The following is a 115,343-nucleotide window of genomic DNA, read 5'->3' as shown; positions in this document are numbered from 1 at the left end:
TTACTCGCCCGCGCGCTGACCGGCTGGAAGCCTGGTCCAGGCTGGCGAGCGACCTGGACCTGGCGCTGCTGCCGCTGATCAGTCGTGAAGTCGGTTTGAGCGAGGTGATCGACATCGCGCCGCAATTGATCGCGGGCCAGATCCGTGGCCGGGTTGTGGTGGACACCGGGCGCTGAGTGGGTCAAAAAACGCTGGGTTCGCCCTTGTCACCTGACTGCGCATGTTCAAGTGCGCGATGCATCCGGGCGGTGCCTAGCCCGGTTTCGCATAATTGCAACGGGATGCAACCGCCAAGCGCTGCGTTGGGCGTTACCAGCCAGCGACCGGCGCGCTCGGGTGTTTCAAGTACGCGAAGGATGTGACTGGCGATCATTGCGAGGCGATCCAGACGCTCCGAAGCCACGGGGTCCAATGGCTGTTTCTGGCGCTGACGACGTTCCAGCGTTGAAATTGATGCATTGAACAGCGCCTCCATTTGCCGCGGGCCGAGGGCCAGCGCGTCGCGTACCACGCGGATCCAGCCATGCGCAAAGCCTGCCTGAATGTTCGCCAGGCGTTCGGCCTCGCTGCGCTGACTGACCTGATGAGCCAGCAACCAGAAATGCGCAGCCGCGTCGTGACGGCCATGTGCTTTGCTAGCGAGGGGCGGAATCAAGATACGTGCTTGCCTTGAGGGCCGGAAAAGTCGGCCAAGGCTATCCCAGGCAGCGCGTCGTTCAAGCCGCAGGGTGTTACCGATGATTGCCGGGTGGGCTTAAGCTGCTGAGCTGAACGAGCCGCGCCAGAGGTGTCGCAGCAGGGCCCTCGTGCTAAAGTCGGCTGCCTGAATATGAATGAAGAGCGCCGCAGCTGTTCGCGCGCTTGCACCAGAAAAGGCGTCGTTTCACATGCCGCAAGACCCTTATACCGATCAGGACGCACGCATTGTCAGCCAGCCTTCGCTGCCCGACGTCAACAAGCCACTGCGCCTCTATCTCGACCGCCTGGCACCCTCAAGCCGCCTGACCATGACTTACGTTTTGCAGGACGCGGCAGATCGTCTGGGCATGGCTGACGTCGATATTCATGACATTCCCTGGCACACCCTGCAGCCTGGTCACGTGACCGCACTGGTCGCGACGCTGCGTGAAGACGACTACGCACCCAATACCACCTCGCTGTACGTGAACGCTATTCGCGGTGTAATGAACGAAGCCTGGCGGCACGACCTGATCAGCCACGAGCAATTACTGAAGATTCGCTCGATCAAACCGGTCAGCGGTACGCGTCTGGCCAAGGGCCGTAATATCCGCCGCACGTTGATTCGTGATCTGATGGAAGCCTGTGCTGCGGACCCCAGGCCGCAAGGGCGTCGCGATGCCGCGATCATTGCGATTCTGTACGGTTCGGGAATGCGCAAGTCGGAGTCGGTCAACCTGGACCTGTCACAGATCGATTTCGCCGAGCGCAGCCTGCGGGTGCTGGGCAAAGGCAACAAACAGTTGATCAAATACGCCCCCGAGTGGGCGTTCAAGGCGCTGAACGACTGGCTGGAACTGCGCCGCTCGTGCTTGCAGCCGGGGCAGGGCGATGACCCGTTCCTGTTCAACCGGATTCGCCGCGGTAGTCACATCACCCGCGACAGAATCACTAAACATGCCATTTACTTCATCGCCAAGCAACGCGGGCGGCAGGTGGGGGTGAACATCATGCCTCACGATTTTCGGCGCTCGTTCATCACTCGTGTGATCGAAGAGTTCGATCTGTCGATTGCCCAGAAACTTGCGCATCACACGCATATTTCGACCACCGCCAGTTACGACATGCGCAGCGAGAACGAGCGCCGCAATGTGGTGGACGGGTTTGATCTTTAGGCAAAAAAAAGCCACCTCGCACAAGCGGGGTGGCTTAAAAGATCTAACCAAAGGAGTGATGAAGCAGAGCAGAGATTCACTGGCCTCGCGACGCGGATTCGCGAGGCCGGGAGATATGTTCGCTCATCGCCGACAACGGTAACACCGCCGCCCCTGATTCAATTATCAGCGTTATTGATACCCGTCATTGCCAAAAAACATATGACCCGCACGTGTTTGCGTGGCCAGCCATCTGCAAAATCGATTTCTCACCTCCGAGCTATCCGGCAATTGGATAGCCAACAATTGGCAACAATTTCATGCTTTACCGGACTTGAAACGTACGGGACTGAGCATGGAAAAGTTCGATATACACCGTAAAACCCGCTTTGACTCATTGGTACACGAGTACGGGCTCGATGGCAGTCGTCTGTTGCCTTGGGAAGGCTACCCGATGCCGTTCGCTGGCGGCTGGTGCGTGGTTCGTCCGGGCACGAGCAGCGAAGCGCATACCCAGATCGACCAGGAAATCTTCATTGCCATCAAGGGCAGCGCCCGTCTGGTGGTAGGCGACAAACAGATGGATTTCGCCGTAGGCGATATCGCCGCGATTCCGAAACACACCAACCATTACGTCATCAATGATTCCGCCGAGGACTTCCACTTCTATGTGGTGTGGTGGGACATGAACTACGTGAATGCTTTCGTGGCTCAGCACAGCGAAACCACGGGGTGCCTCGATGAGTAAGTACATCGTGACCATCACGCCGCCCACCCCGAATGGCGATTTGCACATAGGTCATATCGCCGGCCCGTTTCTGGCCGCTGACGTGTTCACCCGGGTCCAGCGCCAGCGCGGTCACGACTGTGTGCTGGTGTCCTATTCCGACGATTACCAGTCCTACATGCTGCGCAAAGGGCTGGAGCAGGGCGTTGATCCGGTCGAGCTGGCCGGGCGTAATTCCGACCGCATCGAAGCGTCGCTGGCGGCGATCAACATCAAACCCGACAACTGGATGCGTCCGCACAACAACCCATGGTTTGCCGAGGCGGTTGGCGAGGTGTTCAACGCGTTGCGTGAAGCGGGCTCGATCGAGTTTCGCGATTCCAGCGAGCCGTACTGCCCCGATTGCGATGTGTGGGGCTACGAGGCATTTGCCCGAGGCAACTGCAATTACTGTGGGGCCGAGTCTGATGCCAGCCAGTGCGAGAACTGCGCTCAGGCCCCTGACGCCGAGTTGATGACCGGTCTGCACTGCAAATTGTGCAGGCAGCCGTCGCAATGGAAAAAGGCCCATCGTGCATTTCTGAAGCTGGCTGATTTCAAGCCGCACTTGCGTGATCGTCTGTTGGGCCAGCAATGGCGCAAGCCGCTCGACAACTGGTTGCGCGATACGCTGGAGCACTTGCATGACTGGGGCGTAACCCGTCCGGGCGACGGCGGGCTTGACCTGCAGGCCGATGGTTCGTGCCGGGTCCACACCTGGTTCATGGGGCTGGCGGGCTATATGGCGGCATTTCGTGAATATGCCGACAGTGTCGGGCGTCCAGAGCTGTTCCGTCAGTACTGGCAGTCGGGACAGGGCACGCTGGTGCATTTTCTCGGTTTTGACTGCGTGTTCAGTCACGCCATCGTCTACTCGGCGCAGCTGTCGGCGCTGCGCGATATCAAAGTTCGCCAGCGCTTCATGCCCAATCAGTTTCTGAAACTGGACGGCCTGAACCTGTCGACCAGCCGCAATCACGCGATCTGGGTCGGCGATCTGGCCCGTGAAGCCTGTGCCGACAGTGCGCGCCTGTATCTGGCAAGCATCGCACCCGAGCAAAGCGAAGGCGATTTTCGTCTGACGCATTTCCGCGCATGGCGGGAGCAGATATTCAGCGAATTTTTCCCCGCGTTGCTGGACGCCGGAAAACATCGCGATGACAGCTGGTGGAGCGGTATCTGTGGGACGGATGCCGGGCTGTTGGAAGCGTTACGCCTGCAATGGAGCAGGGCCGCAGAGCCTGCGCAGTTCTCGATGAAGGGCATGGCGCAGGTGTTGCTCGACGTCATCGCCATTGCTCGCGCACGCCTGGCCGAAGGTCGGCCCGTCAGCCATCTGGCAGCGTTCATCGCAGTGGCTGGCAAGGCGCTGATTCCGGAAATGTCAGCGCAGATCATGAACGCATTCGGACTGCCCGAAGCCCGGGTCAACGCCACGCTCATGAACGGCTCGGCCGCTGAATACTCCATCTGAACGGATGCACCACATGTTCATCGATTACGAGATAGCGGTCATCGGCGCCGGGATTACCGGCGCCAGCATCGCGGCGAAGCTGTGCAGCGCAGGTGTGTCGGTCGCTCTGATCGACAAGGGCGCAGCCGGCAGCCTGGGGGCGAGCGCTTATTCCGGCGGTCTGGTTCGCTTGTATGACAGCGATCCGCTGCTGATGGAGCTTGCGGCGTGGTCAATCAGCCTGATGGACGACGGCATTTTCGCGACCACTTACGCCAGCGCACTGCGGCGTACCGGGGTGATCTACCGGGCCGCCACGGACCAGCTGGATAATCTGTGCCGGGCTATCGAGCAGCACGGCAGCGAACGTTACCCGATGCGCCTGCTGGCGGGCCATGAACTCGATGGCGGTCGCTATCCGCACTGCCCGGCAGTTGAGCGGGTCAACCTGTTCGAACCTCGCGCCTGCGTCGGCAATGTACGTCAGGCTGTCGCTGCGCTGTGCCACGTGGTTCGTCAGCAAGGCTTGCTGCTGGAGCATCGCGAGATCAAAGCCATCGACTGTCGTGCTGCGGACCTCGTACACATCGACATGGGGGACGCCACCTTGCGTTGTCGGGCGGTAGTGGTGGCTGCGGGTGCCTGGAGTCAGCATCTGGTGCCGCAGGCGGGGCTGGAAGCCCGTTCTATTCCCTTTGCCCGGGTACTGACTGACAGCGATTGGTCAATGTCGGTGATCGATGCGGTTACTCAGAGCTACGCTATACCGCTGACCCGCCATATCGTGCAGACCGGCTGCGGCAGCCGCGATAACAGCCTCTGGCCAGAGCATCTGGCACAGCCTGATGCGCGGCATGCCGAAGACGCCTGCAAGCGCATTGCCCGGCTGTGCGGTTCGGCAACCCACCCACGTGTGCTGGATGTGCTGCCGGGTTTCGACAGTTACAGCGCCGACGGTCGTCCGCTGCTGGGTTTCTGCGCCGAGCACAGCCCGGTTTATCTGGCCGCAGGCATGTCGGGACTGGGGTTCAAGTTTGCTCCTGGTGTTGCCGGTATCGCTTTCGAGCAACTGCGCAGTCATCTGGCAGGAAAGGACCGGCCGAGCCTCGGCTGGTCGGCATTGTCGCCACGCCGACACATGCCCGCTGCCAGCCTGGCGGGGATACAGCCATGACACCGCTCGCGTCACCTGTGCCGGGTCTGCGGGTCGGGGTCAGCGCACTGTTCGACCCCCACGACACGCCGCACGCGCGGACCTTCATGAGGGCGCTGGCCGTGGCGCGCAATTGCGTACCGGGGCTTGCGCGGGTGCAATGGCACTTTCTCGACGACGGAGCCAACGCCGTTCGCGGGGCCGAAGTGGCGCGGCAAATGATCGACTGGAAAGCCGATCTGGTCATCGGCCATTTCTCTTCGGACGCAGCCGTCAGCGCCGCCGCGCTTTATCGGCAAGCCGGTATCGCGCTGCTGACACCGGCAGCAACGATTGATTGCCTGACGCTTGAGCACCACAACGCATTCCGTTTCTGCCCCTCGGACAGGCAACTGGCGGGGGACCTGGTGAGCTGGCTGGCGAGCCGTCAATGGTGCCGCGTGCATGTTCAGGCTGATGACAGCGCTCACGGTCAGGCCTTGTGCGTTGCCATCTGCGAAGCACTGGTACGCGCGGGATTGCAGCGCGTCGAAGAGCCTGAGCACGCCGATGTCGAGGTATTTGCCGGCCGCCTCAAGCCCAGTCGCGAACACTGGCAGGCGCGACGACAGGCCGGGAGTAACCGCCCGCTGGTGCTGACTGACGACGCTGCCTCGCCGTACCTGGGCTGCGCCGAGGACCAGCGTGGCAAGACGTTCGTCATCGGTTTCGGGACTCCTGACAACCCAGGAAATGGCTGCCATGCCAGCGCGCTGCACCAAATGTTGTTCGCTGCCGAGCCACACACCTACTTTCGCGAAAGCCTGCTGATGCTTTACGTGCTGGCTGAGCTGGCCGACGGCGGTCTTCGCGTCGGGCAACTGCTGAACGCGTTGCAGCACACCACCTTCAACACACCGTTGGGCGCAGTCGGCTTTGATCGGGGCGAGCTGCGAGGCGCGATGACCTGTGTCTGGACCCCGGGCCCCACAGGACTGACCCCCGTCAGCCGATAGCCGCAAGAAAAACCAAGAACACCGCTTCACGCCAACTCTAAGGACAGGAACTTCATGGGTAACTCGACACCACACACGTTGCACTCGGACGCCGTCTGTATCGGCTTTGGTCCAGCCGGCATCGCGCTGGCCTGTGCTTTTGAAGACGCACGGGAGGCCAATGACCCGCTCGGCTCGCTGTCCATCCGCTATCTGGAAGCTGCGCAAGACAGCCACTGGCACCGCGAACTGCTGCTGGCCGGGACTGACATCAACCATCACGTATTTCGCGACCTGGTGACGCCGCGCAACCCGCGCAGCCGCTTTTCCTTCGCCATGTACCTCAAGGAACAGGGTCGGATGTTCGATTTCGGCCTGCTGGGCCGTCCCGCCAGTCGCCATGAATGGTCGGATTATCTGGCCTGGGTGTCCAGGCAAGTGGACAGCCAGACCTGCTTCAACACGCCGGTTACCGGGATTGACCCTGTGCTGCGTAACGGTCGTTTGCACGAAGTACGGGTCTGCACGCCGCAAACCTGCTTCACGACGCGCAATGTCGTGCTGTCCAGCGGCAGCGCACCGCGCATTCCACACGCGTTCGAGTCGCTGCTTGGCCCGACTCTGTTTCACACTTCGCAGTTTCTGACCCGCCTGCAAGCCTTTGGCGAACACTTGCCCAAGCGCTGGCTGGTGCTGGGCTCGGGGCAGAGCGCCAGTGAGTCAGTGCTGGAACTGGTCAGCCGCAATCCTGCCATCGAGGTGCATTCAGTGCATCGCTCTGCCGGTTTCAAGCTCACTCAACTGGGGCAGTTCCCCAACCGGGTGTTCGCCCCGGATCACGTTGATTACTTCCATAGCCTGAGCGCCGCAGCGCGGCAGCGCTTTCTCGACTGGAGCCGTTCGACCAACTACGCCGGGATCGACCCGGATGAAAGTCAGAAGCTGTTTTCGCTGATCTACGAGGACTCCATCGCCGGACGCAAGCGTCTGCAGACCCATGCCTACAGCCTGATCAGTGCCATAGAGCACAGCGCCGAGGGCTACCGGATCGAGCTGACCGATACCTTCAGCCAGCGCACCCAGGTGCTGGAAGTCGATGCCGTTGTGCTCGGCACCGGTTATCAGCAGTACCTGATACCGCCGTTATTGAGTGGTTTGCAGCCATGGCTCAAGGCCGATCTGGATGGCGGCCTGCTGATTGATCGGGATTACCGCGTCGCTATGCAGGGCGAGTGCGACGTGAATATCTGGGTCAACGGTCTTTCCGAACGCAGCCACGGAATCAGCGATAGCCAGTCGTTCTCGCTGATGGCGCTGCGCGCCGAGCGTATCGCCAATGCGCTTGAGCAGGCAGTAGCACCGGCAGCCGAACCTTTGCTGGCACAGTGGAAGTGACCCTTATGTACGACTCTCTTTGCGACATCGTTCACGATCAGACCTTCCTCAAGGTGTCTGGCCTGGGCGCAGACTTTTTCCTGAAAATGGAATCACTCAACCCGGCCGGCTCGATCAAGCTCAAAACCGCCGTAGGGCTGATCAATGACCTTCAGGCTCGGGGTTTGCTGGGCCCTGACACGATTCTGATCGAGTCTTCGTCGGGCAACCTTGGCGTGGCGCTGGCGATGATCTGCGCCGAACGGGCGATACCCTTTACCTGCGTGGTCGACCCCAACAGCTCCAGCCATAACATCCGCATGATGCGCAGCTACGGCGCCGAGGTGATTCAGGTCCAGGCCCCGGATGCCAACGGCGGGTTTCTGGGAACGCGTATAGCGCTGATCAGGGAAAAGCTCGCCAGCGACCCGCGATACGTCTGGCTCAATCAATACGAGAATGCGGCCAACCCGCGTGCTCACGCCCGGACCACGGCACGCTCGATCAGCCAGCACTTCGGTCATGTCGACTATCTGTTCGTCGGTGCCGGGACCACCGGCACGCTGATGGGCTGCGTCCAGCATTTTCAGCGGCATCACCCGAGCACCAGAATCATTGCCGTTGACAGCGTCGGTTCGGTGACCTTTGGCACTCCGGCCAGCCGTCGCTTCATACCGGGACTGGGTACCAGCCAGCATCCGCCGATCTTCAAGGCTGATGGTATTTATGCGCTGGAGATGGTTCCGGAATCCCGTACCGTCGCCATGTGTCGCATTCTGGCGCGCAGCAAAGGCTTGCTGGTTGGCGGGTCCACCGCGACGGTGATCGCCGCGGTACATGCCTGGCGCGAGCGCATCGAGCCGGGTTCGGTGGTCGTGGCATTGTCGCCAGACTGGGGCGAGCGCTATCTGGACACCCTCTACGATGACCAGTGGGTCGAGCAGCGTTTTGGCCGTGAAGTGCTGAACATGACCCTGGCGGATCTTTCCTCACCAGAGGCTGCAACATTTCCGGGAAGCGTGAAAACGCCTTCGCGAGCAAGCTCGCTCCCACAGGATGTATGTGAATCTGTTGCATGCGCGTGCGCAAGCCCTTATGGGAGCGAGCTTGCTCGCGAAACCGGTGGGTCGGTGGCGACGCCTTCGGGTGCAGGCCCGCTCCCACAGGATGTGTGTGAATCTGTTGTCTGCGCGTGCGCAAGCCCTTGTGGGAGCGAGCTTGCTCGCGAAAGCGGTGGGTCGGTGACAGCGCCTTCAGGTGCAAGCTCGCTTGCGCAGGAGCAGTGTTCAACCTTCTGGCTGGCTGCCGAGCGCCTGAAGCAGGCGGCGTTTCATGTGGTCGATGGCGAAGTGGTCGCGCGCCTGCTGGCGGCTGATCCGTTGACTTGCATCGAGGATGTGCAGGCGGCGTATCTGGCTCACGAGGCCGGGCGCACGATCAACCCTGACAGTTACTTTCTGCGTTTTCCCGAGGCACCGGCCAATCGGATCATTGCCTTGCCCGCCAGCCTGTCTGGCGAGCAGGCAGTCAGTGGCATCAAGTGGATATCCAGCTTTCCGGACAATATCGAGACGGGCCTGCAACGCGCTTCAGCCGTGCTGATCCTCAATGACCCGCTGACCGGCTATGCCTTTGCCTGCCTGGAAGCCTCACGCATCAGCGCCATGCGCACGGCAGCCTCGGCGGTGCTCGGTGCGCGCTGGATGAACCGTCATCAGCGCCACGTCGGAAGAATGGCGTTCATCGGTGCCGGTTTCATCGCCCGAACCATCCTCGACATGTTCGTCAGCGATGGCTGGACGATGGACGCAATAACCGTCTTCGATCAACACGACGACTCGGCATTGGCGTTGGTCCGGCATGCCGCCAGTCGACATCAGTTGAACAGCCAGCCCAGCGACTTGCCGACCGCCTTGCAGGCTGACGTGGTGGTGTTCGCTACCACCGCGCCGCGCCCTTATGTGCTGGAACCACTGTTTCGGCCAAGGCAACTGCTGCTGAACATTTCGTTGCGTGACCTGGGCCCGGGCGTCATTGCGCAGGCCAATAACATTCTTGATGACGTTGAGCACTGCCTCAAGGCTCAGACTTCTCCTGATCTCGCCGTGCAGCAGTATCAGGACCGATCGTTCATCACCGGGACGCTGGCACAACTGATGACCGGGCAGGTGGAACTGAGCCCGGATCGAGCCTCGATCTTCTCGCCATTCGGTCTCGGCGTACTGGACCTTGCCGTAGGCCAGCGCGTGTATCGCCAGGCAGTGGCCGAAGGCAGTGCGTTGCCGGTGCCGAAGTTCTTCTTTGAGTCGAAGCGCTGGTGATGGCCGTGCAGACGCATACCGTAGCGATTATCGGCCTGGGCTCGCGTGGTTTGAGCATTCTGGAGCAGCTGATCGGCCTGAGTCGCCATGCCGGTCGGCCGTCGCTGAATATCGAAGTGTTCGACCCGCAACCGCCCGGCAGCGGGCTGCACCATGCGCAGCAGCCGGATTACCTGATGCTCAACACCATGGCCGGCCAGTTATCCGCGTTTTCTTCCGCATTCCCGGCGTGTGCGCCGCCGGGTCCGAACTTTCTGCAATGGTGCCGCAGTCAGGATGTGCGCCTTGACGAGCGCGGCCATGTCAGCACGGACGGGCAGGGCAGAGCGGTGGCGTTTGGCGACTTTTTGCCGCGTGCATTGCTCGGGCGCTACTTGCAGGACAGCTATCGCCTGCTCCTGCAGTGCTGCCCGGCGCATGTGCAGGTGCGCTATCACGCCGAGCAGGTCATGACCTGTGGGCCGCTATTGGAAGCCCCCGGCTTCAGGTTGCACACCCGAAGTCAGGAGATGGATGTCGATGCCGTGTTCCTCACCAGCGGGCATGCCTTTGAAACCGGCGCGCAACTGGAGGTCGGCGATACGGTCGCCATCGAGGGGCTGGGACTGACCGCGATGGACACACTTGCTCACCTGACTCAAGGGCGCGGCGGGCGCTACGTGCGCGATAGCGGCTTTGCAGGCTGGCGATATCTGCCGTCCGGACGCGAGCCCAAGGTGTTCCTGTACTCGCGCACAGGGCTGCCGTTTCATGCACGGCCGCAATGGCAAGCCTCCAGCCATCCCGCATTGCCGAGGCTGTTCTTCACCGCTGCCGCCATAGCCCGTTTGCGCGAGCAAAAGGAGGGCGGGCGACTGGATTTTCGGGCCGATGTGCTGCCGCTGATCAAGGATGAAATGCGCGCCGTGTTTTATCAGGCCAGGGTCCGGCTAGATGCGCCAGCGCAGTTGGCATCGGTGCAGCGTCTGCTGAGCGAGTCAACCGCCAGACCGGCAGCGTTTGAGCGGCTGGCCGAGCTATGGGGTGAGTTTGACCCTGAGCAATGGCTGTTGACCCAACGCTGGTCGGGTGCGCAAGGCACGTATGGCCAATGGTTCGTCGACTGGATCAAACAGGATCTGGCGCTGAGTCGGCTGGGCACGGCAGGCAGTCCGATCTGCCAGGCACTGGAGGTCTGGCGAGATTACCGCGACCTGTTGCGCCTGGTCGCAGATCGCAACGGCCTGACTGAATCGTCGACCCTGGAGTTTTATGGCACATGGGTCGGGTTGAGCAACCGGCTGGTCGGCGGGCCGCAGAAAGAGCGTCATGAAGATCTGCTGGCGCTGATCGAGGCTGGCGTCGTGACGATCCTGCCGCCGATGGACGATGTGCAAAGAGGCGATTTTCGCCCCGACAGCATCATTGGCGCGCGGGTCGCCCACAGCGGTCTATCGGGTAATGGCCCGGAGCTGATCAGTGATTTGCACGAGCAAGGACTGATTCGCGCTGCGCATGCCAGGCCTGCCGACGGTATTGAAACCGATGAGTCTGCTCGTGCCATTGGCCGCGATGGCTCGGTGCAGCAGCGGCTCTGGGTTCTGGGGCCTGCCGTGGAAGGCTGCACCTTTTACAACCACTACGTGCCCACGCCTGACCCGACCTGCCACGCACTGATCGAAGCGCGCAGGGCGGTCGAGTCGTGCCTGGAGATGCTGGCGAAGCACACTTCAAGTTGCATCACATTCACGTTTAATAAAGCTGTTTAACTTATTAATTAAAAAGGAATTATTGATATGTATGAAGTCACTTTGCTGAGCGCGCTGGCGGGAGCGTTCATCGTGCTGATCATCAGTCCCGGGCCGAACTTCCTGGTGATCACCCAGCTCTCGTTCAGCCAGTCACGGCAGCAGGGCATCTGTGCCGGGCTGGGGGTCGCCTCGGGCAGCATTCTCTGGGCCCTGCTGGCAGCCACCGGGTTAGGGCTGGTGTTTCAGCAGTTGCCGTGGCTGCAGCCGGCGTTGCAATTGCTGGGCGGCGCTTACCTGACATGGCTCGGCGCCAAGAGCCTGCGCAGTGCTGGCAGCCAGCCCAAACCGAGGGACATCGGTGCGCTGGGCATCGGTAGTCTCAGCCGCGCCTATCGGTTTGGCCTGCTGACTAACCTGACCAATCCCAAGGCGTTGGCGTTCTACACCAGCGTGTTCACCACCGTGACCACGCCGGGCATGCCGATGTGGGTGCGCACTGCGGGGGTATCGATCATCGCGGTGCTGGCAATTTCCTGGTTCGTGCTGCTCGCCACGTTGTTTTCGATCCCTGCCGTGCAGGCGCGCTATCAGCGGATGAAAAAGGCCATTGATATCGTCACCGCTCTTTTCATGATCGCTTTCGGTCTGCGCCTGCTGATCGGTTTGCTGCCCGCCCACTTCTTTTACTGAAATAACCTGCAAGGGACTACGTACATGCACAGCAACGACTGGCACTACCCGACTTCAATCCGTGCAGGCGCTGGACGCGTCAATGAACTGGCCGACGCCTGCCGGAAGACCGGCATAAAACGGCCGTTACTGATTACCGACAGCTTTCTCGGCAGTACCGACATGATCGCCAGCGCCGTGGAGGATTGCCGCCGCCAATTAGGCCATTGCGGCCTGTTTGACCGGGTCAAGGGCAACCCGACCGGGACCAACGTCGCCGAGGGGCTGCAAGCCTACAGAGCCGGGGATTACGACGGCGTCATCGCGTTTGGCGGCGGCTCGGCGCTGGACGCTGCCAAAGCGGTGGCGCTGATGTCCGGCCAGACCCGCCCGTTGTGGGATTTCGAAGACATCGGTCAGAACCACCTGCGCGCCGATCCAGACGGCATTGCGCCGGTGATCGCGCTGCCGACGACGGCCGGCACCGGCTCTGAAGTGGGGCGTGCGTCGGTGATTACCGATGAGCAGGCCCAGGTCAAACGCACCATCCTGCACATTCGCATGATGCCGCGCATCGCGATTCTGGATGCCACGCTGACCCTGAACCTGCCAACGCACCTGACTGCCGCGACGGGTGCGGACGCCTTGACTCACTGCATGGAATCCTGGTGTTCACCGGCCTGGCACCCGATGGCCGAAGCGGTGTCGGTCAAGGGCATGCAGATGATCAAGGAATATTTGCCTCGGGTTGTTGCTGACGGTCAGGACCTGGAGGCGCGGCAGCAAATGCTGGTGGCTTCCAGCCTGGGTGCCGCCGCGTTTCAGCGCGGTCTGGGCGGCGTACACGCAATTGCTCAGAGCCTTGGGGCGCTCTACGACCAGCATCATGGTTTGCTGAATGCGATTCTGCTGCCCTATGTGCTGGAGGCCAATCGCTCGGCGCTGCTGAAGCAAATGGATGATCTGTCGGTTTACCTGCGTTTGCCCATGCCCGGTTTTACCGGGGTAATGGACTGGTTACTGGCGCTACGCGAGCAGATTGGCATTGCACATACGCTGGGCGAGATAGGTATCGATGATCGCGACGCCGAGCGTGTCGGACGCATGGCATTTGCCGATGGCTGCTCGCACACCAACCCGATTCGTCATTCGGCCGAGGCGTATGCGCAGATCTTCAGCCGCGCAGTGAAGGGCCTGTGAGCGATGATTGCCCTGAATGAGCCCGCCGTGCAGCGTGTCAGCGGTGTCTGGCAACGCTTCATCGATCAGCGCCGGATCGTTGGCGGGGTGCTGTTGCTGGCCGGGCAGGGGCGCCTGGTTTACGCCAGCGCACTCGGCTGGGCAGATCGCGAGCAGCAGATTCCGGTCACTCGCAGCACGCGCTTTCGTCTGGCATCACTGACCAAACTGTTGACCTCGGTGGTGGTGTTGCGGCTCTGCGAGCTAGGCATATTGGACCTGCAAGCCTCGGTAACGGACTGGCTGCCTGCCTTTCGTCCACGTCTGGCCTGCGGCCGTGAACCTGTCATCACGCTGCAGCATTTGCTGTCGCACACTTGCGGCTTGAGCTACGGTTTCGAACAAACGTCCGGTAATGCCTATGAGCGGGCAGGGGTGTCGGACGGGCTGGACTGTGTGCCGTTCGATCTACAGGAAAACCTGACCCGGTTGGCGCGTCTGCCACTGCTGTTTGAGCCGGGTAGCGCCTGGGGATACTCGTTGGGCATAGATGTGCTGGGCGCTGTGATTGAACAGGCCACCGGCATGCCGTTGTCAGAGGCTGTTGCCAAGTGGGTTACCCTGCCTTTGCGCATGGATGCGACTTCCTTCAGGCACGACCAGCAACGAACGCTGGCCAGCGCCTACAAGGACAGTGTCAACGGCCCGCAACGTATCGGCGAAAACGATGTGTTGTTGCTCGACAGCGGACAGGCGCGGCTGTCATCGGCTCGGGCTTTTGACGCAGGTGCATATGAATCTGGCGGGGCAGGCATGCTGGGCACGGCTGATGACTACCTTCGGCTGCTTGAGTGTCTGCGTCTGGGGGGCGCGCCGTTATTGAGCGCCGTCAGTACCGAGCGCTTGCTGAATAATGCGATTGGAAGCATAACCATTGCCAGTCGGGGGCCTGGCTGGAAGTTCGGCCTGGGGCCGATGATCCTTGCCGATCCCGCTGCGGTGCGGGGGCAGCAACAGGGTGTCGGGACCTGGTCGTGGTGCGGCTTGTATGGCAGTCATTACTGGGTTGATCCGGTTTCTGCGCTCAGCATGGTCGTCCTGACCAACACGGCTGTTGCGGGCGCGTGGGGTGAGTTTGCCGATACGCTTGTCGATGCGGTCTACGCGAGGCCCGAGGTCACGCCCGGGCAAACTGCTTGCGATAGCTGCTCGGGCTGATGCCCACCAGATTGCGGAAGTGTCGGCGAAAAGACTCTTCGGAGCCGAAACCGGCGCGGTCCACCACTTCGTTGAGACGCAGCTTCGAGGACTCCAGCAATTCCTTGGCGTAGGCAATGCGCTCGCCGAGCAGCCAGTCGTAAGGCGTAAGGCCGGTACTTTCCATAAAGCTGCGGTGCAAGGTGCGGGTACTGAGCGCCGCCCTTGAGGCCATTTCCTTGATGGTGTGAGGGCGCTGCAGATCGCTGCGGATCCAGTCCATCAGGTTGGAAATCGGCCCGTCGCTGGCCGACACCAGTTGCCGGGACGCATATTGCGATTGCCCGCCTTCGCGATGAGGCGGGATGACCATGCGCTGCGCCACCATGTTGGCAACGCGCGAGCCGTGATCGTTGCGCACCAGGTGCAGCATCATGTCCAGCCCCGCGGCCGAGCCCGCAGCTGTCACGATAGTGCCTTGGTCCACATACAGTTCGTTGGGTTGAATGGTCAGGCCCGGATACATGGTTGCCAGCAGGTCGGTGTAGCGCCAGTGGGTGGTGACCTTGTGCCCGTCGAGCAAACCGGCCGCGGCCAGAACGAAAGCGCCTGTACAGATCGAGCAGATCCGCGCGCCGCGTGCATGAGCAGCCTGGAGCTGTTCGATGAGCCGCTGCGGAACTGCGGACTCCACTCCGCGCCAGCCTGGCACGATGATTGTATCGGCATTCTCCAGCAGCACTTCGCCAGGCGTTGGCACGATGGTAATGCCCCCGGCGGCGGTGATCGGCCCATCGTCGACCGGGAAGGTCGCGAATTCGTACCAGTTGACCCCCAGTTCAGGTCTTTTCAGCGCAAATACTTCGACCGTGCAGCCAAATTCGAAGGTGCACAACTGGTTGTAGATGAGTGCGACAACGAGATGATTTTTCATGGCGCGATGTTACCGGATATTGGCATTTCAGCCAGTAGTTTGGCGTGATGCTACTGGGTAATCTGCACCCTGTCACCGCTTGAAACTGCTTAAACCTTAATATGATGCAAGTGGTCTGCCATGCAGGCCCTGGAGCCAACTCGTGCCACTCAATATCGGTATCTACGTTTATGACGACGTCGAGGTTCTCGACTTCGCTGGCCCCTACGAAGTGTTCACCACCGCAACACGCATGCACGCTCGCAACAGCCGCGATGACCGGCAGTTGTTCAATGTGTTCACCATCGGGCGCAGCACCGCACCAGTGCGTGCCCGCGCCGGGCTCAAGGTCGATCCGGACTTTTCGATCAACGACCATCCGGCCATCGACTGCCTGATCGTCCCGGGCGGGGTCGTGACCGCCGAACTGGAAAAACCCGACGTGATCCACTGGATCAGCGATCAGTCGGAACCCGGTCGCGTAGTGGCTGCCGTGTGCACCGGTGCCTTTCTGCTGGCCAGGACCGGCAAGCTGGCAGGCAAGCAAGTAACCACGCACTGGGAAGACATTGACGACCTCAAGGAAATGTTCCCTTCGGTAGACGTGCTCAGCACCCTGCGCTGGGTCGACGAGGGCTCATTTGTGACATCGGCAGGTATCTCCGCCGGTATCGACATGAGCCTTCACTTGGTAGAGCGCCTGCACAGTCGTGAATTGGCCGAACGCACGGCGCTGCAAATGGATTTCGACTGGACCGAGAACGACTGAGCCACTCAGTTCCCCTGCGGATACCCCTGAAGACGCCGTGCACCCGAAATGTGCATAGCCACGCCTTCAACCTGATAGCCAGCGTTCGCTTTACCCCCGCTTGAGACATTTATTCGAACGGCCGATATCCCGGCCAGTTCGGTGTTTCAGCGGGGGTTTCCTGTATTCCCGAGCCTTCGGCTCAGCGGCAGGGCCGCACCCACCTTTGCAAAACCAGAGTGCAGGACACATGAAAACCCATTTCTTCAAAGTCGTTCAAACCGTTGCCCAGCACGGTTCGTTCTCGGAGGCCGCAGCCATTCTGGGCTGCAGCCAGTCGAACATCAGCTATGCCATCAAGGAAGTCGAAGATTTTTTTGAAAAACGCCTGTTCATTCGCAGCCGTACGGGCTGCACCCTCACCCCTGAAGGCAAGGTCATCAACCAGACCCTCGGAAACATCATGGCCACACTCGAACAACTAAAAAAAATGGGGTCAGCGGCAGCGTAACCATTCATTACCACTCGCATATCCTCGAGACCAGCCTGAGCGCCTCGCTGGACTTTCTCGCCCATCACTACCCCGATATTCACTTGAACGTGCTGCACCGCTCCGAACAACACCCCTCGCTGGACGCGTTGATAAAGGAAGTAGCCGACATCCTCATCCTGCCCGGTACTGTCCTGAATGAGCATTATCTCGAGCATCATTGCTGGTCGGACCATTACGTGCTGGTGGCGGCGCGCAGCAAACAGGCAACGCCGCAAAGCTTCGCCGAGCTTTCGCAGGTGTCACGTTACGTGGCCTGGCGGCATCCCGGGGTCGAGCGTTTGCACCAGCAACTGGCATCGGCGCAGGTGCGGCTCAGTCAACGCGGCGAACTGACCTGTCTGGACACACTTCTGGATCTGGTCGCCAAGCGCCATTGCATTTCGATTCTGCCCAGGGCGTTGCTGAACGGGCGCTTCCGTGAGCTGGAGTCGATCCCGCTGCCGCTGACCGTGATGCGGCACATCAGTGTGGTGGCGCGGCCGGCCTCGCTGCTTTCCAATGCCGCCAATGCGGTGATTCAGGCACTGAAAAAGCCTCCTGTTGCCATCCCTCAACCTTATTGATGCCGCAAAACTTCGTCATAGCACGGTCGGTGAACGTTAGACCGCGACATGAATGCAACGAATCGGGCCCGGTGGGCTCATATCCGTAAGCAATACATTCAGGACGCTCCGCTTGCGGAGCGTCTCAGGTCGCCGATTCGAGAGGAAGACTGGACGCTATGACGATACCGGACAAGCAGTACGTGGACTGGCTGGTCGAGCAATCGATGCTTAATGCCGCAAGACAGCGCGCCAAGACCTATTCGGGGCAGGGCAGGCTCTGGCAGCGTCCTTTCGCCCTTGCACGTCCCAGAGATGCATCCGCTATTGCGTCAGTCTGGTTCACCGCCTATCCGGCTTCTATCGTCACTCGCGAAGGCGGCTCGGTGCTGGAAGCGCTGGGTGATGAAACCCTCTGGCACGCGCTGTCGGAGATCGGCATTCAAGGCATTCACAACGGCCCGCTGAAGCTGTCCGGCGGGTTGAAAGGCCGCGAGCGGACCCCGAGTATCGATGGCAACTTCGACCGCATCAGTTTCGGCATCGACCCGGATCTGGGCACCGAGGCACAACTGTTGAGCCTGACGCGCATCGCCGCAGCGCACAACGCTGTGATCATCGATGACATCATCCCGTCGCACACGGGTAAGGGCGCAGACTTCCGTCTTGCCGAGCTGGCGTACGAGGATTACCCTGGCCTGTTTCACATGGTCGAGATCCGTGAGGAAGACTGGCCGCTGTTGCCTGAAGTGCCGACCGGGCGCGACGCCGTCAATCTGATGCCCGATGTGGTCGATCAGTTACGCGACAAGCATTACATCGTCGGCCAGTTGCAACGGGTGATCTTCTTCGAGCCCGGCGTCAAGGAAACCGACTGGAGCGCCACCGACGTGGTGCATGGCGTCGATGGCAAGGCCCGCCGCTGGGTCTACCTGCATTATTTCAAGGACGGTCAGCCTTCATTGAACTGGCTGGACCCAAGTTTTGCCGCGCAACAGATGATCATTGGTGATGCACTGCATGCCATTGATGTAATGGGCGCGCGGGTACTGCGTCTGGACGCCAACGGCTTCCTTGGCGTGGAGCGTCGCGCCGAAGGCACTGCCTGGTCGGAAAGCCATCCGCTGTCGATCACCGGCAACCAGCTACTCGCCGGTGCGATCCGCAAGGCGGGCGGTTTCAGCTTCCAGGAACTGAACCTGACCATCGATGACATCGCGTCCATGGGGCAGGGCGGCGCTGACCTGTCCTACGACTTCATCACACGACCGGCCTATCAGCATGCACTGTTGACCGGCACCACCGAGTTCCTGCGCTTGATGCTGCGTCAGGTGCATGCGTACGGCATCGATCCGGCATCGCTGATCCATGCCTTGCAGAACCACGATGAGCTGACTCTGGAGCTGGTGCATTTCTGGACGCTGCACGCCCACGACACCTTCCATTACCAGGGGCAGACGTTCCCGGGCAATATCCTGCGCGAGCACATCCGTGAAGAGATGTACGAGAAGTTGTCCGGTGAACACGCGCCGTACAACCTCAAGTTCGTCACCAATGGTGTCTCCTGCACGACGGCCAGCATCATCACCGCGGCGCTGGGCATTCGTGATCTCAGCACGATCAGCGATGCAGACATTCAGCAGATCCAGCACATCCACCTGCTGCTGGTGATGTACAACGCCATGCAGCCGGGCGTGTTTGCCTTGTCGGGCTGGGACCTGGTCGGCGCCTTGACGCTGCCGGCCGAGCAGGTCGACCACCTGATGCAGGACGGTGATACTCGCTGGATTCATCGGGGTGCCTACGATCTGGTGGATCTGGACCCGGAAGCTGAATTTTCTGCTGGTGACATGCCGCGTCCGAAGACGCTGTATGGCAGCCTGGTCAGTCAGCTCCAGCGACCTGATTCGTTTGCCTCGCAGCTCAAGAAAATTCTTGCTGTGCGCCGCGCCTACGACATTGCAGCAAGCCGCCAGATTCTGATTCCCGACGTCGAGCATCCAGGGCTGTTGGTCATGGTGCACGAGTTGCCTGCCGGCAAGGGCACGCAGATCACCGCGCTCAACTTCAGCTCAGAGACTATTGTCGAAACGCTGCACCTGCCTGGCATCGCGCCGGGTCCGGTGGTCGATATCATCAACGAGCGGGTCGAGGGCGATCTGACCGATCAGGGCGAGTTCACCATCACGCTGGATGCCTACGAAGGGCTTGCCCTGCGTGTGGTGAGCACCTTGCCGATCTAGGCGCCCCCTGGCTGCTGTTTCTTCAGACGATAGGCAAACTGGGCGCGACTCAGGCCCAGTAAACGCGAGGCGGCCGCCAGGTTGCCTTCGCTCTCGTTCAGCGCTTCGTGGATCAGGCGCTGTTCGAGGTCGTCGATGGAGAATGCCTGGCCTGACTGCCCTAGGGTGTCCAGCAGTCTGGCAGTCGAGGCCTGCCGGGTTTCTGAAACAGAGGTCTGCCGCAACGTGCCCTCGGGGTTCAACGAGTAGGAGTCCTCCGGTAACGACTCGTTGCGGAAGATATGCACCAGATCAATCGCCTGGCCCTCGTCGCTGGCAATCAGCCCACGCTCGATCAGGTTCTGCAGCTCGCGCACATTCCCGGCGAAGTCATAACGCAGCAACGTCTTCAATGCTCGCATGGTCAAGCCGGCCGGCGTCCTGCCGTACTCCTGACAGAATCTTTTGAGAAAGGCGTTGATCAGCAACGGAATGTCATCACGGCGTTCGCGTAACGGGGGCAGGGTGATCGGGTAAACATTCAGGCGGTAGAACAGGTCCTCGCGGAACTCGCCATCTGCCACCGCCTTGCGCAAGTCGACGTTGGTCGCCGCCACCACCCGAACATTGACCTTGATGCCGTGGCCGCCCCCGACGCGTTCGATCTCCCGCTCCTGCAGGGCACGCAGCAGCTTGCTTTGCCCGGCCAGGCTCAGGGAGGTAATTTCATCCAGAAACAGCGTGCCGCCATTGGCGCGCTCGAAACGCCCGGGCCTTGAGTGCGTCGCCCCGGTGTATGCCCCACGCTCGACACCGAACAGCTCGGCTTCGATCAGGTTGTCGGGAATGGCTGCGCAGTTGAGCGCCACGAACGGGCCTTCGCGGTTGCGGCTGAGCTGGTGCAACTGGCGGGCGAACATTTCCTTGCCGACGCCCGATTCACCGCTGATCAATACCGTTGCCGGGGTCATTGCCACACGCTGCAGTGCCTGGGTGGCGGCGTTGAATGCGGCGCTGGCACCAATCAGCGGCTGCTCGGTACCGGTGGGCGGGCTTGCGTCATGGTTCGCTTTTGCCAGTGGAGGAGTTTGTTCAGGGGCAGTTGGTTTGACCACGCTCAGGTAGCCCAGGTCGCGTTCGACGTCGCCCCATTGTTCCGCGGTCTTGCCAACGACCCGGCAGTTCGCGTGGCCCATGCCGCGGCACTCCACTTCGCGGAAGACCACCATCTGCCCGAACAGGCCGCTGACAAAACCGGTGGCGTAGCCGATTTCGGTCCAGCACACCGAATCCTGCCCGATGCCATATGCCGCAACATGCTCGTCGGCTTCGCAGGAGTGGTGCCAGAGAAACTCCCCTTCGTAGAACCCGGACTCGGCGTCGAACTTGAAGTGCAACGGCTCGACCTTGGTCATGCCTTCCAGCGTGTGCAAGTGCGTACCGGCACGAAACGCCGATGTAGCATCAGCCAGTGGCCAGCGTTCGCGAATCAGCCGGGCGTCGCGCGCGCCAGACAGATAACCGGCGCGGGTGAACATTCCGCGCGCCTGCTCCTGCCCCAGACGCTCGATGATCTCGCGGCGCAAGGTGCCGAATGATGAGGTGTGCAGCAGCAACATGCGCTGATCGTTGAGCCAGATGCGCCCATCGTCAGGCGAGAAGAACAGGCAACCGGTCAATTCCTCGGCGGTGGGCGAGCCACTGGCGTCTGGCTGACTACTGTCGCCGCGAGGCAGGAAGTGCTCAGTGGAGACGCTGTGGTCGTGAAGCTCGCAGTGAGGAATTCTCATTCTTGTACCTCGGCCCGGCATTGGTCTAAATGATCAAATCATGACTCGATTAATAAACATAACTTCATCAAATGAACAAGCTCGGCCGCGTAGGATTTCCGGTCCTTGATGTTTGCTCCGTTAATGAGGTTGCCGAAAAGCCTTGTCCCAGAGCGGTTTAGCGACTATATGACAACCTGATTGCAATCCCGGCACAGGCTTTGCTCAGGCCTGTTTACGGCGCGTGCTGTCCATTGGAGTGGAGCAGGCGATTACAACCATAAAAGCCGGAGTCTGAATATGTCAGCGTCTGATGGCACCCCCCTGTTGCACCGCGCGATTGAAGCCGAATGTGTATTCAATGGCGACTGGATTCCTTCCTCATCCCCGTTATTGCCTGTCATCGAGCCTGCGACCGGCGAGCTGTTGATGAACACTGCCATGGCTGACGCGGCGGATATCGCCGTTGCCTGTCGGGAAGCTGCGCTTGCCCAGCCTGCCTGGGCGGCGCTGGGACCTCGTGAAAAGGCTGAAATATTTCTCCTGGCCGCTGATCACGCGGTCTGCGCGTTCGATGAACTGGCTTTGTATGTGGCCCGCGAAAGCGGCGGCAGTCTGCACAAGGGCCAGCACGAAGTGAATGAGGCCATTGTGTTGCTGCGCCAGGCCGCGGGTATGCTTTCGCAGGCCCATGGTCACGGTCTGATGCTGCCCAGCGCTGCCGGTCGCCTGTCTTACGCACGACGCGTCGCGCACGGTGTGGTGGGGGTGATTTCGCCGTTCAATTTTCCATTGGTGCTGTCCATGCGCTCGGTCGCTCCGGCGCTTGCGGCTGGCAATGCCGTGGTGCTCAAGCCTGACCCGCAGACGCCGATCAGTGGCGGTTTTCTGATTGCCAGGCTGTTCGAGGAAGCCGGGCTGCCCAAAGGGCTGTTGCATGTATTGCCGGGGGCGGCGGATGCAGGTGAAGCGCTGTGCCGCGACACCAACGTACAGATGATCACGTTTACCGGTTCAACTGCGGCCGGACGCAAGGTTGCCGAGGCTGCCGGACGCAACCTGAAGAAAGTGTCGCTGGAATTGGGAGGCAAAAACCCGCTGGTCATTCTCGAAGACGCCGACCTTGATCTGGCTGCCAGCAATGCAGCGTTCGGAGCCTGGCTTCATCAGGGGCAGATCTGCATGGCCACCGGCCTGATTCTGGTTCACGAATCGATTGTCGCCGACCTTACCCGCAAGCTGGCAGACAAGGCGCGGGCGTTGACGGTCGGTAATGCGGCACGCGGTGAAGCTGCGTTGGGGCCGCTGATCAATAAACGCCAGTTGCAGCACGTACACCAGGTGGTCAGCGACAGCCTGCAAGCCGGTGCGCAACTGGAAACCGGTGGCGAATACGAGGGCTTGTTCTATCGCCCTACAGTGCTCAGCGGCGTGAAGCCCGGTATGCGTGCCTTCGAGGAGGAGATTTTCGGCCCGGTGGCGGTTGTAGTCAGCTTCTCCACCGATGAGCAAGCCATCGAACTGGCCAATCGTTCTGAATATGGTCTGGCCGCTGCCGTTATTTCCCCGAATGTGGGCCGCGCCACGGCGATTGGCGACCGACTGCGGTGCGGCATGCTGCACATCAATGACCAGACCGTGGCCGATGAGTGCATCAACTCGTTCGGCGGGCGCGGAGCGTCGGGCAACGGCTGCAGCGCAGGCAGCCCTTCAGACTGGGAGGAGTACAGCCAGTGGCAGTGGGTGACGGTGAAGAATCAGGCGCCGACCTATCCATTCTGAGTGTGCCCGGGCTTCTATGCGTTATTGCAAGTAGCGATGTGATGCAGCGACAAAACGTGATCCAACAACAATAAGAGCGCGTGACTATGAACCTGAATAATAAAACACTGATCATTACGGGTGTGTCCTCCGGAATTGGCGCCGAGCTGGCGAGGGTGGCGCGCTTTCAAGGTGCCAGAGTGATTGGCATCGATCGCCATGAACCGCAACTGACCGTGGACGGATTCTTCCAGGTGGACCTGGCTGATCCTGACAGTATCAATGCGCTGGTCGAGCGCTTGCCCAGACAGATCGATGCCCTGTGCAACATCGCCGGCGTGCCTGGCACTGCGCCGGTTCAGGCGGTTGCCCGAGTCAATTACCTGGGGCTGCGCCATCTGACCCAGTGTCTGCTGCCGCGCATGGCCCCGGGCGGCAGTATCGTCAACGTATCGTCGATACTCGGTGACCAATGGGCTAAACGGCTGGAACTGCACAAGGCGCTGGCCGCCACTGAAAGCTACAGCGAAGGGCAGGCGTGGCTGGCAGCCAATCCGGTCGCTCAAGAGACCTGTTACCAGTACTTCAAGGAGGCGCTGATTGTCTGGAGCTTTCAGCAGTCGCAAGAGTGGTTTCGCGAGCAGTCGGTGCGTGTCAACTGCGTCGCGCCGGGCCCGGTGTTCACACCTATTCTGGGGGATTTTGTCAGCATGGTCGGCCAGGAACGGGTTACCCGTGACGGCTTGCACATGAAGCGTCCTGCGCTGGCCGACGAGGTGGCCGAGGTGATTGCGTTTTTGTGTTCCGACGCATCGCGCTGGATCAACGGTGTCAACTTGCCGGTAGACGGAGGGCTGGCAGCTTCTTACGTGTAATGGCTGCAAGCGGTGCAACCCCGACGACACGCTCGTGGCGTCGGGGATATTGAAAAACAACAACAATAAGTACAGGAATCACAAGATGCCCAAGTCTATCTTGCGTACCGTTGCGACCGTATCAATCATCGGCCTTTCATCAACCGCTTATGCCTATGACTTGCCCGGCCTTAATCTGGGCAACACCAGCTTCTACGACGGATCGCCAGCCCCGGCAGGGCCAGGCTGGTATCTGGAGGAGTACCTGAACTACGCCAGGGCCGATCGCTTCAATGACGTGAATGGCGACAAACTGCAACTTCCCAAACAGGATGTGGATGTACTGGCCGTGACCACGCAGCTCATTTACGTCGGCCAGCCTTTGGCCAATGGCGCGATGCCGGGTATTACCGCAATCAACACGTCGCTGGCGCATGCCGACGTGGACGATGGTCTGGATAACACCGTGCTGAGTTCGCGCGCAGGGTTTGGTGATGTGATCATCGGCCCGTTTCTGCAATTACCGACGATCACTCGTGCTGACGGCAGCCCGCTATTGACCCAGCGTATCGAGGCGGACATTGCGATCCCGGTTGGTGCCTACAATCGCAATCGCTCGATCAACCCTGGCAGCAACTTCTGGTCGTTCAACCCGTACTACGCCGCGACTTACTGGTTTTCCCCAAAATGGTCGGCCAGCGGACGTTTCATGTACTTGTGGAACGGCAAGAACGACGACCCGCAAGCCGGGTTCGGCAATGTCTCCGACACTCAGGCAGGTCAGGCGCTGCATGCCAACCTGACCGTGCAATACGCAGTGACCGAACAGCTCTCGCTGGGTCTCAATGGCTACTGGCTCAAGCAGTTCACGGACACCCAGGTGGATGGCCATGATGTCAGTGGCCGCAAGGAAAAAGTCTGGGCCATCGGCCCCGGCTTCCTGTATGCCTTCAGCAAGGAGAACGTCCTGACGGTCAACAGCTACTTCGAACAGGGCGCGGAAAACCGCACCGAAGGCAACAAGCTGGTGCTGAATTTTCTGCACAAGCTGTAAGGCATTACTCGTCTTATAGCTATCGGCCAATGCGTAGCGTGCAGTTCCTGGCGCTACGCAGAGTGCTCGGCGTTATCCAGATGACTATCGTGCCAATGCTCCGCGTTGGCATGCATTGGGTGACGCTCCGCGTCACAAATCTGCAGCCTTGCGCGGTATCAAGGGCGAAGCAGTCTCAGGCTTTGGTGCTGCCTGTATCTCGGGCCGGATTGAATGATGAATCACGGCTGCAATGTGACGCAGAGCGTCACGAAATGCATTACCACGCGGAGCGTGGGAACGAGAACTATCGGGATTTCAGCTATGTTTTCGGGCTCTTCAAGACTTGTGCATGACGATGGACATAGCGACCTGATCACCTCGACTCCGCAGCCTTGAGCTCACGCTTCTCGAGGGCGACCGACCTGGACAGCACCGTGATCGCCGCCAGTGCGGCAATCACCAGACCGGGTGAGGTGGCCAACAGTACGCCAGCAGTTCCCGCACCGGCTCCGAGCAGATGCCCGGCAGCCAAAGGGCCGGCCACAGAGCCGAGGCGGCCGATGGCTACCGCAGCGCCGACACCGGTGGCACGTACCGAAGTCGGGTACGAAGGAGGAGCCAACGCATACAGCACCAGTTGCGCAGCCATGACAAATACCCCGGCAGCAAACCCGGCAATTGCCATCGGCACGATGCCGACCGACACGCCCACTCCCGCCAACGCGGCCAGCAAACCGGCGTAGACGAACAGCACAACCCTGGTGCCGTTGCAGCGATCCAGTAACAGCCCGCCGAGCAGCGAGCCCAGCGCGCCGCCAATATTGAACAGCATCTGTACCAGGCCCGCCTGAGGCTTGCTGAAACCCTGGCCAATCAACAGTGACGGCAGCCAGTTGAGCAGCATGTACATTACCGTCAGGGTAAAGAAGTAGCCGATCCACAAGGCCAGCGTCGTGCGGGCTCTGCCTTCGCCAAACAGTGCGCTGGCGCTTGAATGCCGCACAGCGCTGGCAGTGGTCTGCTGTTTAAAAGCGCTGGATTCGGGCAGTAACAGGATCATCAGCGGGACCACCAGCAACGGCACCAGACCGCCGATGATGAAGGTTGTCTGCCAGTGCTCGCTGCTAAACATCGCGACCACCGCAGCCAGGGCACCGCCCAGCGGAACGCCTGCATACATGACGCTGATGGCGAGCCCGCGATGGCGTTCGCCGACAGCTTCGGCGCACAAGGCGATCAGGTTGGGCAGCGCAGCCCCCAGCCCAAGGCCGGTCATGAAGCGCACCAGCAACAGGGCAGAAAAGCTATCGACATAGGCGGTGCTCAGCGAAAAGACCCCGAACAGCAGCACTGCGCTCACCAGAATCTTCTTGCGGCCGATGCGATCCGCAATCCAGCCGCCAAAAAAAGCGCCCGGCAGCAGCCCGATTACCCCGGCACTGAACACCCAGCCCATCATTTTCGGGTCAAGGGCAAAGCTTTGACGCAGTCCCGCAGCCGCCGTCCCGGCAGCCTGCAGGTCGAAACCTTCGATGAGTGCGACGATAAAACACAAGACGATGGTCAGCGTCGAACGACGCAACGAACTGTTCATGGCAAGCCTCATTGTTGTTTTTGTTGTGAAGAAAGCCTGTTCCCGAGCGCCGACGACGGCGTTGTGACAGGTGCTGATCAAGGTAACAAAAATAACTAAAAAATGAATCCGCCCATAAATTTCAATAAAAGCAGGAATTATTCTTTTTAAAACATTGAGTTAGGTTGGGATTTAAAGAGTAACAGTCAAGTAGTTAATATTATTAATGTTCGATTATCGGTCACTCTGGATTGACGTCGATACGAAATCCTCCAATTCTCCGTCCACGGGCCGGCGGCCAGCGCCGGACCGAATCCAAAAACAACAACAATAAGTGGACATCCAACATGCCAACGCTCACTCGTGGTGCAGCAAGAGCTGTGTCAACTCTCTTTTTCCGTCGAAAAAATTGCGGTCTTGCGCTGGGCCTGCTGGGTGTCAGCGCTATACCTGACCCCGCACAGGCTCAAGGGTTTCTGGAAGACAGCCACGGCACCTTGACGCTGCGCAATTACTATATGGACCGTGATTACAAGGACGATGGCGCCAAAACGGCCACACGGGAGTGGGCACAGGGGTTCATTATCAACGCCGAATCCGGCTTTACAGAAGGGCCGGTGGGCTTCGGTCTTGATGCGCGAACGCTGGTGGGTGTAAAGCTTGATTCCTCGCCAGACCGCAGCGGAACCGAGCTATTGCCGGTATCAGTCAGCGACGGACGGGCTGCTGACGAGTATTCCCGACTGGCGCTGACCGGCAAGCTTAAATTCCGCGAAACCACAATCAAGACGGGCGACGTGTCGATTTTTCTGCCGTTTGCTTTCGCCAGCCCCTCGCGCCTGTTGCCACAGACCTTTCGGGGCACGACGCTGACTTCAAAGGACATCGAAGGCTTGACCTTCAATGCCGGCTATATCGACCGGGTCAACAAGCGCGACTCCAGCAACTATCAGGCGATGACCATCGCGTCGCCGAACCGGCGCTTCAATGGTGCAGCAACGTCATCGCACATGGTTTATGCCGGGGGCGACTATCAGGTCAACAAGGAGCTCAGCATACGCGCGTATCACGCTGAGGTGGCTGATCTTTATACTCAGAACACCCTCGCACTACTGCACAAAGTGGCAATCGGCGATGGCGTGCTGACCACTGATCTGCGCAGCTTTTTCAGTAGCGACACGGGCAGCGCGAAAGCCGGAGAAGTGGATAACCAGAACCTGTCGGCGCTGCTGGGCTACAAGTGGGGAGGGCACAGCGTCAGTCTTGGCTATATGCATTCGAGCGGCGATACCGCTACGCCCTATGTATCGGGTACCGAACTGATGGGGTTGAGCGAGATGACCATGAGTTCTGATTTTCTCAATGCCAGGGAGCGTACCTGGCAAGCCATTTACGACTATGACTTCACTGCCGTGGGGCTTGTCGGGTTACGCAGTCGCCTGCGTTATGTGCGCGGCGACAACATCGAACTGGCCGCTTTCAATGCCGATGATCGCAAGGAGCGTGAGTTTCAGATGGAGCTGGGCTACGTCGTTCAGAGCGGCCCGCTGAAGAATATAGGCCTGCTGGCGCGCAAGTCGATCTATCGCAACGACTTCCCCGCAGGCGCCGCCTTTCGCGATGAAAACCAGACGCGCTTTATTGTTCAGTACAGCTTGCCGCTCTGGTAATCAGCCCGTCATCGACGGCAAAAATCGCCGTTGATGACGGATTTTTACGATTGGTAAACCTTTTTCAGCAGCCTGAGAAGGTCCTGACGTTCCTGGTTATTCAGCGCTGAAGTGGAATCGAGGTCACTGTCGATGGCGATCTGTTTCAGTTCGCGCAGCAATGTCTCGCCGCTCTTGCTGAGGAAGATGCCATACGAGCGTTTGTCCGGCTTGCAACGAACCCGCACGGCCAGCGCGCGTTCTTCGAGTTTGTTCAGCAAGGGGACGACCTGGGGTGGCTCGATTGCCAGAGCCTTGGCCAGATCCGCCTGCATGAGGCCGGGGTTTTGCTCGATGATCGCCAGCGCCGAGAACTGCGCCGGGCGCAGGTCGTGGGCGGAAAGACGTCCGATCAGGTTCTGGAACAGCTTGAGCTGTGCCCGGCGCATGGCATAACCGATCAGATCATCCAGCGCAGAATCCGTTGGCAAAGCTGCTTCGGCAACCTGTGCGGAGGCCTGGCAAATGTCGGCAATGTCGGATGGCTTGGCCATTGAAAGTGCAGTCCTTTTGATGGGGTGGGTCAATCAGCCGATCAGTTTGCCGAGGTTAGCGAACGATAGCTATGGGGTATACGTCACTGTGACCAGTGTATGCAGGCGGAGTGCCGACTTTTTAATTAATACCGATAACAGTTAATTGACATAACTATATTTGCCGTTTAGCTTTGAGCTATCGTCAAGCCAAGAACAAGAGAGTATCGCCATGAGCAAGTACGAAGGTCGCTGGAAAACCGTCAAGGTCGAGATCGAGCAAGGCATCGCGTGGGTCATCCTCAATCGGCCTGAAAAGCGCAATGCCATGAGCCCGACCCTGAACCGTGAAATGATCGATGTGCTGGAAACACTCGAGCAGGATCCCGACGCAGGTGTTCTGGTGTTGACCGGTGCGGGCGAGGCCTGGACTGCCGGCATGGACCTCAAGGAGTACTTTCGTGAGGTGGACGCCGGACCGGAGATTCTTCAGGAAAAAATCCGTCGCGAGGCTTCCCAGTGGCAATGGAAGATGTTGCGCATGTACGCCAAACCGACCATCGCAATGGTCAACGGCTGGTGTTTCGGCGGGGGCTTCAGCCCGCTGGTGGCATGTGATCTGGCGATCTGCGCCGATGAAGCGACCTTCGGGCTGTCGGAAATCAACTGGGGTATACCGCCTGGCAACCTGGTGAGCAAGGCTATGGCCGATACCGTGGGTCATCGCCAGTCGCTTTACTACATCATGACCGGCAAGACCTTCGATGGTAAGAAAGCCGCTGAAATGGGGCTCGTCAATGAGAGCGTGCCGCTGGCACAACTGCGTCAGGTGACCATCGACCTGGCCCTCAATCTGCTGGAAAAGAACCCGGTGGTACTGCGCGCCGCCAAGCACGGCTTCAAGCGCTGCCGCGAACTGACCTGGGAGCAGAACGAAGACTACCTGTATGCCAAACTCGATCAGTCACGCCTGCTGGACAAGGAAGGCGGGCGCGAGCAAGGCATGAAGCAATTCCTCGACGACAAGATCATCAAGCCAGGGCTGGAAGCTTATAAGCGGTAACAAGCTACAAGCGTGAGGCTTTGACTTGAGGCTTGTATTTCAAGGTTTGAGGCTGCTCTTGAACAACAATAACAAAGAGGAATGATCATGCTGGACGTGCCCCTGCTGATCGGCGGCCAGTCGTGCCCCGCCCGTGATGGACGTACATTTGAACGCTGCAACCCGGTGACAGGCGAAGTGGTTTCGCGTGTGGCCGCAGCGACCCTGGAAGATGCCGATGCGGCAGTCGCGGCTGCTCAGGCTGCGTTCCCCGCCTGGGCGGCGCTGGTACCCGGCGAGCGTCGAGCGCGTCTGCTCAAGGCTGCCGAGCAGTTGCAGGCGCGCAGTGGTGAATTTATCGCTGCCGCTGGCGAAACCGGCGCAATGGCCAACTGGTATGGCTTCAACGTACAGCTGGCCGCCAACATGCTGCGCGAAGCCGCGTCGATGACCACGCAGATTAACGGTGAAGTCATTCCCTCCAATGTGCCCGGCTGCTTTGCCATGGCGCTGCGCCAACCCTGCGGCGTGGTGCTCGGCATCGCACCGTGGAATGCGCCGGTGATTCTTGCTACCCGCGCCATCGCCATGCCGCTTGCCTGCGGTAACACCGTGGTGCTCAAGGCATCGGAGCTCAGCCCTGCAGTGCATCGGCTGATCGGTCAGGTATTGCAGGACGCCGGGCTGGGCGATGGTGTCGTCAACGTGATCAGCAATGCGCCTGCCGATGCTGCGGCGATTGTCGAGCGTCTGATCGCCAACCCGGCCGTGCGTCGAGTCAATTTCACCGGTTCGACCCATGTGGGGCGTATCGTCGGTGAGCTTTCGGCACGCCATCTCAAACCGGCACTGCTTGAGCTGGGCGGCAAGGCACCGTTTCTGGTGCTGGACGACGCTGATCTGGACGCGGCGGTGGAAGCGGCCGCGTTTGGGGCCTATTTCAATCAGGGCCAGATCTGCATGTCCACCGAACGGTTGATCATTGATCGGAAGGTGGCGGATGCCTTTGTTGCGAAACTCACCGCCAAGATCGAAACGTTGCGTGCCGGCAACCCGGATGACAGTGAGTCGGTGCTGGGGTCGCTGGTAGATGTCGGGGCTGGCACGCGCATCAAGGCGTTGATCGACGACGCCGTGGGGCTGGGCGCAACGCTGGTGATTGGCGGGCAGTTACAGGGCAGCATTCTGCAACCGACGCTGCTCGATGGCGTGACTGACACCATGCGCCTGTACCGCGAAGAGTCCTTCGGGCCGGTGGCTGTGGTGATCCGTGGCGAAGGTGACGAGGCGTTGCTGCGGCTGGCCAATGATTCGGAGTTCGGCCTCTCGGCGGCGATTTTCAGTCGCGACACCAGCCGCGCTCTGGCGCTTGCGCAGCGAGTCGAGTCGGGGATCTGCCACATCAACGGACCGACTGTGCACGATGAGGCGCAAATGCCCTTTGGCGGGGTCAAGTCCAGCGGGTACGGCAGTTTTGGCGGCAAGGCTTCTGTCGAGCATTTTACCCAGTTGCGCTGGGTGACCTTGCAAAACGGGCCGCGGCACTACCCGATCTGAATCCTCCGGTGCCGGCGTCGCCGAACTGTTGCAAAAAACCGTGTCGCCGGTAAGTCAGTCATAACAATAACAAGGCTGCAGCCTGTGCTGCTACGCTCGCCCCGAACCGCTGCAAGCCGTTGGGTGTCTGCGTACCTTGATGGAGAGAACGCACGTGAGTTCCGATATCAGATCATCAACGCTGCACAGTGAAGATAGCTCACCACGCTATCGCCAGGTCTCCATCGGTCACCCGCCCATCGAGGTGCGGGAAGAGCAGGGCATTTTGCATATGCGTGCCCTGGAACCACTGGCGCAATTGCCCGATCGCTTGCTCGACCGATTGGTGCACTGGGCCAGCATCCGTCCGCAGCAAACCTTTATTGCCGCCCGCGACAGCCGTGACGGCTGGCGCAAGGTCAGTTACGCCGACATGCTCACAGACGTTCGCGCCATTGCGCAGAGCCTGTTGGCGTATGGGTTGTCCGCCGAACGGCCGTTGGCGCTGCTCTCGGGTAACGACATCGAGCATTTGCAGCTTGCACTGGGTGCCATGTACGCGGGTATTCCCTATTGCCCGGTATCACCAGCGTATTCAGTCATGTCCCAGGATTTCGCCAAGCTACGGCATGTTTGCGAAGTGTTGCAGCCAGGGCTGGTATTTGTCAGCGACGCCGCGCCGTTTCAGCGCGCCATTGACGCGGTCATTCCAGCGGATACGCCGATCATCACTGTGCGCGGGCAACTCGCTGGCAGGCGCCCACTGAGTTTCGCCAGCCTGTTCGATCAGCCGGGCGGCCGTGAAGCCGAGGCGGCTTTTCTGGCCAGTGGGCCGGACAGTATCGCCAAGTTCCTGTTCACCTCAGGCTCGACCAAACTGCCCAAGGCCGTAGTGACCACGCAGCGTATGCTGTGTGCCAATCAGCAGATGCTGCTGCAGACATTTCCGGTGTTCGGCGAAGAGCCGCCCGTGCTGGTCGACTGGCTACCGTGGAATCACACCTTCGGCGGCAGCCATAACCTCGGTATCGTGTTGTACAACGGTGGCACGTTCTATCTGGACAACGGCAAACCGACCGTCCAGGGTTTTGCCGAAACCCTGCGCAACCTCAAGGAAATCTCGCCGACGGCCTACCTGACCGTGCCCAAAGGCTGGGAAGAGCTGGTCAACGCGCTGGAGCAGGACGCCGAACTGCGTGAGCGATTCTTCTCGCGCATGAAACTGTTCTTCTTCGCCGCTGCCGGCCTGTCGCAAAGTATCTGGGATCGTCTTGACCGTGTCGCCGAGCAGCATTGTGGCGAGCGTATTCGCATGATGGCGGGGTTGGGCATGACCGAGGCTGCGCCTTCCTGCACGTTCACCACCGGACCGCTGTCGATGGCTGGCTATATCGGCTTGCCTGCGCCCGGTTGCGAAGTGTGTCTGGTGCCGGTGGACGGCAAGCTGGAAGGCCGTTTCCGCGGTCCGCACATCATGCCCGGCTACTGGCGCTCGCCGCAGCAGACTGCCGACGTGTTCGACGAAAACGGTTTTTATTGCTCCGGCGATGCGATCAAGCTCGCCGATCCTGCGGCGCCCGAGCTGGGCCTGATGTTCGACGGGCGTCTTGCCGAGGACTTCAAACTGTCGTCCGGCGTGTTTGTAAGTGTCGGACCCATGCGCAACCGTGCAGTGCTGGAAGGCTCGCCGTACGTGCAGGATGTGGTTATAACCGCGCCTGATCGCGAATGCCTGGGTGCGCTGGTGTTTCCAAGGTTGCATGAGTGTCGCCAATTGGCCGGGCTGGATGCACAGGCTTCTGATGCGCAGGTGTTGGCCAGTGCGCCGGTACGTGCGTGGTTCGGCGAATGGCTGACCCGCCTGAATCAAGGTGCAAATGGCAATGCCAGCCGTCTTGAATGGATCGTGCTGCTTGACGAACCCGCGTCTATTGACCGTGGCGAAATCACCGATAAGGGTTCGATCAACCAGCGTGCGGTGCTGCAGTGGCGGGCAGAAACAGTCGAAGCGCTTTATCGTGATCAGTCCCCGGACAAAATCAGTGCCGAGCCGACGGCATGAGCAGCGGCGGGCAATATCTGGCGTTCAGCGACGTGGCCATTGTCGACGCAGTGCGTACGCCGTGGGTCGATCTGGGCGGCGCTCTGGGGCATATTTCACCCATCGATCTGGGTATAAAGGTCGGTCGTGAGGTTCTGGCGCGTGCTGCCATTCATCCTGATCAGGTCGACGGTGTACTGGCTGGCTCAATGGCGCAAGCCAGTTTCGATGCGTACCTGCTGCCCCGGCATATCGGCCTGTACAGCGGCGTCGCACAAAGCGTTCCGGCGCTGGGCGTGCAACGCATCTGCGCCACAGGTCTCGAACTGTTGCGTCAGGCCGCTCAGCATGTGAGCGAAGGCGGGCAGATGGCGCTGTGCGTTGCTGCCGAATCGATGTCGCGCAACCCGATTGCGGCCTATACCCATCGCGACGGTTTCCCGCTGGGCGGTGCCGTGCAGTTCAAGGACTTTCTCTGGGAAGCGTTGTACGACCCGGCACCGGCAATGGACATGATCGCTACGGCGGATAATCTTGCAAACCGTTACGGCTTGAGCCGTGAAGCCGTCGACGGTTATGCATTGCTCAGCCATCAGCGCGCACTGCAATCGCAGCTTGGCGGCCAATGGGCTGGCGAAATTGTGCCGGTCAACAGCCAGCGCTTTGAGCTGGAGGGTTATCAGCCGCGCGGCATCGAGTTGCCGCGGGGAGTTGAAACGGTCACACAGGACAGCCATCCGCGAGCGACCACCCTGGCGGCGTTATCTCGTTTGCGCGCTATTCATGCTGATGGTGTGCAGACCGCAGGCAACAGCTGTGCGGTGGTCGATGGTGCGGCAGCGGCGTTGGTGGGCAGCGCTTCGCAGTCACAAAGGCCGGTACTGGCGCACCTGCTGGCCAGTGCTGTGATTGGCGTCGCTCCGGAGTTCATGGGCATTGGCCCGACGCCTGCCATCCAGCTGTTATTGCAGCGCAGCGGGCTGGCGCTGAGCGACATTGGCCGGCTGGAAATAAACGAAGCGCAGGCGGCCCAGATGCTGGCGGTGACACAAACGCTGGAACTGGACAGCGAACGACTCAACTGTCTGGGCGGTTCACTGGGCCTGGGTCATCCGTTGGCAGCCACCGGGTTACGTCTGGTCATGACCCTGGCCCGGCAATTGCGCGAAAAAAACCTGCGCTACGGGATTGCCGCAGCCTGCGTAGGCGGCGGGCAGGGCATGGCGCTGCTGATCGAGAATCCGGCATTTATTGCCCGCTGAGCCTGCCCCCCTTATCCATGACTCGAAAACGACACTCAGCCATTTAAAGCGCTGCACTTGACGCAGGTCATCCTTTAGCGCTTGACCGAATTGAAGTGAACAGTGACTCTCGCGTCTCTCAACACTACGGAACCCGTCTATGCGTGCCCTCGCTGAGCTTTCTTTCGATTTCGTCTGGCATTTGATGTTCACGGATGACGATCAGCTCGACCAGGATCTGGCGGTACGCTCGCTGGAAAATCTGTCTGACTACTTTTCGGCGATGTCCGACGAAGAGAAAAGAGCGTTCATCGCTGTGGCGCATGAACGCAAGGCCCGCCTTTTTGCAGTGCCCGATGCCGATGGCTACTCGCCAATGCTGCACGCCACTGAAGACCAGGCGCAGTTTCTTGATCATGTAGTGTCCGGACAGTTCTTCCAGCAGTTTGAAGAGCCCGCGGCTGTTTATGCCAGCGACCGCGTGGTACCGATCCGCAGCAGCTGAGCTACCGGCTAGTTGCGTGCAGTTTCCGGCAATCTGGCAATCACCTTGATTTAAATAATTCCTGCCCGGCTCAACGCCGCGCCGACAGCTGCTGCGGTGCCAGAAACGCATCGTGAAAATAGTTACGAAACGCCTGCATCGCCGGGCTCAACTCGCGCTCGCGGTGCCAGGCCAGGCCGACGCTCATTGGCGTTACCGAGTCGGTGACAGTCAACGTTTCAATACGTTTGCCTTCCAGCGACCAGGGGCGATGCACCAGGTCGGAGAGAATCGCCACGCCGCTGCCGTTGGCGACCATGCTGCGCACTGCCTCCACGGAGCTGGTGCGCACTCTGACATTGGGTCGTTGGCCGGCCAGTTCCCAGTAGCGCATTGCACTTTGCTCTGCTTCGTCGACCGTCAGCAGGATATAGGGCTCTTGTGCCACATCGGCAAGGCTCACGGCGGCGCGCTGGCACAGCGGGTGATGGCTGGACAGCCATAGGCGGCGTTCGGAGTTGAACAGTGTCTCCGAGACGATATCCGGGTGAGTGATGTTGGCTGTCAGCACCACCGCCATATCGAAGCGCCCCTCCAGCAGACCCTGTTCGATGGCTTGCCGTTCGCGTTCATGAACCTCGATGGCTACATCGGGGTGCCAATGTTCCAGACGTTGCAGGTGGTGAGGCAGAAAGTAGCCAATCACGGTGTAGCTGGCGGCCAGGCGCAATACGCCGCTGGCGCGAATATCGGGTAGCGGGCTGTTCAGCGCATCATCGACGCTGCGCAGGATCACGTAGGCCCGGTTCAGAAAATGTCGACCCGCTTCGGTCAGGCTCATGCCCTGAGTCGAGCGCTGGAACAACAGCGTGCCGAGCATGCTTTCCAGTTCCTTGATGGCCGTGGTCACCGCAGACTGCGAAATGTTCAGGTGAATGGCCGCCTGCGAGATTTGCCCGATCTCGGCCGTTGCCACGAAATAACGAACCTGGCGCAACGTCAGGGACATAAGCACTCCAATTGGTGGGTATCTGTTTTTCAGAAGATGATGTATCTGTAAATAGATCTACCCAAGGGGTGCGAGCGAATCTAACGTGTTTTGCAGGAAGCCGGATAGCTTCTTTTCCGGATTGACCCTTGACTCGATAGCCTCAGGAGCAAACGCCATGCAGGTGGATTTCAACTCGGACATGGGTGAAAGCTTCGGCGCGTGGACCATTGGTGACGGCGTCGATAACGAATTGATGGCCTTCATCAGTTCCGCCAACGTCGCTACCGGTTTTCACGCGGGTGACCCCGGCACGATGCGCCGTACCATAGAACAGGCGAAACAGCTGGGCGTTGCCATTGGCGCGCACCCCGGGTTCCGCGATCTGGTCGGCTTCGGACGGAGGCACATCAACGCAGCGCCGCAGGAACTGGTCGATGACATGCTCTACCAGCTGGGGGCGTTGCGTGAGCTGGCGCGGGTTCAGGGCGTGACATTGCAGCATTTCAAACCCCATGGGGCGCTGTATATGCACCTTGCCCGGGATGAAGCCGCTGCCTGTCTGCTGGTGGAAAACCTTCAGCGCCTGGAGCCTGGATTGCTGCTTTACTGCATGCCCGGTTCGGTTATCTGCAAGATCGCTCAGGAACTCGGTCAGCCGGTCATTCGCGAGTTCTACGCTGATCGCGACTACGACTTGAGCGGCTCCATCGTCTTCACCCGTAATGTGCGTGCGCATGACCCGGCCGAGGTCGCGGCACGCGTGGTTCGCGCGTGCCAGCAAGGTCTGGTGCGCACCGTCGAGGGCGAGGACCTGAGCATTGAATTCGATTCGATCTGCCTGCACAGCGACACGCCGGGCGCTCTGGCCCTTGCCGAAGCGACCCGCAAGGCGCTGGACGCTGCCGGGATCACGGTGCGCAAGCCGCGCTGAGTCAAATGGCATCGTGTGCACAGACACAGGAGCCACGTTACTGATATTCGCCTGCCGTTCTACAACAAATTCAACAAGGAACAGACATGGCTGATCCGATTCGCTACAGCTTTGGCGCTGATGAACACCTGTTCGCGGAGGTCAGCGAGAGTATGTCGCTGGAGGCCTTTTTCAAAGGGCTGGCGGTGACCCGTGCGGTCGAGCGTCTGGAGCTGGACGGTGTACTGGACGTATGCCTGGCCAACGCGTCCTTCCAGATTCGCTTCGACCCGGACCGTATTGCACCGCATGCCTTGCTTGAGGCAGTGAGAGCGGCCGAGGCCGATGCAGTGGCCGAACGTACGCTGCAAACCCGCATCATCGAGATTCCGGTGCTTTACAACGATCCGTGGACCCATGAAACCCTGATGCGTTTTCGTGACCGCCACCAGGATCCGGGTTCGACGGACCTGGAATACGCTGCGCGCATCAATAACCTGGCGGATGTCGATGCTTTCATTGCTGCTCATAGCGGCGCGCCGTGGTTCGTCTCGATGGTCGGTTTTGTGGCTGGTCTGCCATTCATGTTTCAGATGGTCGAACGCGAGCGCCAACTGCAAGTGCCCAAATACCTGCGGCCACGTACCGATACACCCAAGCTTACGCTGGGTCATGGCGGCTGCTTCGGCTGCATCTACTCGGTGCGCGGAGCGGGTGGCTACCAGATGTTCGGCGTCACGCCCGCGCCGATCTACGATCCGCAGCAGGGTCTGGCTTATCTGAAAGAGCACATGGTGTTTTTCCGGCCGGGCGACATCGTCCAGTTCAAACCGGTTGATCGGGACACCTATGACGCGGCCGTTGCAGAGGTCGAAGCCGGGCGCTTCGATTTGCGGATTCGTCCGGTCGAGTTTTCCCTGGATGCCTTTCTGGCTGATCCCGCTGGTTATCCCAAGTCGTTGCAGGAGGTGCTGGCATGATCAAGGTGCTCAAACCCGGTCTGGCGACCTCGGTGCAGGATCTTGGCCGCGAAGGCTATTACCACCTGGGCATTCCGCCCTCCGGTGCGCTGGACCAGTACGCGCTCAGCGCTGCCAATCAGCTCGTTGGCAACCCACCCGGTGCCGCCGGGCTTGAATGCACATTGCTGGGGCCGGAGCTGGAGTTCCAGTGCGATACATTGGCGGCGGTCTGTGGTGCACACATGGCGGCGCGCCTCGACGGGGTGGAAATGCACCACGACACCGCCTTTGCGGTAAAAGCCGGACAGGTGCTGCGTTTCGACTTCCCCAAGGACGGCGCGCGCACCTATCTGGCGGTTGCCGGGGGGATTGATGTGCCGCTGGTGCTGGGCAGTCGGTCGACTTACACGCTGGGTGCGCTTGGCGGTTTTCAGGGTCGCCGACTGATGGCTGATGATCAGTTGCCGATAGGTATTCCTGGCGGCAAAGGCCGGGCCGGGGCGAGCCTGCCGATGGCTTTGCGACAGTCTTTGGGCGGGGAAGTGTATCTGCGTGTGGTGCCTGGCCTGTATTACGAGCGTCTGACCGAATTCGCAGCCACCAGCTTTTTCTCCGAGTCCTGGAGCGTAGGCTCGGAAGCCGACCGCATCGGTTATCGCTTCAAGGGCGGCAGGGCGTTGACGTTCCAGCCCAGGGAGCAGCCTTTCGGGGCAGGCTCCGATCCATCAAATATCGTCGACAGCTGCTACCCGATCGGCTCGATTCAGGTGCCTGCCGGGCTTGAGCCGATTGTCTTGCACCGTGACGCGGTGTCCGGCGGAGGCTACGCGATGATCGGTACGGTGATCAGTGCCGACCTCGACCTGATCGGTCAGATGCAACCCAACCAGAAAGCGCGATTCGTGGCGGTAACGCTGGAGGAGGCTCTCGAAGCGCGAAAGTCGTACAAAAAGAAGCTGGCGTGCCTGAGCAAACTATTTTCTTCATAGACGCGGTCAAAGAGCCGGCAGTTGCTCAAGCATTTTCGTACGGCACACATCGAGTATTTCGTCTGCCAGTGGCGAGTCGTTCGGGCAACTGCGCGATAGCAGTAGCGCGCCCAGCGCATGGGCAAACATATCGATGGTGTTTGCCCGCGCCTGTTTCCATTCGTTGTCGCCAGGAGACGTGCCTGCGGGAGCCAGGGCGGCAAGTATGCTCTCGATACCCTCGGCGAAGGTTGCCTTGACGTCGTCTGACTGACGTGCGGCATCAGCGCTGAGTGCGGCCATCGTGCAGCCGGTGCCTGGGTTATCCCGGTGCTCTCTGGACAGGTAGTACTCGATGAACTGCGCAGGATCGACGTCTTTCGATTGCTCCACGGTGCGCGAGATGGCGCAGGCTGCCGATTCGGCCATCAGGTCGGACTTGGAGCCGAAGTGCTTGTAGAACCCGCCGTGGGTAAAGCCCGCTGCGGCCATCAGGTCTGCAACCCCGACACCGTCAAAGCCGTGCTCGCGAAACTGAACGGATGCCGTCTCGACAATGTGTGCCCGGTTGGCCTGGGCCTGCGCCTTGGTGACTCTCATGTGGTTTGCCTCTCTTGCCTGCTTGGTTTTTTCCCGTCCGGGTTCGGCAGGGTGTGAATATAGCATTGATGCTGACCGTCATCAAAAACGTTGGCAGTTAAGATGCTGATCGTAATCATAACCGCTCAAAGCTGACTGATAGCTGTCCACCTTGTTTCTCAGCAATAGGATCGCACCACGGGCGATCCTCAATCGGCAGGAGAAAACCATGAAATACAGAACGTTTGGCAAAACCGGGCTCAATGTTTCGCAATTGGCGCTGGGCACAGGAAACTTCGGCACGGGCTGGGGCTACGGTGCCGACCCGGTTGCCAGCAAGGCAATTTTCAACGCCTATGCAGAGGCGGGTGGCAACTTCATCGATACTGCAGACATTTATCAGTTCGGTCAGTCCGAAGAGTTACTCGGTACGCTGCTGGAAGGCCGACGCGATGATTTCGTGCTGGCGACCAAATTCACCAACGGCGCCTCGGCCAATCCCGGCCGACTGACGATCGGCAACAACCGCAAGGCAATGGTCAGCTCTGTGGAGGCAAGTCTCAAGCGCTTGAAGACGGACCGCATCGACATCTATTGGGCGCACCACCCAGACGCTGTTACACCCATCGAGGAAATTGTCAGAGGGTTTGAAGATCTGGCGCGTGCAGGGAAGATCCTCTATGCAGGCCTGTCCAATTTCCCTGCATGGCGGCTTGCTCGCGCGGTTACGCTGGCCGAAATCAGCCGCGCATTACCGATTGCAGCCGCTCAGTTCGAACACAGCCTGGTGCATCGCGAGCCGGAGGCCGATCTTTTTCAGGCGTCTTACGCGCTTGGCCTTGGCGTCGTGACCTGGTCACCTCTGGGGGGTGGCATGCTGACCGGCAAATACCGCAAGGGGGAGAGCGGGCGCGCTGAGGGGTTTGGCGGCAAGGTGTTCCAGCCTGAGAACTCGGCGCAGCGCACCCGGATTCTCGATACTGTTCTGGCTGTTGCCGATGAGCTTGGCGTCAGCGCGGGTCAGGTAGCCATTGCCTGGGCAGGTTCGCACGGCGCTGTTCCTATCATCGGCCCCCGTTCGCACGAGCAGATTGCCGATAATCTGGGTGCCTTGTCGCTGACGCTGGCTGACGAACAGATTCAACGGCTCGATGCGGTCAGTAGTCTGGACCCCTCCGCTGGACCAAGGTCGGCGGCTGATTGGTCGGATGAGACTCGCGCAAGGGGAGTTGCCTGAGTTGTTGGCTTGGCTCGGATAGTTGGTTGCCCGCCGCCAAATGAGCGGCTGGGAGCCCTTCCAGGCGCAGCTTCGCCGCATGAATGCGGTGCTTGCGTGCCTTGGCGAAAGTGGTGATCTTCGCCTCAGCGTTGAAAGTGTTAGCGTATTCCCCGCGTTTTTCTTTGTAATGAGAAAGACCAAAATACTCGCAGTCTTGTCTATTCATCGTCCTTGAGCCTCGTAGGGTGATGAACGCGATCACCTTCCGTGCGCACAACCCGTATTACTGAATGCCGATGAGCAGCCCTGGCTGTCCCATCAGGAGAGCACCATGCATCGAAAATCAATTTGCGCAGCACTGGCCATCCTGTCCGCTGCCACACTCACCACCTCCCTGGCCTACGGCGCGACCATCTCCGGGCTCCCTGCAAGCGCCCCTGCCGACAGACCGGTAGGCAAGCTTGAACAGGTGCATGCCTTTTACGATGCGATGCCTACCGGTGTGACAGTTACTGAAGCCGGGCGAATTTTCGTCAACTTCCCTCGCTGGGGCGACAAGGTGCCTTTTACGGTGGGCGAGATTCGTGATGGCAAAGTGGTTGCCTACCCGGATCTGGCGGTCAACCGCGAGAATCCGAAGGACCCCGGCGACGGGCTGATCAGCGTGCAGAGTGTGGTGGCCGACGGTAAAGGACGCGTCTGGCTTCTGGACACTGCCGCACCGCAGTTTGCTGCTCCGCGTCCGGGTGGTGCCAAGCTGGTTGCGGTAGACCTGGCCACCAACCGAATCGTCAAGCGGCTGGTGTTTCCGGATAACGTCATATTGCCCAGCACTTATGTCAACGACATGCGCTTCGACTTTCGCAAAGGATCGCAGGGGACTGTCTATGTGACTGACTCTTCGGTAAGCGGTCCGGGTGCAATCATTGTCATGGACATTGCCAGTGGGCAGGCCGTACGGCGCCTGAGCGGCGCGAAGTCGACGTCTGCCGACCCGGCTTTCGTGCCCGTGGTCGAGGGCGTGCCGGTGCTGGGTGATGGCCCGGACGGATCGCGCAAACCGGTTCACGTAGCCGCAGACGGCATTGCGCTGTCGGCCGATGGCAAAACGCTTTATTTCTCGCCACTGTCCAGCCGCCACCTGTACTCCGTCGCTACCGAGCTGTTGAACGACAGCGGTGTAAGTGAGCAGCAACTGGCCGCGGCTGTTGAGGACCTCGGTGAAAAGGGCGCCTCCGATGGTCTTGAGGCTGATGCAGACGGTGCTGTGTATGCAGGTGACTACGAGCACAATGCAATTCGCAAACGCCTGCCGAGCGGTGTATGGCAAACCGTGGCGCACGATCCTCGCATGCTGTGGCCTGATACGTTGTCTATCGGTCCGGATGGCTACCTGTATTTCATCGTCAACCAATTGCACCGTCAGGCCGGTTTCAATTCGGGCCACGACAAGCGTGCAAAACCTTATAGCCTGCTACGCGTGAAAGTCGACGCTGCGCCTGCACCCACTCATTGATCGAATTGAATACCGGAGCATTGATAATGAATACACCTGCAAAGCCGCTGGCCTTGATCGCCGTTCTGAAAGCCGTTGTGGGCAAAGAGTCCGCATTGAAAGAAGCATTATCAGCACTGGTGGAACCGTCCCGATCAGAGCCGGGCAATATCGAGTACACACTGTTCGAGGCGCGCGATGAGCACGGCACGTTTTACATGCGTGAATGCTTCAAGGATCAGGCAGCACTGGATGCGCACGTTGCCACGCCGCATTACCAACAGTTTGCAGCTGCAAGCGGCGAGTGGCTGGCAGAGCCACCGCAGCTGATATTTCTGGATCAGGTGTCTGGCTGATCTGGATAAGGGGCTCGGCACGTTCGAGCCCCTGTACGGCCACCCCAAACACGCTCTAACCCATGATGGGCACCCTCTCTCAAGAGACAGGTATCATCATCCGTCATTGATCAAGGCAGACAATACCCCGGACATCACTATTATCAGTTGAATGCCTAGCAATACTGTCAGCCACTTCGGGCCTCTGCGAATAAACCAGTAGGCTGCATTGAGCACTGTCGAGATCAGGTTGGCGAACCACAGCACAGTAATCGCCAGCACTTTCTTCACCTGAAACCAGTCACTTTGCAGGCTTAGGAAAAAGAGGGCGAAACCGATGCCGATCACAACAACTGCGATGGACGCAAAACCGATGTATCTGCTTCGATAGAACGAGCTGAAAGGCATGCCCGTCTGGTTTTCCATTACGGGGTAAAGGTCTGCTGGTGTGTCATTGAAGTTCGGATGAGTTGCTTTTAACGGCGTAGCGGGGCCACCGATGACTTCAGGCTTGCCAGGATCGGTTTCAACAACCAGTAAGACATTGGGGCGGTCGTGGTCGGTGGGGGGGTTCGGGATCTTTTTATCCATTGTTTTCGCTTCCTCTGCAAGGTGCAAAGGTTATAACGAATGTTGTGACCAGCACGAGCGCTTGTGCACGCCGTCAACCAACCCTCAGGCAGCAGATACACCCCGTATCTGCCACCCACTCGGGTTTTAAAAGATATTGATCGGATAGCTGACAATGATCCGGTGCTCATCGGCATCACGCTGGCTGGCAAACTCGGTACGAAGTTGCGCATGGCGCAGTGCAACGCTGAGGTTTTTCGCCGGGCCGGACTGCACCACGTAACTCAGGGTAACGTTGCGTTCCCATTCCTTCTTGTCGCCGTCGGACGTCTGGATGTTCGAACCGCTTTCATACATGGCCAGGAAGTTCAGCCCGGGAACGCCAAGCCTGGCGAAGTCATAGCCGTAACGGACCTGCCAGGTGCGTTCTCCGGCGCGCTGGAACTTGCCGATCATGGATTCGGTCATGAAGTAAGCGGTTGATCCATCGCCCTGATTCAACCATACCGCGTCGCTGTCACCGGTCACTGCCTGATAACCGGCAGCCAAGGTATGACCGTCGATGAGGTAGGTGAACTGAGCGCTGGACAGGCGGCTGTCGACTTCACCCTTGGTAACGCCGTTACCGTAATAACCCACCGTGTAGAACGATGGATCGTGACCGTTTGCACCGTCCGAGCGGTTGTCGAAGTGGCGCAGGTCGGTGCGCAGGGTGCCCGGGCCGAGTTGCATGTCATATTTCAGTCCGAGAAAGTTCTGTTTGTAGAAGTTTTCCAGGTTGCCGTAGTAATACTGCAAGGTCAGGTCTTTGGTCGGTTTGTAATCGACGCCTGCGTAGTAGAACTTGTTGACGAATTCACCGGTCAACGGGTTGTTGGCACCCGGAATCGACATGCCCATCTGGTTGGTCGAACCGCGGCCCATCACATGTTCCAGTTGCCCGGCAGTGAAGGTGAAATCACTCAGGTCTTTCGACTGAATCTGCCCTCCGCGAAAAGTCTGTTGCAGCATGCGATCAGTGGACATGACCACCGGAAGCATCGGCACCAGCGTGCCGTACTTCAACTCGGTTTTTGAAACGCGTGCCTTGAGCGTTGCGCCCAGGCTGCTGAACTCATCGACCGCGCGGCCGTCGCTGTCAGTCGGGAAGATATTGCCGTTGAACGCCGTGCTTTGCGGGTTGTAGTGGCGGCCCTTGCCCGAGTCCAGACGAATGCCCAACTGGCCCAGCGCATCGACACCAAAGCCGACGGCGCCGGGCGTGTAGCCGGACTGGTAGTTGAGCATGAAGCCCTGGCCCCACTCCTGCGTGTAGTTCGGGTCGGCAGCACCGCTGCGGTTGTCTGCGTTGCTGAAGAAGTTGCGCGCCAGAATGCTGGCCTTGCTGTCTTCCAGAAAACCTTCGCCGAAGCTCTGCTGCGCGATCAGCAGGCCACAAAAGCCCGCAACGAAAGGGGTGGCGCGATTGATACGCTCCATCGGGTTCATCCTCATGCTGTCATTAAGTGTTGTGAGAGGCAGGGTCGGGCGGCAGTCAGGTTTCTTGTTGTTTTAAGAGGCGTGTTTTGCAGCTGAATCCGTTTCAGGTGTCGTTGTGCGAGGCGCTTGATACAGCGCGACGCGAGGTAAACGGGAAAGAACCACCAGTGCAAGTACGCCCAGTGCGGCGCAGATCAACAGCCCTGTACCGACTGCATGGGCGAGGGCAGTGCGAGCCAGCTGCAACGTGGTGTCGATATCTGTGGGCGTGTGCTGCAGCAGGACCTGAGGGTCGGCCAGACGCGCTATTGCCTGCATCTGGCCTGCCGAGGCCAGTGCATGTTGCAGATTGGCGACGTACAGCAACTTGACCAGCACACCCATTGCGGCAGTGCCCAGCAAGCCGCCAACCAGTCGCAACGATTGAGTGAGTGCTGTGGCGATACCGAGAAACTGCCGCTCGGCAAGCGTCTGGGTGAATACAGTGAGGTTGAGCAGAATGAACCCCAGACCCAGCCCCGCCAGCAGAATCAGACCCAGCAAGGTCGCGAAGCCGGCGTGCAGTCCGACCAGTGCCAAGGCGATGCAGGCAATCGACAAGGCAATGAATCCGCCAATCGGTAACCAGTTGGGGTTTGCCAGGCGCGTGACGATGCGACTGTTGACGATTGCGCCCAGAGTGATACTCAGGGCCAGTGGTGTCAGCAGCAGCCCGGCGTCCTGCGGCGAGTAGCCGTAGCTGCCCTGCAACAGCAGCGGCAGGTAGAACAGCAGGGTGAACATGATCGCACCGGCCAGCAACGACATGATGAACAGCAGGCGGATGCTACGATTGGCAAACAGCCCGGCGGGCAGCAAGGCAAATGCGCAACGGCGCTCCCTGAACCAAAGTCCGGTCATGGCAATAACGGTGACAGCGCCGCACAGCAGGCTGATCGCCAAAGAGCGCTGACCGAGCCATTCAACGAATAATTGCAGGCTGCCCAGGCTCAGGACAATCAACACCGCGCCGATCCAGTCGAGCCTGATCGCAGTGGCTGTTTGCGGGCGATACCAAGGTAAAAAGCGCCAGGCAAAAAACAACGCGATCACGCCCAGCGGCAGGTTCAGCCAGAACACGGAACGCCAGCCGAACTCGCCGGACAGGTAACCGCCCAGCCCTGGGCCGATGGCATTGACCACGCTGAACATGGCACTCAGCAGCACCTGCCAGCGCAGCCGCTGGCGGGTGTCGGGAAACAGCTCCGGCACACAGGCAAATGCCGTACCGATCAGCATCCCGCCCCCCACGCCTTGCAAGGCCCGGCCAATGACCAGCACCAACATGCTGTCGGCCAGCGCGCAGACCAGCGAAGCGAGGGTGAAAATGACCGTGGCGGCCAGCACGAATGGTTTGCGCCCGTAGAAATCGCCCAGTCGGCCAAAGATCGGAATGGTCACGATGGACGCCAGCAGGTAACCAGTGGCCACCCAGGCATACAGCTCGAAACCATTGAGCTCCGCGACGATGCTTGGCAATGCGTTGCCGATCACCGTCTGGTCGAGTGCGGACAGCATCAGCACCAGTGAAATGCCGAGCATGGCCAGCAGGGCCTGTCTGAAGGTCAGGGCCGGGTGGCTCGGGGTGGTCATGGCGAGGCGCTCAGCGCAACGCAGCGACGGCAGTCGCAATGCGTGTGCAACCGGTTTCAAGGGTTTCCAGGGCAGTCGCCGTAGACATCCGGAAGAACGGTGCCAGGCCATATGCAGTGCCTGCGACAACCGCCACGCCTTGGCTCTCCAGCAGGTACAGGACCACATCGGTGTCGGCTTCCAGTACCGAGCCTGACGGTGTGGTTTTGCCGATCAGTGCGCCGCAATTGACGTAGAGATAGAACGCGCCTTCGGGCTTGATGCAGCTCAGGCCGTCAATCGCGTTGATCAACTCCAGGCAGCGGTCGCGGCGTTGTTTGTAGACCTTGACGCTCTCGCCGACAAACGACTGGTCGCCATCAAGAGCTGCCACTGCGGCGGCCTGGCTCACCGAGCAGGCGTTGCTGGTGGATTGCGATTGCAGGGTGGCCATTGCGTTGATGATATCGCTGGGGCCTGCAGCGTAACCGATGCGCCAACCGGTCATGGCGTAGGTTTTCGATACGCCGTTGATGATCAGCACACGCTCGCGCAGCGCCGGTTCGACAGTCAGCAGATGGCTGAGCGGGGTGTCGTCATAGCGAATGTGCTCGTAAATATCATCGGTCATGACCAGCACGTCCGGGTAGTCGAGCAGCACGTCGGCCAGTGCCCGCCATTCAGTTGCGCTGTAGGTCGCGCCGGTCGGGTTGCTCGGCGAGTTGAGCAGCAGCCAGCGGGTACGCGGCGTGATTGCGTGGCGCAGTTGCTCGGCGGTGAGCTTGAACTGATTGTCTTCGGGGCATGCCAGGGTCACCGGGCGACCGTCGCAGGCCAGCACCATGTCCGGGTACGACACCCAATACGGCGCGGGGATCAGCACTTCGTCGTCAATACCCAGGGTCGCTGCGAAGGCATTGAAGATCGCAGCTTTGGCACCGCTGGTGACTACGATCTGGCCGGGGGCGTAGGTCAGGCCGTTTTCACGCTGGAGTTTGGCGGCAATCGCGTCGCGCAGGGCGGCCGTACCGGCGTTCAGCGTGTAGCGGGTTTCACCGTTTTCGATGGCGGCAGAGGCGGCCTGACAAATGTGGGCAGGCGTATCGAAGTCGGGTTCGCCAACCACCAGATTGATGATCGACTTGCCTGCGCGCCGCAGTTCATTGGCCCGATCGGCAGCAGCGCTGCTGGGCGATGGTTTGATGCGGAGCACGCGGGCAGCGATGCGAGATGCGGTCACGTTGGCATTCCTCGTTGATGGCCTTGACGGGGAATACGTTACGAGCCTGCAGAGTGCAGGCCATAAGACGAGTTTGTTCTGGGTTGATAGGCAGCGCTTATGACCGCAGATGAACCAGTGCTGCACCAAAAGCGGGCGAGCAATGCCTGCGGGGGCATCCATGCGTTGCGAACACGCTCGGCAGTTGCTGACATAGCAATTGCTTATGTCTGGTTTTTTCAGAGCTGGCCTGTGTCTTGCTGAAGCATCGGGGTCGTGACTCTGGAGTGCAGCACCTTGAACCTTCGCCGCTTGAAATACTTTGTGAAAATTGTCGACATCGGCAGCCTGACCCAAGCCGCCGATGTACTGCACATCGCACAACCTGCGTTAAGCCAGCAATTGGTGACGCTGGAAGCCGAGTTGCAGCAGCAGTTGCTGATCCGCACCAAGCGCGGCGTTACCCCGACCGAAGCGGGCAAGGTTTTGTACGGCCATGCTCAGGTCATCCTGCGTCAGTGCGAGCAGGCGCAAAGTGATGTCAACGCCAGCGGCCTGGCGTTGTCGGGACCGGTGTCGGTAGGGCTGGCCCCGGGCACCGCTGCGTCAACCTTGTCGCTGCCGTTGCTCAAACGGGTGCGCGAGCGTCATCCGGGTATTCTCCTGTACCTCAACGAGAACTTTGGCACCACGCTGAGCGAACTGATCATGAACGGACGCATGGACATGGCCGTTCTTTATGGCGGGCGCGAGGTGCATGGCCTGAGTTTTGTGCCGTTGATTCGCGAGCAACTGTATCTGGTCAGCGCCCAGGACACGCTTCAGGGCTGCGAGGAAATAGCGCTCGCCGAGCTGGCCGATATCGACCTGCTGTTACCCCGCACCTACAACACCATCCGCCGTCTGGTGGACGAGGCATTTGTGCGCATCGAGCGCAGTGCCCGGGTGGTGGCAGAAATCGAATCATCGACGACTCTGGCTGCCGCAGTAGCGGATCGATTCGGCTCGACCATTCTTCCCGAGTCGGCTGCGCGGGTGCTCGCCGATACGCATGCGGTCAACCTGAGCCGGATCGTCGAACCCGAGATCGAAGCGCCGCTGGCCCTGTGCCTGTCAGGCCACTTGCCGCTTTCGGTTCCGGCCCAGGCGGTCAAGGCCATCCTCCTGGAGCTGGTCGCAGAGATGCGCGGCAATCGCCGTACAGAGTAACCCCGGCGTCATAAGGGGCGCTTATCACCCCACAGTCAAACCGTCTTGGCGGTCAAAAATCGCTCTCGTTACATTGCCCTCAGCCACATTTCTTTTGCCAGGCAAGGGCTTTTGCATGAAACCGGAACGTATCAAAGCACTTATCGACCTGATGGCCGAATCGGACCTGAGTGAACTCAGCCTGTCTGAAGGCGATACGCAGTTGCGCTTGCTGCGTGAGTCGGTCGAGGCCGCCAGCGGCGTCAGTCCATCTGCATCAACGTCGCTGAAAGCGCCTGCAACCGATGCTGCTGCTTCCTCTCAGGCAAGTGCAACTGCCAATGCGCAAGAGGCTCAGGCCTGCGCCTCGCTGTATGGGGTCTTGCACCTGACCCCGGCGCCCGACCAGCCGCCCTTCGTTGAAGTCGGCACGTCAGTCGACGTGGGGCAGACCCTGGCAGTGGTTGAAGCCATGAAGATGTTTCATCCGGTGACGGCTGAAAAGGCAGGGGTCGTGACCGCCATTCTGGTTGCCAACGGCGAAGAGGTTCAGGCCGGACAAGCGCTTTTCAGCATCGGTTGAAGGTCTTGGGTGGCCGTGCGGCTGCCTTCCGGGTTCACAGATCAGGGGTTTTTGATGTTCGATAAAGTGTTGATCGCCAACCGCGGCGAAATTGCCCTGCGCATCCAGCGCGCCTGCAAAGGCCTGGGCCTGAGTACGGTTGCGGTCTATTCCGAAGCGGATCGCGATGCCAGCTATGTACGGCAGGCCGATGAGTCACTGTGCATAGGCCCGGCCGCGCCGGGGCAGAGTTATCTGAATCAGGCTGCCGTGCTTTACGCTGCGCAGTTGACCGGTGCTCAGGCGATCCATCCCGGTTACGGGTTTCTGTCTGAAAACGCCGCGTTCGCCGAGCGCATCGAACAGGCTGGCCTGACGTTCATCGGCCCCAGTGCCGCCTGCATTCGGGTGATGGGCGACAAGGTCGCGGCCAAGCGGGCAATGCGTGAGGCTGGCGTGCCGTGCGTGCCAGGCCCGGATACCAGCATGCCTGCCGATCCGCAAGGTATCCTGAAAATTGCCCGTGACATTGGTTACCCGGTCATCGTCAAGGCCGCTGGCGGTGGCGGCGGGCGGGGCATGCGCGTGGTTCAGGAAGAGCAGCAATTGCTTGATGCAATTACGCTGACCGGCGAAGAAGCCCGCCGGGCCTTCGGTAATCCCGAGTTGTATATCGAGAAGTTTCTGGGGCAGCCGCGCCATGTCGAAATCCAGGTGCTGTGCGATGCCTATGGCAATGCCGTCTGGCTCGGCTCGCGGGATTGCTCGATGCAGCGGCGACATCAGAAGGTGCTTGAAGAGGCGCCTGCACCGGGCATCGACCCGGCACTCATGGCCAGAGTGGGCGAACGTTGCGCACTGGCCTGCCGGCAGATCGGTTACCAGGGCGTAGGCACGTTCGAATTCCTGTTTGAAAACGACGAGTTCTATTTCATCGAAATGAATACTCGCCTACAGGTCGAGCACCCGGTCACGGAAATGACTTCCGGAATCGACATCGTTCAGCAGCAGATTCGCATGGCGATGGGCGAGCGCCTGAGTTTCAGCCAGGCCGACGTCAGCGTGTCGGGCCACTCGCTGGAATGCCGGATCAACGCCGAGGACCCGCGCAGCTTCATGCCTACGCCGGGGCTAGTCACCCGCTGGGAGATTCCTGGTGGTTTTGGCGTACGGGTCGACTCGCATGTGAGCCACGGTTATCGCGTTCCGCCTTATTACGATTCGATGGTGGCGAAGGTCATCACCCACGGTGCCAGTCGCGATGAGGCTTTGGCACGTATGCGCCTGGCGCTGAGCGAAATGCACGTCGAGGGAATCTCTACCAACATCGCGCTGCATCGCGACATTTTGCAGGACCCGGTGTTCTGCAAGGGTGGCATGGACATTCACCACCTGGAGCGCTGGTTACAGACAAGGAGCCAGCCATGACCCTCCAGCAGTTGCCGCCACGAATCACTTTGCTGGGAACCACCGCCTTGCTGTTCGAAGCACCCGGCGAGCTTGAGCTGGCAGCGCAGCAACGCATATGGGCGCTGGCCAGCCTGAGCAAGGACTGGCCGCAGGTGCGCGAAGCGGTGCCGGGCATGAACAACCTGATGCTGACCTTCGCAGCGCCGCCACGCGACCTGACCGGCTTGAAAACCCGCTTGCTGGAGGCCTGGGAGCAATGCCAGCCGCTGCCGTTGCAAGGCCGGATCATCGAGTTGCCGGTGGTGTATGGCGGTGACGGCGGACCGCACATGGCCGATGTCATCGCCCATACCGGACTGGATATCGAGACCATCGCCAATCTGCACTGCGAACCGCTTTACCCGGTGTACGCCTTGGGCAGCCACCCCGGTTATTGCTATCTGGGCGGCATGGATCAGCGTCTTGCGACGCCTCGGCGCAAAGTGCCGGTACTCGATATCGGTGCCGGCTCGGTTTCCATCGGCGGCGTGCAGACGGGTATCTCCGCTTCGGCTGGTCCCAGTGGCTGGAACACGATAGGGCGCACGGAAATGGTGTTTTTCGACGCTGATCAGAACCCTCCGGCGCTGTTGCAGCCCGGCGATCAACTGCGCTTGCGTATCGAGAGGATCATTCGATGATCGAAGTTATCAGCGCCACCGCACTGGCGACGATCCAGGATCTGGGCCGGCATGGCAGCCTAGGCTACGGCGTCGGCACCTCCGGCGCAATGGACACGCTGTCGTTGCGGCTCGGCAATTTGTTGCTGGGCAACGATGAGGACGCGGCAGGCATCGAAATTCCACTGTTCCCGTTCGAAGTGCGTTTTGTCGAGGACTGCACTTTTGCTATCACCGGTGCTGCCTGTTCTGCACGGCTGGATGGCGAGCGACTGCCGGGTAACTGGATCGCTCAGGCGCGCAAGAATCAGGTGTTGAAGCTGAGTTACCCAACGACGGGCAGTCGCGCCTATTTATGCCTGGCGGGCGGTGTGGATGTGCCGCAGGTTCTGGGCTCGCGCAGCACGCAATTGCGCGGTGCATTTGGTGGCTGGCAGGGCCGCGCCTTGCAGCAGGGCGATCTGATTCCCGCCGGTGCGGCTAATCAACCGCGCGCTGGTGATTTTGGTCTGCAATCTGCTGCGGCGGCCTTGCCGTTGATTATCGACGAGCTACCGGCCATACGCGTACTGCCTGCCGCCGAGTTCGACTGCTTCAGCGTTGAAGCCCAACAAACATTTTTTGCCGGCGAGTGGAAAATCACCACGCAAAGCAATCGCTATGGTTATCGCATGGAAGGTACGCCCCTATTGCCAAGGGAGGCGCTGGAAATTCGCTCTCACGGCATTGTGCCCGGGGTGATTCAGGTGCCCCACGGCGGCCAGCCGATTGTGCAAATGCGCGATGCCCAGCCCAGCGGCGGCTATCCAAAGTTTGCGACGGTTATCGAAGCCGACCTGTGGCGTCTCGGTCAGGCCCCCATCGGCAGCAAGGTGCGCTTCGTGCAATGCAGCTACGAGGAGGCCGTCGAGGCACTGGACACCAATCACGCCTTCATCGAAGACGCCCGGCGCTTGCTTGCGCTGCGCGGCCTGCAAGGACATCGCTGATGAACATCAATGAAATTCGCCAACTGGCAGGCTGGATTCGTGATGCCGGGCTCACGGTTCTTGAACTGAAACGACCAGGGTTCGAGTTGTTGATCCGACGCGGTGTACGTGCGGATAACCCTGCATCGCGAGCTGACGTGGACGTCGCAGTCGAACAGCCGCCAGCCACTGCGCTTGTAATAGCTGCGGATAACCCCGGCGTTTTTGTATCGAGACACCCCGACGAAAAAAACAGCTACGTAAAACCCGGCGACACCGTTGCAGTCGGGCAGTTGCTGGGCCTGTTGCGCATCGGCCTGCTTTATCTGCCGGTGCGCAGCCAGCAGGCAGGGCGTGTGACGCGTTTTCTGGCTGCCGAGCATGAACGGGTCGGTTACGGCCAGCCGCTGATTGAACTGGAGGAGTGACACGATGCGCATCGATCTGAACGCTGATCTGGGTGAGGGCTTCGGCCCCTGGACCATGGGTGAGGATGAGGCCCTAATGCAACTGATCTCCTCGGCCAACGTGGCCTGTGGTTTTCATGCCGGTGATCCATTAATCATGAACAACACCGTGCACCGCGCCAAAGCCTTGGGCATCGATCTCGGCGCACATGTCGGTTTTCCTGATCTGCAGGGGTTCGGGCGGCGCAGAATGAACATCGAACTCAGCGAGTTGTGCAGCATCGTGGTGTATCAGCTGGGCGCTCTGGCAGGCATTGCAGCCGCTGCCGGATACCGCGTGACGCACATGAGCTTCCACGGCGCGCTGGGTAATATGGCCGCGGCCGATGCCGAACTGGCCAGGCCGCTGGTCAAGGCGGTCGCCGGTTTCGATGCGCGGATGATCATCAGTTCATCCAGCAGCGCGGCGATCGAACAGGCCGCCGAAGCGTGCGGCCTGAGAGTCGCGACCACGTTTCTGGCCGACCGTGCCTACGACGAAAACTGCCTGTTGGTGCCGCGTGGCATTGCGGGGGCGGTGATCAAGGACCCGCAGCAGGTCCGCGCCAGGGTTGCGCAACTGTTGCAGGACGGCACGGTTACGACCCTGAGCGGCAAGCGCGTGGCGGTCAATGCCCAATCAATCCTGTTGCATGGCGACACGCCGGGGGCGGTGGAGCTGGCGCGCAGCATTCGCCAAAGCATCGAAGAGCAGGGCGGTGTCATTACCCCGGTTTCACAGCTGCTCGGGTCATAAGCGCAGCTTATTGCCACACAACCATTGTGTCTTGGTCGCTGCCCATGACGCTCGTTAAAGTCCGGTACAAGACGATCAGCATTAAATAGCGGCATGACTGATCGACGCTTATTTAAGGAAACCCCGACATGCCTTTTTCCGATTACAAAACCGCGCTGGTCACCGGCGCTTCTTCCGGCATTGGCGAAGCCGTCGTCGAACGGCTGTGTGCCGAAGGTCTGCAGGTTCATGCGCTGGCGCGCAGTGCAGACAAGCTGGCGGCCCTGGCGCAGCGCACCGGCTGCATTGCGCATGCTATTGACGTGACTGATCTGGCCGGTCTGACCGCATTGTTCCAGGCCCATCAGTTCGATGTTGTGGTCAACAACGCCGGGGTCGACCGGCCCGGTTCGCTGCTCAAGGCCGACGCCGAAGGAATTGATCTGCTGGTCGATGTGAACCTGCGCGCGGTATTGCAGATCGCCAGGCTTTCGTTGCCGGGGATGGTCGAGCGTGACAACGGGCACATCATCAACATCAGCTCGATTGCCGCCGCCTACAACTTCGGCGGCAACTCGACGTACCACGCCACCAAGGCTGCCGTGAGCATGCTTTCTCGCCAGTTACGTATCGATGCGTTCGGCAAGCGCGTGCGGGTGACCGAAATCTGCCCCGGACGTGTGGCCACGGATATTTTCGCCCATGTGCATGGCGATTCCGAGGAAGTGCGCAAACGCTTTATCGAGGGCTATGAGCTGCCTGTGGCCAAGGACATTGCCGATGCAATCGCCTACGTGATCGCTGCGCCCATCGCGGTCAACATCGGCCATATGGAAATCACCCCGACGTTACAGGTACCCGGCGGGCTGTCGACCGCGCGTCCGCAGGACTATGAAGGCTGAGACTGCGCCTCGCTGCAAGCGCTGTACCCATCACGAGAGCGGCACCAGCCGCCACGCGACACCCGCACCAGTACCCCTGGTGCCTTGCTTCTGCCCTGGCTGAATGTCTATGGGAACAACCATGACGAGTAAATTCGATCTTTCAGCGATCCTGCAGGGCGAGTACGCCGAGCTGATCGTCAAGGGCATAGAGACAACCCTGCAACTGGCATTTGTTGCCTGGTGCATGGCCATGGCGGTGGCCTTGCTGCTGGTGTCGATTCGACTGACCGGCAACAAATACGCCGAGCGTCTGGTGGCGGGCTATGTGTCCTACCACCGCAACGTGCCGACCCTGGTTCAACTGATGCTCTGGTATTTCGGTATTCCGACGCTGCTGTCCGAAAGCACGCAGATCTGGCTGGCCAATTACAGCACCGAATACCTGTTCTCGGTCATTGCACTGGGCCTTTGCCAGGCGGCTTACTTCAGTGAAGACATCCGCAGTGGGTTACGCGCGATTCCGGCCGGGCAAGTCGAGGCGTCGCGCGCGCTGGGCCTGGGTTATGTGCGCTCGATGCGTTACGTGATCCTGCCGCAAGGGGTTCGCAACTGCCTGCCGTCGCTGATCAATCACACGGTCCTGTTGTTCAAGAACACCAGCCTGGTCATGGCCATCGGCGTCGTCGAGCTTACTTATGCCACTCGCGAGGTCGAAAACTACACCTTTCGCACCTTCGAAGCGTATCTGGTCGCAACTGTGGTCTACCTGGCCATTTCACTGATGCTGATGGGCCTGGGTGCGTTGCTGGCCCGGCATTTCAGCAAAGCCATGGCGAGGTAGGCGACGATGTTCGATGTGTTCACGATTGTTCGCGATAACTGGACCTTGCTGCTGGTCGGCCAATATCCTCATGGCCCGATGGGCGGGCTGGTTTCAACACTGATGCTGGCGGCGCTGGCGCTGTTGCTGGCCTTTCCGCTGGGGCTGCTGCTGTCGCTGGCGCGGGTTTCGCCGTGGCGCTGGCTGCGTTACCCGGCCACGGTCTGGGTCTATGTGATGCGCGGCATTCCGCTGCTGATGGTGATTTTCTGGACCTACTTTCTGGTCCCGCTGCTGATCGGCCATAACATCACCGGCTTCACCACCATGCTCTGCACGCTGGTGGTCTATCAGAGCGCCTACCTGTGCGAAATCATCCGTGGCGCCATTCAGGCGCTGCCGACGGGTCAGTACGAAGCGTCCCGCGCACTGGGCATGGGCTATATGCGCACCACGGTCTGGGTGATCTTGCCGCAGGCGCTGTACAACGCTTTGCCAAGCCTGATCAGCCAGTTCATTTCGATCATCAAGGAAACGTCGCTGGGCTACGTGATCAACGTCCAGGAAGTGACCTTCGCCGCCAATCAGATCAACAACCAGCTGCTGACCAAGCCATTTCAGGTGTTCTTCATTCTGGCGATCACCTACTACGTGCTGTGCTACGGCCTGACCCGGCTGGCGGCAGTGGTGGAACGGCGGATTGCCCGCAAACGGGAGGGCAACGTGTCGCCTGCAGCCGTTCCCCGGCCTTTGACTACCGATAATTGAGGGTTGCCCAATGCATCCGATGATCATGTTTTCCAGGATCAACAAGTGGTATGGCGAGTACCAGGCCCTGACCGACATCACCGCTGAAGTGCAGCGCGGCGAGGTGGTGGTGCTGTGCGGGCCCTCGGGCTCGGGCAAGTCGACACTGATCCGTACCGTCAACCGTCTTGAAGATGTTCAGCAGGGCCAGATCCTGTTTGACGGCCACGACGTGAACGGCACCGACGCCAACGTCAATCGCTTGCGCAGTCGGGTAGGTTTTGTATTCCAGAGCTTCAATCTGTTCCCGCATCTGTCGGTGCTCGACAACATCATCCTGACGCCGACCAAAGTGCGCGGCCTGAAGAGCGGCGAGGCGCGTGCCAGGGCCATGGAACTGCTGGATCGGGTGGGGCTGGCACACAAGGCCGGCGCTTACCCGGCGCAGTTGTCCGGCGGCCAGCAGCAGCGCGTGGCGATTGCCCGGGCGCTGGCCATGGAACCGCCCGTGATGCTCTTTGACGAGCCCACCAGCGCACTCGACCCGGAAATGGTCGGCGAGGTGCTCAGCGTCATGAAAGGCCTGGCCAAAGAGGGCATGACCATGATGTGCGTCACCCACGAGATGAATTTTGCCCGTGAAGTGGCCGACACCATCTGGTTCATGGATGCGGGGCAGATCCTCGAAAAATCCAGCCCGGAGGCATTCTTTCAGCAGCCTGAACACCCGCGTGCCCAACGCTTCATTTCCGATCTGCGCAGCCATTGAGCGCAGGCCCTTTTTTTCAACGAATGTTTAAGCGAATCCCTCAATTCATTTCCAGGAGTCTCACCATGTGTATGAAGTCTTTGCTGGCTGCACTGGCGTTGTTGCCACTGGCTGTTGCAGTTGCCCACGCTGATCAGCTCAGTGATGTGATGAGCAAGAAAAGCCTGAGTTGCGGCGTCTATGCCGATGTGCCGCCGTTCTCGGCACCGGACCCGAAAACCCGTGAACTGGTAGGCATGGACGTCGACCTCTGCAAGGCGCTGGCGAACCACATGGGCGTCGAGCTGGAGCTCAAGCCGCTGTCTGTCGAAGCGCGTATTCCGGAAGTCAAAATGGGCCGTGTGGACGTTATCTTCGCCAACCTGGCCTATACCAAGAGCCGCGCCGACCAGATCCAGTTCAGCGACCCGTACTACATCGCCAAGGAAACGCTGGTGGTGCGCGCCGCCAATGCCGATCAACCAAAATCCTTTTTCAAAGGCAAACGCATCAGCTCGACCAAAGGCTCTACGTCCGAACAGTCGATTCGGTTGGCTGATGCTACGCCTGTGACCTTCCAGGACACCGGTTCTGCCTACATGGCGCTGCAACAGAACAAAGTGGTGGGCCTGGTGACCAACACCATGACCGCGATCAAGCTGGTCGGGCAGGCCAAGGCCAGTGGTGTGGAGCTGGCAATTGCCAAGGAACCGATGGCGCTGGAGCCTATCGGTGCCGGCATGCGTCAGGGCGAGCCGGCATTTTTGGCCAAGGTCAACGAATCGCTACGCGCGATGGAAGCGGCAGGTGAAATCGACGCGATCTGGGCGCAGTGGATCGGCCCGAATACCGAATACAAAATGGTTCGTGAAGACAAGGTGCAAAGCCTCAGCGAATTGAAGTTCGACCCGCTGCCTTGATCAAATCTTGATATTTCCTTGAGGGTTTATTGATAGTCGACGTTCAGAGTTCTGCCGACAGTATTAACCGTCGGCATGACCCCGTGTGGGCGCCTCAGAGGAAAAAATGTCTGATCGCTCAGGTTCTGTTTCTGCATCGACAATTGGCGCTTCAATCACTGGAAAAAGGCGATTCGGTGCCTCGCCGGTATGGCTGATTCCGGTGATTGCTGCTCTGGTATGCGTATCGCTGTTGATCAGCAGTTCACTGTCGAAAGGGCCGAGAATCTTCATCAGTTTTCAAAGCGCCGAAGGGCTTGAAGCGCATAAGACCAGGGTCAAGGTCAAAAATGTCGTGATCGGCGAGGTGTCGGCCGTCGCCCTCAGCAAAGACCGTACGGGTGTTGTGGCGACAGTGGATCTGAATGCCGACGCCAGTGCCTTCACTGCCGAGGACTCCATGTTCTGGGTGGTGCGCCCGCGTATCGGGGCCAAGGGCGTTTCCGGCGTGGATACCCTGCTTTCCGGGCCGTTTATCGCAGCAGACAGCGGGACGTCCGAGCACCCGAAAAAACACTTTATTGGTCAGGAAAGCCCACCACCCCTCACGTTTGGCGCAAAAGGCACACGTTTTACCCTGCACGCCGAGGACATGGGCTCACTCGATGTCGGTTCTCCTGTCTATTATCGGCGCATTCAAGTCGGTCAAGTGGTTGCCTGTCATTTGTCCGAGGATGGCAAAGGTGTGGATGCGGAAATTTTCATCAATGCACCCAACGACCGGTTTGTGACCACCGATACACGGTTCTGGAACGCCAGCGGTATTGGTCTGACGGTTGATGCCGATGGGCTGAAGATAAAGACTGAATCGGTTTCGACGTTACTGGCCGGAGGTGTGGCCTTCGTTGAGCCGGGATACGGTTCGAGCGCGCCAAGGGCTGCAGAGCATGCACGTTTCAAGCTGTTCGAAGATCAGCAAAAGGCGCTGTCACCGCCCGATGGCGAGCCGGGTTATATCCGCATGATGTTCAAGCAGTCCTTGCGTGGCCTTGAAGTCAATTCGCCCGTCGAGTTCATGGGCATAAATCTGGGGCGAGTGGTCTCCGTCGATCTTGACTACGATGCGGCCAGCAAGTCTTTTTCCAGCATTGTAGGGGCGGTTATCTACCCGGACCGCCTTGGGCAGGCCAACGAAAAGATCGTAGAGACATTGGGCACACCCGACGATTCGCGTACCGCGCAGTTGATCGCCGACTTCGTCAAACAGGGGCTGCGCGCGCAGCCTCGCAGTGCGAGCCTGCTGACCGGGCAGCTTTATGTTTCTCTGGGTTTCTTTGCCAACGCTGCGCCGGTTCAATTCGATGTCAACGCACGGCCGCTGATAATCCCCACGGTACCGGGAGAACTGGAGAAGATGCAGGAGCAGGTACAACTGATCGTTGAAAAGGTCAGCAAACTGCCGGTGCAGGAGATCGCCGGCAATCTGAATGGCAGCCTTGACGAAGCGCACAAGACGTTCAAGCTGTTCAACGCGGACGTGATGCCTGAACTTCACACTGTTCTGGGGCAGTCCCGAAACACGATGGAGATAGCCGGGGCGGCCCTTGCAGAAGACTCGCCGGTACGCCAGCAGGTCAGCCGGACGATGGACGAGGTTCAACGTACGGCCCGCTCGGTGCGGGTCCTGACCGATTATATAAGCCGCAACCCCGAAGCCTTGATCCGTGGTCGCACCCGGCAGGATGCGCCGAGTATCTACCCGCCGGCCAGTTCTGCGCCACGGTCTGACTGACGCTGCCAAAACGTGCTCAATACCTTGGTTTTACGGCCTTCCATTGCGGCTGATACTTCTGCATCTGCTTCACGTCATCGCGCTGACGAATGCCACAGCTGTGGTACTGATCGTTGAGCTTGCCAAGCTGGTCGTAATCCAGCTCAAGGCCCAGGCCCGGCGCGCGGGTGATGCTGACGCAGCCGTCGACAATCGGCAGCTTGCCGCCCTTGATGACTTCCTCATCCGGTTCCTGCCACGGGTAGTGCGTATCGCAGGCGTAGTCCAGATTGGGCACGGACGCAGCGACGTGGGCCATGGCCATGAGGCTGATCCCGAGATGCGAGTTGGAGTGCATCGACACACCGAGGCCGAAGGTGTCGCACATCTTCGCCAGCGCCTGGGTGTCGCGCAGGCCGCCCCAGTAATGGTGGTCGGCGAGTACGATCTGCACGCTGTCGAGGGCCACGCTGCGTCGAAATTCATCGAAATCGGTCACGACCATGTTGGTCGCCAGTGGCAGGCCGGTACGCTTGTGCAATTCCGACATGCCATCCAGACCAGGGGTCGGGTCTTCGTAGTACTGCAGGTCATCGCCCAGCAGCTCTGCCATGCGAATCGAGGTTTCCAGCGACCAGTTGCCGTTGGGGTCGATACGCAGCGGGTAGCCGGGGAAGGCTTTTTTCAGCGCCTTGATGCACGACACCTCGTGTTCCGGCTCCAGCGCACCGGCCTTGAGCTTGATGCTTTTGAAGCCATAGGCTTCGATCATACGCCGTGCCTGAGCAACGATCTGCTCTTCGCTGAGCGCTTCACCCCAGCTGTCGGGCGGGTAAGGCGCATCGGCATGCTGCGCGTATTTGAAGAACAGGTAGGCGCTGAAGGGTATCTGGTCACGAATGGCACCGCCGAGCAGGTCCACCAAAGGCAGGTTCATGGAACGTGCCTGCAGGTCCAGAAACGCCACCTCGAATGCTGAATAAGCGTTGCTTACCGCTTTGCTGGCGTGCGAACCCGGTGCCAGTTCAGCACCGGCGAGGCTGGCAGGCTTGTGTGCCGCAACCGTCGCCTGAACGATGCTGCGCAGTTGATTGAGGTTGAACGGGTCGAGCCCGATCAACTGGTTCTGCACCTGTTGCTGAATGGCCAGCGCCGGGGCGTCGCCATAGCTTTCGCCGAGGCCGATGTAACCGTTGTCGCTTTCCACTTCGATGATTGAGCGCAGGGCGAAAGGTTCATGGATACCGCTGGCGTTGAGCAGCGGCGGATCGCGAAAGGCGATTGGGGTTACGGTCACACGTATGATTTTCAAAGGGCGGTCTCCCGGTGATCAGGGTTTGAGGCTGGAAGGGGTGCCAGGCACGACGGCGCGGTGCGATGTGGCTGGCTCATCTCTGGACGGGCGGCGCAGATCCCCACGCGGGGTGGTGCGAGCAAAGAAAATCACGACGGCAGCCAGTAACGAGGTGGCAGCCAGCCCATAAAGGCCACCCTGAATCGAACCGGTGGTCTGCTCCAGAAAACCGAACGTAGTGGGCGCGACGAAGCCGCCGAGGTTGCCGATGGAGTTGATCAGCGCAATGACCGCTGCGGCAATGCGCGCGTCCAGATAGCCCTGAGGGATCGGCCAGAACAATGCCGATGCGGCCTTGAAACCGATTGCTGCGAAACAGATGGCGACAAAAGCAAACACCGGACCACCAATGGTGGACATGAACATGCCGACGGCGGCGATCACCAGCGTGACAGCGACCCAGGCCTGTTGGTGCTTGAAGCGTGCCGCCAGTGCGGCAAAGCCGTACATGGCCACAATCGAGATGATCCACGGCACCGAGTTGAACAGGCCGACCTCAAAGTCGCTGAAACTGCCCATCTTGCGGATCATGCTTGGCAGCCAGAAGGTAGCCCCGTAAATGGTCAGCGCCACCGAAAAGTAGATGAAGCAGAACAGCAGGATCTGCCGGTCCGCCAGCAAGCGGAACACCGACGGCCTGACGGTTTGAGTTGCTTCGCGCAGACGTTGCTCTTCGGCTATGGCGGTGCTGAGTGCGGCTTTTTCTTCGTCGCTCAGCCAGGTGGCTTCATGCGGGTGTGATTGCAGCCAGAACCAGACGAATCCACACAGCACTATGGAAGCGAAGCCCTCGATCAGGAACATCCACTGCCAGCCGTGCAGACTCAGGCCTTCGATGCCCAGCAGAGCGCCGGACACCGGGCCGGAAATCACCGAGGCGATTGCCGAGCCACTGAGAAACAGCGCCATGGCCTTGCCGCGATCGCTGGAAGGCAACCATTGGGTGAAGTAATAGATGATGCCGGGAAAGAAGCCAGCTTCGGCGGCACCCAGAATGAAACGCAGCACGTAGAAACTGGTTTCACCCTGAACGAACGCCATGGCCATCGCGGCCGCGCCCCAGGTGAACATGATGCGGGTCAGCCAGGCACGGGCACCGTAGCGCTGCAACAGCATGTTGGAAGGCACTTCGAACAGTGCGTAGCCGACAAAGAACAATCCGGCGCCCAGCCCGTAGGCCGCCGCACCGATGCCCAGATCGGATTCCAGATGGCTGCGTACAAAACCGATATTGACCCGGTCTATGTAATTGACGATGAACATCACCACAAACAGCGGCAATACGTGGCGTTTCACCTTGGAGGCCGCACGGGCAAGCACCGTGGGGTCCGTAGTGCCAGAGACGGTATTCAAGAGGCGACTCCCATTCATTGTTTTTTTGGGGATGAGTCGATCATGAGGGGGTGTATTATTCCCGTCCAATCCAGTTAGTGACTTGATTGATACCGGGAGTGGATCAATGTTCGAGCTTTCTCAGCTGCGCTGCTTCACCACGGTGGCCACGGAACTCAATTTCCGGCGCGCCGCCGAACGGCTCAACATGACCCAGCCGCCGCTGAGCCGGCAAATCCAGATACTCGAGCACAATCTCGGTGTCGAGCTGTTCACGCGCAGCACCCGCAGTGTGGCCCTGACCGCAGCGGGCAGGGCGTTCTTCATTGAAGCGCAGACCTTGCTGGAGCGTGCGCAGCAGGCAGCCATCTCCGCGCGGCGCTTTGCCGAAGGCGATATTGGTTCGGTGACCATCAGTTTTGTCGGCAGCGCGGTGTACGAATTTCTGCCCCGAGTGATCGCCGAGGCGCGGCTGAAGCAGCCACAGGTGAAGATTTCCCTGACTGAAATGAACACCTATCAGCAGCACGAAGCACTCAGGGCGCGACGCATTGATCTGGGTATCGTGCGAGCGCCGCTGTTTCAGCCGGGCTACGAGAGCGAATGCCTGGTGCGAGAGCCATTCGTGCTGGCGGTGCCGGGCAATCATCGGCTGGCTCACGCTGATTCAGTTACGGTGGCTGATCTGGAGGGCGCGCCATTTCTGATGTATTCGCACTCGGCGTACCCACCGTTCAACGAACTGCTGACTGGTATGTTTCGTTCCGCACGAGTTGCCCCGGAATATGTCCAATGGCTTGGGTCGTCACTGACTATTCTGGCGCTGGTCAACGCCGGTATGGGCCTGGCACTGGTACCGCGCTGTGCGACCAATGTGGTGTTCAAGGACGTCGTTTTTCGTGACATTGATCTGGGCGAGGGCGTGCAGAGCGAGTTGCATCTGGTCTGGCGTGCCGATAATGACAATCCGGCGTCCCGGATGCTGCTCAAGGCCATTCGCGCGGCTGTCAGGGCGGATGAAAATTGACGCGAAAAACCTTGCAGTGCGTTGGCATCAACTATCATTCATTCAGTCGATAGTCATCATCAAGCAAGGCAAGTTCTGTTTTTCCGGCAAAGGAGGAGGATGGCGCCATAGCCACCTGCTCCAAAGGGAGACGACGCGATGAGAATGTTTAACCTGTTGACGTTTGCTGCTGTGCTAAGCACCAGCATGATGCTCACTGCGCCAGCCAATGCTGCCGTCTCGTCAGTCTCTACGGTCTCCGAACAGTCTTGCCATTTCATGCCGGTGGCCGACAGCGCCTCCAGTCTGCAACACACTCAGTCAGTGGGCGTGTTGTATAGCGAAAACACCGTCAGTAACCTCCAGTACCTGAACAACTATCACTCGGTAGCACTCAGGAGCGGACAGAACGGCGCGCTCGATTCGCGCATCCGCAATGCATTCATCAGCAGTTCGGACCCGAAACTCGCAACCGACTGGCTGGTGGGCTCATTGCAGAAAGAGTTCGCTTCGGTGACCGTTTACGACAACCTCGACGCGCTGATGAAAGCGCGCCCCGACGTGGTGGTGATGCTTGACACCTATAACCGCCTGGTAAGCAAGCGCAATAGTCAGGTCGAAGCGCGGTTCATGGCCCGGTTTTATGACACCAATCTGCAATACATCGGCAAGGCAGAAGGTGAGGTGGTCAAGGAGATGACCTCGGTCTGGGTGCAGGGCAAAGCTGCTCCGGAAATTGCCGCACAGATTGACCAGCAGCGTGAGCTGCAGGTCAATGCGCTGAAACAATTCGATGCGTCGCTCAAGGCGCTGGTCATGCAGGCCGACCGCGCTCAGGTGGCGGCGAACTGAGCCAAGGTCATGCCTGGTTCAAACCTGGTTGTTGATGACCTGAGCAAAGTTCTTGCTGAACGCGAACTGCGACACACCCTGCACGGATGTGATGGTTCGTGAACCGCTGCCTTGTAGTTGTATCTGTCCGCAGTGATTGTCCTGCGGCGTGATGTTCGTATTTACGGACAGAAACTGCTCATCAACTTTCGTCGCTTCAATGCCGCCTGCCATCAGCATGGTTGCCAGCGGATCGAATATCGGTACCGGGTAACCTTCGGCGTGCGTGCCTGATTTGGTTTCAAGCACTTGCCTGACCAGCGTGGCGACAGGGTCGCTCGCCGTAATCTTTTGCGAGTAGCTGGCGTCGAGAATGACCTGGTTGCAGACGTCCAGCGGAACCAGGGTCAACGGCAGGCTCGACTGAAAAACGGTATTGGCCGCGACAGGATCGACGAACACATTCCATTCTGCATAGTGGTTACTGCTGTAGGCCTCACCCTGATCCCACTCCTTTTGAGCGCCGTTCAAGGCGGCGACGTTGCCGTCAACATAGACAGCGCCCGCCATGGCGACAATCTGCTCGATCATCTGGAAGTCTGCGGGCTGATTACTCAGTGAAAGCATCTTCGCAATATTGGTAAAGCCACCCAGTGAAAGAACAGTGATTTTATCCTGGCTGTTCTTCACGGTCTGATACATGAACTCCCACGCGGGAAGGTTTGATAACGCCGGCAAGGCAGCCGGATTGAGCGTTCCCAGAAGGCCCATGATGTCATTCATATCGTTTTTGAATGGTTGAGGAAACCGGTTGTCGTACTCAAGTGGTGTATCGGTGCCTTTTGCCACAACAGTACTGAGACGGTTGCCAATGCCCAGTAAATGCTGCGCGATGATGACGCCCCAGCCGAGATCCGTTTCGCCACATCCAGTGACCGTGATACCGACTATGTCGATGTCCGGTCTTTTCATCAGGTAGGCGATGGACAGTACGTCGTCCCAGCCCATGTCCGTATCGATAATGACTTTCCTGTTCATGGTAATGCTCCCTGCCCATAGGGGACGATTGAAAAGAGGAGTTTGCAAGCGTTCTGGATATACCCGAGCACCTGCTCGAAAAGGGTATCGCCTGTTTATTTCCATTAAACCGACGCATGGATCGGTTTTACCGTAAAGAATTAATCACACCTGCCGAGAGCATGACAAGTGGGCCGATCATTAATTGGCTCACATGATGAGCAGCAAGCCACGTGTGCTTTGACTGTAGTGACAGAGAAGCCTTGCGATGCTGAAAAAACTAGTGAGTGCCTTGCGCACCGTGATGTCTGTACCCGCTGATAATCCCAGGCTGTTGCAGGCCCAATACGTTGCGCTGTCCCGACAGCTGCCATTGATGTATTTCGTGCTGCTGGTCAACACCTGGGCGTTGGCATTCACCCATTGGGCAACTGCTCCGATGTGGCTGACCCTGCTGGTTCCGGCGCTGCTCACTATTGTTTGCGCTATTCGTGCGCGCAAGTGGCTGCTCACGGTAAACCGGCCGCCACCCGCGCCAACCACCATTCTGGCGACGCTGCGCGGGACCAACGGACTGGCAGGCGTGATCGCTGCCGGTTTCGCCGCCTGGTCGCTGTCGCTTTATCCCTATGGCGATGCCTATGCCCAGGCGCACGTGGCATTTTTCATGGGCATCACCGTGATTGTCTGCATCTTCTGCATGATGCACTTGCGGCCTGCGGCGTTGACCACTGCAGTTGTGGTCAACACTGCGTTTGTTATTTTTTTCGCGTCGACGCACAACATTACTTTCATCGCCACAGCAGTGAACATCGTGCTGGTGTCGATTGGCATGCTGATCATTCTTCAGTATCAATACCGCGATTTCACCAGCCTGGTGAATGTGCAGATAAGAACCGAGCAACTGAGCAATGAGAACCTTCTGCTGGCCAATCAGGACAGTTTGACGGGGCTGCCCAACCGCCGACAGTTCTTTCAGACACTGGACACGGCCATGCAGGAGGCGCTGGCGCAGCAAACCGGGCTGGCGGTCGGGGTGCTGGATCTGGACGGGTTCAAGCCAGTCAATGACCTGTATGGGCATCGTACCGGCGACCGCCTGCTGATGCTGGTAGCCGAACGCCTGACCAGTGCCTCCAGCGATACAGTGCATGTGTCGCGACTGGGCGGTGACGAGTTCGCTCTGGTTATCAAGGGTGATATCAGCAACGACGCATTGCTGGCGTTTGGTAAACACCTGTGTGAACTCATGCATGAAAGCTTCGAGCTGTCGGACATGCCCATCCAGATTGGCGCAACTCTGGGGTTCGCTACGTTCCCGGCCACCGCAGACAATGCCACCCAACTGTTCGAGTTTGCCGACTACGCGCTTTATCAGGGCAAAAACCATAATCCCGGAACTACCTGCCTGTTCTCCGCCAGCCACCGCGAGCAGTTGCACGCCGATGGCGTAACCGAGCAGGCATTGCGGCGCGCCAATCTGGAGACCGAGTTCTACGTGCTGTTTCAGCCGATCATTGAAAGCTGCACACGCGAAACGGTGGCTTTCGAGGCTCTGGCCCGCTGGAAAAGTCCGGAACTGGGCTCGGTATCGCCTGCGCATTTCATTCCGATTGCCGAGCGAATCGGCATGATCAACAAGCTCACCGCACCCTTGTTGACTCATGCATTGAAGAGGGCCTTGTCATGGCCGGCGCCCATCAGACTGTCGTTCAACCTGTCGGCGCACGACTGCGCGACCTGGGAAAGTGTCAGTACCATTGTCGAGATCATCGAAAACAGCGGTTTCGATGCCTCACGGCTCGATCTGGAAATCACCGAAACGGCGGTCATGCAGGACATTGCCCAGGTACAGCAGGCTATTGCACAGTTCCGGCAACTGGGTTGCGGTATCTCGCTGGATGATTTCGGCACCGGGTACTCCAGCCTCAGTCAGTTGCACGCGCTGGCGCTGACCAAGCTGAAGATTGACCGCAGCTTTGTAACCGGTGTGCATGACAATCCGGCGAGCTACAAGATCGTGAAATCGCTGGTTGCCTTGAGTCTGGACATGTCTCTTGGCTGCGTGATTGAAGGCGTCGAGACGCAGGATGAGCTGAATGCACTGACCAGCCTTGGGTGCACGATGGTGCAGGGTTATTTCTACAGTCCACCGATCAGTTTTGAACAAACCCTGGTGTGGATCGAAACGCCGGATGAAGAGCGCACCTTCGGTTATGCAGCTTCGTGCCGGATCTGATCGACTGCGCTTGAACCATTCCCCTGTGTACGTGGAGTAAGATGCGTTTTTCGATCTCCACGGAATCCTGTCAATGAGCAAACCCGGGCAGACCATTCTTGTTGCGTTGCGCAAGATGATTGCGTCAGGCGAGCTGGCGGCCGGCGAGCGCTTGATGGAAGTGCCGACCGCCGAGCTGTTCGGCGTGTCGCGCATGCCGGTGCGTATGGCGTTTCGTACCCTGGAACAGGAAGGCCTGCTGGTGCCCTTTGGCGGGCGCGGTTTTCAGGTGCGCTCGATCACGCCGATGGAAATCGCCGGTGCGGTCGACGTGCGCGGTGTTCTGGAAGGGCTGGCGGCGCGGCAGATGGCCGAACGTGGCTTGACGCAGGAGGCGCGGGACGAGCTTGAAGCCTGCCTGGTGCAGGGTGATGCCTTGTTCGAAAAGGGTTACGTCACTGAAGATGATCTTGAGGTCTATCACGACATGAACATGCGCCTGCATCGAGTGATCGTCGCCGGCAGCGGGAACCGCGCCATTGCCGATGCGTTGGCGCGCAACGACCATCTGCCTTTTGCCTCGGTGACGGCGTTGGCAGTGGATCGCGATAACCTGATTCGCGAATATCGGCGCTTCAATTTCGCCCACATGCAGCATCACGCGGTGGTGGATGCGTTAGTGAGCGGGCAGGGCGCTCGTGCCGAGGCGATCATGCGTGAGCATGCCAATGCGACCCTGCGCTATGCGGAGATTTTCGGTGCCGGCGTGAACGAGCGCATGAAGGTCATTCAGCGCTCGGACTGATCAGATGTCGAGCACCAGCAATGGGGTTTTCGAGCGTGAGCAGCATGGCGTGAACTGATCGTTGAGCGCCTGCTCGTCTTCAGTCAGAAACAAATCCCGATGATCCGGAATGCCCTTGAGGACGCGCGTCAGGCATGTGCCACACACACCTTGTTCGCACGAAAGCGGAATATCGATGCCGTGGCTTTCGAGCACCTGAGCGACCGTCTTGTTGGCAGGAACGGCAATCACCTGACCGGTGCTGGCGATCTCGATGGAAAAGCTGCCGTCGTTGCTGGTGTCCACCGGCGCTGCGGAAAAGTACTCCCGGTGCAGATTGTCTTCAAGCCAGCCGGCAGCACGGGCGCTGTCGAGGATGTGTTGCATGAAGCCACCCGGTCCGCACACATACAAATGGGTATCGGGATGGGGCTGGGCGAGCACATTGGCGGCATCCAGCGCGGTAGCGGGCTGTTCATCAAGGTGCAGTGTGACCCGGTCGGCAAACGGCGAGTGCTTGAGGCGCTCAATAAAGGCGCCGCGCTCGACGGAACGAACACAGTAGTGCAGCTCGAAATCGGCACCGTCCAGCGCAAGTTGTTCAGCCATGCACAGAATGGGTGTGATGCCGATGCCGCCGCCAAACAGAAGCGTGCGACGGCTGTTCCCGGCCAGGGGAAACAGGTTGCGTGGCTCGCTGATGCGCAAGTGCGCGCCTGACTGAATCTGCTCATGCAGGCTGCGCGACCCGCCGCGTGAAGCCGGATCGTTGAGGACGCCAATCAGATAGCGATGACGCTCGTTCGGTGCGTTGCACAGCGAATACTGGCGGATCAGCCCGTCAGGCAAGTGCACGTCGATGTGCGCGCCTGCCGTGAAGGGCGGCAGCAGCTCGCCATCGGCTCGCACCAGCTCGAAACTGCAGATATCCAGCGCTTCATCGTTACGTGATAACACGGTCACGTCGATCATGGTATGTCCTCGGGTGACCGCAGCAAGGGTCACTTCTGATTGTTTTCAACGCATTCGGGCTGGCAGCAGGCAGTCATTTAGTGGCCATTACGGGAATCTGTTCAGCCGTGCTGGCCCGTTCGGCAGCAATCAGGCGTTCCAGAATCTTGCGCGACTGCACGCCGCCGGCGTCGATGTTGAGCTTGAGCAGATTGCGTTGCGGGTGCTGAAGCAGGTTCTGTTGCTGGCGCTCAAGCATTTCCAGGTCCTCGCTGAAGATCTTGCGCTGACCCTCGCGGATGGTGGCCGTCAGCTGTTCGTCAGCCGGGTTGAAGTTGCGCGCCATGCCCCAGAAGTACCAGATCGAGGTGTCGGTCTCCGGCGTGATGAAGTCGACAACGATGCTCGATGCCTTGAACTCGTGGGGCGCGTGATAGCCACCTTTGCCCGCGTGGGCTACGCCTACCTCGATCAGTACATGGCTGGGCGGGGTGAAGCGGCAGATCTGCCAGCGATCGACTGGCACGTCATCGGCCAGGTTGTTGCCACGCAGCGCCATCTGCCAGAACGGCGGCGGCATGATGTTTTCCATGTGGCGTGCGGTAATGACTTCCTCGCCTTCGACCGTCGTGACAGGTGCCGCTTCGTCGATTTCCTTCTGACCGATGCTCGACGCATGCACGTAGGTTTCGTGGGTGAGGTCCATCAGGTTGTCAATCATCAGGCGGTAGTCGCACTGAATATGAAACAGGCCGCCACCGTAGGCCCATTCGTCGCTGACCGCCCACTCCAGATGATGGATGAGCGCCGGATCGGCCTTTTCCCGGTCGCCAGGCCAGACCCATATGAAGCCGTAGCGCTCGACCGCGGCGAAGGTCTTGTTGCAGGGGAAGCCTCGAACACGCTGGCCGGGCATCGCGGCGGTCTTGCCATCGCCGCCCATCACCAGCCCGTGATAACCGCATACCAGTTGGCCGTTCTCGACATAACCCAGCGACAGCGGGGCACCGCGGTGCGGGCAGAAATCTTCTACGGCGACAACCTGCTGGTTCTGGTCGCGAAAGAAGACCATCTTTTCGTTGCAGATTTGCCGACCCAGAGGCTTGTCGGCGACTTCATCTGCTGTACAGGCGACGTACCACGCATTCTTCGGGTGCATGACGGTTCTCCACGGTTCGATTATTGGTCTTATGGATCCACAGAATGAATCATGTTGTTTTCCTCGTGATTATTAATGCCACAGGATCAAGATTAATCCAATGATTAATTTGATTAACTATTATTTAATGGATCCACAGACTGGTCATCAAACGGGTCTGGACGCCAGCAATGCTGCTCGCAGACGGGGGGCGAGTGCTTCCAGAAGGGTCTGCACAGAGCGCAATGCCCGGCAGTCGGGACGCGTCAGTAGCCACAGATCGGTGCTGCACCCCTGCAGTGGTTCACTCAACCTTTCCACTGAGCCAAGGCCCTGAACCGTGAAATCGGTCAAGGCCGCCACGCCCAGACCGGCAGCGACCAGTTGAGAGACCGCCGACATGTTGCTGCAGCGATAGCGTGGGCTCACCGCCGGGAATGCCTGTTTACGCCAGATCACCGAAGGGTGGTCGGGCATTGAGTCGTCCGGGCTGATCCAGGGAATTGAGGCAGGGCTGTGTGTCAGCGCATCGCGGTATTCGGGGCGGCCACAAATGAAGTAGTCCGCGCTGCCCAGGCATCGTCCGATCAGGTGTTCGGGCGGGGTATTGGTCAGGCGCAGCGCGATGTCGGCATCACGACGGCTGAGGTTGGCAAACGCGTTGGAGGTGGCCAGTTCCAGCGTGAGGGCAGGGTACTGCGGCATGAAGTCCGCGAGCGTTGGTAACAGCAGGCTGTGCAAGACCGCGTCAGTGCACGTCAGGCGTACCGTACCGCTGACCACCTGTTCGCCTTGCTGCAAGGCGATGCGGGCAGCGGCGAGTGCCTGTTCGGCGTGTTCCGCCTGCTCGGCCATGGCCTGGGCAGTATCCGTCGGAATGTAGCCGCGTCGGTTCTTTTCAAACAGCGCAGCTCCGAGGGCTGACTCCAGACGTCGGATCGAGCGGAACACTGTCGAAATATCAACGTGCAGCAGATCTGCAGCACGCGCCAGGGTCCGTCCGCGTACCAGCGCCAATACCAGAGAAAGATCGGCATGGGTGATTTCATATTGCATCGCTGCATTGTTCCTTTGCCTGAATGCCTATGTTTGTTGCGTAGATGACTATCCTAGACTGGTTTTATCCCGGCTGGATAGCGTCATATCGACGTGCTGGCTCACCAGATTTACAAGGACTCAACGTATGTCACGATCTCCCTTGATCGGCGTTACTGCCTGCCGTCAGCAGTTGGGCAAGTATTCCTCCCATACCGCAGGCGATAAATATGTCGAAGCGGCGGCGTTTGCGGGTGTCCCGGTCATTCTGCCCGCGCTCGACGTGCCCACCGAGCCTGCGCAGTTGCTGGCCTCACTGGACGGTTTGCTGTTTACCGGCTCGCCGTCCAATGTCGAGCCGCATCATTACAACGGCCCGGCGAGCGTGGAAGGCACTGCCCACGACGTGTTTCGGGATCGCACGACATTACCGCTGCTCAGGGCCGCCATCGCCCAGGGTGTGCCGGTGTTATGCATCTGCCGTGGTTTTCAGGAGCTGAATGTTGCACTGGGCGGCAGCCTGCATCAGCGGGTCCAGGAATTGCCCGGTTATCTGGATCACCGTGAGCCGCAAAGCGATGTGCTGGTCGTGCAGTACGCGCCGCAACACCCGGTGCAGGTGCAATCTGGCGGGTTGCTGGAGGCGCTCGGGCTGGCGCCGGGGTTCGAGGTCAATAGCCTGCACAGTCAGGGTATCGATCGTCTGGCATCGGATCTGCGCGCGGAAGCACTGGCACCCGACGGTCTGGTGGAAGCGGTTTCCCTGCCCGGTGCGCCAGGCTTTGTGCTGGGCGTGCAGTGGCACCCGGAATGGGAGTTCATGAACAACCCTGTGTCGCTGAGCCTGTTCACGGCATTCCGTGAAGCCTGCCTGGCGTATGCCCGGAACCGTCAGGGCAGGTAGTGCGATGAGCTGCTGAGTGTTGCTGGCAAACGTGATTTAATATCCGGCTTTGCGGCCTTGGGCGATGGACAATCCATTCCTTCTGGGCTTTGCTTCACTCATCGGATATCTTTCGCATAAGGCCATTATGGATACGGGAGCACGACTCAAACTGGTGCGTGAAAGCTACAAGCTGTCACAACGTGAACTCGCCAGACGCAGTGGTGTGACCAATGCCACGATTTCCCTGATTGAGCAAAATCGTGTCAGCCCCTCTATCAGCTCGTTGAAGAAGCTGCTTGAAGGCATCCCCATGACGCTTGCGGATTTCTTCACCTTCGACCAGCCACCGGGGCAGGATCAGTATGTATTCCGCGCCGGTGACCAGCCTGACCTGGGGCGTAACGGTGTTCGCCTGCTGCTGGTCGGCGCAACCCTGCCGAGCCGCCAGATGCGTTTTCTTCGCGAGCAGTACGCGCCGGGCGCAGACTCGGGTGAAGAGCCCATCGTCCACAGCGAAGGCGAGGAGTGCGGGTTGGTGACGCGCGGCACCGTGGAGCTGACCATTGATGGGCAGGTCAATATTCTCGGTCCCGGGGACGGTTATTACTTCCCGACCACCTTACCGCACCGCTTCCGCAACATCGGCCAGGACGAGGCCGAGATCATCAGTTCCAACACGCCCGCCAATTTTTAGCGCACAGCGCCTGCAACGACGATAATTTCCGGCCGCCTGGCACCTCTGGCTGCACCTCAACTGACCAGAGCTGTCGGCATATAACCCTGGGGGTTCATGCACTGCCAGCGCCAGGCGTCAGTGAGCATTGAATCAAGGTTGAACCTGGCGCGCCAATCCAGCTCACGCAATGCTTTCCCCGGATCCGACCAGCACACCGCAATGTCTCCGGTCCGGCGCGGCTGAAAGATCAACGGCACGGTTTTGCCGGAGATACGTTCGAAAGCGTGCACCACCTCGAGGACTGAATAACCCTGCCCAGTCCCCAGATTCCAGACGGATACGCCTTTTTGGCCGCGTATTCTGTCCAGCGCCTTCAAGTGGCCCTCGGCCAGATCCATTACGTGAAGGTAATCACGCACACCTGTGCCGTCCGGCGTCGGGTAGTCGGTGCCAAAAATGTGCAGGGCAGGGCGTCTTCGATTCGCGACCTGCAGCAGGAAGGGCAGCAGGTTATTAGGCGTGTTGCAGGGCGACTCGCCCAGCAGGCCGGACGGATGGGCGCCAATGGGATTGAAGTAGCGCAGCAGCCCGATGGACCAGCGTGGATCCGAGCGGGCGACGCTTTTCATCACATGCTCGGCCATCAGTTTGGAATGCCCGTAAGGATTGGTCGGCAAACCCAGTGGGCAGTTCTCGTCCAGCGGCATTTGCTCACGGTCGCCGTATACAGTCGCTGATGAGCTGAACAACAGGTTGAACACGCCTGCCTGCTCCATCGCCTGACACAGGTTTACGCTGCCACTCACGTTGGTCTCGAAATAGCGCAACGGCTCTCTGACGCTTTCGCCCACCGCCTTGAGCCCGCCGCAATGCACCACAGCTTTCACTGGGTGGCGAGCGAATAGCCGGTTCAACGTCGCTTTGCTGCGTACATCGCCGTGGATGAACTCCACCTGTCGCCCACTGAGTGTCTCCACCCGGCTCAATGTCTCTCGTGAGCTGTTGCACAAGTTATCAAGCACCACGACATCGTGGCCCTCTTCAAGCAATTCAAGCGCAACGTGAGCGCCAATGTATCCCGCACCACCGGTAACCAGAATCATGATTATCCTTCCTGGATGTTCGCCGCCTCGGCAAGAGGCGTGCTGAGGGCTCGGCGTCGTGACCTTTATCAACAGGACGACAGAGGAGCCTTGCTTGCGAAAATCAGGACCAGACCACCGCGTGGGGAAAACGTACCGCAGGTGCCAAAAAACATTCGCTCAAGACTAGGGGCGTATTTGTTCCGCCGAGTTCAACGGTTCATTCCCGACGGCACATACCCTTTATCGGAATCAGCGAACAGCGGCCCGGGCGCATGCTCGAAACTGATGAGAATATCTATAGTTGTTCCATGCACGTGATTGTTCCATGCATGCAACAGCCGCCAACGCACATCCTCATCATGAATGCCGTCGAAGTTCAGCCCTTTTCAGAGCCCTTCAGTTTCATCCAGGACTTTTTAGAAAAAAGGGAGACTTCATGAACGGTGTCCAGAAAATCCAATCCGCAAGGTCAGCTTCAGCCAGAGTCGAGGCAGCCGTCAGACCGCTGCTGCTGTGCCTGTCCCACCTCAGGTGGGGGTTTGTGTACCAGCGTCCGCAGCACATCATGTCGCGCATGGCGCAGGATTATCGGGTGTTGTTTCTAGAGGAGCCTGTTTTTTCAGACTCGCCTCGCATCTGGCTTGAGTCACTGCCGCAAGCATGCGGTGTCACCGTATTGGTGCCGCACCTGCCTTCGCAGATGCAGCCTGACCAAGTGATCACTGCACAGCGCACGTTGCTGGATGGTTTTATGGATGCGCAACAATTTGGGGAGCTGCTGTTGTGGTATTTCACCCCGATGGCCCTGGCGTTTACCGACCACCTGCGCGCGCAAGTGACGATCTTCGATTGCATGGACGAGCTGTCTGCGTTCAAAGGTGCGCCGCCAGAGCTCGTCGAGCAGGAGCAAGCGTTGATGAAGCGCGCAGATGTTGTCTTTACCGGCGGCTTCAGCCTCTGGGAGGCCAAGCGCCTACAGCATGCAAATGCACACTCCATGCCCAGCAGCGTCGATATCGGGCATTTTGCAGCCGCTCGCAACATGCTTGCCGCCCCGAAGGATCAACACTGCATCCCCCACCCAAGGCTAGGCTATTTTGGCGTCATTGATGAGCGTTTCGATATTGAACTGATTCGAGAAGTGGCGGAATCACAGCCCACATGGCAAATCATTTTGATCGGTCCTGTGGTGAAAATCGATCCGGCAACCCTGCCGCGCATGGCCAACGTTCATTATCTGGGCAGCAAGCCTTATGACGATTTACCTGCCTATCTGTCTGGCTGGGATGTCGCATTGATGCCGTTTGCCCTGAACGATTCCACACGCTTTATCAGCCCGACCAAGACGCCGGAGTACCTGGCTGGCGGTCGTCCAGTGGTATCAACCCGGATTGCCGACGTTGTCAGAACTTACGGTGAGTCCGGAGTCGTCGCAATTGCCGATGATGCTGACGCGTTTGTGCGCGCGATTCGCGAAGCTCTGGCGCATAAGGATCCTGCTGATTTTCTGCGTAAGGTTGACGCAGTGCTGGCCGGTGAGTCCTGGGACAACACGTGCGCTGCCATGAAGGCGCAAATCGGCCTGGTAACGACTGGGGAGCAAACCCAATGCCTCGGATAAATCCTCAATCAGCCGCGTTTGCAGAGACACACTATGATTTCCTTATCGTCGGTGCAGGTTTTGCGGGAAGTGTAGTGGCGGAAAGGCTGGCAGCCGGATTGGGTAAACGTGTTTTGCTGATCGACCGACGTCCACACATTGCGGGTAACGCTTACGATCACCTGGACAGCGCCGGGGTGTTGGTCCATCAATACGGGCCGCATATCTTCCACACCAATGCCGAACGCATTGTGGAATACCTATCGCGATTTACCGAATGGCGCGACTACCAACACCGTGTGCTCGCCAGTGTGGACGGTCAATTGCTGCCTATTCCGATCAACCTCGATACGCTCAACAGCTTGTACGGTTTGCAGATGAATGAGCAACAAGCCGAAGCCTTTCTCGCCAGCCGGGCCGAGCCGGTAGAGATGATAAGAACCTCCGAAGACGTTGTGATCAATCAAGTAGGCCGGGAGTTGTACGAGAAGTTTTTCCGTGGCTACACCCGCAAGCAATGGGGGCTGGACCCGTCGCAACTGGACAGGTCGGTCACCTCTCGAGTGCCTACCCGTACCACTTCGGACAGTCGCTACTTCACGGATACCTTTCAGAAAATGCCGCTGCATGGCTATACGCACATGTTTGACCGGATGCTCGATCACCCGCTTATCGACGTGGCGCTGGGGGTCAACTTTGCCGATGTACGCGGGGCCTTGCAGTATCGGCACCTGATCTACTGCGGGCCAATCGATGAATACTTCGATTATTGCTATGGCCGTCTTCCATATCGGTCCTTGCGTTTCGAGCACAAAACCGTTGATCAGGCACAGTTTCAATCCGTGGCCGTGGTCAACTACCCGGATGAGGCCATTGCTCATACGCGAATCACAGAATACAAGCACCTCACCGGTCAACGGCATGCCAGGACCAGTATCAGCTATGAGTTCCCGAGTGCCGAGGGCGACCCTTACTACCCCATTCCGCGACCGGAAAACACTGAGTTGTACAAGCGTTACAAGGCGTTGGCCGATCAGTCGGATGAGGTGACTTTCCTTGGGCGGCTTGGTACTTACAAGTATTACAACATGGACCAGGTTGTCGGTCAGGCATTGGCGCTGTTCCAGCGGCTGGCCCATGAGTTGCCGGAGCAGATTGCCGAACCGATTGAACAGCCTGCGCGAGGCTGAGCATGGGTCGTCTGTTCGACAGCTTCTTCATAGGCGGATTCGAGTGTGCCAGCCATCGACGACTCGACGGCGTGCGACTCGATCTGCTTCACTCAACCGGTCACGACCGTTGGGCACCCGAAGATTTTGCCGCAATGGCGACGCACGGAATACGTACCGTGCGTGACGGTTTGCGCTGGCACCTGATTGAAACCAGCCCGAACTGTTACGACTGGAGCAGTTTTCTGCCCATGTTACGAGCCGCGCGGCGTCAGGGCACTCAGGTGATCTGGGATTTATGCCATTACGGTTATCCTGATGACCTGGATATCTGGCGTCCGGAGTTTGTCGAGCGCTTTGCGCGTTTTGCCGCTGCGGTGGCTCAGGTAGTCAAAGACGAAGGGGAGACCGCCCCCTTTTATTCGCCAATCAATGAAATTTCGTTCTGGAGCTGGGCGGGAGGTGAAGTTGCTTATTTCAACCCCGGTAGTCAGCAGCGCGGCATGGAACTCAAACAGCAACTGGTCCGGGCCAGCATTGCGGCGATAGAGGCGATACGCGCAATAGAGCCCGGCGCGCGTTTTATTCAGGCCGAGCCATTGATTCACGTCGTACCGGCTACGCGCGGTAGTGCGGAGAAAGCGGCAGCAGAGTGCTATCGGCAGGCGCAGTTTGAAGCCTGGGATCTTTTATCCGGGCGTCAATGGCCTGGGCTGGGCGGCCGCCCCGAGTATCTGGATGTGTTGGGCGTCAACTTCTACCCACATAACCAATGGCAGTTCAACGGTCGAAAGCTCACCCAGGACGACCCGCAATACAGGCCATTTCAGGGCATGTTGAGCGAGCTGCATACGCGGTACGCAAGACCGCTATTGATTTCTGAAACCGGTGCCGAAGACGTACAGCGTCTGCCCTGGTTCAATTACATCTGTGCCGAGGTCAGTAAGGCTGTCAGGGCAGGCTTACCTGTGGAAGGTATCTGCTGGTACCCCATTCTCGATTATCCGGGCTGGGACGACGCCCGATACTGCCCGACGGGCCTGTTGGGTTATGCAGACGGGCAGGGTAAGCGGGCCGCCTTTCACCCTTTGCAGGTGGCGTTACGCGAGAGTGCGAGTGAATTTGCGGCTCTTATTCGACAAAAGGACGAAAAATCCGCTTTCCAAGTGAACGCTTTTTGAGTGCTTAGCCCCTCATATGAATATAATTCGTTTTTTGCCCAAAACCTGAGAACCCTTTCGAGGCTCCACCAGTCCTAGCCTTGAGAACATTTATTAAACCCAACCAATATGTGTGGAGTTTCTGGAGTGTCGGAAGAAAAAGCCCGTGTCGACAATGCTGCAACGGGAGATATCCAGCATCAGGGAAAAGATATCTTTTTTGCGGCGGTGGAAACGACACGTATGCCGATGATCGTGACGGACCCCAACCGTGCGGACAACCCGATCATTTTTTCCAACCGCGCGTTTCTGGAAATGACGGGCTATTCGTCAGAAGAAATCATCGGTACCAACTGCCGATTTCTTCAGGGGCCGGAAACGGATCGGGCCGTGGTGCAGTCCATTCGTGAAGCGATTGACGAGCGCGTCGATATCTCTACCGAAATTCTTAACTATCGCAAGGACGGTTCTACCTTCTGGAATGCCTTGTTTATTTCTCCGGTTTATAACGATGCCGGAGACCTGATCTATTTCTTTGCGTCGCAACTGGATATCAGTCGACGTCGGGATGCTGAAGAAGCCCTGCGTCAGGCGCAGAAAATGGAAGCTCTGGGGCAGCTTACCGGAGGCATCGCTCATGACTTCAATAACCTGCTTCAAGTCATGGGCGGCTATATTGATTTGATCGGCAGCGCTGCTGAGAAACCCACTATCGATGTGCAGCGTGTCCAGCGCAGCGTTTATCACGCCAAGTCTGCTGTCGAACGCGCGAGTACGCTGACCAAGCAATTACTGGCATTTGCCCGTAAACAGAAGCTGCAGGGACGAGTGCTCAACCTCAATGGTCTGGTTTCCAGCACAGAGCCCTTGATCGAGCGTACGTTCGGGCCGCATGTGACGATCGAAACCGATCTGGACCCGGCCTTGAAAAACTGCCGTATCGACCCGACCCAGGCAGAAGTTGCCCTGCTGAACATCTTCATCAACGCCAGGGATGCGCTGATTGGCAGGCCTGACCCGAAAATATCCATTGAAACCCGCAATCTGGTCGTCGATGAGTTGGCCAACATGTCTCATGACGGCTTGCTGCCTGGTCGCTACGTCAGTATTGCCATAACGGACAATGGCATTGGCATGCCATCGAGTATTCGTGACCGTGTGATGGACCCGTTTTTTACCACCAAGGAAGAGGGCAAGGGTTCAGGGCTCGGTCTTTCGATGGTCTATGGCTTTGCCAAACAGTCGGGCGGCGCGGCGCGGATCTATACCGAAGAAGGTATTGGCACAACGCTGCGCCTGTATTTTCCGGTAGACGAGGCAATGCTGACCCACTCGGAGCCACCAAAAGCTGTCGACAGACGCATTGGCAGCTGCGAGCGGATTCTGATTGTCGAGGACCGGCCTGACGTCGCCGAGCTGGCGAAGATGGTGCTGGATGACTACGGCTATGTCTGCGAAATCGTACTCAACGCTCGCGAAGCACTGAAGAAATTCGAATCCGGCAGCAGGTATGACCTGCTGTTCACTGACCTGATCATGCCGGGCGGCATGAACGGTGTGATGCTCGCGCGTGAAGTGAGGCGCAGGTATCCGAAGATCAAGGTGCTGCTGACCACCGGCTACGCTGAAAGCTCGATCGAACGAACCGATATCGGCGGCTCCGAGTTCGATGTGGTATCCAAGCCCTGCATGCCTCAAGACCTCGCCCGGAAGGTCAGGCAGGTGCTGGACGGACCTAACGGTATCGCTTGATTGTCCCGCTACCGAAGACCTGAAGGCCTGACTGTTCTCGGTCAGGCTGACGAGTGTGTGGTTATACCCATTATTGACTGTGCCTTATGGGGTGCCATTGTTTATTAATGCCTGTCGAGTATTAACAGACGTCAGACAACCTCACTTATAAACATAGAAGCGATAATGAGGCCGCAAAGTTGTAAAGCGCTTGGAGCGTTATCGTCTCTTTCCGTTCCATTGATAGAGATCACTGTTCGTCGCCTTTTTATGTGGTTTTGCAGTCCTGAAAAAAGTCTATAAAAGTTTTAAACTTCTTGAGTGTCGCCCGGGTCATTAAAGTGTACGCCACACATTTCAGCGTTCACTGCCAATGACTCAAAGGACTCTTATTATGATTCGCGACGACCGCATCGCTCCAGGCTCCCCTGTGTATCAAGACACGCATGCTATGGCTCCTCTGCTTAAACGAATTTCCTGGAGCGCTATTCTGGCCGGTGTTGTATTGGCCATGGTTGTTTCGCTGTTGTTGAACCTGTTGGGCACGGCCATTGGAAGTGCCAGTATTGATCCAATGCAGGAAGCCAATCCGTTGTCCGGAATTGGTACAGGTGCGGGTATCTGGGTTGTTGTCAGCTCGGTCATCTCGCTGTTTGTCGGTGGTTGGGCGGCTGGCCGTCTGGCTCAGCGTGAAGGCGCTTTTCATGGCCTTCTGGTATGGGCGAGCGTATCGCTGATCACGGTCTATCTGGTGTCCAGTGCGGTAACAGGCGTCGTGCGCGGTGGCCTTAATCTGGCAGGCAGCGGTATGTCGGCACTGGGCAGCGGTATTGCTCAGGTAGCGCCGGCCGTCGGCGGCAAGATTCAGGATCAGTTGCGCGCTCAGGGTATTGATTTCAATCTGGACGATATCCAGGGTGAAATTGAAACAGCCATGCGCCAGACCGGTAAAGCCGAGCTGAACCCTGACAACGTCAAGCAGGAAGCTCAGGCAACCCAGGAAGATGCACAGAATACTGCCAAGCAGAGTGCACAAAATCCTCAGCAAGCCGATGAGCAATTGGGTGGCCTGATGGACCGCATCAAAGCCAAAGGCGACCAGGCGTGGGATGCTGCTGACCGTCAGGCGCTGGTTAATCTGATCAAGGCGCGTGGCAACAAGACTGATGCCGAAGCCAATCAGATCGTCGATCAGGCTCAGGCCAGCTATCGTCAGGCTTATGCCAAGTATCAGGAACTGAAAGCTCAGGCAGAACAGAAAGCCCGTGAAGCAGCTGAAGTGACTGCCAAGCGCGTTTCGCAAGGTGCCTGGATTCTGTTGATCACTCTGGTGATCTCGGGTCTGGTAGCAGCGGGTGCGGGTGTACTGGGTCGTCGTACTCAGCCGCCAGCCAAAGTTGTTGCTGCTGTCTGAACCAACGCAGCAAGACTGGACTGAAGTATCAGACGGGGAGCGTTGATCGCTCCCCGTTTTTAGTTCAGCCATTCGATATCGTGTCAGTGCCGATCCGCTTCGACAACACGTTGGTAAAGTCCATCCCTCAATTTTTTACCTTATTATCGTGCGGCTCTACAGCTTGCGTAACAGGGCAACTTTCAAAGAGCAAATACTCTAACAGCGTGCTGCGGGATATATATTCAATCTCAACGGTGGCACCTGTGCCATTGATGTTGCCAACTCTATATTCACTGGGTTTTAAGGGTTGTTATTGTGAAGGTGTCCGGATGGAATATCGGGTCGGGCTTTGGCTGTTCGGCAGTGGGCTCAGGCTGGGTGAATTCGGCACTGAGCAAGTATGCTTGTGAGCGTGCAGAATCAAATGTCATGTTGTGCGCCCATAAACGGGTGCTGACACTTCCTTTGGTCCGATACTGCCCGTCCGGGTCACGTGCAACCACGGTCAGACTGGCATCTGCACCACTGGGTATCAACAGGCGATCGTTTTGGCGGTCGTACGCCATGCTGTTGACAGCGCGGGTGGTGGGCAATGCTGCGAGGCGGTTGCCGGTCATCAAGTCGGCAATAATCAACTGAGGGCTTGCGCCACGACAGGCAATGAACAGACGTTGTCGCGATTCATCGGCGGCGACCGCGCTGGGTTTGTTGCAGCCCTCGAACGTCCAGTACTGATGTTTCTCCAGCAGTTGGCCTGAAAGAACGGCCACTTGATTCTCGTCACGCATCGGCACTATCAGCGTGCCGTCGCCAAGGATGATCGGCGCGTCGAGTTTCTGTGCCGGAACCTGCCGGGAACCCACGAGTGCGTCGGTACGTGCGTCGATGAAATACAGTGTGGAGTGGTCGCCGCGACGGCCGCTGGTAACGATCACTCGCTGATGCCCGGCATCGTAGATGACATTGTTCAGGTTGCCTGAGTCCAGTTTGAGCCGGTTTTGCACGGTCATGCGGTCCAGCGCGACGATGCCTAATGTCCCGTCCATGTTGGCGATATAGGCGCGATTGTGCTCGGGTGCAAAGGCAACGGCATTGGCACCGGTCGAGTTGTCCAGGGTCTTGATCAAAACCTGCCGTTCGACGTCGAACACGGATAAACCGTTCTCGCGGCGTGCGATGTACAAATGAGGCTGCGCCGGCTGCAATGCCGCGAACCCCCAACTGTAGCCAGCGCCTGGCAGCACGGTTGCTGCGCGGGTGGTGTACAGCAGCGAGTCATCCGCCTGAACCGAAAGAGGTGCCAGCAGCGTGAACACACTGGCAAAAATCTGTAATCCCGTCACCTTGAGCCACCTGATCAACGACATCATCGGCTTAAAACTCCAGAGTGGTGGAAAGAATGAACTGCCGCGTATCACCAACGGACACGAAGTAACGGTTGGCGCTGGAGGTGTAATACGTGCGGTCAAACAGGTTCTTCACGTTGAACTGAATGTTGAGCTTGTGCTCATCGACTTTTGTATCGTAAGACGCGAAGGCATCCGCCACGGTATAGGCGGGCAGTTCGAATGAGTTGGCAGAGTCTCCCGGGCGCTCTCCGACGTAATGTGCGCCAGCGCCGGTGCGCAAGCGGTCACCGCCGCCGATAATGCTGCCCCAGTCGTATACCGCAGACACTGCCGCTGTGCGCCGGGCCACGTTCCACAGCTCGTTGCCCTTGTAGAGCGGGTCCTTGGTGATCTTCGCATCCAGTAGTGCAAAGCTGCTGATCACGCTCCAGCGATCGGTCAATTCTCCAGCCACGTCCAGTTCTATGCCTCGCGAGCGGGCTTCTCCGGATGTCCGCCAGTCGGTGAGCTTGGTCGCATCGTTGAACTGGGAGACCAGAATGTTTTTCTTGCGAATATCGAAGACCGCTGCGGTAGCCGTAATGCGTCCCGGAACGTCCAGTTTGGCACCCAGTTCGTAGGACCTGGCTTGCTCAGGCAGCACGGCAGAGTCAATGACCACGCCACTGCTTAACGGCGCAATGGTTGAGCTGGGTTTCAGTGATTGCGTGTAGCTGCCGTAGAACGACAGCACATCGTTGTATTTGTAGACGACGCCACCGCGCGGCAGCCATTTCTGCCCATTGATATTGGTGTTTGCCACAAAGGGGCGACCGCGTCCGGCTATTTGATCGTAGGTTTGGTAGCGCGCACCGGCCACCAGAATCCACTGCTCGTTGAGGTGGAACGAGTCCTGAGCAAATAACGAGGTGGCGCGCAGTTTATCGGTCTGGTCACTGTCGCTGGCCGATACCGTGCTGGACGGCGATTCCCGGCCATAGACAGGGTTCAGATAATTGAAGCTGGACCGCGCCGTTTGACGCAGCAGGTCCGAGCGGAAGATTTTGCGTTTCTCATCATCGACGCCAACCTGCAAGTCATTCTGGAAGCCTGCGATCTGAAAGGTGCCTTCCAGGTCGGCAATTGCAAAACTGTCGGTGCTCACAGCACCATGGGTTGCATCGTTACTGCGCGTCACTGCGCCCGTGGCGGCATTGATGGCATTGATTCGCAGTTGGTTGGCATCGTAGGTTTCACGGTTCCAGCTGTAGCCGAAATGAGATTTCCAGTTGTCGTTGAACTGATGGTCGACGCTCAGCTGCGTGAGGTCCGAGCGACCTTCCATTTCATTGAACGGTTCGTCCAGGCGCCGGGTTCTGGGAATATCCAGCGGGTGGTTGGTACGCGGGTCCAGTGCCGTGCCGCGGTCGAAAGGGTAAAGAAATTCCCTGTGCTCATATGAAAGCACCACTTGTGTCGTGTCGCCGTACCAGGCAAGCGATGGTGCGACCAGCGATTCTCGATGGGTGCCGAAGTTACGCCAGTAATCCTCGTCTTCATAATCCACCACCATGCGATAAGCCAGACGGCTATCGCCCAGCCCGCCGGTGCTGTCAAAGCTGCCACCGCTACCGTCGCGGCCATGCGCATAGGCGGAGGCGCGACCACTGATTGCGTTGTAGCTCTCCAGCTGCGGGCGTTTACTGACGACGTTGACTACGCCACCCGGGTCCATGATGCCGTAAAGCAGCGATGCCGGACCTTTGAGCACTTCCACGCTGTCAGCAGTAGCGCTCAGACCACGTCCCTGAACGATGGGCATTCCGTTGTGCATGATCGAACCGTCGCGATTGCCGCCAAAGCCACGCTTCATCAAGGTGTCTTGCGTCGCCGCCAGGGTGTTGCCCTGGGTGATGCCACTGGTATTGGCCAGCGCATCGTCCAGATTGCGCGGCTTCTGATCGCGCAGAACTTGCGCAGAAACCACGTTCACGACCTGGGGCACTTCCAGCGTCGACCTGTCGCTGTGCAGGATCGAACTCGTACCGGTTGGCTGGTAGCTGGTACTGCGATCGGAGTTGGCTTCAACCTGTGTCGCGCGCAACTCCATCGACTCTGAGGCAACCAGCGTGTAGCTGCCGTTGCTTTGCTGCGCGGCAAAGATGCCGCTGCCTGCGAGCAATGCGGTCAGTCCTTCAGTGACCGAGTAGTTGCCGTCAAGGCCCGGTCCGACCTTGCCGTCGGTATACGCCGCATTTCCGGCCAACTCGATACCTGCCTGCTGGGCAAAACGGACGAGTTGCCCGGTGAGTGGGCCTTTCTCGATGCTGAACCGGTGAGTCAATGCGCTTGCATCGGTGGCAGAGGCGGTTGAGACCCACGATGCACTTAAACCGCCCACTGTCAATGGAATGATCATGGCCAGCGGCGTCAGGCTGAGATAAAACGGGCGTCGTTTATGGAAATGCATAGTGCTGGCGTCCACGCTGATGAAAGGAAAAAATATTGGCTTTCATCTACACCGGACGAGCAGGGCAAAAGGGGAACCACCGCGTGCAAAAAAAAACAGGACCGCGCAATTATGCCCGCGCCTCGACAGTGACCCACCAGGGCAGCGTGCGCTTGATCGCCACGGGCAGTACCGATGCGAGGGCAGCCAGTGCCCTGTCTGTATCCTTGATGGAAAAGGTGCCGACCACTCGCAGCCCTGCAATCTTCTCGTCACAAGCAAGGTAGCCATGCCGGTAGCGGGACAGTTCATTGACGAACTGCAGGAGCGGCATACCTTCAGCGACCAGAATGCCGGACGTCCACGCGCGGCCAGAGGCAGGAGCGGGTTGCGGGCTGTCGAGTCGATCCCCATAAAGGGTTATCTGCTGTCCTGCATGTACATCGCAGCGTTGATCGGCTGCCATGACCGACACCTCGCCTGAATAGACCGTGATGCAGGTGGCGTCATCATTCAGCAGCCGTGCACTGAATTCTGCGCTGTATGCCTGCGCTTTTCCATAAAGGGTCTTTACCTGCGTCCGTTTGTTCTGCGAGCGGGTAGCGTCGATCAACACTTCGCCTTTCAGCAGTTGCAACGCTTGAACATCAGGGGCGACAGTAACGTTCAATGCGCTGGCGGTGTTGAGCCAGATTCGGGTGCCGTCAGCCAGCGTGAACTCTCGTGTTTCGCCCGTTGAGGTGGATAAATCGGCCCGAATCCAAGCAAACAGCGAGCCGCTCTCACCGTTGTTCAGCAGGTGCCAGCCCAATGCCCCGCCCAGTGCGAGAACGCCCATTGAAAGAAGGGTCTGACGGCGGCTCATCGATGAAGAGCTGGTGGACTGTAGAACCTTGTAAGCGCCATTTCTTTCTAGCGGATCCTGAAACTGTGCGAAGCGTCCACCTATCTTCTCCACCAGTGCCCAGGCCTTGCGGTGTTCCTCGTTCTGGCTCAGCCAATTCTGCCACTTGCGTCGCTCGGAATCGCCAGCATCCTCTGCACCCAGACGCGCATACCATGCCGCAGCTTGCTGGAGAACATCATAATGATCACTGCGAGGACTGTTCATGGTCAACACTCATCGGCACGTGCGGACAGTTCACGCACCATGCACTGATACATGACCTGTGCCATGTACTTTTTCACCATGCGCTCGCTGGTGCCAATCTGTTCGGCAATCTCGCGGTAAGTGTTGCCTGACAGTTGCGCCAGCAAAAAGGCGGTTCGCGCCTTGTGCGGCAAGTCACGCAGCATGGCGTCGATTTCATGCAGTGTCTCGAGAAGAATGGCAACGTACTCGGGGGAGGGGTGCAGGTTCTCGGGCCTGTTTGCCAGCTCCGTCAGCCATGCCTGCTCGATCTGCCCCCGGCGCCATTGATCGATGCAAAGGCCGCGTGCAACGGTACATAGAAACGACCGCGCTTCACCGGGCAGCCTGAATGCTCGAGGCTTGAGCAACAGACGCAGGAAGGTATCGTGAGTCAGGTCCGCTACGTCGGCAGTGTTGAACGAGTTGCCAAAGCGCCGGGTCAGCCACTGACGTAGCCAGCCGGAGTGCTGTGCATAAAGGTCGTCGATGCGGGTCTGATCAGGAGCGCTTGAGCAGGTCATGAGAAAGCAGTCGTTCCGAAGTTATAGAGAATCATACGCATACAATAAACAATCTCATTGATAAAGCACAGAACAAGCGTGCCAATTGTCTTGTTGACTGACGTATGCCTTGCTGGCGTGTTCTGGCGTTGCCGCTCAATACGCTTGCCGCACGTGGGCTGGCGCTGTCGCAGATTCTCATCCTGCGTGCTATACCGATAAGCTATCGTCGATTTGAACCGGTTGCGTAAAGTGTCCAGCGTCGCGATATCCCGCCCGTGCGTGATGCACAAACGTATCGTTTTGGTAAGCCATGAATATAAAAACCAACCTGAGACGTCGCATTGTGGTGGTGTTTGCGCTGATGAGCGCATTTGTGGCGGCCATGTTTGGCATCGGTATTTACATGACCGAGCACTTCGTTGAATCCAGGCTCATTACCATTGATCTTGAAAACGATCTGCACCGTCTCTTGAATGCGCAAAGTACCAATGAGTGGAGTCATCGGCCTGAGCGCGAGGAATTGTTCTACGTCGAAGAAGGCGCAGGAGATTTGGCTGTTCCGCAGGATCTGGAATATCTGCATCCGGGGTTTCAGGAAATCACCCGTCAGGGCAAGGAGTATTACGCGCTGGTGAGTACAGTCGCCGACCGTCGCTATGTGTTGTTGCGAGATCAAAGTGGTTTCGAAAAGCGCGAAAGGATGTTGCTGGCCATTGTATTTGTCGGTTTTGTGCTCAGCGTGCTGCTTGCCGTGTTGCTTGGGCGTGTGCTTGCCACACGCGTCATCGCTCCGGTCGCACGTTTGTCGCGTCAGGTTCGACACCGTGATCAACTGTTGTCTATCGCGCCGCCGTTGTCTCCAGACTATGCCGATGATGAAGTGGGTGAGCTGGCTGTTTCTTTTGACCATACGCTCGGGCAATTGCGAGCGGCACTGGGCCGAGAGAAGTTGTTTACCAGTGATGTCAGTCACGAGTTGCGTACCCCTTTGATGGTACTTGCCTCGTCCAGTGAGTTACTGCTTGAGAGCCCCTGCCTGGATGAGTTGGGGCGAGCGAAAGTCTTGCGTATCACACAGGCGACGTCCGACATGCGCCAGCTCGTTGAAACCTTTCTCATGCTGGCCAGGGACAATGGAGCCCATGCGCGCAACGGTCCCCGGGCAACCGTACATGAAGTGGCGTGCGAGCTGATTGAGGTATGGCGAAAGCCGATAGAAGAAAAGGGGCTGGAGTTGATTTTCAGTCCTGGCGCGAACGCAGGTGCGTCTTACAACGCGACCCTGTTGCATTCGGTAATGGGGAATCTGCTGCGTAATGCCTGGCATTACACCGATACGGGGTATATCAAGCTGTCGCTGTTCAAGACCGGGTTTTGTGTAGAGGACAGCGGCTCGGGCATTTCCGACAACACGCAGAATGCGTTGTCCCGACCCTTCGTACGGGGCGATGAACAACGTGGTGAAGGGCTGGGAGTAGGGCTGTCACTGGTTAATCGGATCTGTGCCTATCAGCGATGGCAGGTGACATCAAGCAACCTGCCTGGCGGTTGCAGCTTCCGTGTGGAACTGCAACCGCAGGATGCGGACAGCGAGCCCGTCAGATTCAGCTGAGTGGTTTATCCGTTCTGGTTTCAAGCGGTTGCGCCAACTGCCGCCAGCCATAAAAGGCGAGCGCGGTAAGCAGCGCACTGAGCCAGACAATCACACCAGCCCAGAATGTGTGGGACATGAAATGCCAGCCCTGAACAACTCGTGTGGTGCCGTAGATTGCACCCAGTACGGTCGATGCGTAGAGGATTGCCTTGGCATGGCGCCAGCAGTAACGGCGTGCAACGAAATACAGTGCCACCATGGTAAATCCCCCCGAAGCATGACCTCCTGGCCAGCAACGACCCGCACCTGCTTCATGGAACAGGCTGAAGTTTTCGAACCACTCCTTTTTCTCCATTGTGCCGCCATACAGAGTGGTTTCCACAGGGCAGTAAATGCTCGTGTGACTTTTGAAAAAGTGGATCATGCCGGTGATCACCGCGAAAGAGACCACGATAAACAGCAGGTCGCGACGGTGACGAGCAGTGAAGCGTAACAATGGGGCTACCCGAGCAGTTTCCAGCAAGCCAATCATTCGGTCATTGCGCCCAGGTTTCAGCAGTGGCCATATAAAAGACAGCAACAGCCCGATTACTGCGGCTTCTCCCGTCCAGTCGGGAATGATCCTGGGCCAGCGGTGGGTCAGATTTTCAAATAGGCGGTCATGCTCAAACGGAAATACCTGAAGCGGGTAGTAAAGCCAGTTGCTGATCGCTTCGTCGAGCGAAGTAAGATCAAAAACGACAAAGGTCAGCAACGCTATTGCAATCGGCACGCCGAAGTTCCAAGCATAGAATCTTGATTTTTCGCTTTGCACTCTTTTTTATTCCGTAGTCATTTGCGTGGCTTGAGAGTTCAGGTCGATGTGCCCAAGTCTTCTGCGAGGCAGAATATACGTAGCAGCCTGTTCAATTCCTAGCAGGACTTTCATGAAAACCGTTTCATTCAGCTTTGGCATTTTTTTCACATGTCATTGACCCGACGATGACGTGTCCTTGATCAAGCTGGCGGCCTTAAAGGACAGAGCCAGCGTGTTCGGTTGTCCATTGAACAGGCAGGCATGCGGGGCAACTTGATGAAAAGTTATGGTAAATCCGCGTTCAGGGCATCTTCGCTTCTGGCCGGCAGGGTAAATGTTGTTCTGATGGCGGCCGCCATTGTGATTTCTTTGCTCGTGTTGACGGGTTACACCTATTGGCCGCGTTCGCCAGTTCGGCTTGTTCAGGGCGAGAATCTGGCCATGTCCGGTTTGTATGCCAGCTGGAACAAAGGTGATGTGATGGTACTGGTTCGCCATGGCGAACGCTGCGACCGCTCCAGCAACGAGTGCCTTGGTGCAAACGACGGCATCACTCGCTACGGCAGTTCCGTTTCGACAGATGTCGGCCGGTCGTTCAGCGAACTCGGGCTTGCACACACCGATGTAATAACCAGCCCCTTGACCCGCACCGCTCAGACCGCACAAGCCATGTTTGGCCATCCGGTGGAGGCCCAGGAATGGTTGTACAACTGTGACGAGACGATGCTGAATGAGGTGGTGGCGCACAAGTCTCTGAATCGAAATCTGATTCTGGTGACGCACAGCGGTTGTATCGGTCAGTTGGAAAGCCTGCATGGGTATCCTCATGCAGCCACCAGCGAGTACGACAGTGCGCTTTTCATTTCGCTCGACAGCCAGGGTAAACCCTTTATCCGGGGGATTATAAACCCGGAGGACTGGGCGCAACTGGCGCAGCAGAGAAGCCGCTGAGTTGTCAGGTACGCAGGTGGATATTGTGTATGGCGTCGCAGGGTGGGTCGATCCGTTATAGGTGATGCTCACCGGAGAGCAGCCGATATGACCTTTGCAGAGGCAACCGTACCGCGACGCACAAGCCGTTTTCCCTGGCTTCATCTGTGAAGGCGAGGCTGATAGTGGCATCCGCGCGATCCACTATGACCTTCACGATGGACAATCCAAGACCCGAGCCGAATTGCTCGCTGCCCAAGCTTCTATGGAACGGGTCAAATACTCGCTCACGCTCTTCGGCCGGTATGCCGGGGCCCGTGTCCTTTATCAGAAGGCATGCCTTGTCCTGTTCGATTTCTACCGACAGATCGACTCTGCCGCCGTATGGGGTATAGCGGATCGCGTTATCGACCAGGTTTCTGACCAGCGTGTAAAGATCCAGCTCGTGCATGAACACGGATACGTCGTGATCGCCTTCGACGCCAATATCGATCTGTCTGTCTTCGGCCAGGGCGAGCAGGTCTTCCAGTACACGGCGGTAAATATGGTGTACCGAAACCGGCTGCTGAGGCGGGCTTGAATCGGACTGAGCCCTTGCCAGGGCGAGCATTTGATCGATCAGCTTTCGCCCGCGCTCGATTCCACGGCGCAAGGGTTGCAGGCGTTCGCGGGCGTTGGCAGACATCTCGGCGAGCGCCAGTCTTTCTGCCTGCAGGGAAAGAGCGGTAAGAGGCGAGCGCAACTCGTGCGCGGCATCGGCGACGAAGCGATTGTGCAGTTCTACAGACTGACGGACACGGTCCAGCAGCCGATTGATCGCCACGACAAATGGACGAACTTCTGTCGGCACGCGGCTTTCGTCTACCGGGTGCAGTGCCTGATCCGCACGCTGATCGATTTCACCCGACAACAGGGCGATAGGGCGGAACAGTTTGCTTACCAGATCGCCGACAACGATCAGCAGCACCGGGAAAAGAATGAGGAAAGGAAGCAGGCTGCGCTGGGCACTTTCTCTGGCGTCCCGATCACGAATGCCGGTTTCCTGCGCTACCGCGATACGCTCGCCTCGAGAGGTCGTCCTGACCAGTACGCGGAACGGCTCGCCGCCTACATCAAGGGTCGAGAAGCCGTCCGGGAGCGTCGTCGGTAATGCCAGAGGTATGCTGGCGTCATCATCTTGAATGGCCTTGGCACCGTCGGCCAGGTGCTGGATGATCACTCGTGACTCTTCGTCGTCACCTTCGATAGCCGCATTGTTAGAGTATTGCAGCGTCATCTGCTGGCGGTCGAACAGCACTGCAACCTGGTGCAATGTTTCATCCTGCATCTCATGAGCTTCGTTGAGTGCGGAAACGAATGCGAAAATCCCTGCAACGATTGCTACGACAAGAATGACCAGCGATAGCGACACCGATAGCCTCAGTTGCACTGATTCGCTCAAGCGTTTTTTGAAACCATCCATCCCACACCTCTGACGTTCTTGATGACATGGCTTCCAAGCTTGCGGCGCAGCGCATGTATCAGAAACTCTACTGCGTTGCTTTCCACTTCATTGCCCCAACCATAGATTCGGTCTTCCAGGTCTGCACGAGAGAGAATCGCTCCGGGTCTGATCAGTAACGCCTGAAGCAGTGCAAATTCGCGACCAGACAACTGTACGGCAGGGTTTTGCTCGGTGAAGGCCTCTTTTGAGCTGGGGTCCAGTGTGACCACGCCATTGCCGAGCAGAGGCATGCCGCTGCCTCCCTTGCGGCGCAGGACGGCACGTATACGCGCCAGCAATTCTGCCATGTCGAACGGTTTGAGCAGGTAGTCATCCGCACCACCGTCCAGCCCTCGCAGGCGATCATCGAGGCTGTCGCGGGCAGTGATGATCAACAAGGGGACAGCATTACTCTGAGCGCGAATACTGCCCAGTACTGCTTGGCCATCCTTGCCTGGCAGACCGAGGTCGAGCAGCACCAGGTCGTAGTGTTGAGCGTCGAGCGCAGTCAGGGCGAGAAGGCCGTCCTTGACCCAGTCAGCCGCATAACTTGCATCATCCAGGGCACCCTGAATGGCTTCGCCAATCATGGGATCATCTTCGACAAGCAATACCCGCACTGCTTTTCTCCAATAGCGAAAGCCCTCCGGAAGGAGGGCATGTGTCGAGGTAACACGGGTGAAAAATTACAAAAGGAAGAATTCAATCCTTGTGAGCCAGGGTTATTTTTTTCCCTGTAACGTATCGAAGGTTTTCAACAAATCGTCCATGCTGGTCTTGCATGTATTCTGCTCCGGATTGTTGGCCCGCAAGGCAGAAAGCGCACGGTCGATTGCCTTGTCCAGTAAATGCCAGTCGCTTGCTGCGCGTGGCTTGATACCTGCCTCCGCTGAGTCCCATGCCGACTCAAGGTCCTTGATTCTGGCTTTGGCACCTTGCAGATCGTTTTTTTCGACGAGCCCGGCAACTTCTATCGCTATTTGATGGAATGCCGACAAGTCGCCCAGTTTAGACGCCGCTGCCTGGCTGTCGTCTTTTTGTGACATGACCGCACCTGAGGCCGGCTTTGGCTGATCGGCAGGCTTTGAGCAGCCCGCAGCGACGCTGAGCAGAAAGATCGATGAAACGATAGCCACGTGACGAATTGCATTTCGAAAATAGCGCATGATTATTCCCGTATGTAAATGAAGAGGTTATTGGCTGACCGGCTTGTGATGACCGACGTTGAGCTGTGCAAGAGTCACCAGTATCAGGATGACGCAGAGGAAAATGGCGCTGGTCCAGGTTGCTCCCATCCCCAGGCCGCCATAGGTCTTGGCCTGCGTAAGCAGGTCGCCGAGAGAGGCACCAAACGGTCTGGTCAGGATGTAGGCGATCCAGAAGGTCAAGACCGCATTTGCGCCCACACGCCAGGCAACGATGGTGGCGGCAATCAGCGCAGCAAAGATCAGGGCACCCAGAGTGAAACCCAGGCCCAGTGCTTCGGTTGCCAGATCACCCGCAGCGGTCCCCAAAGCAAAGGTGCAAAGCACTGTTGCCCAATAAAACAGTTCGCGACGCGGGGTAATAATTTCGTGGATGGACAGGCTGCGCTCGACGCGATACCAGCCAGAAAAGCTGCTAGCCAGAAGCACCGAAAAAACTGTCGTACTGGTGTACAGGCTGACATCCAGCATGTCGGTAAGCACATCGGTTATCTGGGTACCGACGATACTGACCAGAACCACGCACAGCCAATAGGTCCAGGGTGTGTAGGCTCGCGCCCGGAGTTGGACAGACAGTGCAATCGCCAACAGCACGGTCATCCCCAGCGTTGTTACTCCGGCACCAAGACCTGCATCGACCGCCAGAAAGTCAGCAACCGTTTCGCCCACCGTAGTGGACAGGATCTTGATCACCCAGAACGCAAGGGTGACCTCGGGAACTTTGTTCAGCCAACCGGCTGTTGTCGGATTCATGTGAGACGCTTCTCCGTGGTAACGCTGCAATGTGCGCAAGGGAGAAGGTACGCAGTGAAACTTAGCAGTGACTGAGGGAGGCGCATCAAAGATGGTCGACGCGGATAAAGGGCAAACCGTGGCTTGCCCTCTGCAGGTGGCGATGTTGCGTTGCGGCTATGGCTTGGCGTTTTCAGGCTTCCAGCCGAGCAACTTGTGTTTGAACCCGTAACTTGCAACCTGGTAATAGGCGATGGCACGAGTGATCAATGGATCATCGCTGGTCGCCTTGCTTTCGACACTTTCTCCCAGCGCATTGTCGTGACGACGCAGACCTTGGCGAGGGCTGAGGATCGCAAGGTTGTCGCCGTCAAACAGGCCCAGGTGCTGGTAATTGCCGACTACCACGCGAGGCGGCAACGAGGTGTCCAGAAACAGGTTGCGGCCGAAGAACGTCGATTGATAGTCCAGGTTCAACAAACCCAGCAAGGTGGGCGCCAGGTCGATCTGACTGGCCAGACGGGATATTTCTGCCGGCTGGATCAGCTTGGGTGCGTAGATGAACAGCGGGATAGCATAGTTATCGATAGGCAGGTCTTCCTTTCCGGCGCTGCCCGCGGTGTGGTCAGCGACGAAGACGAATATTGTGTTGTCGAACCATGGTTTCTGGCGCGCGTCCGCCAGGAACTTGCCAATGGCGTAATCGGTATATTTCACTGCGCCATCACGGCCGTTACCCGACGGGATGTCGATACGTCCTTCGGGATACGTATAAGGGCGATGGTTGGACGTCGTCATGAGTTGCAGCAGGAACGGTTTTTTTGCCGCAAAATCGGCATCCGCCAGGTTCAGTGCCTGACGATAAAGGTCTTCGTCAGCCATGCCCCAGGCATTCTTGAAGTGAATGTCCTCTTCCTTGACGCTGCTCTGATCGACGACTCGATAACCGTTGCCGCTGAAAAAAGCATTCATGTTGTCGAAGTAACCACGCCCGCCATAAACGAAAACGCTGTCATAGCCCACATGGGCCAATTGCTGACCCAGGCTGGCAAAACCACTTTCGCGACCCACGCGCTTGACCACCGAGCGCCCTGGCGTGGGCGGAATGGAAAGGGTTATGGCCTCCAGACCACGGTCGGTGCGTGTACCTGTGGCGTAGAAGTTGTTGAAGTAAAGACCCTGCTTGCGTAGCGCATCGAGATTGGGCGTCAGGTTGCGTGTGTCTCCATTGCTGCCCAGGTATTTGGCACTGAGACTTTCGATGGTGACCAGTACGATGTTAGGTGTGCGTGGCGTTCCCGGGTTGTTGATCGACCGTCGAATATCCAGAGGGTCGTTGCCAGTGAACTGGCTGTCGGGCTCGGCAAGCTCCTGGCGCATTTGACCGGCGACCTGAGCATCGGGGAGGGTGGCGTAGAACTGTTGATAGTCCAGTTCATTGTTGCGGAACGCGGCAAAAAACTGATAAGGCCCGTTACTGGCGAGTTCCCGCTGATAGGCATTGCCGCCCATGCCGCGTGGTGTGTCCTGATCGACCCATTGCAGGCTGATACTCGCGAACAATAGCAATAATGCACTGGCGGCAAGACGACCACGATAGGACGGCAGAGGCGCTTTCACTGCTGCGGCTACTGCTCGACTGATCAGCAGACTAACGACGATAGCAACCAGCGCCAGAATGCCGAGCAGTTTACCCACAGGGTAGGATTCGAGAATGTTATTGAGTACTTCATCGGAATAGACCAGGTAGTCCACCGCGATAAAGTTGAACCTCACCCCGAACTCATCCCAGAACAGCCATTCGGCGACTGATACAAACAGCATGACGAATATACTTATCGTCATGACCCCTTGAAGGAACCAGCGGTGCCCGCGGGCACGCCACAACACGGGTGGGCAGAGGAAGACGTAAATACCCAGGGGGACGGCAGCGTAGCTCAGGAAGGCAAGGTCGTAGAGAAGTCCCGTTGCGAAGGTGGCGAAAAACTGTGTTCCTGCTTCATCCATATGAGTCGAAAATAAAAAAAGGCGTGTCAGAAAGAAAATGATCAGCCATGTACCAGTCGCCAGCAGCAAGAATCGGGCTGGGGCTGTTGAATAAATCCGCATTTGTCAATTCCTTGGACGGGAAAAATCTGAAATTTCAGGGTGAAATGTTGAGCATCAGCGTCTACTGCTGCGGCATGAAAGTTAGATGAGTTTTTCGCGTTGTCAAATTTCTGTAATCATAAACACACGCGGAAAGACAGTGCATCCTGCACGCTCTATTAATTAGTGTTAGCCAATTATTTATACACAAGGGTGAGTATTTGGTTGCGCAGGCGTGAAAAAAATGTTTAAGAGCTGTTCAACAATTATTCAACAACTCACTGTTTATAATTTGTCGTCCTGTTGCCTGTCGGTATCCTCTTTCTCGTCAAACCGGTATCTCCCTTGATGACTTCTCGTGTGCGTTCGCCGTTGCTGTTACTGCTGGGTGTCTTGCTGTTTTTTCTCGCACTGGGAAATCACCAGTTGCAAAATTCGACGGAGCCACGCGTGGCTGGCATTGCCATGGAAATGCACCTGAGTGGCAACTGGATTACGCCGAAACTGAACGACCAGCCTTTTCTGGAAAAGCCGCCGATGAGTGTGTGGCTGGATGCGGCGGCTATTCGGGTGTTCGGTCCTGCCCCATGGGCGGTAAGACTGGCTTCTGCCTGCGCGGGTCTGCTTAGCGTGTTGCTGCTTTACAGCATGCTGCGACGTTTCGGGCGGCCGGCATCCGTGGCCTGGGTGGCTGCTTTCATGCTGGCGACCCAGGCCAGCTTCTGGAGCAATTCGCGGCAAGTGGGCGAGGATGCCTTGCTGGCGTTGGGGGTAACCACCGCCTTGCTGGCATTCTTCCATGCCAGTAATCGCCTGCGTAGTGATGGGCTCTCTACAGGGCCCTGGTTGCTGTTCATGCTGGGTATCACACTGGCGACCCTGAGCAAGGGCGTGCTGGGGCTGGCAATGCCGGGCGTGGTTATTTTCGCCTGGCTTGTTTGCGAGTCAGTGCAGAACAAACGCATTGTTATTGCTCACTGGTTGCGCCCGGCAATGCTCACCCTTGTGGCCCTGATTCCGCTGCTCGTGTGGCTGTGTTTCCTGTACGGACAGGGTGGCATGCAGTCAGTGAAGGACGTGCTGTGGACCAACAGCGTTGGACGCTTCAGTGGTTCTTTCGAAGAGGCGGGTCATTACGAACCTGCCTATTACTACCTGACAAAACTGCCTGAGGCATTCTTGCCGTGGAATATCCTGGTTTATCTGGGGCTGTGGCATTTTCGAAAGCAGTTAATGGCCAATCGTTATCTGCTGTTCTTCGCCCTGTGGCTGGGCGCGCAGTTCCTGTTGTTGTCGCTGGCCTCCAGTAAACGCATGGTTTATCTGATGTCGCTGGCACCTGCGGCGGCAGTGATTGCTGCGGAATATGCTTTTGTTCTGGGTGAGCGATTGCAGGCTCGGTCGGGGCGCTCATTTTTTGCGGCGTCCATCATGAGAAATGGAAAGGCGCTCATGGCCGCAGGCGTTGTGCTGGTTGTAGCGAGCTATCTAAGTGCAGCCCTATGGCTCGCGCCACAAGCCGACAGGCAGTTGTCATTTCTGCCGCTGACCGACAAAGTCCATACCCTGCAGGTGCAGGGACGGCAGGTTGCCTTGTTCCAGCCCAGCGAACGGCTGGCGGGGGCCAGCGTGTTCTATAGTCAGAGCCTGCTGAAAACACTCACTGACAACGCTGAATTGACTGGTTTTCTTGCCAGCGCTGACGGCAATGTCGCTGTGATGGAAAGCATGCAGCCACCCGAACCACCCCTGCGGATTGTTGACAGCGTAAAGGTCGGGGATCGTATCTACTATTTCGTCAGTCAGGCACCGCTGGGAGTGGCTGTCAGTCACTGACAGCCACTCTGCACGGCGAGCGTCGCAGGTTTGTTATACGGCCTGACTGCTCGCCACTTGATCATGCGGTATCCACTGCTTCTGCGGGATCGGCAGATCGCACGATTCACCACGACCGATGGGGAAGTAGTGAAAGCCGCGTTTTGCCAGCCGTTCAGTGTCATACAGATTCCGGCCGTCGAAGATGATCGGCGCATTCAGCCGCTGCTGTATCAGATCGAAATCCGGGGCTTTGAACTGCTGCCATTCGGTGCAGATGATCAGTGCATCGGCATCGTTGAGCGCGGACTCAGGTGTTCCCATGAGAATCAGGTCCTTGCGATGACCATAGATACGCTGGGTTTCCTGCATGGCCTCGGGGTCGAATGCCCGCACACTGGCACCGGCTTCCCACAGAGCTTCCATGAGCACGCGGCTGGGAGCGTCGCGCATATCGTCGGTATTGGGTTTGAACGCCAGCCCCCATAAAGCAAACGTCTTGCCGCGCAAGTCGCCTTGGTAGAACGCATTGACCCGTTCGAACAGCTTGCCCTTCTGCCGCTCGTTAATTGCCTCGACCACAGACAGCAGGTCGTTGGAGCAATGCGCCTCTCTGGCGCTGTGAATCAGGGCGCGAATGTCCTTGCCGAAGCATGAGCCACCATAGCCGCAACCGGGGTAGATGAAGTCGTAACCAATGCGTGAGTCGGCACCGATGCCCAGCCTTACAGACTCGACGTCTGCGCCCAGATGTTCTGCCAGCTCGGCGATCTGGTTGATAAAGCTGATTTTGGTCGCCAGCATGCAGTTGGCGGCGTACTTGGTCAGTTCGGCGCTGCGCAGGTCCATGAACATGATCCGGTCATGATTGCGGTTGAACGGCGCATACAGCTCGCGCATGACTTTGCGTACCGCCTCATTTTCGCAGCCGATGACAATCCGGTCCGGGCGCCGGCAATCGTTGACCGCCGAGCCCTCCTTGAGAAACTCGGGGTTGGACACTATATCGAACTGCAGCAGCCGACCGGCCTGACGCAATGCCTTGTCGATATGGCTGCGCAAGGCGTCGCCACTACCGACCGGCACGGTGGACTTCTCGACGATGATCAGCGGCTCGCAGCGATGCCGGGCAATGGCTTCGCCCACCGCGAAAAACCCGCCGAGATCGGCCGAGCCATCTGCTCGGGAAGGCGTGCCGACCGCGATGAAAAGCACTTCGGCATGCTCCACCGCCAGTCGCTCGTCGGTGGTGAAGTGCAGACGCTCATGGTCCAGGTTGTCACGCACGAGATTGGCCAGTCCAGGCTCGTAAATGTGTACCTGACCCTGACGCAGTTGATCGATTTTGGCCTGGTCAATGTCCATACAGACAACATCATGGCCGACTTCGGCAAGTACGGTCGCTTGTACCAGACCTACATATCCGCTACCGAAAACGCTGATTCTCATGGGGAAGATCCTGAAGTGACGGGCTGGAGATGCGCCGCAGGTTGATGGTCAAGACACCTGCCACGATCAGCGTGACACCCACAGTTTTCGATACCGTGAATGTCTCATGGAGAAATGGCAGGGTTGCAGCCAGCGTATAAACCAGTGCATAGCTGATACTGAGGAGCGAATAGGCACGGCTGAGGGGCAAATCACGCAGCGCCAGCAGCCAGAAAAGCATGGAGAGTGCATAGGCTGTGATCGAGGCGCAGATGACGGCGACGGCACTGGACTGAACCTGCCCGATATCCTGCAGGTCGAGCCATTGCCCAGGAGAGGGCAGGCGGCTCATGCCCCAGCGCATGCCCAATTGCGCCGAACTGACCAGCACAACACTGGTCATGGCGTACATCGTTGCGCTACGGCGGGTCATGCCTGGCGTCCCAGCTGAAATACGCCGACAAGGATCAGCGCAATACCAAGCCAGTGCTGTGGGTCAACCGGCTCTTTGAAGACATAGCGTCCCGCCAGGGTGATCAGCACGAAGTTGAGGCCCAGCATGGGGTACGCGATGCCTACATCTATGAGTTGCAGCACCAACAGCCAGACCAGCAGACCCAGCCCGAGGCAGGCAATCGCCAGCCACAGCCATATCGAACGCAGTGCAGCCAATACGCCGGGAAATCTCCCGCGCCAGCCTTCCACAGCGTACTTTTGTGCGATTTGGCCCAGGCACGTCAGCAGGCATGCGGTCAGGAGCATCAGCCAGGTCATAACGCTGACTTCTCATAAATGAGGATGGCCAGGTTGCCTTCGTCGTAACGCTGGCCGTCCTTGGGAAGCATTTCAAGCTCTTCCAGCTCATCATCACTCTTGCCACGTATGATCACGCCGACCCTGCCTTCGCTTCGGGCTTTTGTAATCCAGGCGTCGATGTCCTGCAGACGGACTTGGCGGCCCTGTACATCCGGATAACCCAGGCCGTATTCAAGCTCGCCCCAAGTATTGAAAAGCGCGATGTCCGGTCGTTTCAGGCGCCACGACATGGCAGAAGCAGCGCCCAGATCATTGCTCAGCAAATGTGTACAGGCTGCCAGCTCCGTTTGATGCCTGGCGACAAACTGGTCGGGAGTCTTGTTGTACACCACGTCGTTTGGTAGTGCCGCAGGCAGCAATACGATCAGCAGCCAGCTTCCCACCGCTGGCAGAGCCCAGAAGGTCAAAGGGCGGATGCCTTGCAGGGCGTTGGTGAGCGTCCATCCGGTAAGTACGATGACCGCCAGCAACAAGTGCATCGGTTCGTTTTCGTACACGGGCTGTTTCAACTGCACGTAGATCAGCGCTGAAAGCCCGAGCAAGGTCAATGCTGCGTTAACTATTCCGTTAACACGCAACGCCGTGCCACGGCCTTGATTGAGACGTTCGACCAGAGCGTCAGCCATGAGCAATGCCAGCGGCAGCAGGCAAGGCAGTATGTAGGTCGGCAACTTGCCTTTGCTCAGGCTCAGAAATGCCAGCGGCAGGACCAGCCATAGCAGCAGAAAGGCGGTATCGGGCCTGCTTTTCTGTTGCCAGGCTTGCTTCAACGTCACGGGCAGCAACAGCGCCCAAGGCAAGCAGGCCGCGATCAGTAGAGGCAGGTAGAACCACCAGGGTTGGGCATGCTGCGCATTGTCCCCGGCAAATCGGCGAATGTGCTCGTGCCAGAAAAAGTAACGCCAGTAGTCGGGCTCTTGCTGGTGTACCGCCAGCGCCCACGGCAGACAGACCGCAATGGCAATCACCACTGCAAGCGTGCCGAACCTGAGCAGTTCAGTCAGGCGTCTTTGCCATAGCATGTAGGGCAGGGTGATGATGACCGGCAACGCCCAGGCCAGAAAGCCCTTGGTCATGAACCCTATGCCGCAGGCTACGCCGACCACCGTCCAGGCTAGCAGGCGGGCTCGGCCGATGCTGTGCACGGCGTACCAGAACGCTACCAGCGTCAAGTTGGTCCATAGGGTGAATTGCGGGTCGAGATTGCTGTAACCGGCCTGGCCGGCGACGAAACCGAAACTCATGAACAGCAGTGCGCTGGCGAAGCTTTTGCGCGGGTCGCGCCAGATCTTTCCCGCCAGCAGGTAGGCCAGCAAGACACTTAAACCGGTGCTTATCGCCGAAGCAATGCGCACGCCGAACAGGTTCTCGCCAAACACCGCCTGGCCCAGGGCAATCAGCCAGTAACCGGCAGCCGGTTTTTCAAAGTAACGCAAGCCCATGAAGTGCGGCGCGATCCAGTTGCCGCTGTGAAGCATTTCCTGGCTGATTTGGGCATAGCGGGTTTCATCGGGAATCCACAAACCATGGAAACCCAGCGGCAGCAGGTAGGCCAGTAAGAATGCCGCTAACAGGAGTGCGCCATCACGATATCTGGAGTGCATCACTGTTGCACCCCCAGCCAGCCTTCGCGACCGGGCAGGTGACCGCGAACAACTTGCCCGCAAGGCAGTTGCTCGATAGCTTCCGGCAGCAGCCGGCCCAGCGGTTTGAACTCGATTTCCCGGGCGTTGGCCTGCTGTAACAGCTGCCTGAAACCGTCTGCCATGACAATGCCCTCCACTTCAGCATGAATGGTATAAACGTTGAGCCGCCGCGCAGCGAAGCGGTTGAGAATGTAGTCGTTGAAGGCCCCCGGCTGGAGTTGCGGGCCGACGATCTCATCGAAGGTCGGCAAGTCCACTGGAATCTGTGGCGTGCCGGGGCTGCCATCAGCCAGTAACGGGCGAAACAGGGTGGCACCGCGACAGTCGCTGTTGTAGAGAAAGCCAAACGCCTGCTTGGCCTGCACGACGTGCTGGTCGGCACGCCAGCCCGCTGCTGCGGAGCAGATCACCGGGTTGCCTAAAATGTCGCTCAGGCAGTCGACCCCACGGTGTATCTGTGCGGTCAACTGGCGATCGTTCCAGCGTCCGGCATTGGCTTGCCAGCCATGGTGATCCCATGCATGCAGGCCGACCTCATGGCCTGCATCCAGAGCACGACGCATCAACGGGCCAAGGTCGCGTCCGATCGGCTTGCCCGGCCACGCCGTACCCGCCAGCAAAATCTCCCAGCCATACAGGCTCGCGGCTCTGGAGCGAAGCATCTTCCAGAAAAACGTCGGCCGTGCGAGACGCCACAGGTGACGTCCCATGTTGTCGGGGCCGACACTGAAAAAGAACGTCGCCTTGACCTGAGCTTCATCGAGTATGTCCAGCAATCTGGGCACGCCTTCACGGGTGCCCCTATATGTGTCGACATCGATTCTTAAGCCTGCCTGCATCAGCGCATATCCGCTTTTTCAGCCATGGCTTCGCGAAGGAAGAAGTCCAGGGTTTTGCCAATCGTTTCGCTCAGCTCGATACCTGGTGTCCAGCCAATCAACTGTCGGGCGTTGTCGATGCTCGGTTTGCGATGGCTGACATCCTGATAACCCTTGCCATAAAAGGACTGGCTTTCTACTTCGCGAAAGCCTGCGAATGGCGGGAAGTTGTCGCGCAACGGGTGCGCTTCGAACTGGCGCAGCAGCTCTTCACCCAATTGGCGAATGCTGGCCTCATTGTCGGGGTTGCCGATGTTGATGATCTGACCATTACAGCGCCCATCGCGATTTTCGATAATCCGCGCCAGCGCCTCGATGCCGTCGACGACATCGGTGAAACAGCGCTTCTGGGCTCCGCCATCCACCAGCCGAATCGGCGTGCCTTCCACCAGGTGCAAAATCAGTTGGGTGATGGCCCGCGAACTGCCGATACGCGCCGAGTCCAGTCGGTCCAGGCGAGGGCCCATCCAGTTGAACGGGCGAAACAGGGTGAATTGCAGGCCTTTCTGACCATAAGCCCAGATCACGCGGTCCAGCAGTTGCTTGGACACCGAGTAGATCCAGCGCTGCTTGTTGATCGGGCCAACGATAAGGTTCGATGTGTCTTCGTTGAAGCTCGCGTCCTGGCACATGCCATAGACTTCTGACGTTGACGGGAAAATCACCCGCTTGTTGTACTTCACGCAGTAACGGACGATCTTCAGGTTTTCTTCGAAATCCAGCTCGAACACCCGCAGTGGGTTGCGGGTGTATTCAATCGGTGTAGCGATGGCCACCAATGGCAGCACTACATCGCATTTCTTGATGTGATACTCGATCCACTCGGTGTGGATGCTGATGTCGCCTTCGATGAAGTGAAAGTTCGGCTTGGTTCGCAGGCGCTCGATAGCGTCTGAACCGATGTCCATGCCGTAGATTTCGTAACGATCGTCCTGCAGCAGACGCTCCGACAGATGATTGCCGATGAAACCGTTGACGCCGAGGATCAGCACGCGTGTACGGCGGGCCGGGCGGCGCTTTTCTGTATCGAGCAGTTGCGAGCCTTCCACCAGACCGAACTCGCGGGCCAGCTGTGCGCCACTGAGGTACAAGCCGGTGTCGCCGCGCTGTCCTGCGTTGATCACCAACGAACCCTCACCGCAGGCGATACGCAACGGGTCGTGGCTGATGACCGTGCCAGGTGCTTCGCCGTTATTGCCTGCCTCGGCACTGGCGGCCCAGACAATCAACTTGTTCTCGCCTACCGGGCAGAATGCGCCGGGGTAGGGCTGCGTGACTGCCCGTATCAGGTTGTACAGTTGCGTGGCCGGAAGCGACCAGTCGATCAAACCGTCGGCCGGGGTGCGGCGACCGAAACAGGTTGCAAGGGATTCGTCCTGCGGCGTGCCTGAAAGTTGCCCGAGGGCAAGCAGGGGTAGCGTTTCACTAAGCAGGTCAGCGGCGGCTTCACGCAGTTTGCCGTGGAGCGTCAAGGCTGTATCGGTGGAACTGATCGAGACGCGTTGCTGAGCAACTATCGGCCCTGCATCGGCGCGCTTGACCATCTGATGCAAGGTCACGCCGGTTTCGCTCTCACCGTTGACCAGCACCCAGTTTGCCGGCGCTCGTCCGCGGTAGCGTGGTAACAGCGAGCCATGCAGATTCAATGCGCCTTTGCTGGCACACGCCAGTAGAGGCTCACCGAGCAACTGGCGGTAATAGAAGGAAAAGATGAAGTCAGGGGCCAATTTGCCGATGCGCTCCACCCACAAAGGGTGATTAGGGTCCTCAGGAGCATGCACGGGAATGCCATGTCGCGCACACAACTGCGCCACGGAACCGAAGAACGTTTTTTCCCTGGGGTCGTCGGCGTGAGTGAAAACTGCAGCAATTTCATAACCTGCGCCCAACAGCGCTTGCAGGCCGACACAGCCAATATCGTGATAAGCGAAAACGACAGCTTTAGGGCTCATGGCGCAACCTTGTTCATATAGGGAGTTACAGAGGAATCAACGCTTTCGCTGGCAACTTCGGACGAGCTGCGCACGACTTTTTCGATGAAGAAGCGCGGACGCGCACGGACATCGCTGTACATTCGGCCCAGGTATTCACCCAGCAATCCCATGCCGATGAACTGCCCCCCGGTGAATACGAACAGCACCGCAAACAGCACGAACGTGCCATCACCGGCCCATGACGCACCGAAGATCAGGCGCAGAACGATCAGTACCGCAGCGAACAGCACGCCGAGCAGTGCCATGCTGAAGCCGATAATGCTGAGCAGGCGCAAGGGCGTAGTGGTCATGCAGGTGATCAGGTCAAACATGAGGTTGACCAGGCGCATGGGGCTGTATTTCGAGTCGCCATGTTCACGTTCGGCGTGATCGACCAATACCTCGGTCGTGTGCCGCGCGAAACTGTTGGCCAGAATCGGAATGAAAGTGCTGCGCTCGCGGCAGGCCAGCATTGCATCGACAATCGTGCGCCGGTACGCGCGCAGCATGCAGCCGTAATCGTTCATGGCCACGCCTGTGGAGCGCTGTACTGCCAGGTTGATGAGCTTGGATGGCCAACGTCGCCAGGCAGAGTCCTGACGATTGCTGCGCACTGTGCCGACAACGTCATATCCCTGCTCTGCAAGCGCCACCAGCCGGGGAATTTCCTCGGGAGGATTCTGCAGATCAGCGTCGAGGGTGATCACCACATCACCTTTGCACTGCTCGAAACCGGCCATGATCGCTGCGTGCTGACCGTAGTTACGATTCAGAATCACCGCAACGAAGGGGCTGCCAGGCTGATGTGCGGCCTGTTGAAGAATCTCTGCCGATTCATCACGACTGCCGTCATCCACCAGCACGATTTCGAAGCGGTGATTCAATTGTTTACAGGCCGCGTCAGTACGCCGTAGTAACTCGGGCAAGCTCTGGCGCTCGTTGTAGACAGGGATGACAATCGACACAAACTTGATTGGGTAGGGTCTCAATGGCTGGATTCCACGGTCGATTCAATGGCACTGACAACCCGCTCGACATCATCCAGCGTCATGTCAGGGAACAGGGGGATAGAGCAAAGCCTTGATGAGTTCCATTCGGTGTCTGGCAGGCAGACGTCAGGGAAACGCTTGCGGTAATAGCTGTGCAGGTGAGTCGCTATGAAGTGGATGCCGGTGCCGATGTTTTGAGCCTGCAAGGCCTTCATGAACGCGTCGCGATCCAGCCCGCAGCGCTCGGGGTCAATGCGCAGAATGAACAGATGCCAGGCGTGGTGCTGGGCGTAGCGGGGCAGGGCGAGAGGAAGGACCGGGCTCGCGGCCAGCCGTTCGAGATAGTGGCTGGCGAGCGCCTGACGCTTTGCATTGATTGCGTCAAGGCGTTGCAACTGCACCAGGGCAATACTCGCATTCAGGTCGGCCAGGTTGTATTTGAAGCCTGGCTCCATGACTTCTGCCTGTGGTTTGCGACCCAGCGTCAGTCGGTCGTAGGCGTCGACACCCAGACCATGGAATTTAAGTTGGCGCACCCGATCGGCCAGTTGCGCGTTGTCGGTGACGAACATTGCACCTTCGGCACAGGTCATGTTCTTGATCGCGTGAAATGAAAATATCGCGGTGCCCTGATTGCCGACCGGACGCCCCTTGTAAGCGGTTCCGGTCGCATGGGCAGCGTCTTCTATCACAGTAATGCCGTGCCGATTTGCCAGCGCATAAAGCGGATCAAGATCGAATGCGGCGCCAGCGTAATGCACCGGCACGATCGCTTTGGTTCGTGGCGTGATGGCTTGCTCTATCAGCGCTGCGCTGCTCATCAGAGTGCCACGGTCGACGTCGACAAAAACCGGAGTGGCCCCCAGCAGGCAAATCATGTTGGCCGTCGACACCCAGGTCTGCGAAGGCGTAATCACTTCATCGCCAGGCCCCACACCCAGTGCCAGTAGCGCAACATGCATCGCCCCGGTAGCAGACGACAACGCAACCGCATGTTGCGCGCCAACCCGCACCGCAAATTGCTCCTCAAGCTTCTGACATTCCGGTCCGGTCGTGATCCACCCGGAACGCAGCGCACGAGTCACCGCAGCAACTTCTTCATCGCCTATGGAAGGCCGTGAAAAAGCAAGAAAAGCCTGGCTCATAGATATTTTTCCAATTTACGTTTCATAGCCAATATAGCCAACACAGAAAAAAACGCATGACACGGGGGCATAAACATAGACGTGCATCAACGGCGAGCTGCCAAGACGGGAATACCGGTAGCGGCTGCAAGTGGCGCTATGTGTATGGGCACACTCGCTGCACACCAGAAACGGCCTGCTGACGAAAGCAAGTGTCGCGAAGATAGGGGCTCAAACATCAAAATATTGTCCAGACGCCGTTGGTTTTTTGTGGCGCATTGCAGCGCTTGTGAGCCATAGGGTAGGGCGGGTTATATGGGGATAACAATGTCGTCATGACAATATGTAGAATTATTAATGTGGTGTTCAGCTTTCATTTAGGTAATCGCAGACAGACAGCTTGAGTTCAGCTTGGTCATGCTAATTGTGGGAGTTTGTAAATGACGTTACGTATGACAACGCCATTGGAATTTAATGAAGCTTTCATGACCAGAGTGCGAATTTATATAGCTGGGTGCAGGCAGCAGCTTGAGTGCCCGGATGCTTGGGTCGGGGTGATTGGTCCTGTGTGGCGGTAGGCTGCCTTGCGGCTGTCGGCAGCGCGTTTGACAGTTTGCTCAGGTCAGTTGGTGGAGCGAACGAAGGCGTGGAGGACCAGGCGTTATCTGGTTATTAATATAACTCAACTAAATGTCTGTTTAGTTGAGTTATATGAGAGTGTGCCCATTGTATAAGTATAAACAGGCGAGGGTTGCCGTTCCAAGCCTCGGCACTGTCATATTTATCACCTATTAGCTCATCAGGCTACAGGGCGGGTATTGGCAGAGCTGTTAAATGCCTTTCATACACTTGCGTACATCATCGTCTATAACGTTGCCTGGTTTGATGCAGTCCCTTAGCGGCTTTTCATCTTGCATGTCTTCAAACTCTGCTTTGGCCCGGTTTCGGCACTGTTTGTTTACAGCCTTGCCCAGCGGCGATGTGTCGCCTTTGTAGGACTCGCATGTCGCTGCATTGGCAGCTTTTTGCATCTGCACGACCATTGGCAGGGTCGCCGGATCTACAGCCCATGCTGGTGAGCTTATACAGGCAATTAAAATCGCTATTGTCCGTTTCATCATCAGTCCTTGATTTCAGGTCTAGCGGGCGCTGGTACCGTCAGGGACACTTTACCGTAAAACGCTTTGAATTCGAGTGGTGACTTGGGTTGCTGATTCGATGTCATCCGCGCGCAATGGCTCGGTCCGTCATTGATCGTCTCAAGCTGGCGATCACGATGTGTTGAAGCTCACGCTGCGATTGGGTCGGATACTGAAGTGTGAGGGGCTTCGATGTTCACGTTGTTGAATAGCCAGGAGGCAGTTCTCGGGCTTCAAATCTGGTGGCCAGGGCTCACAAAGGACGTATGTATAGGTACGCATAATGTATATTATGTTAAATTGTATCTATTTGTAACTGCCACGCCCGGTGTCACCAGTGAGTAAAAACCGTGGTTTGCCTCGAATTACCAGAATCCAACCAAATCATCGAGTTCCTCGCCCTACTTCCTGCGTCTTCGAGGTTTTCCTAGGCTCTAGTCAGCGATTCCTCAGATTTGAAAACGATGCGATCTTTGTCAGCGCGCTCGCATAGACTTGTAATCCATTGCTGAGGCCACAGTTCCTTCTCTGTTCCCACCCTTGGGTTTACTCAACGACCATGCCCAAGTTGAACAACTCATAAACCTGGAAGTTCGGCGCCGCTTGGAGTCAGTTCCCGGGCATCTGAATGCGCTCAAAGCCTGGCAAACTGATGAAGCAATCCCGACGGCTTGGATTCCAAGACCGCCACTAAAAGGTGCTTTGCCCGATCGTAGAGTCGATGCGGCCTGACGATCACCGATTGAGGTGTCCGGAAAAAGTTGACCACTGCACTCCTACTCCTTTGGAAATTTGAGCATGCTGGAATGGGGACGTACATTCCGAGCAATGTGAGGAGGCCTGCGGACCTCCCCGCGAACGCTTAAGGTGTGTCGGGCCTTTCTACTTCAGCGTAGTGGTAGATATTGTCGAGCCCTATGGCACCATGCTTCTGCGCATCGAAGCCCTGAAACGAATGGCGTGTTCTATTTTTGGAGTGATCGGCCAGCACCACTTCGTGGATTATTGTAAGCGTGCGCACGATTGAAGGCTGCGTCTGCTAAGGCGTGATTTAGGCTACTCCCCCCCTGCCCGGATGATGGGAATAGGCTTCGATCGATATTCAATTACAGCGCCAGACGATGAAGCTCGACATTCCAACAGTAGCCTTTCGACATTATTGCGAGTACATTCCGCAATCATGAATTGGATCCCATCAAGGCTAAACATTGACCAAAGCCTTGCTCGTAGACACGCCACGTGAGCGCGGGCAGTCACGGTGAACAATTCCTGACAAAGTTTTAGACAGCATGTTGTGCTCGCAGACTGACAGTCTGAGGCGAAGCTGGCCGCGAGCAGGGCTTTCAAGGTGATCGACGTTAAGGACGTGAAATGGCCTTCTCTGGCGAAATCAATTCGTTTATCAAAGAATTTGTCAAAGATTTAAGTGAGGATAATGCTGCGGTCTTTGCTGGCGCGGGCATGTCAAAGGGTGCCGGTTTTGTTGATTGGAAAGAGTTACTGAGAGACATCGCGGACGAGCTGGATCTGAAGATCGAGCAAGAGGACGACCTGATTTCTCTAGCGCAATTTCACGTGAACAAACTCAAAGGCCCAGCGAAGCTTTCTCGAAAAATCCTGGAAGAGTTTTCCGAACAGGCTGAACCATCGACGACCCATGAGATCCTGGCCCGCTTGCCAATTCGCACGTACTGGACAACGAATTACGACACTCTTGTCGAAGATGCGTTGAAACGCACCTTTAAGGTTCCGGACGTCAAGCACAGCGTTGCGCAACTCAACACGACCCGGCCGAAGCGAGATGCGGTGGTGTACAAGATGCACGGTGACGCCCATCACCCGAACGACGCCGTTCTCTACAAAGAACAGTACGAGCGTTACTACCGCACGCATGAGGCCTTTGTTACGGCGTTGAGTGGTGACCTTGTCTCCAAGACTTTCCTGTTTATCGGCTTCAGCTTTACTGATCCGAATCTGGACTACGTGCTTAGCCGCCTCCACACCACTACCAAACGCAACCACTACTGCTTTGTCCGCCGGGAACCGATCGCCCCCAAAGACGATGATGAAGTCAAGGCCTACAAGCGCCGCAAACAGGATCTGCGTATCGACGACCTGAAGCGTTACGGTATTCAGTCATTGCTTATCGACAATTATGAGGACGTGCCTGTCATTTTGCAGGAAATCGAAAGCCGCTTCCTGAAGAAGACGGTGTTCATATCTGGCAGTGCCGAAGATTTCGGCGAATGGGGTCAGCAGGAAGCTCAGGAATTCATCCATACCCTCTCCGCCTCTCTGGTCAAGAATAACCTACGCGTTGTAAATGGTTTCGGCTGGGGCGTGGGTAGCGCAGTAATCAACGGTGCGCTGGAAGCGATCTACGCCAATCCTGAGAAATTCTCTGAAGACCAGTTGATCATGCGGCCTTTTCCGCAGGTGGCGACGAAGGCTGCAGACTTGCAACAGCTCTGGGAGCAATACCGCCAACGCATGATCGGGCTGACCGGCATTGCCATTTTTGTGTTTGGCAACAAGCGAAGCGCAGAAGGCAAGATCATTGAAGCAGGCGGCGTAATCAGGGAGGCGCAGATCGCCATAGACAAGGGGTGCGTCATCATTCCGGTTGGCGCCACAGGATTCGCGGCTCAATCAGTCTGGCAAATGATTTCCGCAAGAGATGAGCTCTTCCAAGGTGTTGAGTGGATGCGCCCACTGATCGAAGAGATCTGCGACCCACAGATCAAACGCAAAGAAATTATTATCAAAATCGTCGCAATTCTTAACCGCCTAGGGAAATAAACATGGCAAAACGTAAGGTGTTCTACAGCTTCCATTTCGACAACGATGTCATGCGTGTCCAGCAGATCCGCAACATGGGGGTCATTGAAGGCAACGCAGCGGTTACCGCCAACACTTGGGAGGAAGTTAAGAAGAAGGGTGACGCCGCGATCAAGGCTTGGATCGAAGAAAACATGAGCGGGAAGTCCTGTGTCGTAGTGCTCATAGGTAGCGATACGTCCAAGCGTCCTTGGGTTCAGTACGAGATCAAAAAAGCTTGGGAAGAAGGTAAAGCTTTGCTTGGCGTCTATATTCACAACCTCTCGTGCCCCAATAAAGGAACGTCCAGCCAAGGTGCGAACCCTTTCGACCTATACACTTTCAAGACAGGTGACAAGGTAGTGAAACCTCTGGTTTTCAACCCTAAATCTTCTGATGCTTACAATGACATCTCGGCGAATCTCGCGAACTGGATTGAGTCCGCCATCACGCAACGTAACGGTTGACGATTTCGTGGCCTGTAGGGATGGAACACCCCCCTACAGGCCGCTGTTCAACTCGTATCTGGTTCCATAGCTATCTGCCAGTCCCTTTTTAGACGCCTTCTTAAATGTTGTATAAGGAAATCTTGGGTCAAGCTCCAGCATTCCTTTAGATACGAAGAACGTTCAGACTGGCTGAAGCCCTATGGGAGAAACCCCTGCACCTGCTCGGTGACGCAGTTCAGTCGGACGTTTTTTCTTGGTCACGGTATTTCAAATGTGGCATTGCATAATGTTCATAATGGCCGACACCATTTTTCACAATCGGGTCCTCAGAGGTAAAGGAAGCAATTTCAACGTCTTCTCCGATTTGAAAAAGAGACATTCCGTATCCTATCGGGGGTTCAAGTACAGGCCCGTGGGCGACGATCACTCCTTTTTCGAGAAGAGCGTTCAAATAGTCACCGTGCAACTGCATCAAGCTTTTTTCTTCGGGAGACAAGGTGCTCAGAAAATCAGCGCGCGGCGGTACGAACTTGCAAAAGTAGTATTTCATTTTAAAACCCATACTGGAGACGTGACTGATCACCTGGCCGTTGCCAAACATTAACCACCATCAGCACGTACGTGAATTTATTTTCTGGCTAAAGACTTGTTTTGCTTTTAAACGTCAGAGTTTAAGCTGTTTTCACGCTCTTAAGAATTGAGCCTTCAAACATGCTGGGCAGGTAACTCTGTAAGAACAAAATCATTCCAGTCATTTTGCCGACAGGATTGCTGAATTTAGGATTCTTTGCTTCGATCAAGCTATTGATTTTTTTGATAACAGCATCGGGCTTTTCTGCTGCATCAATACCTTTTTGGGTTGTTGCTTCAACCTTCCTTCTGTAATTGTTGTAATCGGCAATTCGGGTTCCTTCTGCCGATACAGCATGTGCGCCCAGATTCGTTTTGAACCAGACCGGCTCAACCATGCTGACCTTGATGTTAAATTGATCCAGCTCGAATCGCAGAGACTTGAAATAGCCTTGGACAGCGTGCTTTGAAGCTGTGTAGTAAGAAAGGTTGGGAGGACCGATCAGGCCTACAATAGAACTGACCGTGATGATCTTCCCTCCTTTCTGTGCTCGAAAATAAGGAAGCAAAGCGTTGGTTACCTTCACGGTGCCCCAGAAATTTGTCTCCAACTGTTTGCGGCCCAGTTCAATAGAGGTCTCTTCCGCTATGCCCGTGACCATATAGCCAGCATTATTCACGAGAACGTCGAGCCGCTTGATATGCTTGAACAGGTCTGTGACAAATGACGCAATTGAAACATCATCATCAATGTTCAGTTGCAAGAGTTTGAAAGGTACTTTGCTTGCGTGCTTTTGGGGCTCTCGGCTGGTGCCGATCACCTCATAGCCCTGTTTGTGAAGGCTATTGGCAAGAATCAATCCAAAGCCAGACGATGCTCCGGTAACCAAAACTGTTTTTTTCATCTTAGTACTCTCGTGGGCGTGTTTTAACAGACCGCAAGATCACGGTCGGTGGTTTTTGGGATTGCGTCATACTTTGATGCCGACCCCCTGCCCCAGTTTTTTAGCGATTTGAGCGTCACTGATCGCGTCTGTTTTCTGAGGTGAGGCTGATGGATGAACGATAGTATCGATTCAGTACCTAGTCAATACCGAAATGATACTGACAGTGAAAAATCTTTTCCCACCTACCTGTCAGCTCAAACCTCTGTTCGTTGGGGGCGCGGTGTTGCGATCCTGACGCGCTTCAGCCTGGGGATCGGGAGCCATTGAATTTCTGCCCTCCCCACGCCTCGAATGGATGACTTTTCACGAGTCCAAACCCTGTTGGACTCGTGGCTGCACACCTGATAGTATCGTTTCAGTATTGAGTTAATACGGAAATGATATGAACACTAAAGACCCAACTCAAGGCACTTGCCCTATTGCGCGTAGCCTGGCCGTTCTGGGCGACACCTGGTCGATGTTGATTTTGCGAGATGCTAATTCAGGATTGACGCGCTTTGATCAGTTCAAGAAGAGCCTCGGTATCGCCCCGACCATGCTGACTAAACGTCTCGAAACCCTCACAGAGGAAAAGCTACTCGAAAAGCGTCGTTATTCAGAGCGCCCACCGCGTGATGAGTACGTGCTAACCGAGGCTGGGCGCGACTATTGGCCGGTGCTTTTTGCGATAGCTGCCTGGGGACGGAAGCACCGCGGAGAAGGCAAGCTGGTCTGGTTCAAAGACGCCGAGACCGGAACTGACGTAAAGCCTGTCGTGATTGATGCCGAGACCGGCGCAGAGATCGGCACCCGCGCCATTCAAATCGATTTACCGGAATAGTGCCGTTGTGCCGCAGCCGATTGGGCAGCACAGGCGTCAATGTCGAGCCGTCGCGAACTTCGTTGGCGTTTCCGCTTGAATAGCGATTGGCACCCCCCAAAAACCTAAAGATTTGGTTGGATCGGCCGATAATTCAGAAATGATACGTTTTGCTACATTTCCGTACCAATGGCGTACTGCGGACATCTCATGAGGCATATACGTTGAACATCACCACTCAGCTCTCCAATTTTAGCTACACGCCAACGGTCGTCCCTGCGCCCAGGCCTGACAGTGCCGACGTCACAGATGAATCGCTTGAGTCGTCTTCTGCAGCTACAACTGCAATTCCTGCCGAAGGGGTAAAGGTTTCATTGTCTGAGGCGAGTATTCAGAAATCTGCCGACGACAAGAAGCCACAGGCAAAGTCGAATGCCGATATCGAATCAAGCGGCTTACCAGACCAGACGCAAAAAACCCTCAAGATGATCCGCGAGCTTAAGCGACAAATTGAGGAGAAACAGCAGGAGTTACAGGCGCTCATGGCTGATCAGAATATGGATCCCGAAATCAAAAAATCCAAAATCGGCGCATTGGTCACGGAGATCTCAACCCTCAGCGCTGGCCTGGCGACTGCCAACAACGCCCTGGTAAAACAGGCACGCGAGAATAAGATATCACCCGACCAGTTGCAGCAGGCTCAACAACTCGCGGCGAAGTGATGTCGCGAAGTCCTTACAATAGTTGAACGCTATGCCAATCCGTCTCCGAGAAAAGCACGCTTTGCGTGCTTGCTCGGAGCCTTTGGAAGAGGATGAGCGAGGCTGTTTGATACGAGGGCAGATGTGCGCAGAAGTGAGGGACCCTGTGAAACCTCAACCCCGAGAATTCTGCGCGCCAACGCAGGCCTGCCCTCCTCCCCTTACAAGATAAATAATGCGAAATCGAAGCTTCGGCGGCCTGGGCTGTAGGTCGTTCGCTCTCTCGCACAATATTTGACTACTCCTTGCCTACTGCGCAGATACTCCCTCGATCAAATAGACGTCTGTCTTGGCCGAACGCTGTCGGATTTTTCTCAATTCGGTGTACTCGGCAGAGTTGTACCAGGCTTGAGCTTTTTCTACGCTCGCAAACTCAATGACAACGCGTCGACGTTTTGGCGCCGTACCTTCGAGTGAAATAGTCTTGCCGCCACGTACGATGAAGTGACCTCCGTAGGGTTTGAAGGTTGACTCGACCTGAGCACTGTAAGGCTTCATTCCCTCTGCATCGGTAATCTCAAATTCCGCAACATAATAGGCCGGGGGCGTTGCCGCCTTTGCTTCTGATGCGATCACCAGGTCACTACCTGGCGCAAAAAAAACCAGGCCCGCCACTGCAAACGCTACACCCATCAAGTTTCTCATCACTTCTCTCCATTAAAAATCGGACTGATCGGTCGGTTAGTCCCTGCCAACCAGCCTCCAACATAAAATCGATTATCTTCCGGTATGAGTGCTGAGTTGAACCGGTTCGGTTTGAATCAACACTCTGGACATGAGCAGATCAGATAACTTTTATGAACCATCAGCACGTCGTGAGCAAGGTCATCCTGATTGGCATCGGGGCTGTAAAAGTGCGTCATTGCAGCGCGGTGACGAAACTCCGGGGGCATTGCTGAGCCCCACTCATGGCTTCATCCTGAAAAACCCGGTTATCAGCCGGAGCCCAGTGCCATAGGCTCCAACCTTAAGAGGTCCAACAAAAAATTTTCAAGCAGTGCATTGGCAGTTAGAGCGATGCGCCAGGAAGAAATCATGCGATTGCATCCGGCTTCAGCCATCCGAGCCGTTAATGGAGACGTTGATGAACCCTAGAAAGCCCACTACACCCGACGCTGGAATAGAGCTGTCCCGGCGACAAGTTCTGATCGGTACTGCGGGTACCGCAGTTACAGCAGTATTCGCGAAGGTCGATGATGTTCAAGCGGTTGCCAGGATAGAGTCTGCACCTCAGAGCCCGCCGGGAAGTCATGTAACGTTCACCCTCAACGGCCGCCGATTCGCTCTGGATGTCGACAACCGCACCACTCTTCTGGACGTTCTTCGAGAAAAGCTCCATTTGACCGGCACCAAGAAGGGCTGCGACCACGGCCAGTGCGGCGCCTGTACGGTGATCGTAGAAGGTAGAAGAATCAACTCATGCCTTACGCTTGCGGTGATGCACGAAGGCGACAGCATCACCACCATTGAAGGGCTTGGCACGCCGGACAATCTGCATCCGCTGCAATCTGCCTTCATTAAACATGACGGCTATCAATGCGGTTACTGCACGTCTGGCCAGATTTGCTCGGCAGTTGCAATGCTTGAAGAGATAACGGCCGGAATACCCAGTCACGTAAGCAGCGACTTGATCGCCAAGAGCCCGGTAAGCGCTGCTGAAATCCGGGAACGCATGAGTGGCAATATCTGCCGATGCGGCGCGTACTCCAACATCGTCGATGCCATTTATGAAGTGGCCGGAGGTCAGGCATGAAATCCTTCACTTACGAGCGGGTGACATCTGTTCAACATGCGGTTAACGCCGCCGCCAGTAATCCGGGGTATCGATTCATCGCCGGCGGTACCAACTTGCTAGATCTGATGAAATTGGAAATCGAGACCCCTGCGCACCTGATTGATGTGAACGGGCTGGCGCTCGACAAAATCACGCAGACCGAGGACGGCGGGCTAAGGATCGGCGCGATGGTGCGCAACACAGACCTGGCCGTTGCGCCTCAGGTTCGTCGAGACTACGCCATATTATCTAAAGCGCTGCTCGCGGGAGCATCAGGGCAACTGCGTAACAAAGCCACAACGGCAGGCAATTTATTGCAACGTACCCGGTGCGCTTACTTTTACGATACCAATCAGCCGTGCAACAAGCGGCGCCCGGGTGCTGGCTGTGCCGCGATTGGCGGCGCCAGTCGGCAGCAAGCGATCATCGGCGTCAGCAATGCCTGCATTGCCAGCCATCCCAGTGATATGGCCGTGGCGATGCGCGCA

Annotated in this window: 104 protein-coding genes (2 of these 104 cut by a window edge); 64 read left to right on the top strand and 40 right to left on the bottom strand. The window is 58.0% G+C overall.

The genetic code is table 11. The features are described from left to right. Nucleotides 1-176, top strand: partial view of an acrylyl-CoA reductase (NADPH) gene (gene acuI / locus KP808_RS13460; protein WP_230016272.1) — the 3' portion only. The gene continues 808 nt to the left of window position 1, outside the view; the window shows 176 of its 984 coding nt (coding positions 809-984); its start codon lies off the left edge, out of view; its stop codon occupies nt 174-176. Between the two features lie 5 nt (nt 177-181). Here the strand turns inward: acuI and KP808_RS13455 are convergent, their stop codons facing one another. After that, on the bottom strand, nt 182-655 hold the full coding sequence (locus KP808_RS13455; protein WP_230016271.1) for an antitoxin Xre-like helix-turn-helix domain-containing protein: 474 nt from the start codon (nt 653-655) through the stop codon (nt 182-184). Between the two features lie 232 nt (nt 656-887). Between KP808_RS13455 and KP808_RS13450 the strand changes: the two genes are divergently transcribed. The 11 genes from KP808_RS13450 to KP808_RS13400 all read left to right on the top strand — a co-directional run bounded on the left by KP808_RS13450 (nt 888) and on the right by KP808_RS13400 (nt 14,669). After that, nucleotides 888-1,853, top strand: a complete 966-nt coding sequence (locus tag KP808_RS13450) for a site-specific integrase (protein WP_230016270.1) — start codon at nt 888-890, stop codon at nt 1,851-1,853. Between the two features lie 334 nt (nt 1,854-2,187). Then, a complete protein-coding gene (locus tag KP808_RS13445) occupies nt 2,188-2,580 on the top strand; it encodes a cupin domain-containing protein (protein ID WP_057454823.1) in 393 nt (130 codons plus the stop codon). After that, nucleotides 2,573-4,072 carry a methionine--tRNA ligase gene (locus tag KP808_RS13440; RefSeq protein ID WP_230016269.1) on the top strand — a complete coding sequence of 500 codons (1,500 nt, stop codon included), beginning with the start codon at nt 2,573-2,575 and terminating at the stop codon, nt 4,070-4,072. The genes KP808_RS13445 and KP808_RS13440 overlap by 8 nt, the downstream gene beginning before the upstream one ends. Before the next feature lie 13 nt (nt 4,073-4,085). After that, nucleotides 4,086-5,225 carry an NAD(P)/FAD-dependent oxidoreductase gene (locus tag KP808_RS13435; RefSeq protein WP_230016268.1) on the top strand — a complete coding sequence of 380 codons (1,140 nt, stop codon included), beginning with the start codon at nt 4,086-4,088 and terminating at the stop codon, nt 5,223-5,225. Further along, the gene (locus KP808_RS13430) at nt 5,222-6,199 is read left to right on the top strand and encodes an ABC transporter substrate-binding protein (RefSeq protein ID WP_230016267.1); all 978 of its coding nucleotides are present in this window, start codon (nt 5,222-5,224) and stop codon (nt 6,197-6,199) included. The genes KP808_RS13435 and KP808_RS13430 overlap by 4 nt, the downstream gene beginning before the upstream one ends. Before the next feature lie 54 nt (nt 6,200-6,253). After that, complete coding sequence (locus KP808_RS13425) at nt 6,254-7,573, top strand: lysine N(6)-hydroxylase/L-ornithine N(5)-oxygenase family protein (protein WP_230016266.1); 1,320 nt, start codon at nt 6,254-6,256, stop codon at nt 7,571-7,573. A 5-nt stretch (nt 7,574-7,578) separates the two neighbouring features. Continuing rightward, on the top strand, nt 7,579-9,873 hold the full coding sequence (sbnB, locus tag KP808_RS13420; RefSeq protein ID WP_230016265.1) for a 2,3-diaminopropionate biosynthesis protein SbnB: 2,295 nt from the start codon (nt 7,579-7,581) through the stop codon (nt 9,871-9,873). Continuing rightward, nucleotides 9,873-11,621 (top strand): FAD/NAD(P)-binding protein, encoded by a 1,749-nt coding sequence (locus KP808_RS13415; protein ID WP_230016264.1) that lies wholly within the window; start codon nt 9,873-9,875, stop codon nt 11,619-11,621. The genes sbnB and KP808_RS13415 overlap by 1 nt, the downstream gene beginning before the upstream one ends. Before the next feature lie 27 nt (nt 11,622-11,648). Continuing rightward, nucleotides 11,649-12,293, top strand: coding sequence for a LysE family transporter (locus KP808_RS13410; protein WP_230016263.1), 645 nt, complete (start codon nt 11,649-11,651; stop codon nt 12,291-12,293). A gap of 24 nt (nt 12,294-12,317) precedes the next feature. Then, nucleotides 12,318-13,472, top strand: a complete 1,155-nt coding sequence (locus KP808_RS13405; RefSeq protein WP_230016262.1) for an iron-containing alcohol dehydrogenase — start codon at nt 12,318-12,320, stop codon at nt 13,470-13,472. 3 nt (nt 13,473-13,475) lie between these two features. After that, nucleotides 13,476-14,669 carry a serine hydrolase domain-containing protein gene (locus KP808_RS13400; RefSeq protein ID WP_122259963.1) on the top strand — a complete coding sequence of 398 codons (1,194 nt, stop codon included), beginning with the start codon at nt 13,476-13,478 and terminating at the stop codon, nt 14,667-14,669. Here KP808_RS13400 and ftrA read toward each other — a convergent pair. Further along, a complete protein-coding gene (gene ftrA, locus KP808_RS13395; RefSeq protein ID WP_002553443.1) occupies nt 14,629-15,582 on the bottom strand; it encodes a transcriptional regulator FtrA in 954 nt (317 codons plus the stop codon). The genes KP808_RS13400 and ftrA overlap by 41 nt on opposite strands. A gap of 142 nt (nt 15,583-15,724) precedes the next feature. Between ftrA and KP808_RS13390 the strand changes: the two genes are divergently transcribed. The 4 genes from KP808_RS13390 to treS all read left to right on the top strand — a co-directional run bounded on the left by KP808_RS13390 (nt 15,725) and on the right by treS (nt 19,647). Continuing rightward, nucleotides 15,725-16,330: a DJ-1/PfpI family protein gene (locus KP808_RS13390; protein WP_005734627.1), complete on the top strand. Its 606-nt coding sequence runs from the start codon at nt 15,725-15,727 to the stop codon at nt 16,328-16,330. Nucleotides 16,331-16,559: 229 nt separating this feature from the next. After that, nucleotides 16,560-16,820, top strand: coding sequence for a helix-turn-helix domain-containing protein (locus KP808_RS13385; RefSeq protein WP_002553444.1), 261 nt, complete (start codon nt 16,560-16,562; stop codon nt 16,818-16,820). Between the two features lie 35 nt (nt 16,821-16,855). Next, entirely contained in the window at nt 16,856-17,425 is a 570-nt protein-coding gene (locus KP808_RS13380) for a LysR substrate-binding domain-containing protein (protein ID WP_230018864.1), read from the top strand. 158 nt (nt 17,426-17,583) lie between these two features. After that, nucleotides 17,584-19,647, top strand: a complete 2,064-nt coding sequence (treS, locus tag KP808_RS13375) for a maltose alpha-D-glucosyltransferase (protein WP_122259962.1) — start codon at nt 17,584-17,586, stop codon at nt 19,645-19,647. Here treS and KP808_RS13370 read toward each other — a convergent pair. Further along, nucleotides 19,644-21,416 (bottom strand): sigma-54-dependent Fis family transcriptional regulator, encoded by a 1,773-nt coding sequence (locus KP808_RS13370; protein WP_230016261.1) that lies wholly within the window; start codon nt 21,414-21,416, stop codon nt 19,644-19,646. The two genes, treS and KP808_RS13370, sit on opposite strands and share 4 nt — an antisense overlap. A 279-nt stretch (nt 21,417-21,695) precedes the next feature. Here KP808_RS13370 and KP808_RS13365 point away from each other — a divergent pair, with 279 nt between their 5' ends. From KP808_RS13365 to KP808_RS13355, 3 genes are all read left to right on the top strand, one after another. After that, a complete protein-coding gene (locus tag KP808_RS13365; RefSeq protein WP_122259960.1) occupies nt 21,696-23,177 on the top strand; it encodes a benzaldehyde dehydrogenase in 1,482 nt (493 codons plus the stop codon). Nucleotides 23,178-23,263: 86 nt separating this feature from the next. Further along, nucleotides 23,264-24,031, top strand: coding sequence for a coniferyl-alcohol dehydrogenase (locus tag KP808_RS13360; protein WP_122259959.1), 768 nt, complete (start codon nt 23,264-23,266; stop codon nt 24,029-24,031). Nucleotides 24,032-24,116: 85 nt separating this feature from the next. After that, on the top strand, nt 24,117-25,064 hold the full coding sequence (locus tag KP808_RS13355; protein ID WP_230016260.1) for a SphA family protein: 948 nt from the start codon (nt 24,117-24,119) through the stop codon (nt 25,062-25,064). Nucleotides 25,065-25,419: 355 nt separating this feature from the next. Here KP808_RS13355 and mhpT read toward each other — a convergent pair whose 3' ends face one another. Next, nucleotides 25,420-26,640, bottom strand: a complete 1,221-nt coding sequence (mhpT, locus tag KP808_RS13350; protein WP_230016259.1) for a 3-(3-hydroxy-phenyl)propionate transporter MhpT — start codon at nt 26,638-26,640, stop codon at nt 25,420-25,422. Between the two features lie 326 nt (nt 26,641-26,966). Here mhpT and KP808_RS13345 point away from each other — a divergent pair, with 326 nt between their 5' ends. Next, nucleotides 26,967-28,289 carry an OprD family porin gene (locus KP808_RS13345; protein WP_122259955.1) on the top strand — a complete coding sequence of 441 codons (1,323 nt, stop codon included), beginning with the start codon at nt 26,967-26,969 and terminating at the stop codon, nt 28,287-28,289. A 44-nt stretch (nt 28,290-28,333) separates the two neighbouring features. Here the strand turns inward: KP808_RS13345 and KP808_RS13340 are convergent, their stop codons facing one another. After that, nucleotides 28,334-28,822: a MarR family winged helix-turn-helix transcriptional regulator gene (locus tag KP808_RS13340; RefSeq protein WP_058402865.1), complete on the bottom strand. Its 489-nt coding sequence runs from the start codon at nt 28,820-28,822 to the stop codon at nt 28,334-28,336. Between the two features lie 211 nt (nt 28,823-29,033). On the opposite strand from KP808_RS13340, the gene KP808_RS13335 reads away from it, so the two are divergent. From KP808_RS13335 to KP808_RS13315, 5 genes are all read left to right on the top strand, one after another. Continuing rightward, on the top strand, nt 29,034-29,864 hold the full coding sequence (locus tag KP808_RS13335) for a p-hydroxycinnamoyl CoA hydratase/lyase (protein WP_230016258.1): 831 nt from the start codon (nt 29,034-29,036) through the stop codon (nt 29,862-29,864). 87 nt (nt 29,865-29,951) lie between these two features. Further along, entirely contained in the window at nt 29,952-31,400 is a 1,449-nt protein-coding gene (locus tag KP808_RS13330) for an aldehyde dehydrogenase (protein WP_122259954.1), read from the top strand. Between the two features lie 154 nt (nt 31,401-31,554). Further along, nucleotides 31,555-33,441 (top strand): feruloyl-CoA synthase, encoded by a 1,887-nt coding sequence (locus tag KP808_RS13325; RefSeq protein ID WP_230016257.1) that lies wholly within the window; start codon nt 31,555-31,557, stop codon nt 33,439-33,441. Continuing rightward, entirely contained in the window at nt 33,438-34,682 is a 1,245-nt protein-coding gene (locus KP808_RS13320; RefSeq protein WP_058409490.1) for a thiolase family protein, read from the top strand. The genes KP808_RS13325 and KP808_RS13320 overlap by 4 nt, the downstream gene beginning before the upstream one ends. Nucleotides 34,683-34,821: 139 nt before the next feature. After that, a complete protein-coding gene (locus KP808_RS13315) occupies nt 34,822-35,166 on the top strand; it encodes a hypothetical protein (protein WP_057402539.1) in 345 nt (114 codons plus the stop codon). A gap of 70 nt (nt 35,167-35,236) precedes the next feature. Here KP808_RS13315 and KP808_RS13310 read toward each other — a convergent pair whose 3' ends face one another. Next, the gene (locus KP808_RS13310) at nt 35,237-36,154 is read right to left on the bottom strand and encodes a LysR family transcriptional regulator (RefSeq protein ID WP_230016256.1); all 918 of its coding nucleotides are present in this window, start codon (nt 36,152-36,154) and stop codon (nt 35,237-35,239) included. Between the two features lie 157 nt (nt 36,155-36,311). Here KP808_RS13310 and KP808_RS13305 point away from each other — a divergent pair, with 157 nt between their 5' ends. The 3 genes from KP808_RS13305 (at nt 36,312) to KP808_RS13295 (ending at nt 38,997) form a co-directional block, all read left to right on the top strand. Next, nucleotides 36,312-37,067: a 5-oxoprolinase subunit PxpA gene (locus tag KP808_RS13305; RefSeq protein ID WP_230016255.1), complete on the top strand. Its 756-nt coding sequence runs from the start codon at nt 36,312-36,314 to the stop codon at nt 37,065-37,067. 86 nt (nt 37,068-37,153) lie between these two features. Beyond that, nucleotides 37,154-38,026 carry a 5-oxoprolinase subunit B family protein gene (locus KP808_RS13300; RefSeq protein ID WP_058409491.1) on the top strand — a complete coding sequence of 291 codons (873 nt, stop codon included), beginning with the start codon at nt 37,154-37,156 and terminating at the stop codon, nt 38,024-38,026. Continuing rightward, entirely contained in the window at nt 38,023-38,997 is a 975-nt protein-coding gene (locus KP808_RS13295) for a 5-oxoprolinase subunit C family protein (RefSeq protein WP_230016254.1), read from the top strand. Before KP808_RS13300 ends, KP808_RS13295 begins: the two co-directional genes overlap by 4 nt. Before the next feature lie 6 nt (nt 38,998-39,003). On the opposite strand, the gene KP808_RS13290 is transcribed toward KP808_RS13295, so the two are convergent. Next, nucleotides 39,004-39,576 (bottom strand): TetR/AcrR family transcriptional regulator, encoded by a 573-nt coding sequence (locus tag KP808_RS13290; protein ID WP_230016253.1) that lies wholly within the window; start codon nt 39,574-39,576, stop codon nt 39,004-39,006. 208 nt (nt 39,577-39,784) lie between these two features. On the opposite strand from KP808_RS13290, the gene KP808_RS13285 reads away from it, so the two are divergent. The 3 genes from KP808_RS13285 to KP808_RS13275 all read left to right on the top strand — a co-directional run bounded on the left by KP808_RS13285 (nt 39,785) and on the right by KP808_RS13275 (nt 42,625). After that, nucleotides 39,785-40,792 (top strand): aldo/keto reductase, encoded by a 1,008-nt coding sequence (locus KP808_RS13285; protein WP_230016252.1) that lies wholly within the window; start codon nt 39,785-39,787, stop codon nt 40,790-40,792. Between the two features lie 313 nt (nt 40,793-41,105). Then, nucleotides 41,106-42,290, top strand: coding sequence for a major royal jelly family protein (locus tag KP808_RS13280; RefSeq protein ID WP_230016251.1), 1,185 nt, complete (start codon nt 41,106-41,108; stop codon nt 42,288-42,290). A 26-nt stretch (nt 42,291-42,316) separates the two neighbouring features. Next, nucleotides 42,317-42,625 (top strand): putative quinol monooxygenase, encoded by a 309-nt coding sequence (locus KP808_RS13275; RefSeq protein WP_122281004.1) that lies wholly within the window; start codon nt 42,317-42,319, stop codon nt 42,623-42,625. Between the two features lie 96 nt (nt 42,626-42,721). On the opposite strand, the gene KP808_RS13270 is transcribed toward KP808_RS13275, so the two are convergent. From KP808_RS13270 to KP808_RS13255, 4 genes are all read right to left on the bottom strand, one after another. Further along, nucleotides 42,722-43,195, bottom strand: a complete 474-nt coding sequence (locus tag KP808_RS13270) for a hypothetical protein (RefSeq protein WP_230016250.1) — start codon at nt 43,193-43,195, stop codon at nt 42,722-42,724. A 126-nt stretch (nt 43,196-43,321) separates the two neighbouring features. After that, on the bottom strand, nt 43,322-44,653 hold the full coding sequence (locus KP808_RS13265; protein WP_122281006.1) for an OprD family porin: 1,332 nt from the start codon (nt 44,651-44,653) through the stop codon (nt 43,322-43,324). Between the two features lie 72 nt (nt 44,654-44,725). Then, entirely contained in the window at nt 44,726-46,324 is a 1,599-nt protein-coding gene (locus KP808_RS13260; RefSeq protein WP_230018862.1) for an MFS transporter, read from the bottom strand. Continuing rightward, complete coding sequence (locus tag KP808_RS13255; protein ID WP_230016249.1) at nt 46,296-47,504, bottom strand: aspartate transaminase; 1,209 nt, start codon at nt 47,502-47,504, stop codon at nt 46,296-46,298. The genes KP808_RS13260 and KP808_RS13255 overlap by 29 nt, the downstream gene beginning before the upstream one ends. A gap of 276 nt (nt 47,505-47,780) precedes the next feature. On the opposite strand from KP808_RS13255, the gene nac reads away from it, so the two are divergent. The 13 genes from nac (at nt 47,781) to KP808_RS13190 (ending at nt 59,342) form a co-directional block, all read left to right on the top strand. Next, a complete protein-coding gene (gene nac, locus KP808_RS13250; RefSeq protein ID WP_230016248.1) occupies nt 47,781-48,692 on the top strand; it encodes a nitrogen assimilation transcriptional regulator NAC in 912 nt (303 codons plus the stop codon). Between the two features lie 115 nt (nt 48,693-48,807). Next, nucleotides 48,808-49,254, top strand: a complete 447-nt coding sequence (locus KP808_RS13245) for an acetyl-CoA carboxylase biotin carboxyl carrier protein (RefSeq protein ID WP_002553473.1) — start codon at nt 48,808-48,810, stop codon at nt 49,252-49,254. Between the two features lie 54 nt (nt 49,255-49,308). Further along, complete coding sequence (accC, locus tag KP808_RS13240) at nt 49,309-50,661, top strand: acetyl-CoA carboxylase biotin carboxylase subunit (RefSeq protein ID WP_230016247.1); 1,353 nt, start codon at nt 49,309-49,311, stop codon at nt 50,659-50,661. Then, entirely contained in the window at nt 50,658-51,323 is a 666-nt protein-coding gene (gene pxpB / locus KP808_RS13235; protein ID WP_058409502.1) for a 5-oxoprolinase subunit PxpB, read from the top strand. The genes accC and pxpB overlap by 4 nt, the downstream gene beginning before the upstream one ends. Beyond that, on the top strand, nt 51,320-52,291 hold the full coding sequence (locus KP808_RS13230; RefSeq protein ID WP_230016246.1) for a 5-oxoprolinase subunit C family protein: 972 nt from the start codon (nt 51,320-51,322) through the stop codon (nt 52,289-52,291). The genes pxpB and KP808_RS13230 overlap by 4 nt, the downstream gene beginning before the upstream one ends. Next, nucleotides 52,291-52,698, top strand: a complete 408-nt coding sequence (locus KP808_RS13225) for a biotin/lipoyl-containing protein (protein ID WP_230016245.1) — start codon at nt 52,291-52,293, stop codon at nt 52,696-52,698. The genes KP808_RS13230 and KP808_RS13225 overlap by 1 nt, the downstream gene beginning before the upstream one ends. A gap of 4 nt (nt 52,699-52,702) precedes the next feature. Beyond that, nucleotides 52,703-53,473, top strand: a complete 771-nt coding sequence (locus tag KP808_RS13220; RefSeq protein ID WP_058402883.1) for a LamB/YcsF family protein — start codon at nt 52,703-52,705, stop codon at nt 53,471-53,473. Between the two features lie 128 nt (nt 53,474-53,601). Then, a complete protein-coding gene (locus tag KP808_RS13215) occupies nt 53,602-54,354 on the top strand; it encodes an SDR family oxidoreductase (protein WP_057420503.1) in 753 nt (250 codons plus the stop codon). 121 nt (nt 54,355-54,475) lie between these two features. After that, nucleotides 54,476-55,177: an amino acid ABC transporter permease gene (locus KP808_RS13210; RefSeq protein ID WP_060411793.1), complete on the top strand. Its 702-nt coding sequence runs from the start codon at nt 54,476-54,478 to the stop codon at nt 55,175-55,177. Between the two features lie 6 nt (nt 55,178-55,183). Beyond that, nucleotides 55,184-55,924, top strand: coding sequence for an amino acid ABC transporter permease (locus KP808_RS13205; protein ID WP_122281010.1), 741 nt, complete (start codon nt 55,184-55,186; stop codon nt 55,922-55,924). Nucleotides 55,925-55,943: 19 nt separating this feature from the next. Continuing rightward, nucleotides 55,944-56,672 (top strand): amino acid ABC transporter ATP-binding protein, encoded by a 729-nt coding sequence (locus tag KP808_RS13200; RefSeq protein WP_193601305.1) that lies wholly within the window; start codon nt 55,944-55,946, stop codon nt 56,670-56,672. A 65-nt stretch (nt 56,673-56,737) separates the two neighbouring features. Then, complete coding sequence (locus KP808_RS13195) at nt 56,738-57,571, top strand: ABC transporter substrate-binding protein (RefSeq protein ID WP_230016244.1); 834 nt, start codon at nt 56,738-56,740, stop codon at nt 57,569-57,571. Nucleotides 57,572-57,677: 106 nt separating this feature from the next. Continuing rightward, the gene (locus KP808_RS13190; RefSeq protein WP_230016243.1) at nt 57,678-59,342 is read left to right on the top strand and encodes a PqiB family protein; all 1,665 of its coding nucleotides are present in this window, start codon (nt 57,678-57,680) and stop codon (nt 59,340-59,342) included. Between the two features lie 16 nt (nt 59,343-59,358). Here KP808_RS13190 and KP808_RS13185 read toward each other — a convergent pair whose 3' ends face one another. Further along, nucleotides 59,359-60,633 carry a glucarate dehydratase family protein gene (locus KP808_RS13185; protein WP_230016242.1) on the bottom strand — a complete coding sequence of 425 codons (1,275 nt, stop codon included), beginning with the start codon at nt 60,631-60,633 and terminating at the stop codon, nt 59,359-59,361. Nucleotides 60,634-60,651: 18 nt separating this feature from the next. Continuing rightward, a complete protein-coding gene (locus KP808_RS13180) occupies nt 60,652-61,995 on the bottom strand; it encodes an MFS transporter (RefSeq protein ID WP_230018860.1) in 1,344 nt (447 codons plus the stop codon). 139 nt (nt 61,996-62,134) lie between these two features. On the opposite strand from KP808_RS13180, the gene KP808_RS13175 reads away from it, so the two are divergent. Both KP808_RS13175 and KP808_RS13170 read left to right on the top strand, forming a co-directional pair. Further along, nucleotides 62,135-63,034, top strand: coding sequence for a LysR substrate-binding domain-containing protein (locus tag KP808_RS13175; protein WP_057402386.1), 900 nt, complete (start codon nt 62,135-62,137; stop codon nt 63,032-63,034). 138 nt (nt 63,035-63,172) lie between these two features. Next, entirely contained in the window at nt 63,173-63,865 is a 693-nt protein-coding gene (locus tag KP808_RS13170) for a hypothetical protein (RefSeq protein ID WP_002553487.1), read from the top strand. 18 nt (nt 63,866-63,883) lie between these two features. Here the strand turns inward: KP808_RS13170 and KP808_RS13165 are convergent, their stop codons facing one another. Continuing rightward, nucleotides 63,884-64,882, bottom strand: coding sequence for a nucleoside hydrolase (locus KP808_RS13165; protein WP_230016241.1), 999 nt, complete (start codon nt 64,880-64,882; stop codon nt 63,884-63,886). A 247-nt stretch (nt 64,883-65,129) separates the two neighbouring features. Here KP808_RS13165 and KP808_RS13160 point away from each other — a divergent pair, with 247 nt between their 5' ends. Together KP808_RS13160 and KP808_RS13155 are read left to right on the top strand one after the other, a co-directional pair. After that, nucleotides 65,130-67,100: a putative bifunctional diguanylate cyclase/phosphodiesterase gene (locus KP808_RS13160; RefSeq protein WP_230016240.1), complete on the top strand. Its 1,971-nt coding sequence runs from the start codon at nt 65,130-65,132 to the stop codon at nt 67,098-67,100. Nucleotides 67,101-67,173: 73 nt separating this feature from the next. Further along, the gene (locus tag KP808_RS13155) at nt 67,174-67,884 is read left to right on the top strand and encodes a GntR family transcriptional regulator (protein WP_122281015.1); all 711 of its coding nucleotides are present in this window, start codon (nt 67,174-67,176) and stop codon (nt 67,882-67,884) included. Here the strand turns inward: KP808_RS13155 and KP808_RS13150 are convergent, their stop codons facing one another. From KP808_RS13150 to KP808_RS13140, 3 genes are all read right to left on the bottom strand, one after another. Beyond that, nucleotides 67,885-68,835, bottom strand: coding sequence for a PDR/VanB family oxidoreductase (locus tag KP808_RS13150; RefSeq protein ID WP_122281016.1), 951 nt, complete (start codon nt 68,833-68,835; stop codon nt 67,885-67,887). It abuts the gene before it with no gap. A gap of 73 nt (nt 68,836-68,908) precedes the next feature. After that, nucleotides 68,909-69,973 (bottom strand): aromatic ring-hydroxylating dioxygenase subunit alpha, encoded by a 1,065-nt coding sequence (locus KP808_RS13145; RefSeq protein WP_122281017.1) that lies wholly within the window; start codon nt 69,971-69,973, stop codon nt 68,909-68,911. A gap of 147 nt (nt 69,974-70,120) precedes the next feature. Next, nucleotides 70,121-71,008: a LysR family transcriptional regulator gene (locus KP808_RS13140; protein ID WP_230016239.1), complete on the bottom strand. Its 888-nt coding sequence runs from the start codon at nt 71,006-71,008 to the stop codon at nt 70,121-70,123. A gap of 127 nt (nt 71,009-71,135) precedes the next feature. On the opposite strand from KP808_RS13140, the gene KP808_RS13135 reads away from it, so the two are divergent. Beyond that, entirely contained in the window at nt 71,136-71,891 is a 756-nt protein-coding gene (locus KP808_RS13135) for a gamma-glutamyl-gamma-aminobutyrate hydrolase family protein (protein ID WP_230016238.1), read from the top strand. Nucleotides 71,892-72,018: 127 nt separating this feature from the next. Beyond that, nucleotides 72,019-72,567, top strand: a complete 549-nt coding sequence (locus KP808_RS13130; protein WP_002553494.1) for a cupin domain-containing protein — start codon at nt 72,019-72,021, stop codon at nt 72,565-72,567. Nucleotides 72,568-72,623: 56 nt separating this feature from the next. On the opposite strand, the gene galE is transcribed toward KP808_RS13130, so the two are convergent. Further along, on the bottom strand, nt 72,624-73,652 hold the full coding sequence (gene galE / locus KP808_RS13125; protein WP_230016237.1) for a UDP-glucose 4-epimerase GalE: 1,029 nt from the start codon (nt 73,650-73,652) through the stop codon (nt 72,624-72,626). A gap of 418 nt (nt 73,653-74,070) precedes the next feature. Between galE and KP808_RS13120 the strand changes: the two genes are divergently transcribed. The 5 genes from KP808_RS13120 (at nt 74,071) to KP808_RS13100 (ending at nt 80,708) form a co-directional block, all read left to right on the top strand. Next, nucleotides 74,071-75,255, top strand: coding sequence for a glycosyltransferase family 1 protein (locus tag KP808_RS13120; RefSeq protein WP_230018858.1), 1,185 nt, complete (start codon nt 74,071-74,073; stop codon nt 75,253-75,255). Continuing rightward, the gene (gene glf, locus KP808_RS13115) at nt 75,243-76,424 is read left to right on the top strand and encodes a UDP-galactopyranose mutase (RefSeq protein ID WP_230016236.1); all 1,182 of its coding nucleotides are present in this window, start codon (nt 75,243-75,245) and stop codon (nt 76,422-76,424) included. Before KP808_RS13120 ends, glf begins: the two co-directional genes overlap by 13 nt. A 2-nt stretch (nt 76,425-76,426) precedes the next feature. Continuing rightward, nucleotides 76,427-77,584, top strand: a complete 1,158-nt coding sequence (locus KP808_RS13110; protein WP_230016235.1) for a beta-glucosidase — start codon at nt 76,427-76,429, stop codon at nt 77,582-77,584. Nucleotides 77,585-77,710: 126 nt separating this feature from the next. Further along, a complete protein-coding gene (locus tag KP808_RS13105) occupies nt 77,711-79,315 on the top strand; it encodes a hybrid sensor histidine kinase/response regulator (RefSeq protein ID WP_057402378.1) in 1,605 nt (534 codons plus the stop codon). A gap of 373 nt (nt 79,316-79,688) precedes the next feature. Further along, complete coding sequence (locus KP808_RS13100) at nt 79,689-80,708, top strand: hypothetical protein (RefSeq protein WP_002553498.1); 1,020 nt, start codon at nt 79,689-79,691, stop codon at nt 80,706-80,708. A 272-nt stretch (nt 80,709-80,980) separates the two neighbouring features. On the opposite strand, the gene KP808_RS13095 is transcribed toward KP808_RS13100, so the two are convergent. From KP808_RS13095 to KP808_RS13080, 4 genes are all read right to left on the bottom strand, one after another. Further along, complete coding sequence (locus KP808_RS13095; protein WP_230016234.1) at nt 80,981-82,060, bottom strand: YncE family protein; 1,080 nt, start codon at nt 82,058-82,060, stop codon at nt 80,981-80,983. 4 nt (nt 82,061-82,064) lie between these two features. Continuing rightward, nucleotides 82,065-84,488 carry a TonB-dependent siderophore receptor gene (locus KP808_RS13090; protein WP_230016233.1) on the bottom strand — a complete coding sequence of 808 codons (2,424 nt, stop codon included), beginning with the start codon at nt 84,486-84,488 and terminating at the stop codon, nt 82,065-82,067. A gap of 109 nt (nt 84,489-84,597) precedes the next feature. Continuing rightward, a complete protein-coding gene (locus tag KP808_RS13085; protein ID WP_230016232.1) occupies nt 84,598-85,578 on the bottom strand; it encodes a FecR domain-containing protein in 981 nt (326 codons plus the stop codon). Nucleotides 85,579-85,580: 2 nt separating this feature from the next. Further along, on the bottom strand, nt 85,581-86,120 hold the full coding sequence (locus KP808_RS13080) for a sigma-70 family RNA polymerase sigma factor (protein ID WP_057407678.1): 540 nt from the start codon (nt 86,118-86,120) through the stop codon (nt 85,581-85,583). Between the two features lie 292 nt (nt 86,121-86,412). On the opposite strand from KP808_RS13080, the gene KP808_RS13075 reads away from it, so the two are divergent. After that, on the top strand, nt 86,413-87,714 hold the full coding sequence (locus KP808_RS13075) for a sensor histidine kinase (RefSeq protein ID WP_230016231.1): 1,302 nt from the start codon (nt 86,413-86,415) through the stop codon (nt 87,712-87,714). Here KP808_RS13075 and KP808_RS13070 read toward each other — a convergent pair. Then, nucleotides 87,707-88,510: a phosphatase PAP2 family protein gene (locus tag KP808_RS13070; protein WP_230016230.1), complete on the bottom strand. Its 804-nt coding sequence runs from the start codon at nt 88,508-88,510 to the stop codon at nt 87,707-87,709. The genes KP808_RS13075 and KP808_RS13070 overlap by 8 nt on opposite strands. A 243-nt stretch (nt 88,511-88,753) precedes the next feature. On the opposite strand from KP808_RS13070, the gene pmrG reads away from it, so the two are divergent. Next, the gene (pmrG, locus tag KP808_RS13065; RefSeq protein WP_326839565.1) at nt 88,754-89,443 is read left to right on the top strand and encodes a lipopolysaccharide core heptose(II)-phosphate phosphatase PmrG; all 690 of its coding nucleotides are present in this window, start codon (nt 88,754-88,756) and stop codon (nt 89,441-89,443) included. Nucleotides 89,444-89,498: 55 nt separating this feature from the next. Here the strand turns inward: pmrG and KP808_RS13060 are convergent, their stop codons facing one another. From KP808_RS13060 to KP808_RS13040, 5 genes are all read right to left on the bottom strand, one after another. Continuing rightward, entirely contained in the window at nt 89,499-90,884 is a 1,386-nt protein-coding gene (locus tag KP808_RS13060) for an ATP-binding protein (RefSeq protein WP_230016228.1), read from the bottom strand. Further along, entirely contained in the window at nt 90,860-91,525 is a 666-nt protein-coding gene (locus KP808_RS13055; protein ID WP_058402906.1) for a response regulator, read from the bottom strand. The genes KP808_RS13060 and KP808_RS13055 overlap by 25 nt, the downstream gene beginning before the upstream one ends. Before the next feature lie 102 nt (nt 91,526-91,627). Beyond that, nucleotides 91,628-92,071: a hypothetical protein gene (locus tag KP808_RS13050; RefSeq protein ID WP_230016227.1), complete on the bottom strand. Its 444-nt coding sequence runs from the start codon at nt 92,069-92,071 to the stop codon at nt 91,628-91,630. A 27-nt stretch (nt 92,072-92,098) separates the two neighbouring features. Then, nucleotides 92,099-92,863 carry a COG4705 family protein gene (locus KP808_RS13045; RefSeq protein WP_230016226.1) on the bottom strand — a complete coding sequence of 255 codons (765 nt, stop codon included), beginning with the start codon at nt 92,861-92,863 and terminating at the stop codon, nt 92,099-92,101. Between the two features lie 156 nt (nt 92,864-93,019). Beyond that, complete coding sequence (locus KP808_RS13040; protein WP_230016225.1) at nt 93,020-94,951, bottom strand: LTA synthase family protein; 1,932 nt, start codon at nt 94,949-94,951, stop codon at nt 93,020-93,022. A 327-nt stretch (nt 94,952-95,278) separates the two neighbouring features. On the opposite strand from KP808_RS13040, the gene KP808_RS13035 reads away from it, so the two are divergent. Next, on the top strand, nt 95,279-96,766 hold the full coding sequence (locus tag KP808_RS13035; protein ID WP_058409524.1) for an ArnT family glycosyltransferase: 1,488 nt from the start codon (nt 95,279-95,281) through the stop codon (nt 96,764-96,766). Between the two features lie 33 nt (nt 96,767-96,799). On the opposite strand, the gene KP808_RS13030 is transcribed toward KP808_RS13035, so the two are convergent. From KP808_RS13030 to KP808_RS12990, 9 genes are all read right to left on the bottom strand, one after another. Next, nucleotides 96,800-98,194 carry a UDP-glucose dehydrogenase family protein gene (locus KP808_RS13030; protein WP_058402911.1) on the bottom strand — a complete coding sequence of 465 codons (1,395 nt, stop codon included), beginning with the start codon at nt 98,192-98,194 and terminating at the stop codon, nt 96,800-96,802. Continuing rightward, entirely contained in the window at nt 98,172-98,576 is a 405-nt protein-coding gene (gene arnF, locus KP808_RS13025; protein ID WP_230018848.1) for a 4-amino-4-deoxy-L-arabinose-phosphoundecaprenol flippase subunit ArnF, read from the bottom strand. The genes KP808_RS13030 and arnF overlap by 23 nt, the downstream gene beginning before the upstream one ends. Before the next feature lie 26 nt (nt 98,577-98,602). Further along, nucleotides 98,603-98,947 (bottom strand): 4-amino-4-deoxy-L-arabinose-phosphoundecaprenol flippase subunit ArnE, encoded by a 345-nt coding sequence (gene arnE / locus KP808_RS13020; RefSeq protein WP_230016224.1) that lies wholly within the window; start codon nt 98,945-98,947, stop codon nt 98,603-98,605. Further along, the gene (gene arnT / locus KP808_RS13015; protein WP_230016223.1) at nt 98,944-100,593 is read right to left on the bottom strand and encodes a lipid IV(A) 4-amino-4-deoxy-L-arabinosyltransferase; all 1,650 of its coding nucleotides are present in this window, start codon (nt 100,591-100,593) and stop codon (nt 98,944-98,946) included. Before arnT ends, arnE begins: the two co-directional genes overlap by 4 nt. Beyond that, the gene (gene arnD, locus KP808_RS13010; protein WP_230016222.1) at nt 100,593-101,474 is read right to left on the bottom strand and encodes a 4-deoxy-4-formamido-L-arabinose-phosphoundecaprenol deformylase; all 882 of its coding nucleotides are present in this window, start codon (nt 101,472-101,474) and stop codon (nt 100,593-100,595) included. Before arnD ends, arnT begins: the two co-directional genes overlap by 1 nt. Next, complete coding sequence (gene arnA, locus KP808_RS13005) at nt 101,474-103,465, bottom strand: bifunctional UDP-4-amino-4-deoxy-L-arabinose formyltransferase/UDP-glucuronic acid oxidase ArnA (RefSeq protein ID WP_230016221.1); 1,992 nt, start codon at nt 103,463-103,465, stop codon at nt 101,474-101,476. The genes arnD and arnA overlap by 1 nt, the downstream gene beginning before the upstream one ends. Continuing rightward, the gene (arnC, locus tag KP808_RS13000) at nt 103,462-104,475 is read right to left on the bottom strand and encodes an undecaprenyl-phosphate 4-deoxy-4-formamido-L-arabinose transferase (protein ID WP_058402916.1); all 1,014 of its coding nucleotides are present in this window, start codon (nt 104,473-104,475) and stop codon (nt 103,462-103,464) included. Before arnC ends, arnA begins: the two co-directional genes overlap by 4 nt. Beyond that, nucleotides 104,472-105,620: a UDP-4-amino-4-deoxy-L-arabinose aminotransferase gene (arnB, locus tag KP808_RS12995; RefSeq protein WP_058402917.1), complete on the bottom strand. Its 1,149-nt coding sequence runs from the start codon at nt 105,618-105,620 to the stop codon at nt 104,472-104,474. The genes arnC and arnB overlap by 4 nt, the downstream gene beginning before the upstream one ends. An 809-nt stretch (nt 105,621-106,429) precedes the next feature. Next, nucleotides 106,430-106,720 (bottom strand): hypothetical protein, encoded by a 291-nt coding sequence (locus KP808_RS12990; protein WP_058402918.1) that lies wholly within the window; start codon nt 106,718-106,720, stop codon nt 106,430-106,432. A gap of 1,389 nt (nt 106,721-108,109) precedes the next feature. Between KP808_RS12990 and KP808_RS12985 the strand changes: the two genes are divergently transcribed. After that, nucleotides 108,110-109,537: an SIR2 family protein gene (locus KP808_RS12985; RefSeq protein WP_058409529.1), complete on the top strand. Its 1,428-nt coding sequence runs from the start codon at nt 108,110-108,112 to the stop codon at nt 109,535-109,537. A 2-nt stretch (nt 109,538-109,539) separates the two neighbouring features. Further along, complete coding sequence (locus KP808_RS12980) at nt 109,540-110,022, top strand: TIR domain-containing protein (protein WP_058409530.1); 483 nt, start codon at nt 109,540-109,542, stop codon at nt 110,020-110,022. A gap of 217 nt (nt 110,023-110,239) precedes the next feature. On the opposite strand, the gene KP808_RS12975 is transcribed toward KP808_RS12980, so the two are convergent. Both KP808_RS12975 and KP808_RS12970 read right to left on the bottom strand, forming a co-directional pair. Then, entirely contained in the window at nt 110,240-110,605 is a 366-nt protein-coding gene (locus tag KP808_RS12975) for a YciI family protein (protein ID WP_230016220.1), read from the bottom strand. A gap of 70 nt (nt 110,606-110,675) precedes the next feature. Next, complete coding sequence (locus tag KP808_RS12970) at nt 110,676-111,479, bottom strand: SDR family NAD(P)-dependent oxidoreductase (protein WP_058409531.1); 804 nt, start codon at nt 111,477-111,479, stop codon at nt 110,676-110,678. Between the two features lie 424 nt (nt 111,480-111,903). On the opposite strand from KP808_RS12970, the gene KP808_RS12965 reads away from it, so the two are divergent. Together KP808_RS12965 and KP808_RS12960 are read left to right on the top strand one after the other, a co-directional pair. Continuing rightward, nucleotides 111,904-112,341: a winged helix-turn-helix transcriptional regulator gene (locus KP808_RS12965; protein WP_058402940.1), complete on the top strand. Its 438-nt coding sequence runs from the start codon at nt 111,904-111,906 to the stop codon at nt 112,339-112,341. A gap of 203 nt (nt 112,342-112,544) precedes the next feature. Then, nucleotides 112,545-113,042, top strand: coding sequence for a hypothetical protein (locus KP808_RS12960; RefSeq protein WP_227449417.1), 498 nt, complete (start codon nt 112,545-112,547; stop codon nt 113,040-113,042). A gap of 288 nt (nt 113,043-113,330) precedes the next feature. Here the strand turns inward: KP808_RS12960 and KP808_RS12955 are convergent, their stop codons facing one another. Continuing rightward, nucleotides 113,331-113,726 (bottom strand): DUF1330 domain-containing protein, encoded by a 396-nt coding sequence (locus tag KP808_RS12955; RefSeq protein WP_058409123.1) that lies wholly within the window; start codon nt 113,724-113,726, stop codon nt 113,331-113,333. Nucleotides 113,727-114,165: 439 nt separating this feature from the next. On the opposite strand from KP808_RS12955, the gene paoA reads away from it, so the two are divergent. Both paoA and KP808_RS12945 read left to right on the top strand, forming a co-directional pair. After that, nucleotides 114,166-114,834: an aldehyde dehydrogenase iron-sulfur subunit PaoA gene (gene paoA, locus KP808_RS12950; RefSeq protein WP_058409124.1), complete on the top strand. Its 669-nt coding sequence runs from the start codon at nt 114,166-114,168 to the stop codon at nt 114,832-114,834. Continuing rightward, nucleotides 114,831-115,343, top strand: partial view of an FAD binding domain-containing protein gene (locus tag KP808_RS12945; RefSeq protein WP_230016219.1) — the 5' portion only. Its footprint extends 438 nt past the window's final position; 513 of the gene's 951 nt are visible here — the first part of the coding sequence; it begins with the start codon at nt 114,831-114,833; its stop codon lies off the right edge, out of view. The genes paoA and KP808_RS12945 overlap by 4 nt, the downstream gene beginning before the upstream one ends.

This window comes from Pseudomonas savastanoi (assembly GCF_020917325.1).
Lineage (GTDB): Bacteria > Pseudomonadota > Gammaproteobacteria > Pseudomonadales > Pseudomonadaceae > Aquipseudomonas > Aquipseudomonas amygdali.
Note: the sequence above shows the minus strand (reverse complement) of the source record. Positions and strands in the feature narration are given on the sequence as shown.

Excerpts from the sequence above, each read along its gene's own strand:
- KP808_RS13060 (WP_230016228.1), bottom strand. The coding sequence starts at position 90,884 with ATGGATGGTTTCAAAAAACGCTTGAGCGAATCAGTGCAACTGAGGCTA.
- KP808_RS13290 (WP_230016253.1), bottom strand. The coding sequence starts at position 39,576 with ATGAGAGTCACCAAGGCGCAGGCCCAGGCCAACCGGGCACACATTGTC.
- KP808_RS13330 (WP_122259954.1), top strand. The coding sequence starts at position 29,952 with ATGCTGGACGTGCCCCTGCTGATCGGCGGCCAGTCGTGCCCCGCCCGT.
- KP808_RS13365 (WP_122259960.1), top strand. The coding sequence starts at position 21,696 with ATGTCAGCGTCTGATGGCACCCCCCTGTTGCACCGCGCGATTGAAGCC.
- KP808_RS13345 (WP_122259955.1), top strand. The coding sequence starts at position 26,967 with ATGCCAACGCTCACTCGTGGTGCAGCAAGAGCTGTGTCAACTCTCTTT.
- accC (WP_230016247.1), top strand. The coding sequence starts at position 49,309 with ATGTTCGATAAAGTGTTGATCGCCAACCGCGGCGAAATTGCCCTGCGC.
- KP808_RS13050 (WP_230016227.1), bottom strand. The coding sequence starts at position 92,071 with ATGCGCTATTTTCGAAATGCAATTCGTCACGTGGCTATCGTTTCATCG.
- KP808_RS13440 (WP_230016269.1), top strand. The coding sequence starts at position 2,573 with ATGAGTAAGTACATCGTGACCATCACGCCGCCCACCCCGAATGGCGAT.
- arnE (WP_230016224.1), bottom strand. The coding sequence starts at position 98,947 with ATGACCTGGCTGATGCTCCTGACCGCATGCCTGCTGACGTGCCTGGGC.
- KP808_RS13265 (WP_122281006.1), bottom strand. The coding sequence starts at position 44,653 with ATGGAGCGTATCAATCGCGCCACCCCTTTCGTTGCGGGCTTTTGTGGC.
- KP808_RS13230 (WP_230016246.1), top strand. The coding sequence starts at position 51,320 with ATGATCGAAGTTATCAGCGCCACCGCACTGGCGACGATCCAGGATCTG.
- KP808_RS13080 (WP_057407678.1), bottom strand. The coding sequence starts at position 86,120 with ATGACCTGCTCAAGCGCTCCTGATCAGACCCGCATCGACGACCTTTAT.
- KP808_RS13195 (WP_230016244.1), top strand. The coding sequence starts at position 56,738 with ATGTGTATGAAGTCTTTGCTGGCTGCACTGGCGTTGTTGCCACTGGCT.
- glf (WP_230016236.1), top strand. The coding sequence starts at position 75,243 with ATGCCTCGGATAAATCCTCAATCAGCCGCGTTTGCAGAGACACACTAT.
- KP808_RS13075 (WP_230016231.1), top strand. The coding sequence starts at position 86,413 with ATGAATATAAAAACCAACCTGAGACGTCGCATTGTGGTGGTGTTTGCG.
- KP808_RS13310 (WP_230016256.1), bottom strand. The coding sequence starts at position 36,154 with ATGTCCCTGACGTTGCGCCAGGTTCGTTATTTCGTGGCAACGGCCGAG.
- KP808_RS13045 (WP_230016226.1), bottom strand. The coding sequence starts at position 92,863 with ATGAATCCGACAACAGCCGGTTGGCTGAACAAAGTTCCCGAGGTCACC.
- KP808_RS13385 (WP_002553444.1), top strand. The coding sequence starts at position 16,560 with ATGAAAACCCATTTCTTCAAAGTCGTTCAAACCGTTGCCCAGCACGGT.
- KP808_RS13295 (WP_230016254.1), top strand. The coding sequence starts at position 38,023 with ATGATCAAGGTGCTCAAACCCGGTCTGGCGACCTCGGTGCAGGATCTT.
- KP808_RS13130 (WP_002553494.1), top strand. The coding sequence starts at position 72,019 with ATGGATACGGGAGCACGACTCAAACTGGTGCGTGAAAGCTACAAGCTG.
- KP808_RS12970 (WP_058409531.1), bottom strand. The coding sequence starts at position 111,479 with ATGAAAAAAACAGTTTTGGTTACCGGAGCATCGTCTGGCTTTGGATTG.
- KP808_RS13360 (WP_122259959.1), top strand. The coding sequence starts at position 23,264 with ATGAACCTGAATAATAAAACACTGATCATTACGGGTGTGTCCTCCGGA.
- KP808_RS12980 (WP_058409530.1), top strand. The coding sequence starts at position 109,540 with ATGGCAAAACGTAAGGTGTTCTACAGCTTCCATTTCGACAACGATGTC.
- paoA (WP_058409124.1), top strand. The coding sequence starts at position 114,166 with ATGAACCCTAGAAAGCCCACTACACCCGACGCTGGAATAGAGCTGTCC.
- KP808_RS13285 (WP_230016252.1), top strand. The coding sequence starts at position 39,785 with ATGAAATACAGAACGTTTGGCAAAACCGGGCTCAATGTTTCGCAATTG.
- KP808_RS13210 (WP_060411793.1), top strand. The coding sequence starts at position 54,476 with ATGACGAGTAAATTCGATCTTTCAGCGATCCTGCAGGGCGAGTACGCC.
- KP808_RS13400 (WP_122259963.1), top strand. The coding sequence starts at position 13,476 with ATGATTGCCCTGAATGAGCCCGCCGTGCAGCGTGTCAGCGGTGTCTGG.
- KP808_RS13430 (WP_230016267.1), top strand. The coding sequence starts at position 5,222 with ATGACACCGCTCGCGTCACCTGTGCCGGGTCTGCGGGTCGGGGTCAGC.
- KP808_RS13170 (WP_002553487.1), top strand. The coding sequence starts at position 63,173 with ATGAGAATGTTTAACCTGTTGACGTTTGCTGCTGTGCTAAGCACCAGC.
- arnF (WP_230018848.1), bottom strand. The coding sequence starts at position 98,576 with ATGACCAGTGTTGTGCTGGTCAGTTCGGCGCAATTGGGCATGCGCTGG.
- treS (WP_122259962.1), top strand. The coding sequence starts at position 17,584 with ATGACGATACCGGACAAGCAGTACGTGGACTGGCTGGTCGAGCAATCG.
- KP808_RS13215 (WP_057420503.1), top strand. The coding sequence starts at position 53,602 with ATGCCTTTTTCCGATTACAAAACCGCGCTGGTCACCGGCGCTTCTTCC.
- KP808_RS13135 (WP_230016238.1), top strand. The coding sequence starts at position 71,136 with ATGTCACGATCTCCCTTGATCGGCGTTACTGCCTGCCGTCAGCAGTTG.
- KP808_RS13275 (WP_122281004.1), top strand. The coding sequence starts at position 42,317 with ATGAATACACCTGCAAAGCCGCTGGCCTTGATCGCCGTTCTGAAAGCC.
- KP808_RS13335 (WP_230016258.1), top strand. The coding sequence starts at position 29,034 with ATGAGCAAGTACGAAGGTCGCTGGAAAACCGTCAAGGTCGAGATCGAG.
- pxpB (WP_058409502.1), top strand. The coding sequence starts at position 50,658 with ATGACCCTCCAGCAGTTGCCGCCACGAATCACTTTGCTGGGAACCACC.
- KP808_RS13040 (WP_230016225.1), bottom strand. The coding sequence starts at position 94,951 with ATGCGGATTTATTCAACAGCCCCAGCCCGATTCTTGCTGCTGGCGACT.
- KP808_RS13220 (WP_058402883.1), top strand. The coding sequence starts at position 52,703 with ATGCGCATCGATCTGAACGCTGATCTGGGTGAGGGCTTCGGCCCCTGG.
- sbnB (WP_230016265.1), top strand. The coding sequence starts at position 7,579 with ATGTACGACTCTCTTTGCGACATCGTTCACGATCAGACCTTCCTCAAG.
- KP808_RS13340 (WP_058402865.1), bottom strand. The coding sequence starts at position 28,822 with ATGGCCAAGCCATCCGACATTGCCGACATTTGCCAGGCCTCCGCACAG.
- KP808_RS13225 (WP_230016245.1), top strand. The coding sequence starts at position 52,291 with ATGAACATCAATGAAATTCGCCAACTGGCAGGCTGGATTCGTGATGCC.
- KP808_RS13165 (WP_230016241.1), bottom strand. The coding sequence starts at position 64,882 with ATGAACAGGAAAGTCATTATCGATACGGACATGGGCTGGGACGACGTA.
- KP808_RS13205 (WP_122281010.1), top strand. The coding sequence starts at position 55,184 with ATGTTCGATGTGTTCACGATTGTTCGCGATAACTGGACCTTGCTGCTG.
- arnD (WP_230016222.1), bottom strand. The coding sequence starts at position 101,474 with ATGCAGGCAGGCTTAAGAATCGATGTCGACACATATAGGGGCACCCGT.
- KP808_RS13190 (WP_230016243.1), top strand. The coding sequence starts at position 57,678 with ATGTCTGATCGCTCAGGTTCTGTTTCTGCATCGACAATTGGCGCTTCA.
- KP808_RS13270 (WP_230016250.1), bottom strand. The coding sequence starts at position 43,195 with ATGGATAAAAAGATCCCGAACCCCCCCACCGACCACGACCGCCCCAAT.
- KP808_RS13030 (WP_058402911.1), bottom strand. The coding sequence starts at position 98,194 with ATGAGAATCAGCGTTTTCGGTAGCGGATATGTAGGTCTGGTACAAGCG.
- KP808_RS13370 (WP_230016261.1), bottom strand. The coding sequence starts at position 21,416 with ATGAGAATTCCTCACTGCGAGCTTCACGACCACAGCGTCTCCACTGAG.
- KP808_RS13320 (WP_058409490.1), top strand. The coding sequence starts at position 33,438 with ATGAGCAGCGGCGGGCAATATCTGGCGTTCAGCGACGTGGCCATTGTC.
- KP808_RS13160 (WP_230016240.1), top strand. The coding sequence starts at position 65,130 with ATGCTGAAAAAACTAGTGAGTGCCTTGCGCACCGTGATGTCTGTACCC.
- KP808_RS13245 (WP_002553473.1), top strand. The coding sequence starts at position 48,808 with ATGAAACCGGAACGTATCAAAGCACTTATCGACCTGATGGCCGAATCG.
- mhpT (WP_230016259.1), bottom strand. The coding sequence starts at position 26,640 with ATGAACAGTTCGTTGCGTCGTTCGACGCTGACCATCGTCTTGTGTTTT.
- KP808_RS13450 (WP_230016270.1), top strand. The coding sequence starts at position 888 with ATGCCGCAAGACCCTTATACCGATCAGGACGCACGCATTGTCAGCCAG.
- KP808_RS13410 (WP_230016263.1), top strand. The coding sequence starts at position 11,649 with ATGTATGAAGTCACTTTGCTGAGCGCGCTGGCGGGAGCGTTCATCGTG.
- KP808_RS12965 (WP_058402940.1), top strand. The coding sequence starts at position 111,904 with ATGAACACTAAAGACCCAACTCAAGGCACTTGCCCTATTGCGCGTAGC.
- KP808_RS13120 (WP_230018858.1), top strand. The coding sequence starts at position 74,071 with ATGAACGGTGTCCAGAAAATCCAATCCGCAAGGTCAGCTTCAGCCAGA.
- KP808_RS12985 (WP_058409529.1), top strand. The coding sequence starts at position 108,110 with ATGGCCTTCTCTGGCGAAATCAATTCGTTTATCAAAGAATTTGTCAAA.
- KP808_RS12990 (WP_058402918.1), bottom strand. The coding sequence starts at position 106,720 with ATGATGAAACGGACAATAGCGATTTTAATTGCCTGTATAAGCTCACCA.
- KP808_RS13110 (WP_230016235.1), top strand. The coding sequence starts at position 76,427 with ATGGGTCGTCTGTTCGACAGCTTCTTCATAGGCGGATTCGAGTGTGCC.
- KP808_RS13405 (WP_230016262.1), top strand. The coding sequence starts at position 12,318 with ATGCACAGCAACGACTGGCACTACCCGACTTCAATCCGTGCAGGCGCT.
- pmrG (WP_326839565.1), top strand. The coding sequence starts at position 88,754 with ATGCGGGGCAACTTGATGAAAAGTTATGGTAAATCCGCGTTCAGGGCA.
- KP808_RS13090 (WP_230016233.1), bottom strand. The coding sequence starts at position 84,488 with ATGCATTTCCATAAACGACGCCCGTTTTATCTCAGCCTGACGCCGCTG.
- galE (WP_230016237.1), bottom strand. The coding sequence starts at position 73,652 with ATGATTCTGGTTACCGGTGGTGCGGGATACATTGGCGCTCACGTTGCG.
- arnT (WP_230016223.1), bottom strand. The coding sequence starts at position 100,593 with ATGCACTCCAGATATCGTGATGGCGCACTCCTGTTAGCGGCATTCTTA.
- KP808_RS13100 (WP_002553498.1), top strand. The coding sequence starts at position 79,689 with ATGATTCGCGACGACCGCATCGCTCCAGGCTCCCCTGTGTATCAAGAC.
- KP808_RS13200 (WP_193601305.1), top strand. The coding sequence starts at position 55,944 with ATGATCATGTTTTCCAGGATCAACAAGTGGTATGGCGAGTACCAGGCC.
- arnB (WP_058402917.1), bottom strand. The coding sequence starts at position 105,620 with ATGAGCCAGGCTTTTCTTGCTTTTTCACGGCCTTCCATAGGCGATGAA.
- KP808_RS13140 (WP_230016239.1), bottom strand. The coding sequence starts at position 71,008 with ATGCAATATGAAATCACCCATGCCGATCTTTCTCTGGTATTGGCGCTG.
- KP808_RS13085 (WP_230016232.1), bottom strand. The coding sequence starts at position 85,578 with ATGAACAGTCCTCGCAGTGATCATTATGATGTTCTCCAGCAAGCTGCG.
- KP808_RS13035 (WP_058409524.1), top strand. The coding sequence starts at position 95,279 with ATGACTTCTCGTGTGCGTTCGCCGTTGCTGTTACTGCTGGGTGTCTTG.
- KP808_RS13280 (WP_230016251.1), top strand. The coding sequence starts at position 41,106 with ATGCATCGAAAATCAATTTGCGCAGCACTGGCCATCCTGTCCGCTGCC.
- KP808_RS13305 (WP_230016255.1), top strand. The coding sequence starts at position 36,312 with ATGCAGGTGGATTTCAACTCGGACATGGGTGAAAGCTTCGGCGCGTGG.
- KP808_RS13175 (WP_057402386.1), top strand. The coding sequence starts at position 62,135 with ATGTTCGAGCTTTCTCAGCTGCGCTGCTTCACCACGGTGGCCACGGAA.
- KP808_RS13415 (WP_230016264.1), top strand. The coding sequence starts at position 9,873 with ATGGCCGTGCAGACGCATACCGTAGCGATTATCGGCCTGGGCTCGCGT.
- KP808_RS13315 (WP_057402539.1), top strand. The coding sequence starts at position 34,822 with ATGCGTGCCCTCGCTGAGCTTTCTTTCGATTTCGTCTGGCATTTGATG.
- KP808_RS13445 (WP_057454823.1), top strand. The coding sequence starts at position 2,188 with ATGGAAAAGTTCGATATACACCGTAAAACCCGCTTTGACTCATTGGTA.
- KP808_RS13355 (WP_230016260.1), top strand. The coding sequence starts at position 24,117 with ATGCCCAAGTCTATCTTGCGTACCGTTGCGACCGTATCAATCATCGGC.
- KP808_RS12955 (WP_058409123.1), bottom strand. The coding sequence starts at position 113,726 with ATGAGAAACTTGATGGGTGTAGCGTTTGCAGTGGCGGGCCTGGTTTTT.
- ftrA (WP_002553443.1), bottom strand. The coding sequence starts at position 15,582 with ATGAAAAATCATCTCGTTGTCGCACTCATCTACAACCAGTTGTGCACC.
- KP808_RS13300 (WP_058409491.1), top strand. The coding sequence starts at position 37,154 with ATGGCTGATCCGATTCGCTACAGCTTTGGCGCTGATGAACACCTGTTC.
- KP808_RS13150 (WP_122281016.1), bottom strand. The coding sequence starts at position 68,835 with ATGATCGACGTGACCGTGTTATCACGTAACGATGAAGCGCTGGATATC.
- KP808_RS13095 (WP_230016234.1), bottom strand. The coding sequence starts at position 82,060 with ATGATGTCGTTGATCAGGTGGCTCAAGGTGACGGGATTACAGATTTTT.
- KP808_RS12975 (WP_230016220.1), bottom strand. The coding sequence starts at position 110,605 with ATGTTTGGCAACGGCCAGGTGATCAGTCACGTCTCCAGTATGGGTTTT.
- arnA (WP_230016221.1), bottom strand. The coding sequence starts at position 103,465 with ATGAGCCCTAAAGCTGTCGTTTTCGCTTATCACGATATTGGCTGTGTC.
- KP808_RS13425 (WP_230016266.1), top strand. The coding sequence starts at position 6,254 with ATGGGTAACTCGACACCACACACGTTGCACTCGGACGCCGTCTGTATC.
- KP808_RS13435 (WP_230016268.1), top strand. The coding sequence starts at position 4,086 with ATGTTCATCGATTACGAGATAGCGGTCATCGGCGCCGGGATTACCGGC.
- KP808_RS13155 (WP_122281015.1), top strand. The coding sequence starts at position 67,174 with ATGAGCAAACCCGGGCAGACCATTCTTGTTGCGTTGCGCAAGATGATT.
- KP808_RS13145 (WP_122281017.1), bottom strand. The coding sequence starts at position 69,973 with ATGCACCCGAAGAATGCGTGGTACGTCGCCTGTACAGCAGATGAAGTC.